86 protein-coding genes and 3 CRISPR repeat arrays (1 of these 89 running past the window's edge) are annotated in these 115,343 nt (G+C 43.3%); of the genes, 60 read left to right on the forward strand and 26 right to left on the reverse strand.

What is annotated here, in order from left to right; all coding sequences use genetic code 11:
* Positions 1-262 precede the first annotated feature (262 nt).
* The 20 genes from EXT48_RS06640 to EXT48_RS06735 all read left to right on the forward strand — a co-directional run bounded on the left by EXT48_RS06640 (position 263) and on the right by EXT48_RS06735 (position 29,382).
* Complete coding sequence (locus EXT48_RS06640) at positions 263-640, forward strand: hypothetical protein (protein ID WP_130163970.1); 378 nt, start codon at positions 263-265, stop codon at positions 638-640.
* Positions 641-761: 121 nt separating this feature from the next.
* Positions 762-1,220, forward strand: a complete 459-nt coding sequence (locus tag EXT48_RS06645) for a GAF domain-containing protein (protein ID WP_010371559.1) — start codon at positions 762-764, stop codon at positions 1,218-1,220.
* On the forward strand, positions 1,220-1,498 hold the full coding sequence (locus EXT48_RS06650) for a hypothetical protein (protein WP_010371557.1): 279 nt from the start codon (positions 1,220-1,222) through the stop codon (positions 1,496-1,498). The genes EXT48_RS06645 and EXT48_RS06650 overlap by 1 nt, the downstream gene beginning before the upstream one ends.
* A 15-nt stretch (positions 1,499-1,513) precedes the next feature.
* Positions 1,514-2,164, forward strand: a complete 651-nt coding sequence (proQ, locus tag EXT48_RS06655) for an RNA chaperone ProQ (RefSeq protein ID WP_130163971.1) — start codon at positions 1,514-1,516, stop codon at positions 2,162-2,164.
* A gap of 10 nt (positions 2,165-2,174) precedes the next feature.
* On the forward strand, positions 2,175-4,211 hold the full coding sequence (prc, locus tag EXT48_RS06660; RefSeq protein ID WP_130163972.1) for a carboxy terminal-processing peptidase: 2,037 nt from the start codon (positions 2,175-2,177) through the stop codon (positions 4,209-4,211).
* Positions 4,212-4,435: 224 nt separating this feature from the next.
* Positions 4,436-5,917, forward strand: a complete 1,482-nt coding sequence (gene nhaC, locus EXT48_RS06665) for a Na+/H+ antiporter NhaC (RefSeq protein ID WP_039495721.1) — start codon at positions 4,436-4,438, stop codon at positions 5,915-5,917.
* A 135-nt stretch (positions 5,918-6,052) separates the two neighbouring features.
* Positions 6,053-8,638, forward strand: a complete 2,586-nt coding sequence (pepN, locus tag EXT48_RS06670) for an aminopeptidase N (RefSeq protein WP_130163973.1) — start codon at positions 6,053-6,055, stop codon at positions 8,636-8,638.
* The gene (locus EXT48_RS06675; RefSeq protein WP_010604628.1) at positions 8,639-8,860 is read left to right on the forward strand and encodes a DUF2835 domain-containing protein; all 222 of its coding nucleotides are present in this window, start codon (positions 8,639-8,641) and stop codon (positions 8,858-8,860) included.
* Between the two features lie 249 nt (positions 8,861-9,109).
* Positions 9,110-11,209 (forward strand): DUF1302 domain-containing protein, encoded by a 2,100-nt coding sequence (locus EXT48_RS06680; protein WP_130163974.1) that lies wholly within the window; start codon positions 9,110-9,112, stop codon positions 11,207-11,209.
* A gap of 11 nt (positions 11,210-11,220) precedes the next feature.
* Positions 11,221-12,588, forward strand: coding sequence for a DUF1329 domain-containing protein (locus EXT48_RS06685; protein ID WP_039495726.1), 1,368 nt, complete (start codon positions 11,221-11,223; stop codon positions 12,586-12,588).
* A 78-nt stretch (positions 12,589-12,666) separates the two neighbouring features.
* On the forward strand, positions 12,667-13,668 hold the full coding sequence (locus EXT48_RS06690) for a YCF48-related protein (protein WP_239359634.1): 1,002 nt from the start codon (positions 12,667-12,669) through the stop codon (positions 13,666-13,668).
* Positions 13,668-15,989, forward strand: a complete 2,322-nt coding sequence (locus EXT48_RS06695) for an RND family transporter (RefSeq protein ID WP_130163975.1) — start codon at positions 13,668-13,670, stop codon at positions 15,987-15,989. The genes EXT48_RS06690 and EXT48_RS06695 overlap by 1 nt, the downstream gene beginning before the upstream one ends.
* Before the next feature lie 211 nt (positions 15,990-16,200).
* Positions 16,201-21,039, forward strand: a complete 4,839-nt coding sequence (locus tag EXT48_RS06700; RefSeq protein WP_039495730.1) for an NAD-glutamate dehydrogenase — start codon at positions 16,201-16,203, stop codon at positions 21,037-21,039.
* 137 nt (positions 21,040-21,176) lie between these two features.
* Positions 21,177-22,187: a quinone-dependent dihydroorotate dehydrogenase gene (pyrD, locus tag EXT48_RS06705; protein ID WP_130163976.1), complete on the forward strand. Its 1,011-nt coding sequence runs from the start codon at positions 21,177-21,179 to the stop codon at positions 22,185-22,187.
* Positions 22,188-22,308: 121 nt separating this feature from the next.
* On the forward strand, positions 22,309-22,836 hold the full coding sequence (locus EXT48_RS06710; protein WP_081489945.1) for a cell division protein ZapC domain-containing protein: 528 nt from the start codon (positions 22,309-22,311) through the stop codon (positions 22,834-22,836).
* Positions 22,837-22,926: 90 nt separating this feature from the next.
* Entirely contained in the window at positions 22,927-23,310 is a 384-nt protein-coding gene (locus EXT48_RS06715; RefSeq protein WP_130163977.1) for a zf-TFIIB domain-containing protein, read from the forward strand.
* A 92-nt stretch (positions 23,311-23,402) separates the two neighbouring features.
* Positions 23,403-25,514 carry a bifunctional 23S rRNA (guanine(2069)-N(7))-methyltransferase RlmK/23S rRNA (guanine(2445)-N(2))-methyltransferase RlmL gene (gene rlmKL, locus EXT48_RS06720; protein WP_130163978.1) on the forward strand — a complete coding sequence of 704 codons (2,112 nt, stop codon included), beginning with the start codon at positions 23,403-23,405 and terminating at the stop codon, positions 25,512-25,514.
* Positions 25,507-25,737, forward strand: coding sequence for a glutaredoxin family protein (locus EXT48_RS06725; protein WP_130163979.1), 231 nt, complete (start codon positions 25,507-25,509; stop codon positions 25,735-25,737). Before rlmKL ends, EXT48_RS06725 begins: the two co-directional genes overlap by 8 nt.
* A gap of 1 nt (position 25,738) precedes the next feature.
* Complete coding sequence (locus tag EXT48_RS06730) at positions 25,739-27,655, forward strand: ABC transporter ATP-binding protein (protein ID WP_130163980.1); 1,917 nt, start codon at positions 25,739-25,741, stop codon at positions 27,653-27,655.
* A gap of 8 nt (positions 27,656-27,663) precedes the next feature.
* Positions 27,664-29,382, forward strand: a complete 1,719-nt coding sequence (locus EXT48_RS06735; RefSeq protein ID WP_130163981.1) for a DUF3466 family protein — start codon at positions 27,664-27,666, stop codon at positions 29,380-29,382.
* 115 nt (positions 29,383-29,497) lie between these two features.
* Here EXT48_RS06735 and EXT48_RS06740 read toward each other — a convergent pair whose 3' ends face one another.
* Positions 29,498-30,007, reverse strand: a complete 510-nt coding sequence (locus EXT48_RS06740) for a DUF2062 domain-containing protein (protein WP_010371507.1) — start codon at positions 30,005-30,007, stop codon at positions 29,498-29,500.
* Between EXT48_RS06740 and EXT48_RS06745 the strand changes: the two genes are divergently transcribed.
* From EXT48_RS06745 to tcdA, 7 genes are all read left to right on the forward strand, one after another.
* A complete protein-coding gene (locus EXT48_RS06745) occupies positions 30,008-32,233 on the forward strand; it encodes a DNA internalization-related competence protein ComEC/Rec2 (protein WP_240703360.1) in 2,226 nt (741 codons plus the stop codon). It abuts the gene before it with no gap.
* 62 nt (positions 32,234-32,295) lie between these two features.
* Entirely contained in the window at positions 32,296-34,035 is a 1,740-nt protein-coding gene (msbA, locus tag EXT48_RS06750) for a lipid A export permease/ATP-binding protein MsbA (protein ID WP_130163982.1), read from the forward strand.
* Positions 34,036-35,019 (forward strand): tetraacyldisaccharide 4'-kinase, encoded by a 984-nt coding sequence (lpxK, locus tag EXT48_RS06755; protein ID WP_130163983.1) that lies wholly within the window; start codon positions 34,036-34,038, stop codon positions 35,017-35,019.
* A complete protein-coding gene (locus EXT48_RS06760; protein WP_010371492.1) occupies positions 35,009-35,206 on the forward strand; it encodes a Trm112 family protein in 198 nt (65 codons plus the stop codon). The genes lpxK and EXT48_RS06760 overlap by 11 nt, the downstream gene beginning before the upstream one ends.
* Positions 35,194-35,955 (forward strand): 3-deoxy-manno-octulosonate cytidylyltransferase, encoded by a 762-nt coding sequence (gene kdsB / locus EXT48_RS06765; protein WP_045989057.1) that lies wholly within the window; start codon positions 35,194-35,196, stop codon positions 35,953-35,955. The genes EXT48_RS06760 and kdsB overlap by 13 nt, the downstream gene beginning before the upstream one ends.
* Positions 35,942-36,607: a TIGR01621 family pseudouridine synthase gene (locus EXT48_RS06770; protein WP_130163984.1), complete on the forward strand. Its 666-nt coding sequence runs from the start codon at positions 35,942-35,944 to the stop codon at positions 36,605-36,607. Before kdsB ends, EXT48_RS06770 begins: the two co-directional genes overlap by 14 nt.
* A gap of 1 nt (position 36,608) precedes the next feature.
* Positions 36,609-37,406, forward strand: coding sequence for a tRNA cyclic N6-threonylcarbamoyladenosine(37) synthase TcdA (gene tcdA, locus EXT48_RS06775; RefSeq protein WP_017218707.1), 798 nt, complete (start codon positions 36,609-36,611; stop codon positions 37,404-37,406).
* 29 nt (positions 37,407-37,435) lie between these two features.
* Here the strand turns inward: tcdA and EXT48_RS06780 are convergent, their stop codons facing one another.
* The 3 genes from EXT48_RS06780 to EXT48_RS06790 form a co-directional block, all read right to left on the reverse strand.
* Complete coding sequence (locus tag EXT48_RS06780; protein WP_045989060.1) at positions 37,436-37,843, reverse strand: SufE family protein; 408 nt, start codon at positions 37,841-37,843, stop codon at positions 37,436-37,438.
* Positions 37,844-37,847: 4 nt separating this feature from the next.
* Positions 37,848-39,059 (reverse strand): aminotransferase class V-fold PLP-dependent enzyme, encoded by a 1,212-nt coding sequence (locus EXT48_RS06785; protein ID WP_130163985.1) that lies wholly within the window; start codon positions 39,057-39,059, stop codon positions 37,848-37,850.
* Between the two features lie 102 nt (positions 39,060-39,161).
* A complete protein-coding gene (locus EXT48_RS06790; protein WP_010371472.1) occupies positions 39,162-40,448 on the reverse strand; it encodes a citrate synthase in 1,287 nt (428 codons plus the stop codon).
* A gap of 416 nt (positions 40,449-40,864) precedes the next feature.
* On the opposite strand from EXT48_RS06790, the gene sdhC reads away from it, so the two are divergent.
* The 9 genes from sdhC (at position 40,865) to EXT48_RS06835 (ending at position 51,357) form a co-directional block, all read left to right on the forward strand.
* Complete coding sequence (gene sdhC, locus EXT48_RS06795; protein WP_125252744.1) at positions 40,865-41,242, forward strand: succinate dehydrogenase, cytochrome b556 subunit; 378 nt, start codon at positions 40,865-40,867, stop codon at positions 41,240-41,242.
* Positions 41,233-41,580 (forward strand): succinate dehydrogenase, hydrophobic membrane anchor protein, encoded by a 348-nt coding sequence (sdhD, locus tag EXT48_RS06800; protein WP_010371467.1) that lies wholly within the window; start codon positions 41,233-41,235, stop codon positions 41,578-41,580. Before sdhC ends, sdhD begins: the two co-directional genes overlap by 10 nt.
* Entirely contained in the window at positions 41,581-43,353 is a 1,773-nt protein-coding gene (sdhA, locus tag EXT48_RS06805) for a succinate dehydrogenase flavoprotein subunit (RefSeq protein WP_010371464.1), read from the forward strand.
* 10 nt (positions 43,354-43,363) lie between these two features.
* The gene (locus EXT48_RS06810; RefSeq protein ID WP_010371461.1) at positions 43,364-44,083 is read left to right on the forward strand and encodes a succinate dehydrogenase iron-sulfur subunit; all 720 of its coding nucleotides are present in this window, start codon (positions 43,364-43,366) and stop codon (positions 44,081-44,083) included.
* A gap of 84 nt (positions 44,084-44,167) precedes the next feature.
* Positions 44,168-46,981, forward strand: a complete 2,814-nt coding sequence (gene sucA, locus EXT48_RS06815) for a 2-oxoglutarate dehydrogenase E1 component (RefSeq protein ID WP_010371459.1) — start codon at positions 44,168-44,170, stop codon at positions 46,979-46,981.
* 10 nt (positions 46,982-46,991) lie between these two features.
* Positions 46,992-48,485, forward strand: coding sequence for a 2-oxoglutarate dehydrogenase complex dihydrolipoyllysine-residue succinyltransferase (gene odhB / locus EXT48_RS06820; RefSeq protein WP_130163986.1), 1,494 nt, complete (start codon positions 46,992-46,994; stop codon positions 48,483-48,485).
* A 174-nt stretch (positions 48,486-48,659) separates the two neighbouring features.
* Positions 48,660-49,826, forward strand: a complete 1,167-nt coding sequence (gene sucC, locus EXT48_RS06825) for an ADP-forming succinate--CoA ligase subunit beta (RefSeq protein WP_010371452.1) — start codon at positions 48,660-48,662, stop codon at positions 49,824-49,826.
* Positions 49,826-50,698: a succinate--CoA ligase subunit alpha gene (gene sucD / locus EXT48_RS06830; protein ID WP_099641555.1), complete on the forward strand. Its 873-nt coding sequence runs from the start codon at positions 49,826-49,828 to the stop codon at positions 50,696-50,698. The genes sucC and sucD overlap by 1 nt, the downstream gene beginning before the upstream one ends.
* A gap of 74 nt (positions 50,699-50,772) precedes the next feature.
* Positions 50,773-51,357, forward strand: a complete 585-nt coding sequence (locus tag EXT48_RS06835) for a Crp/Fnr family transcriptional regulator (RefSeq protein ID WP_130163987.1) — start codon at positions 50,773-50,775, stop codon at positions 51,355-51,357.
* Position 51,358: 1 nt separating this feature from the next.
* Here EXT48_RS06835 and EXT48_RS06840 read toward each other — a convergent pair whose 3' ends face one another.
* The 3 genes from EXT48_RS06840 to EXT48_RS06850 form a co-directional block, all read right to left on the reverse strand.
* Positions 51,359-51,670: an antibiotic biosynthesis monooxygenase gene (locus EXT48_RS06840; RefSeq protein ID WP_130163988.1), complete on the reverse strand. Its 312-nt coding sequence runs from the start codon at positions 51,668-51,670 to the stop codon at positions 51,359-51,361.
* A gap of 119 nt (positions 51,671-51,789) precedes the next feature.
* The gene (locus tag EXT48_RS06845; RefSeq protein ID WP_130163989.1) at positions 51,790-53,001 is read right to left on the reverse strand and encodes a Xaa-Pro peptidase family protein; all 1,212 of its coding nucleotides are present in this window, start codon (positions 52,999-53,001) and stop codon (positions 51,790-51,792) included.
* A 15-nt stretch (positions 53,002-53,016) separates the two neighbouring features.
* Entirely contained in the window at positions 53,017-54,252 is a 1,236-nt protein-coding gene (locus EXT48_RS06850) for an FAD-binding oxidoreductase (RefSeq protein ID WP_130163990.1), read from the reverse strand.
* A gap of 228 nt (positions 54,253-54,480) precedes the next feature.
* Here EXT48_RS06850 and EXT48_RS06855 point away from each other — a divergent pair, with 228 nt between their 5' ends.
* The 12 genes from EXT48_RS06855 (at position 54,481) to EXT48_RS06910 (ending at position 71,704) form a co-directional block, all read left to right on the forward strand.
* Positions 54,481-55,395: a dihydrodipicolinate synthase family protein gene (locus EXT48_RS06855; protein ID WP_039495753.1), complete on the forward strand. Its 915-nt coding sequence runs from the start codon at positions 54,481-54,483 to the stop codon at positions 55,393-55,395.
* Between the two features lie 4 nt (positions 55,396-55,399).
* Positions 55,400-56,401, forward strand: coding sequence for a 4-hydroxyproline epimerase (locus EXT48_RS06860; RefSeq protein WP_130163991.1), 1,002 nt, complete (start codon positions 55,400-55,402; stop codon positions 56,399-56,401).
* 32 nt (positions 56,402-56,433) lie between these two features.
* Entirely contained in the window at positions 56,434-57,930 is a 1,497-nt protein-coding gene (locus EXT48_RS06865) for an aldehyde dehydrogenase (NADP(+)) (protein WP_130163992.1), read from the forward strand.
* Positions 57,931-58,069: 139 nt separating this feature from the next.
* Positions 58,070-58,735: a GntR family transcriptional regulator gene (locus EXT48_RS06870; RefSeq protein WP_039495756.1), complete on the forward strand. Its 666-nt coding sequence runs from the start codon at positions 58,070-58,072 to the stop codon at positions 58,733-58,735.
* A 274-nt stretch (positions 58,736-59,009) separates the two neighbouring features.
* Positions 59,010-60,905, forward strand: coding sequence for a propionyl-CoA synthetase (locus EXT48_RS06875; protein ID WP_130163993.1), 1,896 nt, complete (start codon positions 59,010-59,012; stop codon positions 60,903-60,905).
* A gap of 458 nt (positions 60,906-61,363) precedes the next feature.
* Entirely contained in the window at positions 61,364-62,632 is a 1,269-nt protein-coding gene (locus EXT48_RS06880; RefSeq protein ID WP_130163994.1) for an efflux RND transporter periplasmic adaptor subunit, read from the forward strand.
* A gap of 41 nt (positions 62,633-62,673) precedes the next feature.
* The gene (locus EXT48_RS06885) at positions 62,674-63,369 is read left to right on the forward strand and encodes an ABC transporter ATP-binding protein (protein WP_010604884.1); all 696 of its coding nucleotides are present in this window, start codon (positions 62,674-62,676) and stop codon (positions 63,367-63,369) included.
* Positions 63,370-63,378: 9 nt separating this feature from the next.
* On the forward strand, positions 63,379-64,740 hold the full coding sequence (locus EXT48_RS06890; RefSeq protein ID WP_130163995.1) for an ABC transporter permease: 1,362 nt from the start codon (positions 63,379-63,381) through the stop codon (positions 64,738-64,740).
* A 2-nt stretch (positions 64,741-64,742) separates the two neighbouring features.
* Positions 64,743-65,963, forward strand: coding sequence for an ABC transporter permease (locus EXT48_RS06895; RefSeq protein ID WP_130163996.1), 1,221 nt, complete (start codon positions 64,743-64,745; stop codon positions 65,961-65,963).
* A 60-nt stretch (positions 65,964-66,023) separates the two neighbouring features.
* Positions 66,024-67,343 carry a sigma-54 dependent transcriptional regulator gene (locus EXT48_RS06900; protein ID WP_130163997.1) on the forward strand — a complete coding sequence of 440 codons (1,320 nt, stop codon included), beginning with the start codon at positions 66,024-66,026 and terminating at the stop codon, positions 67,341-67,343.
* Positions 67,340-68,674 carry a PAS domain-containing sensor histidine kinase gene (locus EXT48_RS06905; RefSeq protein WP_130163998.1) on the forward strand — a complete coding sequence of 445 codons (1,335 nt, stop codon included), beginning with the start codon at positions 67,340-67,342 and terminating at the stop codon, positions 68,672-68,674. The genes EXT48_RS06900 and EXT48_RS06905 overlap by 4 nt, the downstream gene beginning before the upstream one ends.
* Before the next feature lie 254 nt (positions 68,675-68,928).
* A CRISPR array of direct repeats spans positions 68,929-69,314; the repeat unit is 35 nt; unit sequence GTTTCTACTGCCTCTACGGCAAATGTTGCTGCAAC.
* Between the two features lie 413 nt (positions 69,315-69,727).
* Positions 69,728-71,704, forward strand: coding sequence for a hypothetical protein (locus EXT48_RS06910; protein WP_130163999.1), 1,977 nt, complete (start codon positions 69,728-69,730; stop codon positions 71,702-71,704).
* 102 nt (positions 71,705-71,806) lie between these two features.
* A CRISPR array of direct repeats spans positions 71,807-72,407; the repeat unit is 35 nt; unit sequence GTTTCTACTGCCTCTACGGCAAATGTTGCTGCAAC.
* 381 nt (positions 72,408-72,788) lie between these two features.
* Here EXT48_RS06910 and cas2 read toward each other — a convergent pair.
* From cas2 to EXT48_RS06950, 8 genes are read right to left on the reverse strand one after another with little or no spacing between them, the layout of a single operon-like run.
* On the reverse strand, positions 72,789-73,079 hold the full coding sequence (gene cas2 / locus EXT48_RS06915) for a CRISPR-associated endonuclease Cas2 (protein WP_130164000.1): 291 nt from the start codon (positions 73,077-73,079) through the stop codon (positions 72,789-72,791).
* Positions 73,076-75,805, reverse strand: coding sequence for a CRISPR-associated endonuclease Cas1 (gene cas1 / locus EXT48_RS06920; RefSeq protein WP_130164001.1), 2,730 nt, complete (start codon positions 75,803-75,805; stop codon positions 73,076-73,078). Before cas1 ends, cas2 begins: the two co-directional genes overlap by 4 nt.
* An 8-nt stretch (positions 75,806-75,813) precedes the next feature.
* A complete protein-coding gene (locus tag EXT48_RS06925) occupies positions 75,814-77,670 on the reverse strand; it encodes a hypothetical protein (RefSeq protein ID WP_130164002.1) in 1,857 nt (618 codons plus the stop codon).
* A complete protein-coding gene (locus EXT48_RS06930; protein ID WP_130164003.1) occupies positions 77,663-79,741 on the reverse strand; it encodes a hypothetical protein in 2,079 nt (692 codons plus the stop codon). The genes EXT48_RS06925 and EXT48_RS06930 overlap by 8 nt, the downstream gene beginning before the upstream one ends.
* The gene (locus EXT48_RS06935) at positions 79,738-80,268 is read right to left on the reverse strand and encodes a hypothetical protein (RefSeq protein WP_130164004.1); all 531 of its coding nucleotides are present in this window, start codon (positions 80,266-80,268) and stop codon (positions 79,738-79,740) included. Before EXT48_RS06935 ends, EXT48_RS06930 begins: the two co-directional genes overlap by 4 nt.
* Entirely contained in the window at positions 80,261-81,691 is a 1,431-nt protein-coding gene (locus tag EXT48_RS06940; protein WP_130164005.1) for an RAMP superfamily CRISPR-associated protein, read from the reverse strand. Before EXT48_RS06940 ends, EXT48_RS06935 begins: the two co-directional genes overlap by 8 nt.
* A complete protein-coding gene (locus EXT48_RS06945) occupies positions 81,688-83,721 on the reverse strand; it encodes an RAMP superfamily CRISPR-associated protein (RefSeq protein WP_130164006.1) in 2,034 nt (677 codons plus the stop codon). The genes EXT48_RS06940 and EXT48_RS06945 overlap by 4 nt, the downstream gene beginning before the upstream one ends.
* On the reverse strand, positions 83,722-85,476 hold the full coding sequence (locus tag EXT48_RS06950; protein WP_130164007.1) for a hypothetical protein: 1,755 nt from the start codon (positions 85,474-85,476) through the stop codon (positions 83,722-83,724).
* Positions 85,477-85,723: 247 nt separating this feature from the next.
* Positions 85,724-86,391: direct repeats of the CRISPR family, unit length 35 nt; unit sequence GTTTCTACTGCCTCTACGGCAAATGTTGCTGCAAC.
* A 684-nt stretch (positions 86,392-87,075) separates the two neighbouring features.
* Between EXT48_RS06950 and EXT48_RS06955 the strand changes: the two genes are divergently transcribed.
* Entirely contained in the window at positions 87,076-87,516 is a 441-nt protein-coding gene (locus tag EXT48_RS06955; protein WP_240703357.1) for a hypothetical protein, read from the forward strand.
* Between the two features lie 63 nt (positions 87,517-87,579).
* On the opposite strand, the gene EXT48_RS06960 is transcribed toward EXT48_RS06955, so the two are convergent.
* The 5 genes from EXT48_RS06960 to EXT48_RS06980 all read right to left on the reverse strand — a co-directional run bounded on the left by EXT48_RS06960 (position 87,580) and on the right by EXT48_RS06980 (position 97,695).
* Complete coding sequence (locus tag EXT48_RS06960; protein ID WP_130164009.1) at positions 87,580-89,022, reverse strand: catalase; 1,443 nt, start codon at positions 89,020-89,022, stop codon at positions 87,580-87,582.
* 219 nt (positions 89,023-89,241) lie between these two features.
* Positions 89,242-91,173: a S41 family peptidase gene (locus EXT48_RS06965; RefSeq protein ID WP_130164010.1), complete on the reverse strand. Its 1,932-nt coding sequence runs from the start codon at positions 91,171-91,173 to the stop codon at positions 89,242-89,244.
* Between the two features lie 234 nt (positions 91,174-91,407).
* Complete coding sequence (locus EXT48_RS06970; protein WP_130164011.1) at positions 91,408-93,117, reverse strand: AMP-binding protein; 1,710 nt, start codon at positions 93,115-93,117, stop codon at positions 91,408-91,410.
* 227 nt (positions 93,118-93,344) lie between these two features.
* Positions 93,345-96,518, reverse strand: a complete 3,174-nt coding sequence (locus tag EXT48_RS06975) for an efflux RND transporter permease subunit (RefSeq protein WP_010604876.1) — start codon at positions 96,516-96,518, stop codon at positions 93,345-93,347.
* Between the two features lie 4 nt (positions 96,519-96,522).
* Complete coding sequence (locus EXT48_RS06980) at positions 96,523-97,695, reverse strand: efflux RND transporter periplasmic adaptor subunit (protein ID WP_130164012.1); 1,173 nt, start codon at positions 97,693-97,695, stop codon at positions 96,523-96,525.
* 418 nt (positions 97,696-98,113) lie between these two features.
* On the opposite strand from EXT48_RS06980, the gene EXT48_RS06985 reads away from it, so the two are divergent.
* A complete protein-coding gene (locus EXT48_RS06985; protein WP_039495771.1) occupies positions 98,114-98,716 on the forward strand; it encodes a TetR/AcrR family transcriptional regulator in 603 nt (200 codons plus the stop codon).
* Here the strand turns inward: EXT48_RS06985 and EXT48_RS06990 are convergent.
* The 4 genes from EXT48_RS06990 to EXT48_RS07005 form a co-directional block, all read right to left on the reverse strand.
* Positions 98,700-100,544, reverse strand: coding sequence for an ABC transporter ATP-binding protein (locus tag EXT48_RS06990; protein ID WP_130164013.1), 1,845 nt, complete (start codon positions 100,542-100,544; stop codon positions 98,700-98,702). The two genes, EXT48_RS06985 and EXT48_RS06990, sit on opposite strands and share 17 nt — an antisense overlap.
* 89 nt (positions 100,545-100,633) lie before the next feature.
* On the reverse strand, positions 100,634-101,821 hold the full coding sequence (locus tag EXT48_RS06995; protein WP_130164014.1) for a hypothetical protein: 1,188 nt from the start codon (positions 101,819-101,821) through the stop codon (positions 100,634-100,636).
* 178 nt (positions 101,822-101,999) lie between these two features.
* Positions 102,000-102,446, reverse strand: coding sequence for a DUF3010 family protein (locus EXT48_RS07000; RefSeq protein WP_010604871.1), 447 nt, complete (start codon positions 102,444-102,446; stop codon positions 102,000-102,002).
* A gap of 34 nt (positions 102,447-102,480) precedes the next feature.
* Positions 102,481-103,473: an endonuclease/exonuclease/phosphatase family protein gene (locus tag EXT48_RS07005; protein WP_010604870.1), complete on the reverse strand. Its 993-nt coding sequence runs from the start codon at positions 103,471-103,473 to the stop codon at positions 102,481-102,483.
* Between the two features lie 229 nt (positions 103,474-103,702).
* On the opposite strand from EXT48_RS07005, the gene thrS reads away from it, so the two are divergent.
* The 4 genes from thrS to rplT all read left to right on the forward strand — a co-directional run bounded on the left by thrS (position 103,703) and on the right by rplT (position 106,990).
* Positions 103,703-105,613: a threonine--tRNA ligase gene (gene thrS / locus EXT48_RS07010; protein WP_045988197.1), complete on the forward strand. Its 1,911-nt coding sequence runs from the start codon at positions 103,703-103,705 to the stop codon at positions 105,611-105,613.
* Between the two features lie 56 nt (positions 105,614-105,669).
* Positions 105,670-106,233: a translation initiation factor IF-3 gene (gene infC / locus EXT48_RS07015; RefSeq protein ID WP_017217300.1), complete on the forward strand. Its 564-nt coding sequence runs from the start codon at positions 105,670-105,672 to the stop codon at positions 106,231-106,233.
* Between the two features lie 181 nt (positions 106,234-106,414).
* Positions 106,415-106,615: a 50S ribosomal protein L35 gene (rpmI, locus tag EXT48_RS07020; RefSeq protein ID WP_010604868.1), complete on the forward strand. Its 201-nt coding sequence runs from the start codon at positions 106,415-106,417 to the stop codon at positions 106,613-106,615.
* Between the two features lie 15 nt (positions 106,616-106,630).
* The gene (rplT, locus tag EXT48_RS07025) at positions 106,631-106,990 is read left to right on the forward strand and encodes a 50S ribosomal protein L20 (protein ID WP_010376973.1); all 360 of its coding nucleotides are present in this window, start codon (positions 106,631-106,633) and stop codon (positions 106,988-106,990) included.
* 95 nt (positions 106,991-107,085) lie between these two features.
* Here the strand turns inward: rplT and EXT48_RS07030 are convergent, their stop codons facing one another.
* Positions 107,086-107,919, reverse strand: coding sequence for an SDR family oxidoreductase (locus EXT48_RS07030; protein ID WP_130164015.1), 834 nt, complete (start codon positions 107,917-107,919; stop codon positions 107,086-107,088).
* Positions 107,920-108,045: 126 nt separating this feature from the next.
* Here EXT48_RS07030 and EXT48_RS07035 point away from each other — a divergent pair, with 126 nt between their 5' ends.
* The 6 genes from EXT48_RS07035 (at position 108,046) to EXT48_RS07060 (ending at position 114,875) form a co-directional block, all read left to right on the forward strand.
* Positions 108,046-109,833 carry a M14 family metallopeptidase gene (locus EXT48_RS07035; RefSeq protein ID WP_193521827.1) on the forward strand — a complete coding sequence of 596 codons (1,788 nt, stop codon included), beginning with the start codon at positions 108,046-108,048 and terminating at the stop codon, positions 109,831-109,833.
* Between the two features lie 2 nt (positions 109,834-109,835).
* Entirely contained in the window at positions 109,836-110,477 is a 642-nt protein-coding gene (locus EXT48_RS07040; RefSeq protein WP_130164017.1) for an MBL fold metallo-hydrolase, read from the forward strand.
* Positions 110,478-110,588: 111 nt separating this feature from the next.
* Entirely contained in the window at positions 110,589-111,047 is a 459-nt protein-coding gene (locus EXT48_RS07045) for an Lrp/AsnC family transcriptional regulator (protein WP_010376979.1), read from the forward strand.
* 204 nt (positions 111,048-111,251) lie between these two features.
* Positions 111,252-112,808, forward strand: a complete 1,557-nt coding sequence (locus EXT48_RS07050; protein ID WP_010376980.1) for a SulP family inorganic anion transporter — start codon at positions 111,252-111,254, stop codon at positions 112,806-112,808.
* A gap of 172 nt (positions 112,809-112,980) precedes the next feature.
* Positions 112,981-114,051 carry a sensor histidine kinase gene (locus tag EXT48_RS07055; RefSeq protein WP_017217305.1) on the forward strand — a complete coding sequence of 357 codons (1,071 nt, stop codon included), beginning with the start codon at positions 112,981-112,983 and terminating at the stop codon, positions 114,049-114,051.
* The gene (locus EXT48_RS07060) at positions 114,051-114,875 is read left to right on the forward strand and encodes a LytTR family DNA-binding domain-containing protein (RefSeq protein ID WP_130164018.1); all 825 of its coding nucleotides are present in this window, start codon (positions 114,051-114,053) and stop codon (positions 114,873-114,875) included. The genes EXT48_RS07055 and EXT48_RS07060 overlap by 1 nt, the downstream gene beginning before the upstream one ends.
* Positions 114,876-115,019: 144 nt before the next feature.
* Here the strand turns inward: EXT48_RS07060 and pyk are convergent, their stop codons facing one another.
* Positions 115,020-115,343 carry the final stretch of a pyruvate kinase gene (gene pyk, locus EXT48_RS07065; protein WP_130164019.1) on the reverse strand. The gene runs 1,110 nt beyond the window's last position, so only the last 324 of its 1,434 coding nucleotides appear in the window; the start codon falls outside the window, past its right edge — the gene reads right to left on this strand; its stop codon occupies positions 115,020-115,022.

Below are 115,343 nucleotides of genomic sequence, written 5' to 3' on the forward strand. Positions count from 1 at the left end.
CTGAGTGGTTGAAAGCACCGGTCTTGAAAACCGGCATACGTTAATAGCGTATCTAGGGTTCAAATCCCTATCTCTCCGCCACATTTAAAGCCCTCAAATTTGAGGGCTTTTTTGTTTCTGATATCAGAAATCTCTCGTATTGCGATTTCACCAGTATACTCTCGAAAAAATACCTATTAGACCAAAGTCGGCTAGTGCCGAGGCACTGCTTGCACAATACTCAATAGAGTTGAATGAATAATAAGTGTAGAGAGTGTTGAATATGAAACAAGTTAGCAAAGGGGTTGGGTTCTCTTTATTATCACCGTTAATCGTGGGTGGTGTGCTTGGGATTTACTACAGCTTTACACTCGGTCGCAGTGAAATGTTCTTTAACTTACTACTGAGCGCAATTTCTAACGCATACATCGTTGGTCTTGCAATGTGTCTATTCGTTGCTCCCGGATATATCCTTATGTTTAGGTACAACAAGGTGCAATATGGTGGTTTGTTAACACTGGGCTTACTTGGTGGTGCGGTATTTAGCTATCTTTTCGCTGCACAATCGGGTGTCGGTTTTATTGTTAACGCCTTAATGTCAATGCTCGCCGCGGGGCTATTCTTGTTTGGTTTACGGGCAGGTCATCATAAAACTGAGTGATAATTAACCGAGCAGTGTCAGTTTTACAGATAATTAATACTTTTTCAGTCGAAAAGGTTTTAATTATTTCTCCGAAAGAGTACCTTTAGCTTTTGTCGTTCAATTCGTGAATTTGATGGTAATGCAAAAGCAAGACTTTTATCAGACTTTAGTTAAACAAGCTCAAGGGCTAATCAGTGGTGAACACAATGTGATTGCCAATATGGCAAACTTGAGTGCGCTTTTATTTACAACTCTTGAAGATATCAACTGGGCAGGCTTTTATCTTATGGATAGCGCTGAAGAGTTGGTTCTTGGGCCATTCCAAGGCAACCCAGCCTGCATACGAATTCCTGTCGGTAAAGGGGTGTGTGGTACAGCCGCTGCAACTTGTGAAACGCAATTGGTTGAGGATGTTCATGCGTTTGCTGGCCACATTGCTTGCGATGCAGCATCAAATTCAGAAATTGTGATCCCTGTTTTCAAAGATAATAAAGTGATCGCCGTGCTAGACATTGACAGTCCTAGTCTGGCAAGATTTGACGAGCAGGATAAAATCGGATTAGAAGCGTTAGTTAAAGCGTTTGAGGAAACGCTTTAATGAAAGATATGCTTCAGGTACAAGATTATTTGTTTTCCTACGCCGATGTTGGTGATTGGGAAGGCGAAGAGGAAGTTGTTGCAGAACGCTTAAATGAACTTATTCATCACGCATGGGATTTGCTTCCCGAAGATTTAGACTGTGACACAATAGATAGGCTCATAGAAGGTATTTGGGAACATCTTCGCGGTGATTTAGCGCTTCTTGAAGCAGATATAGAAGAGCTAATTGACTGGGTTACACACTATATAAACTCGTCGCTCGATGAGCAGATGTAATTAATAGGTTTAAAAATGGAAACCACAAACAAGCTAAAAGACACAAATGAAGTATTAGACTTCTTATTTTCAGAATTTCCTAACTGCTTCAAGCAAAAGGATGGGATTAGGCCATTAAAGGTTGGTATTTTCAAAGATATCGCTGAGCGTATTGAGGGGTCTGACAAAGTCAGTAAAACTCAAGTACGTCAGGCACTTCGTAAATACACTTCAAACTGGCGTTATCTCGAAGCAGTCACTAAGAACGAGTTTCGTGTAGACCTAGACGGCAATCAAGCTGAAAAGGTTGAACAAGAGCACGTTGAACACGCAGAAAAAGCATTGGCTGAGAGCCGTGCAAAAATGGCTAAGCGTAAAAAGCCACAGCGTCCAAACAATCGCGATGGCGAAACAAAATCTTACAAAAAGAAACCTCACTCTAGGGATCGTCAAGACCAAAAACGCCCTAAAATGAGTAGTAAACCTGCTGAAGTTAAACCAAAGCGTAGTGGTAAAGTTGAACCTTTACCGGCTGAACAGGTCAAGGTTAATAACAAAGTTAAAGTTAAACTTGGTCAAGCGCTTGTTAACGCTACTATCACTGAAGTCAAAAATGATGAAGTGCACGTAGAGCTTGTAACAGGAATGCAAGTTAAAACTAAAGCAGATAGCCTATATATCCAGTAAGGAGTTGTATATGAGTAAAAAGTTACCACTCATTTCCCTAGTCGCCGCGTTCGTATCGAGTGTTACTCTAGCCTCAACAAGCACAGTCACTATTAAGGACTTGCCGGTTCTTAAACCTGAAGCGCAACATACAACGGCTAGTAAACGAGTGACTAACCTATTTACTCGACAACACTACAAACGCTTCAGCTTTGATGACAGCTTATCGGATAAAATTTTCGATCGTTACGTAGAAGCCATCGACTTTAATAAGTCTTTGCTTCTACAGTCGGATATCGATAGTTTTCAACAATATCGTAAGCAATTTGATGATGCATTGATCTCAGGAAAACTGGGTTTTGCTTATGATATGTTTAATCTAAGCATGAAGCGTCGCTTTGAGCGCTATGATTTTGCCATTGCCTTACTCGACAAAGAAATGAACTTTGACAAAAAAGATGAGTTCATTTTTGATAGAGAAGAGCAAAGTTATGCAGCCGCGACAAGCGAACTTGACGAATATTGGCGCCAGCGTGTTAAATCTGATGCGCTGCGCTTAAAGTTGACTGGCAAAAATTGGGAAGAGATCAAAGAAGTCCTTACCAAGCGCTATAAAAACGCGCAAAAACGCCTAGTCCAAACGAACAGTGAAGATGCATTTCAAGTAATCATGAATGCGTTTGCACGCAGTATTGAAGCGCACACTTCCTATCTCTCGCCACGCCGAGCCGAACAGTTCAAAATGGATATGGACTTAGAGCTGGAAGGTATTGGTGCGGTATTAAGTTACGATGAAGATTACACTGTGATCCGTAGTTTAGTTCCTGGCGGCCCTGCGGACAAAACCGAAAAGCTTAAGCCGGACGACAAAATCATCGGCGTAGCACAAGATGATAAAGAATTTGTAGACGTTATCGGCTGGCGTTTAGATGATGTGGTTGATCTCATCAAAGGCCCGAAGGGGACCAAGGTTCGACTTCAATACCTTAAAGGGACTGATAGTCACGGTACGCCTAAAGTCGTTGAAATTGTTCGTGACAAAGTAAAATTGGAAGATCGCGCAGTTAAGTCTTCTGTCTTTGAAGCCAAGTATTCTGAGCTACAAAGCAAAATAGGCGTGATAGAAATCCCGAGTTTCTACAATAATCTTTCTCAAGATGTAAAAACTGAAATCGCTAAACTTAAAGAAGCCAAAGTAGATGGGGTTATCATTGATCTTCGCCAAAATGGTGGTGGCTCACTTTACGAAGCGACCCAGCTATCCGGTCTATTCTTTGACCAAGGTCCAGTTGTTCAGATCCATACCGCTTATAACCGGGTTGAAAGTCAACAAGATAGAGATGGCATTACCTTCTACGATGGACCTTTGACTGTTTTGGTTGACCGCTATAGTGCATCGGCATCTGAGATTTTTGCTGCTGCGATGCAAGATTATGGCCGAGCAGTGGTGATTGGTGAGCAAACATTTGGTAAAGGCACCGTGCAACAACATCGTGGCCTCGGTAAAAATTACGATTTATTCGAGAATCCTTTGGGAAGTGTAACCTACACTATTGCGAAGTTTTACCGTATCGACGGTGGCAGTACGCAACATAAAGGCGTGATCCCTGATATCTTGCTACCTTCGGCAATCAATCCTGAAGAGTGGGGAGAGAGCCAAGAAGATAATGCACTGCCTTGGGATAGTATTGTTCGAGCAAAATATGCGAGTCTAGATAACTTGTCGCCAACTATTCAATACTTGAGTAAGCGCCATGATGAGCGAGTAAAAGCAGAGCCAGAATTCGAATATATTTATAAAGATATTGAAGAATACAAAGCGCGCAAAGATGATAAGGCGATTTCATTAGTTGAAGCCGAGCGTATCAAGGAGCGTGAAGAACGCGATGATCTGGTATTGAAACGTACTAATGAAAGGTTGAAACGTCTCGGTTTAGAACCGGTTAAAGATTTGGATGATGCACCAGAGGTTATTTCGGAGTTAGACCCCTACCTTGAAGAGGCTGCGCTAATCACGCAGGACCTAATTTCATACGGGCGGATAGCCAAAAACGAAGTTAATAAATAATAAAAGGCGCTTCAAGCGCCTTTTATTATGCCTTTTACACTTACTTTTACTTTACAAATTTTGTTATCATCTGCCAGATTTTCTAAGCTGATACTCTTTTGAGGCTTTTTGAGAATGGTGCGTGGCTCGACCACTGGCAACCTAGCTACTCAAAACGGCTCAAAACGGTATACTGCAAATAAAATAATTATAAGCATGGGTCGTCGTGCGTAGGAGTATTCCTTTTGAAACAACAAAAACAGCCGTCATTTATTGACGCTCTTATACCGATCACTTTGTTGGTCGCTTTGCTCGGTGCTGCGGTGTACCTCTATGGTGACAGTTCATCATCAGGTCCAAACCAAATAGCCTTGCTTTTTGCAACATTCACTGCAGCGCTCGTCGGCCTAAAAAATGGTTTTACGTGGAAGACGCTTGAAGAAGCGATGATAAAGGGGATCACTATCTCTCTTGGTGCCATTATCATTTTATTGATGGTAGGTGCCCTAATAGGTACTTGGCTGCTGTCTGGTACCGTTCCCACACTGATTTATTACGGACTACAAATTATCAATCCAAGTTGGTTTTATGCCGCGAGTTGTTTGATTTGTGGGATTGTTGCGATGAGTATAGGTAGCTCATGGACGACGGCCGCAACCATAGGTGTCGCTCTACTAGGTGTGGCTACAGGGCTTGGCTTAGATCAAGTCGTAACCGCGGGTGCAGTCATTTCAGGTGCTTATTTTGGCGATAAGTTAAGCCCATTGTCTGAAACCACGAACTTAGCGCCTGCAGTTGCCGGTAGTGATTTATTTGATCATATTCAACATATGCTTTGGACCACAGTACCTAGCTTTGTAATCGCACTTATTATATTTATTGTCATGGGCTTTAATGCTGAAGCGTCAAGCGAGGCGGGACGAATAGATGAAATTGTTTCGATACTACAAACTAATTTCAACATTAACCTGTTAATGCTAGTTCCTTTGCTGGTGCTGCTTGGGCTTGCTATCAAGAAAATGCCTGCTTTTCCGGCGATTTCAATCGGCGCGGTGATAGGGGCGATATGGGCAGTGCTGTTCCAAGGTGATCTTATTGCAAGTCAAATTGATGCTAGCCAAGGCGAGTTAGTGGGCTATGTGAAATTGGTGTGGGCGACTTTCTTTGATGGTTTTGCATTGCAAACAGGCGATGCAAAAATGGACGACTTGTTAAGTGGCGGTGGCATGTCATCAATGCTAACGACAACTTGGCTGGTGATGACGGCATTGATGTTTGGTGCCATTATGGAAAAAACTGGCTTACTTGATGTCTTTGTACGCAGCATTCTTAAAATTGCAAAAAGCACGGGCTCACTAATTGCCTCGACTATTGCAACTTGTATTGGTACAAATCTAGTTGCCGCGGATCAGTACATCGCGATTGTTGTTCCTGGTCGTATGTTCAAAGAAGAATACAAAAAGCGCGGTTTGAAGAGTGTAAACCTCTCTCGTACGCTGGAAGACGGTGGCACAATCACTAGTCCACTGATCCCTTGGAACACCTGCGGCGCATATATGCAGAGCGTACTACTGATCAATCCGTTTGATTATGCCATGTACGCATTCTTTAACTTGATCAATCCTGTGCTGGCGGTCATCTACGCGTATCTTGGTATCAAGATCCTTAAGATTACGCCACCTACGGTAAACGCAGAAGAACCAAATGAGACAGCAGGCCGTGCATAAAATAGTGCATTTGCAATCTTGCTCAGGCCTTTTCCAACAGGTCAAATAGAAATTAAACGCCTATCCTTAGAATTGGCGATATCAAATTTGTTTTATCACTCGCCCCTTTTTGGGGCGTTTTTGTAAGGACTATATATGACTCAAAAACCACAAGCCAAATTTCTTAAAGATTACCTTGCACCAAGCCATACCGTTGATACGCTTTGCTTGACCTTTGAGTTAAGCCCAAGAAATACCATAGTGACTGCCGTAAGTCAGTTTGTCGCGGTGGGCAATGCGACACAATTAATATTGGATGGTGTCGACTTAGAGTTAGCATCTTGTCAGGTAAATGGTGAAGAGTGGCAAAGCCTTGAAAAATCTGACTCTGAATTGATTCTTTCTAACTTGCCAAAGGCCTTTGAGCTCAAAATTGTCACTAAAATTTCGCCGCAAACAAACACCTCACTTGAAGGTTTATACCTCTCTGACGGCGCTTATTGTACGCAATGTGAAGCGGAAGGTTTTAGAAAAATCACCTACTTTATGGATAGACCTGATGTACTGACGACTTATACGGTGACGATCATCGGTGAGTCAAAGTATCGTTACTTATTATCAAATGGCAATAAAGTTGAAGAAGGGAGCTTAAGTGACGGCAGACATTTTGCAAAATGGCACGACCCACACAAAAAACCAAGCTATTTGTTTGCCTTGGTTGCCGGCGATTTTGACGTATTAGAAGACAATTACAGCACAAAGTCGGGTAGAGAGGTGAAGTTGGCGCTATTTGTCGATAAAGGCAATTTACATAAAGCTCCCCATGCTATGACGTCACTAAAAAAGGCCATGGAGTGGGATGAGTCAAGGTTTGATTTGGAATATGATCTCGATATATACATGATTGTCGCGGTTGATTTTTTCAATATGGGGGCAATGGAAAACAAGGGACTAAATGTTTTTAATAGTGCCTGTGTGTTGGCAAGCCAAGAGGCTGCGACAGACCGAGACTTTCACACCATTGAATCGATAGTTGGACATGAATACTTCCATAACTGGACTGGGAACCGGGTTACTTGCCGTGATTGGTTTCAGCTTAGTTTAAAAGAAGGCCTAACCGTATTTAGAGATCAGGAGTTTAGCAGCGATTTAGGTTCTCGAGGCCTCAACCGTATCGACGCAGTAATGGCGATGCGTACGCATCAGTTTGCAGAAGACGCGGGACCGATGGCACATCCGATAAGGCCACAGCAAGTTATCGAAATGAATAACTTCTATACCGTAACTGTTTATAACAAAGGCGCTGAAGTGATCCGCATGATGCATACCTTATTGGGGGAAGCAAACTTCCAAAAAGGGATGAAACTCTACTTTGAGCGTCATGACGGACAAGCAGTGACGTGCGATGATTTCGTTAATGCAATGATGGATGCTTCTGGTGTCGATTTAACGCAATTTAAACTATGGTACGAGCAATTTGGCACGCCAAGAGTAAAAGTGGCTACCGAGTATGACAAACAGGCACAAACATATTCAATTACGGTGAGCCAAAGCCATGCTGATGGCGACCCCGTAAAAGTGCCACTGCATATTCCTTTTAAGCTAGAGCTTTTGGATGGGCAAGGTGAAAGCATTCCGTTGCTAACAAAGCACGGAGAAATACAACGAGCGTTAGATATTACTGAATTTGAACAGCGGTTTGAGTTTGAGCAAGTTGTAAGTAAACCCGTTCCTGTATTACTAGAAGATTTCTCAGCGCCTGTGCTTATGGAGTACAGCTATACCATTGATGAGTTACTACACATATTGCGTTTTGCGCGTAGTGATTACGCTCGTTGGGAAGCAGTGCAGCAAATCTTTATGATTGAAGTTAAACGAGCGGTTACGTCAGGCGATTTCAAACTGGATCCAAAAGTCCTCGATGCGTTGTCCGCATTGGTGGAAACATTAGATGGAGACCTTGCGCTATTGGCCGAGTTATTGACTTTACCAACGTTTGATACGCTAGCTAGTCAATTTGAAATTATCCCAGTAGACAAACTCGTTTCAATTTCCGATGCATTTGAAATGCAAATTGCGCAATCACTGCAATCGGTGTTTGAACACGCTTATTTGTCTTTGCAAGACTCAGGCTCATTAGAAGCAAAGGATGTCGCGATCAGAGCCTTTAAAAATAAAGCGCTTTATTACTTAGCGAAAACAGATTCCGATAGTGTTGAGAGCGCGCTAGATAATCAATTTTCTTCAAGCAATATGACCACTAAGTTGGCATCATTAAAAGCCGCCGTCGCCGCGCAGCACACAAAGATGGAAAGCTTGTTCAGTCAATTCGATAGTCAATGGCGTCACGATAGTCTAGTCATGGATAAATGGTTTGCATTAAGTGCAAGCTTATCTAATGATGAGGTGATATCGAATATAAATGCGCTTTATGCGCATCCTTGTTTTGACAAAGGCAATCCTAACCGTGTTCGCGCATTGATAGGAAGCTTCGCAAGAAGTAACCCCGCGCAATTCCATCGTACAGATGGCAAGGGCTATGCGCTATTGGGAGACTTATTAGTGGAGCTAAACAACATCAATCCACAAAATGCGTCACGTATGATCACGCCGTTCATGTCATGGAAGCGTTATGATGAAACGCGCCAACAGCTGATGCGTGGGCAGTTGAGCCGTTTGGCAAACTTAGAAGGCTTGAGCGACGACTTATATGAGAAGGTAGAGAAGGCGCTAGCGCAGTAGATGAAAGAGTACTTCTTTTACATGGATTTGAGCTATGACAAGTGCCTCGGTTACTACTACGGGCACTATACTTCAGTGCAAGTGATTGAAGATGGGGGGAAGAGTATTCGCTTCCCCGCAGAGCGTATTCGCCCCTTTATTTCATCAATTGGGATCAGGGGAAGATTCCGTCTCATCTTGGATGATAGCAATAAGTTTCTATCGTTAGAAAAAGTCACTTAATCGAAGTGAAACTGCAAAACATATTTTATTTTTGTTAAATGAGTTTGTTATAAGCTTGAAATACGTGTTATAAATTATCTGGTAGGACGTCTTACCAAGAGTAAAATACGCCCCTAGAGGCGAAAAAGCGTTGATTTAGTTGAGCAGTATTTGTATTTTCGCGGTTTCGCTTCTATCGTTTAGACAACAAAAAACAATAACTCTAAGAGCTTAAGCTCTAGACATGACCCGCCAAAAGGGGGAGAAATAATGATAAAAAGATCGCTCTTTGTGAAAAACAAAATCATGCTCGGTCTTAGCGCGGCAGTAATGGGAGCTGCCGCCACGTCAGTACACGCGGCCAGTTTTGAAGTTGGTGATTTCGAAATTACCTTCGATTCGACTTTTTCTTATGGTCAAAGCATTCGCGTTGAAGATCGTAACTTTGATTTCATCGGTAAAAGTAATCATCCACAGTTTAACTGGGATGGTTATAAAGCAACCACTGGCAATACCATCTATTCTTCGTCACAGATCTGGTCACAACAGGGTGCCTATTCAAATAATGGTGATGCTGGTAACCTAAACTTTGACTCTGGAGATACTTTCTCTCAGTTGTTAAAAGGTACCCATGATTTAGCAATTACCAAAGATAACTATGGTTTGTTCACTCGTTTCATGTATTTCTACGACTTTGCGATGGAAGATGGGGATTTTGCATATAGCAACCCTGTTTCAGGCAAAAAAGTTGACCCGTGTGAAGACGACGATACCAGAAAACAAGTCTGTTCGGATTTACGCTTGCTAGATGCATTTGTTTGGGCGGATTTTGACCTCAATGATGGCAAAAACCCGCTCTCCGTGCGTTTAGGTCAGCAGGTAGTTAACTGGGGTGAAAGTACGCTTATTTCCCATGGCATTAACGTCAACCCAGTGGATATTGACCGTTTGAAAGCTCCTGGCTCTGAAGTAAAAGAAGCCTTTATCCCTGTAGGTATGCTTTGGGCGTCGATTGGTTTGTCTGAAAACGTCAACCTTGAAGGTTTTTATCAGTATCAATGGCATGAAACCAGATTGCCGGCAACAGGTAGTTACTTCTCAACCAATGATTTTGCATCTGAAAATGGTTATATGCAAAATGTTCAGCTTGGTTTTACCTCAAACCCTGATATCGATTTGTATCACCTCACTGACGCATTAAACAGTTTATATGCTGATGCAACTGCCGCATTGGTTGCTCAAGGCGTAGTGCCAACAGCACAAGCAGTTGGCAGCGCTGCAGCGTCCATGTATATGGCTTATCCGACTAAAGTGGCGCTTAAAGGAAAAGGGAATAACGGTAAGAGCGAACCTGATGATGGTGGTCAGTACGGTTTACGCTTAGGTATTTTCTCTCCAGAGCTAAACGACACTGAATTTGGTTTGTATTACATTAATTACCACAGCCGTAGACCTCTGATTTCCGGTAAAGCTTCTAACTTTACAGGGCAAGCGATCATGGCTGATTTAGCTTACATCGCACAAAATCAAATTACCGCAGACAATGTCACTAACCTAAATGCCTTTACTCAAGCGCAAATTACCTACCCAGAAGACATCAAACTGTATGGTTTAAGTTTTAATACCGCAATTGGTGAAACCGCATTTGCTGGTGAAGTGGCATATAGACAAGATGAACCACTACAGATAGATGACGTTGAACTACTTTACGCGGGTATGGTTGAGCAGTTAGCCGCTGCGGGTCTGCGTGATGATTTGGCTGGTTTATCTCAGCTTAGTCAAGGGGACGATGTTGCTTATGTGGGTCCTGGTGAAGTCGCGCAAGGTTATATTTTGCGAGACACTATTCAAGCACAGTTTACTGCAACACATTTGTTTGGACCATCGCTAGGCGCAGATAGCTGGGCAGTGGTTGGTGAAGTAGGTGCTGTTACTATTAAAGACATGCCAGAGTACGATGAGCTTCGTTTGAATGTTTCAGGTACTGGCCGAAGCGGCACGATTGAGGGGCTTTCTGGCCGAGATTACAATCTTATCCACCAAGCGGTTTCAAATGGTCCAGAGACCAATCCATTCCCATCGGCTTCTGCATGGGGCTATCGCCTTATTGCTAAGGGTGAGTATAACAACCTATTCAGTGGTGTGAATTTTTCTCCACGCGTAGTGTTCTCACATGATGTTAACGGTATCACCCCGGATCCTATGTTCTTGTTCATTGAGGATCGTAAATCGCTAGGCATTAATCTTAACTTTAACTACCTAAATTCGTGGTCATTTGATTTTGGCTATAACACGTTTTGGGGTGGTGGTAAGACGAATACCTTTGCGGACCGTGATTTCATCTCATTCAACATTAAGTATTCAATTTAAGGGCTTTCGATATGTTTAGAAAACCTACATTTATCGCAGCAACAATAATTACAATGCTGTCTGCCAGCAGCGCTATGGCTAAGATGAGCGCTGACGAAGTTGCACGTTTAGGTAAAGACTTGACGCCTATCGGTGCAGAGAAAGCGGGTAATGCTGATGGCAGTATTCCGGCTTGGAATGGTGGGATCACAGCGCCTCCAGCTGGTTATGAAGTGGGCATGCACCATCCAGATCCATTTGCTGATGACAAAGTATTGTTCACAATTGATAAATCAAATTTAGATAAATACAAGTCATTGCTAAGCCCAGGTCAAATTGCGCTATTTGAAACGTATCCAGAAACGTTCAAAATGAACATTTACCCAACTAGACGAAGCGCGTCTTATCCGCAGTTTGTGTATGATGCAACAAAGAAATACGCATCTACAGCAGAGCTTATCGAAGGTGGTAACGGCATTAAAAATACCGCTATCGGTATCCCGTTTCCAGTGCCAAAAGATGGCTTAGAAGCTATCTGGAACCACCTATTGCGTTTCCGTGGCTTGTCGATTGCACGTTACGGCGGTCAAGCGATGCCTACGGAGTCAGGTGCTTACAACATTATCGGTTTCGATGAGCAATTATTGGTTAAGTACTCTGCAACAGATGCAACCCCTGAAGCGTTGCAAGAGTCAAATATCCTGTTTAAGTTTAAGCAGCAAGTGACAGAACCTGCACGTCTTGCTGGAACTGCATTGCTTGTACATGAAACCATGGACCAAATTTTGACACCTCGTCAGGCTTGGACCTATAACGCAGGCCAGCGTCGTGTAAGACGTGCGCCAAACGTTGCATATGATGCACCAGGAACTGCGTCAGATAGCTTACGTACAACAGATGACTTTGATATGTTTAACGGCTCTCCAAACCGTTATGATTGGAAACTTGTTGGTAAAAAAGAGATGTATATCCCTTACAACAGTTACAAACTACATAGCGACAAGCTGAAGTATGATGATATCTTGATGGCCGGTCATATTAACCCAGAACACGTACGATATGAAAAGCACCGCGTATGGGTAGTCGAAGCTAATCTGAAAGAAGGTACTCGCCATATTTACAAAAAGCGTGTGTTCTATATTGATGAAGATAGCTGGCAAATCCACGTAACGGACATCTATGATAACCGTGACCAGATGTATCGCGTTGCGATGGCACATGGTCTTAATTACTACGAAGTGCCGACGCATTGGAGTACGTTGGATGTCTATCATGATCTAAACTCCCGTCGCTACCTTGCGATCGGGTTAGATAACGAAGAAGACATGTATGACTTCAGTCAGTCTTTCAACGATAACGAGTTTACTCAGGGTGCGCTGCGCCGTGAGGGTCGCCGTTAATCAAATATTATCAGGCTGAAGCAACCTCGCTTCAGCCTTCTTCCTCCTTTCCTCTCACAACTCGAGTGTTTTCTCATGATGAAGAAGTTAGTAGCAGCCTCGATTTTAACTATGGCGCATGTAGCAGTAGCCGAAAGTAGTGATCAGATTTCTGCAAAATCAGCCCTGATGGTCGCTCACCCAGAGCAAACGCTTTTCACGGATATTACAGATAACGGTGATGCGTTAATTGCGGTAGGTAAACACGGCACAATAATTATTAAACAAGAAGGGCAAAACTGGACGCAGGCAGAGGTGCCAATTCAATCACTGTTAACCTCTGTGACATTCAAAGGCAAAGATATTGGTTGGGCTTGTGGCCACGACGCTAGCATAATCAAAACCACAGATGGTGGCAAAACATGGGCGCTAAAACAATATCTACCAACATTGGAAAAGCCTTGTCTTGATATTGAGTTTATTGACCAACAACACGGCTTTGCTGTGGGCGCTTATGGCATGTTTTTTGAAACCACTGATGGTGGTGAGTCTTGGACAAAACGTTTTATCAGTGAATTTGTTCACCCCGATGATGTCGACTACTTAGCCGATTTAAAAGAGCAAGACCCCGCGGCATATGAACAAGAAACGGCGTTTATTCTTCCCCATTTTAATCGCCTGTTAATAGCCGAAGGCATGATGTACCTTGCCGGTGAAATGGGACTTGTGGCACAAAGTGATGACTTAGGAAAAACATGGCAAAAATTTGAGCCTTTTTATCGCGGTTCATTTTTTGCTGTTGATCAAACCTCAGATAACCAACTTATTGTTGCAGGCCTTAGGGGCAACGCATTTATTGGTAATGCACAGCAAGTAGTGCAACTTGATACTCAAAAAACGGCGACTATAAATAGTATTGCCCACAAAGATAATGTGACCTATATGTTTGCTAACAGCGGCGTAATATTCACGTTGAAAGCAGGTAAGCTAACCTCAAAACAACTAAAAAACGGCCACTCTATTTTAGCAGGTGTGGTTAAAAAGAATCAGCTAATTCTAGCGACGGAGCAGGGGATTGCTGAGGTAGAGGTGAACAACTAATGCAAGCGTTTTTAAATCAATTGGTATACGCCATCTTTAGGCATCGTCTTACCGTCGTGTCTTTTTTCGTACTGACGACGATATTTTTGGGCTTCAAAGCCACACAAATTCAGCTCGATGCGTCATTTAACAAAAATATTCCACTAAATCATGAATACATGAAAGTTTACTTGAAGCACGAAAAACAGTTTGGTGGTGCAAATAGTATTCTTATTTCTGTTTGTGACAAAGATGGTGACATCTTTAATGAGCCATTTTTCACTCAGCTAAAGGCGGTGCATGATCAGCTCTATTTTATCCCAGGTGTTAATCGTCCACTGGTGAATTCAATCTTTGCACCCAGTGCGAGATTCGTTGAGGTGGTAGAAGACGGCTTTGCCGGTGGACCTATTATTCCCGCTAATTTTCAACCTACTGAACAAGGCCTAGCGGTTGTAAAGCAGAACATTGAAAAAGCAAAAGTTGTGGGTCGTATGGTTGCAAGCGACTATTCTTGTGCCATGGTAACCGCTCAGCTAATGGAAACCGATCCGCAAACTCAAGAAAAGCTTGATACCTTAGCCTTTGCGCAAAAATTAGAGTCTGAGATCCGAGCGCCTCTTAGCACTGACAAAGTGAGCATACATATTATTGGCTTTGCGAAAATGGCCGGTGACATTGCTGATGGTGCGAAAGGTGTAGTGCTTTTCTTTGCGTTAGCAATTGCTTTTACCTTTATTATGGTCTGGATGTTCTGTAAGAGCTTTAAGCTTACGCTGCTTCCGATTGTTTGTTCATTTATTGCTGTGATTTGGCAGATGGGCTTACTCAGTACTTTGGGTTTTGGTGTTGATCCCATGTCTATTTTGGTGCCTTTCTTAGTCTTCGCTATTGGCGTGAGTCACGGTGTGCAAATGATCAACGCGATAGGTAAAAAAGTAGCGGAAGGGGTAAGCTGCAAAGTGGCTGCTGAAGCGAGCTTTAAAGCATTACTTATCCCAGGTGGCATTGCTCTACTTTCGGACACCGTTGGCTTCTTAACTTTACTGGCAATCGATATCGGCATTATTCGTGAACTTGCTATTACTGCCAGTTTAGGGGTTGCAGTTATTATCTTTACCAACTTGGTACTGCTTCCTGTAATGGCATCGTTCTTTGAGTCTGCAAATATTAAGCGACTTGGTGATGGTAAAAACGCCAGCCATGGTATGTTTGAGGCAATGCGAGAGGCCTTGGTGAAAACCACAGACAAAAAAGTGGCCAGAGTGATTTTACTTATCAGTGCAGTACTATTCGCATTTGGCTACTGGCAATCTGAAAAAATGCGTATTGGTGATTTACATGCTGGTGCACCGGCGCTACATGAAGATGCCAGATACAACCAAGACACTTTCCTTATCTCAGACCGTTATGCCATTTCTTCTGATATTTTAAAGGTAATTGTAGAAGCGACACCTGCGGCTTGTACTGAGCACGATACAATGGAGCGTATTAGTCGTTTCCAATGGCGAGTAGAAAACTTACCGAGTGTACAATCGGCTGTTTCTTTAAGCTCCGTTGCACAAGCGGTTAATGCTGGGTACAACGAAGGTAACTTAAAGTGGCAGACGTTACCAAGAAATACCGCTTCTCTAGTTCAAGCTACTTCTCGAGTGGAGACCAGCTCTGGGCTACTTAACGGTGATTGTTCGGTGATGCCTATTATCATCTTTATGGCAGATCATAAGGCCGAATCTATCGACCATGTGATTGCAAAAATCAAAGCGTTCTCAGAAGAAGAGGGAACTGATGACGTTGCCTTTAAATTAGCATCAGGTCCAATCGGTGTGATGGCGGCAACAAATGAATCCGTTTCCGAGGCGCAGGTTCCTATGATGATCTACGTGTACGGCGCGGTGATTCTGTTGTGCTTAGCGAGCTTTAGGAGCGTGCGAGCGACTATCGCAGTGGTACTACCTTTATATGTGGTATCAACGCTGGCTCAGGCGCTTATGGTGCAGCTTGAAATCGGTTTAACGGTATCGACGCTACCGGTAATTGCTTTGGGTGTGGGAATAGGTGTCGATTACGGCATTTATATTCTATCCTCTATGATGGGACAGCTTAAGCAAGGTATGCCATTGTCGGTTGCCTATCGAAATGCGCTTGCTGAACGAGGCAGTGCGGTACTGTTTACTGGTATCACATTGGCGATTGGCGTAAGCACATGGATTTTCTCTGCGCTTAAGTTCCAGGTTGATATGGGTATCCTTTTAACCTTCATGTTCTTGGTAAATATGCTGGGTGCTGTGCTGCTTTTACCGGCAATTGGAACGCTTATCTGGTCTGACCAGAAAAAATAATGTGAATAATTGTGCTCCTTTTTATTTGGTATTGGCGATTTATATCTATTTTTTGTGAATAGATGAGCAAACAGCTGAAAAGCTTGAAATGTTTTCGTCAAAAAGGCTGTTTATTAGCGTCAGAAAGGTTAGAATTTACCTGACTCCACGCTAATAAATGGCTGTACAAATAATCTACCGTTCAAAGGTGGTATAGATTAAGGAACACATAATGACACAAAATGAAGGCACAGCTTCTGTTATCCTAGATAACGTCTGCAAGCTTATCCATAAAAAAGTCCATGCTGACAAAGTGTCACTTGTCGAAACGTTTGCCAAAACCTTGTACAGCAATATGTCTAAAGAGGATTTGGCACATCGTAACGACAGTGACTTATACGGCGCAGCATTGAGCCTTTGGAATGCCCTTGATAAAAACAAGTCTGACGATGCCGTCATTCGCGTTTTTAATCCTGAGGTTGCAAAGGATGGATGGCAATCATCGCATACGATTGTCGAGATAATCGCTAAAGATATGCCGTTTTTGGTTGATTCAGTGCGCATGGCGATGAATCGCAAAAACATAGTCTCTCACCTATTACTTCATTCTCCACTTAAGTTACAAAGAAACGATGCTGGTGCAATCACCGCGGTTTCTAACTTAAAAGCAGAACAAGAATCTACGTCTACTAAGACCGTATTCTTTATCGAAATCGACAGGCAAACAGATGATTCGGTGATCGCTGATTTTACAGCTGAGCTTGAATCTGTCTTAAATGATGTTTCTGTTGCGGTTGCTGATTGGCTACCAATTCGCGATAAATTGGTGAGCGTAAGTAAAGAGCTGCCGACCCGTCATTATAGTTGTTCAAAAGAAGAAGTTGCTGAAGCCGTCGAGTTTTTAGACTGGCTGGTTAGCGACAACTTTACCTTTATGGGCTACCGCCAATATGATTTGACTCCAGTTCAAGGTGACTATGAGCTGAAGCCAGTTGAAGGCACAAGTCTCGGACTAATGAAAAACTCAGGTGATGACCACAGTCGTTTATTGTCTGAACTGCCTGAAGTTGCGCGCAAAGAAGCACGTAGTAACAACTTGTTGATCTTAACCAAGACAAATTCACTTTCGCGCGTTCATAGACCAGCGTATATCGACTATGTTGGTATCAAGCGTTTTGATGATGAAGGTAACGTGATTGGTGAAGACCGTTTCATTGGCTTGTTCTCTTCTAGCTTCTACAACAACAGTGCGGTAGATGTTCCGGTACTTAAGAGTAAAATTAACCGTATCATGGAGCAATGTGACTTTGCCAAAGGCACACATGCATACAAGGCGGTACTCAACATTCTTGAAACCTATCCACGTGATGAGTTAGTACAAGCACGCGAAAGCGAGCTACTTGAAGTGGCAATGGGCGTTCTACAAACTCAAGAGCGTGACATGTGTCGCTTATTTGTGCGTAAGGATGTGTATGGCCGCTTCTTCTCTTGCATGGTTTATGTGCCGAGAGAGCGATACAACACAGCGTTACGCCGTGAAACTCAACAACTGCTAGGCCGTGCATTTAAGTCTAGCGACAAAGTAGAGTTCACCACCTTTTTCTCTGAATCAACACTGGCGCGTACGCATTACATCGTGCGTGTTGATGACAACAACATAGATTACAACGTGAAAGAAATCGAAAATAACTTGGTAGAAGCCGCTCGTACTTGGGAAGATAAGCTACAATCTGCACTTCTTGAAAGAACGGGTGAGTCTCGTGGTAACGAGTTAAACCGTAAATATACGAATGCCTTCCAGTCTGCTTATAAAGACCAAGTGTTGCCAAGCGCAGCCGTCGTAGACATCGAAAAGCTAGAGCAACTAAATGATGACAACAAACTTGAGATGCTGTTCTACAGACCTCAGGAAGAAGCAACGTCACAACTTGTTCGTTTGAGCCTGTTCCATAAAGCAGAGCCTATTCACTTATCAGACGTGATGCCAATGCTTGAGAACTTTGGTCTACGTGTTATTGGTGAAACACCATACGCGGTGAAGACGACTGATGGTCAAGTAAACTGGATCATGGATTTCTCTATGCTTATCGACAGCAAAGGGATCACTGATTTTGACAAAGTATCAGCACGTTTCCGTGCGGCATTGACCAATGTGTGGAATAACCGCCTAGAAAACGATGGTTTCAACCGTTTAGTGTTATTAGGTGGTCTAACTGGTCGTGAAGCATCTATCCTGCGCGCATATGCTAAATACATGCGCCAAATTGGTGTGACGTTCTCGCAGTCTTACATTGAGAATACATTTGACCGCTACCCGCACATTGCAGCGATGATCGTTGATCTATTCGTGAAGAAGTTTGCACCGAAGAAAGTTGCCACTGAAAAGGCACTTCAGAAGGTTGTTGATGCTATCTACCTAGAGCTTGAAAACGTAGCGAATCTAGATGATGACCGTATCATTCGTTTGTACGTTGATATGATCAATGCAACGCTGCGTACTAACTTCTATCAAAAAGAAGCTGATGGCACGAATAAGTCGTACACGTCATTCAAGATCCAGCCAAGCGCAGTGCCAGATATGCCATTGCCATTACCAGCGTTTGAAATCTTCGTATACTCTCCACGCGTAGAAGGTGTTCACTTACGTGGCGGTAAAGTGGCTCGTGGTGGTCTACGTTGGTCAGACCGTCGTGAAGATTTCCGCACAGAAGTACTTGGCCTAGTTAAAGCACAGCAGGTTAAGAATACAGTTATCGTCCCTGTGGGTTCTAAAGGTGGTTTTGTTTGTAAACAACTCCCAACTGAACGTGAAGCGTTCTTCAAAGAAGGCCAAGAGTGTTACAAGATCTTCATCCGTGGTCTACTAGATATCACAGATAACATCGTACATGGTGACATTGTGCCGCCAGTGGATGTTGTACGTCACGACGAAGACGACCCATACCTTGTTGTTGCAGCGGACAAAGGGACTGCGACTTTCTCTGATATCGCAAATGGTATCGCTGAGTCTTATAACTTCTGGCTTGGTGACGCTTTCGCGTCAGGTGGTTCAGTTGGTTACGACCACAAGAAGATGGGTATTACTGCTAAAGGCGGTTGGGAATCGGTTAAGCGTCACTTCCGTGAAATGGACGTTGACTGTCAAACAACTGATTTCACAGCGGTTGGTATCGGTGACATGGGTGGTGACGTATTTGGTAACGGGATGCTGCTATCTAAGCACATTCGTTTACAAGCGGCATTTAACCACATGCACATCTTTATCGATCCAAACCCAGATGCGGCAAGCTCGTATGTAGAGCGTGAGCGTCTATTTAATCTGCCACGTTCAAGCTGGGAAGATTATAATAAGGATCTAATTTCTGAGGGCGGTGGTATTTTCTCTCGTGCAGCGAAAGCAATTACGCTAAGCGCTGAAATGAAGAAGATGATAGGCACTAAGAAATCGAGCATGACACCAAACGAGTTGATCAAAGCATTGTTGAAGATGCCAGTTGATTTACTGTGGAATGGTGGTATCGGTACTTACATCAAGTCTAAATCTGAAACTGACGCTGAAGTAGGCGACCGTGCAAACGACGCGCTACGTATCAACGGTGGTGAGCTTGGTGCGAAGATCTTTGGTGAAGGTGGTAACTTAGGTGCTACTCAGCTGGGTCGTATCGAATTTGCATCAAACGGCGGTCGTATCAACACTGACTTTATCGACAACGTAGGTGGTGTTGCCTGTTCGGATAATGAAGTTAATATCAAGATCCTACTTAACGGCCTAGTTGCTGAAGGTGAATTGACGAATAAGCAGCGTAACGAATTACTGTATTCAATGACTGATGAAGTATCAGAATTGGTACTGAAAGATTGTTACCGTCAAACGCACACGCTTTCGGTTACTAAGTCTAAAGGTCCAGCGACGCTGAAAGAGAAAGTACGCTTTATCCATGCACTTGAAAAAGACGGCAAGCTAAATCGTGCAATCGAATTCTTACCAACTGATGAAGAGCTAGCAGAGCGTGCGGCGGCAGGTAAAGACCTAACGCGTCCTGAGCTATCTGTATTGGTTTCTTACTCTAAAATGGTATTAAAAGAGACATTGGTTGTTGATGAGATCTCAGAAAATCCATACTACCGTCAGTTGCTAGTGAACTCATTCCCAGCACCGCTGCGCGAGCGCTTCAATGCTGCGATGGATAATCACCCGCTCCGTAAAGAGATCATTGCAACGAAACTTGCAAACAATATCGTTAACGACATGGGTCTAAACTTCATGGTTCGTATGCACGAAGAGACAGGTGCAACGGATGCAGAAATTGCGGTTTGCTACTCAATTGCAAGTGCAATTTTTGAAATGAAGGAAACGTGGTCAGCGATTTCTGCGCTAGATAATAAGATCCCAGCGGCAGTTCAAACGGAAATGCTATATCAATTACGTCGTACGGTTCGCCGTGCAACGCGTTGGTTCTTGCGTCACCGTGACAAGTCTCAAACTATCGAGCAAACCATCGCGTTCTTTGCACCTACATTTAAAGATTTAAGTGCAAATCTACACAACTACATGGTTGCAAATGAAAGCGAGCAGATCGTTGATAAAGCACGTGACCTTGAATCTCAAGGTGTACCAGCTGAGATTGCACTGCGTATCGTGTCACTTTCAAGCTTGTTCTCGGTTATGGACTTAGCGGAAGTTGCACATAGCTCAGGTCGTAAGATCGGTGTTGTGTCTAATACCTACTTCACGCTTGGTGCAAACATGGGTCTACATTGGTTCCTTGACCAAATCACGGCTCAACCTGTTGCAAACCACTGGCAGGCGCTTGCTCGTGCTTCATATCGTGAAGAGCTTGATTGGCAACAGCGTTCATTGTCAGAGGTTGTGTTAAACAGCTTTGCTGGTGATGACAGTGATATCAATGAACAGATTGAACAGTGGATGGATAAGCAAGCAGGCTTACTACATCGTTGGCAGCAAATGCTAACTGAGTTTAAGACGTCGCAAAGTCATGACTTTGCTAAGTTCTCAGTTGCACTTCGTGAGCTAATGTTACTAAGCCATAACTGCGATACTTCCAAATAATCTAGAAATCGCTACAATACCCCGGCTTTGACTGGGGTATTTTTTTGTCTAATCCCATTGGCATAATCCATTTAGCTAAAGTTACGCTTGGGTAATTTTAGCTAAGTTGATTACGTTACCAATACTGAGGAGCTACCATGTTTTACGATCTTGCGCGTCGTTTTATGTTTAATAAAGATGCGGAGTGGGCACACGATTTTGCCCTAAACAACCTGCGCCGCTTTGCGAATACGCCAATGAGCCTTGCATGGTCTCAATCAGTTCAAGACAAACCGGTTAATTTTCTAGGGTTAGAGTTTAAAAATCCAGTCGGGTTGGCTGCCGGTCTTGATAAAAATGCTGAGTGTATCGAAGCATTTGCACAAATGGGTTTTGGTTTTATTGAAGTGGGAACTGTTACGCCGAGACCACAAGCGGGCAACGACAAGCCTCGGATCTTTCGTCTACCTGAAGCAAATGCGATTATTAATCGCATGGGATTCAATAACAAGGGCGTTGATTACCTAGTCAACAACGTAAAAGCAGCAAAATATGATGGGATCCTTGGGATCAACATTGGCAAAAATAAAGATACACCGAATGAACAAGGTAAAGATGACTACATTCACTGTATGAGAAAAGTATTTGAGCATGCCTCATATATCACCGTGAATATCTCTTCACCAAATACACCGGGTCTGAGAGATCTACAATATGGTGAAGCGCTGGACGATCTATTGCAAAGCTTGAAAAATGAACAGATGGATCTGATCGCCAAGCATAACAAGTCAGTGCCTATGTTGGTAAAGATCGCACCAGATGTTGATGGCGTTCAGTTAACCCAGATCGCAGAATCATTAGTTAGTAATCGTATCGATGGTGTTATTGCAACTAACACAACATTAGCCCGAGATGCGGTAGAAAACCTAGAGTACGGTAATGAAGCAGGTGGTTTGTCTGGTAGACCTGTTCGTGAAAAATCGACGCATGTTGTCAGCGAATTGAAGCGTATTACCGACGGTAAGCTACCAATCATCGGTGTAGGTGGTATTGACAGTGCGGAATCTGCAAAAGAGAAATTTTCAGCTGGTGCTGATTTAGTACAAGTCTACACAGGCTTTATTTATGAAGGGCCAGCGCTTGTTAAAAAGATCGTTTCGTCCTTATAAGGATCGGTCATATAACCAAATGATCCAAAACAAAACGTTATTATAAAAAATTTCATCATTGCGTTTTTCGCGTTATACTCCCACTTACTAGTTGAGCTAATTGGTTGGTGGGAGAGAAGTTTTGCAAGCTTCAAAAGAGTGGCAATGGATCCGCTGCACAGAAAGGAACAGGTTGTTAATTGATTTGGGCGACGAGCTTCAGCTTTGCACGCCTTTTCGTTTGCGTCACCTTACTGAAGACTCAACCGCTAATCCCAATTTTAGTCTCAGCGAAGCTGAATTTTATCAGAGTGTATTTTCCTACCTTTGCGGTTTTGGTGTTTGGAATGAGCCCAGATGCTGCCAAATCGCTTTAAATGCAACTGCGGCAAAGTTTCATCTGCAACCGATGCAAGCAAAAAGCTGGTTTTTTAAGCCATATTTTGGTGGTGAACCTGTGAGTGAGGCGGTTGTGTGTTTAAATTCCAAGTTAAGCCGCGGCGAGTTTCTAATTATCGAGCATGATGGTCAATCAAGCCTTTGTTTAAGCTTGAACGAGCAATTTATTCTTGATGAGGGAATAGAGCTTGAACAATTTCAAGCGATAAAAGTACTAAACGATCGGTTAGCGCCTCTTGTGTTAACACACCGAGTTCATCAAAGCGCATAGCCAAGTTCATCCTATCGTTTTATTGACCAGCAATTATTTCCTATATTAATCTGTACCTAATTTGAGTTGTTTGCTGATCTAGGGAACAGAATGCGCTGCCTCTGCGATAAAACATTAAAACTAACTTATACCGACGCTGAAGGACATTGCGGTTATCAATGTCAGTCATGCGGTGCCATTTGGTTGCCGCGCAAATTTATTGATTCCATTAAACATACTTATCACTTTAGTTATATCGATTTTATTGCAAAGCGGTCGTTGGTTGAGCGAGACGTTTTACAATTATGTCCTGATGATGGTCATACACTTAAAGACTATACGCTCTTTGAAGCTAGTTTTAGTGAGTGCGGGTGCTGTGGTGGCGTGTGGTTTGAAAAAGGGGAGCTCCATAACTTACTGCAAAATTACCAAAGCAAGAACTCGAACATAAGCGCGCTAGATAAGTTAGATTTTCTGAACTTGCTAAATTTTTAACGTAATTTATCCCCATACAACCAAGCTCAACTAATAACTAACGATAACTTGTGTGTTATACTGCGCCCAGTTGAAATTTAAGGGTATTCAAATTGCAATTTATCGCATTGACATCTATTGGTGTAGAGCAGTTACTGGTTGAAGAATTAACCGAGTTTGGTTTTGAAATAAACAAGCAAACCGTTGGTTCAGTTAAGTTCACAGGCGCTAATCTAGACGTACAAAAGTTCTGTATGATGACACGATTTGCAACGCGCGTGATGTTGCTTATCGATGACAAACCAGAAGTGAATGACAAAGATTCTCTCTACAAGTTTGTTCGTTTTCAGGCATGGCAAGATTGGTTTAGCCCAAAGCAGACCTTTGCAGTAGAGTTTAATGGTACGAATAATGCGCTTAAAAATACGCAATTCTCTGGTCTGGTGGTTAAGGATGGGATCGTTGACTACTTCAATGACCTGTTTGAACAACGTCCAGATGTTGACAAACAGACACCGGATATTCGCATCATTGCGAAATTATCTAAGCAAGGCTGTGCGCTATATATCGATTTCTCGGGACCTCGCTTATCTGATAGAGGTTATCGTGACAAACAAGGTAAAGCGCCAATTCGTGAACATTTAGCGGCAGCGCTGGTTAAACGTAGCGGCTGGCTTGAAGATACCAATAAGCCACTTTTTGACCCCTGCTGTGGTTCTGGCACGTTATTGATTGAAGCGGCATCTATGGCGCTTGGCTTACCTACTAACCTTAATAAAGATTTTGCCTTTAAACGCCTGCCGAGTTTTCGTGAAAGTAAGTTCACCGAGCTTAAAGCACAATTAAAGGTACAACCAGAACAAAAGAGCTTATGGCTGATCGGTAGTGATATCGATGAACGTGTGCTGTCAATTGCTGAGCGTAATGCTAAGCGCGCAGGCGTTGAGTCACATATTAAGTTTAAGTTTGAAGATGCCAATCAGCTTAGCCTTGCTGCTAAACGTCCCGGCACTGTGCTGAGTAACTTGCCTTATGGCGAACGTCTAGGCGGTATGGCTGAAATTATTACGCTATATCGCAATATGGGGATCGCCTTTAAAAAGCACTATAAAGACTGGAATTTGGCGTTACTTGCAAGTGAAGAAAGCCTATTAAAAGTGCTAAAACTAGCGCGTAAAAAGTCTTATAAATTCAAAAATGGCCCGCTCGACGTGCTGCTTAACTTGTATGAAATGAATGAAATGCAGGTACAGCAAAATAAACAGAGCAGTGGGCTTAATTTTGAAGGCTCGACTGCGTTTGGCAACCGCTTGAAGAAAAATCTACAAGGCTTAAAAACTTGGCTGAAAAAAGAAGACATTAATGCGTATCGTGTTTATGACGCGGATATCCCTGAATACAATGTTGCAGTTGATATTTATAACGATAACGCAGTCATCTTTGAATACAAAGCGCCAAAAGAAATTGACGATAGTGTTGCGCAAAAACGTTTGCAAGACGTGATCACACTTACCGCCGAGCAGCTTAATATCGACCCGCTAAACATCGCGGTAAAAGTAAGAAAGCGCCAAAAAGGTCAAGAACAATACAAAGCCCTGGACAAGCAAAACCGCACTGAGATAGTAGAAGAGTACGGTGCTAAGTTTAAGGTTAACCTATTTGATTATCTTGATACTGGTCTATTCCTTGACCACCGTTTAGCCCGCAAGTTTATTCAGCAACATTCGAAAGATAAACGCGTGTTGAATCTATTTGCATACACAGGTAGTGCTTCTGTGCACGCTGCCGTTGGCGGCGCTAAGTCTGTTACCACAGTAGATATGTCAAAGACCTATCTAAAATGGGCTGAAGAAAACTTTGAACTAAATGGTTTGAAGAACCCACGTTTCAGATTTGAGCAAGCGGATTGCTTAAAATGGCTTGAAAGAGCCGTTGGTCAATATGATCTCATTTTCTTAGACCCACCAACATTCTCTAACTCTAAACGTATGTCTGACGCATTTGACGTACAAAGAGATCATTTAAAACTATTTGGTTGGGTAAAGAAGATATTAGCACCGAACGGTGTACTACTGTTTTCTAACAACAAACGCGGATTTAAAATCGATGAAATGGGACTTGCGGCACTTGGCCTAACCGCTGAGGAATACTCATCGCAAACCTTGTCTTTGGATTTTAAACGTAACAAGCAAATTCACAACAGTTGGTTGATCCGTCATGATTAAATGTTCTTTATTCCACACCGATGGTTGTCATCTTTGTGAAGAAGCATTGGCGATGTTAATTCAATTTTTGCCTGAAGCCGAAATTGAACTCGTCGATATCGTCGATAGCGAAGAGACTATGACGGAATATCAATATAGAATTCCAGTGATTAAAAAAGGCGAGACAGGTCAGGAACTTGGCTGGCCTTTTACTCAACAACAACTACAAGAATTTATAGACTAATATGGATCTCATTCGAATTGCTAAAGCCCAACTGGCTTTTGGCTCACACCCTATACTTGACCAAGCTGATGCCGTTATTGAATCAGGCGAGCGCGTTTGTATTGTGGGCCGAAATGGAGCCGGTAAATCAACGTTACTGAAAGTGCTTGATGATCAAGTTCAACTTGATGATGGTGAAATCAACCGTGTTGGTGGATTAAAAGTTTCAAGGCTAGAACAAGACCCACCAAAGGGCGCAAATGGGTCGGTCTTTGATTATGTTGCGAACGGTTTACCTGATGTTGCTGAGCTGCTCATTGAATTTCATGAAGTCAGTGAAAAACTACAAACCAGCCAGTCAGATAAACTGATGAGCTCGCTTGAGCGCTTGACTCAGCGATTGGAAAGCGAAGATGCGTGGCGTTTTGAGTCAAGGATCAAGCAAGTGCTTAGCCAGTTGCAATTAGATGCGAATATGCGCCTAGAAGAACTCTCAGGTGGCTGGCTACGCAAAGTCGCGCTGGCCAAAGCCTTGGTGAGCGATCCAGACTTGCTGCTACTCGACGAGCCGACTAACCACCTTGATATGCAAAGTGTTATCTGGCTTGAGCAATTCCTGAAAGAGTTTAAGGGGGGGATCGTGTTTATTTCCCACGACCGTGCCTTTATTCGCGCAATGGCGACTCGAATTTTAGATTTAGACCGTGGCAAGTTGGTTTCATACCCTGGAGATTATGCGCAATATCTAGAACAAAAAGCTCATGATTTAAAAGTGGAAGAGCAACAGAATGCCTTGTTTGATAAAAAGCTTGCCGAAGAAGAAACCTGGATAAGACAAGGGATCAAGGCCCGCCGAACCCGTAACGAAGGGCGTGTGCGAGCACTAAAAGCGCTTCGTGTTGAGCGTAAGCAACGCATCGAGCAACAAGGTAAGACAGACTTCAACATCGAGACGGCGGATCGTTCCGGTAAGCTGGTCTTTGAAGCGAAACATTTAGACAAAGCATTCCAAGAAAAATGCATTGTGAAGGACTTTTCAACGCTGGTGATGCGTGGCGACCGTATTGGCTTAGTCGGTCCTAATGGAGCAGGTAAAACTACGCTGTTAAAAATGCTTTTTGGTGATATTAAACCTGACGCAGGCAGCGTAAAACAAGGCGTGAATCTGGAAGTTGCGTACTTCGATCAATACCGTGAAAAATTGGATGAAGAAGCAACTGTGCAGGATAATGTCGCAGAAGGTAAGCAAGAAGTAATGATGGGCGGCCGCTCGCGTCATGTGCTTGGCTATCTGCAAGACTTTTTATTTCCGCCTGCGAGAGCTCGAACACCAGTAAAGGCGTTATCAGGCGGTGAAAAAAATCGCTTATTACTTGCAAAGCTTTTCCTTAAGCCTTCAAATATTATTGTGCTGGACGAGCCGACCAATGACTTGGATATTGAGACACTTGAGCTACTTGAAGAAATCTTAAACCAATACCAAGGTACGGTGCTGGTCGTCAGCCACGACCGAGAGTTTATCGATAATACCTGTGGCAGTGTTTGGGCGTTCGAAGGCGAAGGCCTAGTGACAGAAATTGTTGGCGGCTATAGTGACTTTGAGCAGTATCAGCAAAGACGAGAGCAGCAAAAGAAAGAAGCACAAAAGGTTCATCAAGAAAAGCAGCAACAAGCCGAGACTAAAAAGGCTGCTGCGCCTACTCGTTCAAATAAGCTGAGTTACAAATTAAAACTTGAATTAGAATCGTTGCCCAGTAAAGTAGAGGAACTTGAAGAGGCAGTGAACAAACAACAAGCTCTGGTCAGCGATCCAGACTTCTTTAAACAAGATCAAGAAACGACCCACAAGGCATTGAACCATTTGACTGAGCTAGAGTCGAAGCTGGAAGCCGCGTTTGAACGCTGGGAAGAACTAGAAGCATTACAGAATCAGCAGTAAGGATTAAAATGAAATTTAAACTTTTAGCCGCGAGTGTCGCCGTAGCCCTTTCACAACAAGCGGCCGCTGCCACCTATCAGTTAACTGAATTACCAAAATACGACAATAGTAAATATAGCTATGTGTCGGATGCAAATGAAGCTGGGGATGTGATTGGTCACGCTTCCAATTTATTTGGTGTAAAGATTGATGTGTCGTATATCAACTTTGATGATGCGACACTAAAGAGTTCTTACAATACAACCGAAAAGTTTTATCAGGATATCAATGAAGAAATCACCTTCACACTAGAAGATATTCAAAACAATGATGCAGCTAATACAAATGCTCAAGCTCATGCATTTATGCTGTCTTATGTTATGAATTCAAGTAGAGTAGCTAGTCAAGAGTATCAAAGAATTGAAAGAGCAATTTCTTTGACATATAACAACAATGCCGCAGAAGAGTTTGTGGTATTTGATGAACAATCTCCTGATTACGAAGGACTCACTCGCTCAGTCACTAACTATCTTACAAGCATTGCAGAAGACGGGACAATAGTGGGCTGGGGCTCTGCACCTTTTAAAAAGATAGCTTTTACTCCTGAGGGTGAAACAGAAGAAGAAACTTATTTTGTACGTGATTGGCGAAATAAAGGTATTTTGGTTACACCAGCTGGAGAGAAAATTAGGTTAGAGCCTGCCTTTACAGAATACGGCGGTCTTTCACTTGCGACTGATATCAAACAAACTGCTGATGGCGGCTATATTGTTGTGGGACAAAGTTCGACTTCGTTATCGCAAAGAACAATAGAAAATATAGAAGACAGTTGTGATGGTGTGGATGAACCAGTCGATGTGTGTATTCAAAGGTTGACCTCGCCATATCATACTCGAGCCTACAAGTGGACGTTTGATAACGACTTTAACTTAGTCAGTGCAACCGATCTTGGACTTGGTTTTACGCCAGATGAAGATGATGATCTAGCCTATTCAAGCATGGCTGTGGCAACCAATGGGGCAGGATTAACGGTTGGTTATTCTCGTGCACGTCGTCAAAGTAGCGATGCTCTACTGCCTTACGAACAAGCCGTTTACTTTACTAACAATGAAATTAAGCGTATTAAAGAGGTTGAGAGCTTTATCGAATACAGCCAAGCAGTTGATGTAAATGATAATGATATTATTGTTGGTGTGTTTGGACGTTTTACTGGTGGCTCAAGAGATTATGACTCAACAGGCTTTTATTTTGATACGAAAACCTCAGAATTTAAAGAAATGCCTGCATACTTCGAGGGCTCGGCGACAGCAATCACAGATATCAACAATAATGGCTTTGTTGTAGGTCAAGGTGTAATTGAAAAGGGTGGAACTCGCCGTGAGGCATTTCTATATGAAATTGGTGCAGAAAAACTAGTTAATATAAACTCATTTCTTCCTTGTAAGAGCGATTCTTTCCCTTACACCATCACAGAAGCTGTAAAAATCACCGATGACAACAGGATTTACGCTATCGCGAGAAAGACAGGTGAAAGACGCAATACGTTAGGTGAAATTGAGAAGGATAGCAAAGGCGAGATAGAGTATGAATCGGTAAGCTTACCTGTTCTACTTACACCAATTTCTGGTGAACCGGAAAGCTGTACACCACCTGAAGCAGAGACGTATGAGCGTCAATCTGCAAGTTGGTCTTGGCTTAGTTTACTTGCGTTACCACTAGTGGCGCTGAGAAGACGTCGTAAAGCCTAAAGTACAATTTAGACGTTAAAAAAGCCCAGAAGGGCTTTTTTTGTGTTTGAAAAGAAATATTAGCAAATTCAATTCGATATTTAATTCAACCGGTAAAATCTTAACTATACTGGTATTAGCCTTGGCCGCGGCTCTGCCACGCTTTATTCACTGAGCGTCGCCATAGGTAATCGATACCGAAAAAGCCGATAATAGCGGCAAGTGTTGCGCAGATCAAAGAGCCGACGATAAATGCAGGCCCAATCGTTGTTAGGCTTTGTGCAAGCCATTCCCAACTCGCCTCAAAATGGAATGGCTGTTGTTCTTGGCCAAGGGCAAATACACCGACTAAGTATGAGCAATAAAATATCGGCGGCATCGTGAGTGGATTGGTGATCCACACGAGAGCAATAGACAAAGGCAAGTTGACGCGAAATGGAATCGCAAGTGCTGCTGCCAATACCATTTGAAAAGGAACAGGGATGAATGCGAAAAATAGCCCCACCGAGAATGCGCCACGTGCTGAGCGCCGGTTTAAATGCCAGAGGTTGGCATCATGCAGTAACTTACCAAAGATTTTTAATGATTTCTGTTGTTTGATTTTATTATGATCAGGTAAAAAGCGTTGAATCGTTTTTTTCGCCATTTGCAGCTGCCATCTACTTGGATTCTGATATGTTTTGGAATAATTCTGGGTTGCTTCAGTGCGGTATTTCTTCTCGACAATTGGCGATTAGCCGCAATAAGCATATTCCTCTACTTCATGGGCCGCTATTCTAAGCTTTTTTGTCCTATATTGGCAGGATTTATTTTAGGGATTTCCATTGTTCTTAGTCATTACTTTGTTTTTTATCAGCTAAAAATACCAGAAATTTGGCAATCGCAGCTTGTTACTGCTTCGGGTAAAGTTATTGAGGTTGATAATTCTGTGATTGGTGAAGCGTTAAAGGTACAGCTAGAGCAAGTCGAAGGCTACCAGTTTGCGCGTTGGCGTACTGTAAATGCAAAGCTTTATCGTGATTCATCAACGCCTATGTTGCGTGTCGGTGACCACATTGAATTTACGGCAAAACTTAAACGTTATCGTAGCCGAGTTAATATCGGACTTTTTAACGCTGAATTGCACGCGTTTAGAAAGCATATGTATTTCAAGGGCAGTATCAAAACAATCAATTTGCTAGTGAAGGACACTACGTGGCGAGATAATTACCGCTTATTCATAGATAAAAAGCTCAACGGGCTCAGCTATGCTTGGCTGTATTATATTTTATTAACTGGCGATACAAGCAAAGTCGACTTCGAAAACAAAACACAATTTAGAAGTCTTGGTTTGAGCCATTTGTTAGCGATTTCAGGGCTTCATATCGGAATGGTATTTGCCATCGCGTTTTTGCTGATAAAAGTCGTGCTGCATTGTACGCCGGTAATAATCTCCCAAGCAGCCAACTTGCATCAGTGGTGTTTAGTTTTTGCGTTACTCTTGTGTTTTGGGTACGTCATTCTCTGCGGCTACAGTGTATCGGCGACTCGAGCTGTGATCATGGCAATGGTATGGGTTGCATGTTACCTCTTTGCCGTGCGCCTTAAAGCACTTCAGGTGTTAACGGCTGCGTTGACAATCGTCTTAGTGGTAGACCCGTTTTCACTACTCAATCCAGGTTTATATTATTCCTTTTTTGCTGTAGCTATTATCGTAACGTTAGTGACAAAAGTTGGCCGAGGTTTAGGTGCGAAACTGCTTGCGTTAATTAAGTTGCAGCTTGCGTTATTTATCTGTCTTTTGCCACTCAACCTGTATTTCTTTTCTGGTGCGAGCATCATTTCATTGGTTGCGAATACTATAGTGATCCCGTTGATTTCTGTTGTGGTATTTCCGCTACTACTGCTTCATGTTACTGCGTTGCACGCTATTGGTTGGCAACTTCCACTTCATCTAGTTGATAGTGGGTTAGTGGTTCTGTTTGAGCTGTTGCAAAGCGCTCCACTAACTTGGGTAGATATACCCAGCGTTTCGTACATGTTTCTCATAACCAGCTACTTAAGTGCTTCGCTGCTGTTTTTATTCAGAAATTATTTTGGTTTATTACCGATAATAATTTTCCTCGTTCAGTATTTGTTTCGAGCCTCTCCGCTATGGCAAGTCGATGTTTTTGACGTCGGTCACGGAACCGCTGTGTTAGTTTCTCGTAATAACAAAGGGCTGCTCTATGATGTGGGGGCTAAGTATTTTGGCTATTTTTCGATGTTTGAGTTTGTGATCAAACCCTATCTTTTGAATAATCGAATTACGCTACAAGATACCATCATTAGTCATAACGATGGTGACCATAATGGTGGCGTTGACGATCTCATTGCCTTTGATGGCGGGAAATCGTTACAGCGTTTTCACCCCGCAAGTGCTGCTGATAGCTGTGTGCTTGGAACACATCAATTTCAAGGGCTAGACATATCCGTGATCTGGCCTCAAGAAATGTCGAACAATGACAACAATAACTCTTGTGTAGTTAGTATCTCTGATGGGCAGTTTACGCTTTTATTACCAGGAGATATCGAGAAAGTCACTGAAACTAAGTTACTTAACCTCGAAAAAGAAGCACTCAAAGCCGATATATTACTGGTTCCACACCATGGTAGTGGCAGCTCTTCGAGCGAGCAGTTTATTCAAGCGGTTGACCCAGATATTGCGATATTTTCTCGTGCCTTTTATTCGCCTTGGAAAATTCCCAATGAGAAAGTGATTGAAAGATACCAAAGAGTAGGGAGCACGCTATTGGATACCGCCTTAGATGGCCATATAAAGATCTCAATTTTTGCTCAAGAAATTACAGTTGAACGAGCTCGGGAAGTGGAAAATTACTGGTTTCTCAGATAATCCATTCAGTTTTAACGATTTGAAAGTTACAATAATGCCATATAGAAAAGTAGAGGCTGGCAATGCAACCAACCGACAAGCAGATTTACGCTAGATTATTTAGCTATGTAAAAGACTTTAAACTCGCTGCCATATTTTCAGTAATTGGCATGATAGGGTACGCTGCGATGGACGCTTCGTTCGTTGCGCTAATGGATCCGTTTATCGATGAGGGCCTCACTGCAGGCAATCGCGATGTACTAAAACTGGCTCCCTTTGTTGTCATCGCGTTAGTTATTGGACGCGGTATCTTTAACTATATGGCATCGTATTGCTTGTCTTATGTTGGGTCTCAGGTTGTGCGTGCGTTGCGACAGCAACTATTTGAACATATGTTGTATCTACCAGTGTCGTTTCATGATCAACATTCTAATGGTGAATTGATATCAAAAATCACTTTTGATACAGAGCAGGTACAGCAAGCCGTCACTAAGGCGCTTCAAGTGCTGATCCGTGAAGGTGCATTTGTATTTTTCCTACTTATTACGATGTTTTATGCAAGCTGGCAGCTATCGCTTATTTTCTTAGTTGTGGTCCCAATTGTGGCAGTGATAGTCACTGTGGTGTCTAAGCGTTTTAAGAAAATCTCCAAGAATATTCAAGATGCGATGGGAGAAGTGACGAAAAGTTCTGAGCAAATGATGGCGGGTCATAAAGTCATCCATGGTTTTGGTGGCCAAGAAAAAACCATCTCTCACTTTGCTAAAGTTAATAATCATAACCGTCAGCAGCGCGTAAAAATGGATGCGACTAAAGCGCTGAGCGTGTCTATCATCCAAATCATAGCGGCGAGCGCAATGGCAGTGATACTCGCGATTGTCGCGATGCCTTCCATGGTAGATAAAATTTCATCGGGCACCTTTGTCACTTTGATCACCTCTATGATGATGATGCTGCGTCCTTTAAAACAACTTGCCAATGTAAATAGTGACCTGCAACGCGGGATCTCTGCGGCGAAAAGTGTGTTTGCGGTGATTGATCTTGAAAAAGAAAAGGACACTGGCACTCAGTCCTTATCTCGTGCTCAAGGTAACCTACAAGTCAAAGACTTAACCTTTACTTATCCATCTAAAAGCGATCCGGTGATTGAGTCATTAAACCTTGAAATCAAAGCAGGGCAGAGTATTGCGTTGGTTGGTAGAAGTGGCTCAGGAAAATCAACGATTTCTAATCTATTACCGCGTTACTATGATATTGAAGCGGGCAGTATTGAGTTAGACGGCACGAACATAAATGATTACCAGCTTGCTGATCTACGCGCGCAGTTTTCCATCGTGTCGCAGCAAGTGGTGTTGTTTAATGACACCATTGCAAACAATATTATGTACTCGTTAAAGCAACCTTTATCGCAAGAAGCCTTAGAAAAAGTCGTAAAACAAGCCCACGTCTGGGAATTTGTTAAAGATCTTCCTGAGGGCCTAAATACCCTTGTTGGTGAAAATGGCGTAATGCTTTCTGGCGGACAACGACAACGTATCGCCATCGCGCGTGCTATTGTAAAAGATGCACCTATCCTTATTTTAGATGAAGCCACATCAGCGTTGGACACAGAATCTGAGCGTTTGATCCAACAAGCGTTGGAAGAGCTGATGGCTGATAAAACAACCATAGTAATTGCCCATCGGTTATCGACAATCGAGCGTTGTGACTGCATCTATGTGCTAGATAAAGGCAAGATCATCGAACAAGGCAAGCATGCTGAATTGGTCGCGCAGGAAGGGGTTTATCATGCACTTTGCAAAATGCAGTTTGGTGAGCAATAAATGGCATCAAAAATAGAGCAAAGTTGGTATAAAAAACCGGGACTACTAACACTATTATTGCTTCCACTAAGCCTGTTATTTGGACTTATTAGCTCGGTGAGAAAGGGGCTTTATCAACTCGGTTTTCGCCCCGCGTACCGCTCGCCTGTTCCGGTTATTATTGTCGGTAACATCAGTGTGGGCGGTAATGGCAAAACGCCATTTGTGCTTTGGTTAGTCCCTTTTCTTGAAAAGCTTGGTTTTAAGGTTGGTGTGATCAGTCGAGGCTACGGTGCAAAACCTAGCTCAACCCCGTTTTTGGTCACTGCAGCGACTTCAACGGAAGAGGGCGGTGATGAACCTTGTTTACTCGCCAAACGACTGAAATGCCCAGTGATGATTGGTGCTGATAGACAAGCCAGTATTGAAAAATTATTAGGTAATAGCGATGTAAACATCATCGTCAGCGACGACGGACTACAGCACTATAAATTGGCACGAGATATTGAGTTCTGTATTGTTGATGCTGAGCGACGCTTTGGGAATGGCTTGTGGATGCCAGCAGGGCCGCTTAGGGAATTACCTAAGCGTATCCAGAGTGTCGATCTTGCCGTATATAATGGTGGATGCGAGAGTTATTCTTACACATTAGAGGCGGTTGGTTTTTTTCGTGTGACAGATGATAGTCCAGCATCCAACATAGAAATGGTCGGTGCTTCAGTCTGTGCTATCGGCAATCCGGCGCGATTTGAAAATACGCTACGAGATAGAGGGATTGTTCTGAGTGAAAGTCTACATTTTGCGGACCATCATCCATACCACGCGTCCGACTTCTCGCAAATTGAAAACGGCGCTATTTTTATGACAGAGAAAGATGCGGTAAAGTGTCGCACATTTGCAAAAGATAATTGGTATTACCTCAAAGTAGATGCCAAACCTACATCAGCGCTTGAAAAAGCGGTATTAAATTTACTTAAAAAGAAAGAGATTTATCATGGCCTTTGATACCAAATTACTAGAAATAATTGCCTGCCCAGTATGTAAAGGCAAATTAAGATATGACAAAGAAAACAAAGAGCTGATCAGCACAGCAGCCAAGCTTGCGTATCCAATTAAAGATGATATTCCTGTGTTATTGGAAAACGAAGCGCGCGAGCTGAGCAGTGATGAGGTTGAGCAGTGGAATTCGTAGTCGTCATTCCTGCGCGTTATGCTTCAAGCCGGCTGCCTGGTAAACCGCTTGCTGATATCGGCGGCAAACCAATGATCCAGCGTGTTTACGAACAGGCTATTCAATCTGGCGCTGCAGCGGTTTATATTGCTACCGATCACAGTGCGGTATTTGAGGCAGCGCAACACTTCACTGATAATGTGCTCATGACGCGTGAAGATCATCAATCTGGTACTGAGCGACTCGCCGAAGTTGTTGAACAACTGGGGCTGAACGAACAAACCTTGGTGGTCAACGTACAAGGTGATGAGCCACTGCTAGAGCCTGATAACATCGCACAAGTGGCAGCACTACTGCATCATTCTGATGCACCGATGGCGACTTTGTGCGTTGATGTGGAAGATGTAGAAGAGGTGTTGAATCCGAATGCCGTAAAAGTGGTGTCTGATATTCAAGACAACGCACTGTATTTCTCTCGCTCGTCTATTCCGTTTCAGCGTGACAGTATGTTAACGCTCGACAAAAATAGCATTCCAGTGAGCCATTTTAAACGTCATGTTGGCATATATGCCTATCGTGCGGGCTTTATTCAAACCTATTTATCGCTAAGTGTTTCACCGCTAGAGGTGCAAGAGTCGCTTGAGCAGCTACGCGTGCTGTATCATGGATACAAAATTAAGGTCGCTAAAGCGGCTAAGCCGGTGCATGCTGGAGTGGATACTCCCGAAGATTTGGCACGGGTTCAAGAGATACTGAATGGAAAAGTTTAAGCTCATTGCGGACGAGGTAGACTATGTGGTTGCATACAAACCACAAGGTATGAGCTTCCATAGTGAGGACGGTGCAGGTTTTGTTGCCTTACTGACGGATCAACTAGGCTATCCCTTATTTCCAGTTCACCGCCTCGATAAAGTCACATCGGGACTCATCCTTTTAGCGAAGTCTAGCGAGGCTGCAAAGCAGCTGACTAGCTTGTTTTCCGCTCGGAAAATAGACAAATTTTACCTGGCGTTAGTTAGTGCTAAACCGAAGAAAAAGCAAGGCTGGATAAAAGGTGATATGGCTAAGTCGCGTAGAGGCACCTATAAACTGGTTAAAACTAAGCTAAATCCTGCGGTGACTCGATTTTATTCATGCTCTGTTGCGACCAACCTACGCGCATGTATCGTTAAACCGTTTAGCGGTAAAACACACCAAATTCGGGTGGCACTAAAAAGCATCGGTGCGCCAATTTTAGGTGATTTAGCCTATAGTGGAGAGCCTGCAGATAGAACGTATCTTCACGCATTTTGCCTTGAATTTGAGTGGCAAGGTAACCATCAACACTATCAAGCGGCGCCTGAAGATGATGGTGCATTTGGCCATTTATTGGCACATGAAATCTTTGCAAGTTGGCAAAATCCAAGTCAATTAGAGTGGTAACATGACTGATTCGAATAGAGAACTAAGATTTGGCGGCATTGGTCGGTTATACGGTAACGCCGAGTTAGAAGCATTAAGTAAAGCACACTTTTGTGTCATTGGTATTGGTGGCGTTGGCAGTTGGGCTGTAGAAGCGCTAGTGAGAACGGGTATAGGTAAAATAACGCTTATCGATATGGACGATATTTGTGTAACCAACATTAACCGTCAGTTACATGCTCATAGCGAAAGTATCGGGATGCAAAAGATTGAGGCAATGCGAGATCGCTGTCTTGCGATTAACCCTGATTGTGAAGTTACCCTGATCGATGATTTTCTGATGTTAGATAACATTAGAAACTACATTCAAGGCTTTGATTATGTTATCGACTGTATCGACGCGGTTAAAGAGAAAGCGGCGCTAATCGCGCATTGTAAGCGCAATAAAATACCGGTGATCACTACAGGTGGTGCAGGCGGTCAAACCGATCCGAGCCAGATCCAGTATGGGGATGTGGCAAAGACGACCCATGATCCGCTGTTGGCAAAAGTACGTTATATTCTCAGAAAACAATATAACTTTAGCGATAATCCAAAACGTAAATTTGGCGTCGATTGTGTGTACTCTACAGAGCAGCTCGTTTACCCAAGTACCGATGGCACTGTGTGCAAAGCAAAGCAACAAGCTGAAGGTGGGAAAAATATGGACTGCGCGACCGGGTTTGGCTCTGCTACTATGGTAACTGGGAGCTTTGGTTTTTTTGCGGCGTCCAAAGCAATACGTAAGTACCTAGATAAACAAAGCAAAAGCAGCGAATAAGTGTGCTCGTTTGAGCACCTTATATCACGTTATTTTAATATCTCTGCCTTCACTTGGATCTGTTCAACAATCGCACGTATACCATTACCTCTAGATGGGCTTAGGTGAGCAATTAATCCAAGCGACTCAAACAGTTCATAAGCATTAAACTGGCTTGCTTGCTCTGGCGTTTTACCTGCGTACGCTGCAATTATGATTGCAAGTAATCCTTTGACAATACGCGTATCTGAGTCGGCAATAAGTACGAGTTGTTGCGCGCTTTCATCTAAGTCCAGATAGAGCCAAACTTTACTATCACAGCCTGACACTAACGCTGATTCGACTTTCAGGGCATCAGGAAGCTCAGGAAGTTGTTTACCTAGCAGCATAATTTCACGATACTTGGCTTGCCAGCCATGACTTTCAGATAATTTTTTTGTGATATGTTCGATATTCATAAGTCTAATCTAGTAATTCGATTGTGGCATTTAATGCGTTAATAAAATGCTCAATATCGTCTTGGTTATTATAAAAAGCCAAACTTGCACGTACTGTTCCATTAACCTTGAGCATTTTCATTAGCGGCTGAGTACAATGGTGTCCGCTTCTGACTGCTACGCCGTATGTATTGAGTAGTGTGGCAAGATCGTAGTGGTGCTCGCTTTTATAGTTAAAACTGACGACGCCAACATTGTTTTGTGTATCGCCATAAACCGTGATGCCTTCAATCTGTCTTAGCTTTGCTAAAAGGGAGTGGTAGAGCGCTTGCTCATAACGTTGAAGTGCACTGGGATCAATCTCGTTTATATAATCTATCGCTGCGGCAAATCCGATAACGCCAGAAATATTGGGAGTGCCGGGCTCAAACTTGCCAGGTGCCTCTCTATAGCTGGAACGCTCGAAGCTCACTTCTTTTATCATTTCGCCGCCGGTTTTGTATACGGGGAGCGCATTTAGTTGCTGGTATTTACCATAAAGTCCGCCGACACCTGTTGGTCCAAGCGCTTTATGAGCTGAAAAAACATAAAAGTCGCAATCCAGCGCCTTCAGATCAGGTCTCAAATGCAGTAAAGACTGTGCGCCGTCGATAACCGTGATGGTACCTAGGGCCTTGCAAACCGAAATGAGCGACTCAATTGGATGAATATTCCCAAGTGCGTTTGAAACATGGCCCATTGCTAACACATCAGGTTTATGCTGCTTTAACATCGCAATTGCGCCTTGCTCATCGAGGACGCCGTCTAACATAGGTAACACCAGTAAAGTTGCACCTGTACGTTGACAAGCTTCTTGCCAAGGCACTATGTTAGCGTGATGTTCAAAGGGACTGATAGCAATGACGCTGTCTGAATTGAAGCGTGCGCTCAGGCCATGAGCCAACAAGTTGAGTGATTCAGTTGCGCCGCTGGTCCATACGATTTCTCGTGTTTCTACATTTAAAAAATTGGCAATTGTTTCTCGGGCACTTTCGTAGCGAACAGTGGCGTTTTCACTAAGCGTGTGTAAACCTCTATGTACGTTTGAATTCTCATTTTGATAAAAAGTTTTTATGACATCAATGACTTTGTTCGGTTTTTGCGCAGTTGCAGCAGAGTCAAGATAGCAAAGCGGCTGTCCATCAAGTTGTTTGTTCAAAATTGGAAAGTCGTTGCGCAGAGATTGGATGTCAGTCATAACGTACCTGAGTTAATTGAGCAGCGCGATTCTAACGAATACGCAGCGATATTAAAACAAAAAAGGCCGCATTAAGCGGCCTTTTCAAACACAATAACGAGATTATCTGTCGTTTTGTGTTTTGTAGTCGCGAGACGTGTAGCCTTTGTATAGCTGACGTGGACGACCAATTTTGTGTCCTGGCTGAGAAAGCATTTCGTTCCAGTGTGAAATCCAACCCACAGTACGAGACATCGCGAAGATAACCGTAAACATGCTTGTTGGAATACCGATTGCTTTAAGAATGATACCAGAATAGAAGTCTACATTCGGGTATAGCTTCTTCTCAATGAAGTAAGGGTCTTCTAGGGCAATCTGTTCAAGTTTCATTGCTACGTCAAGCAGTGGATCTTGAATGTTTAGCTCTTTAAGCACTTCGTGACACGTTTGACGCATTACCGTCGCACGTGGGTCAAAGTTTTTATAAACGCGGTGACCAAAGCCCATTAGACGGAACGGATCGTTCTTGTCTTTTGCTTTTGCAACGTACTCGTCAATACGATCAACAGAGCCGATTTCTTCAAGCATAGTTAAACATGCTTCGTTTGCGCCACCGTGTGCAGGGCCCCAAAGTGATGCAATACCTGCTGCGATACATGCGTAAGGGTTTGCACCTGAAGAACCAGCAAGACGAACTGTTGAAGTTGACGCGTTTTGCTCGTGATCTGCATGAAGCATGAAAATACGATCCATTGCTTTAGCAAGCACTGGGCTGACGTTATAGTCTTCAGCTGGCACAGAGAACATCATGTGAAGGAAGTTTTCTGCGTAGCTCAAGTCGTTACGTGGGTATACGAACGGTTGGCCAACGTTATACTTGTACGCCATTGCAGCAATCGTTGGTAGCTTAGCTACTAATTTGATTGCACAACGCATGCGCTGATCTTCATCAGAGATATCCAAATCTGAGTGGTAGAACGAAGATAACGCACCAACTACACCACATAGCATTGCCATAGGGTGTGCATCGACACGGAAGCCTTGGAAAAACGCAGCAATTTTCTCGTGCATCATTGTGTTGCGAGTGATCTCATCTGAGAACTCAGCTAGTTGTTCTTCGCTTGGTAATTCACCGTTTAATAGTAGGTAGCAAAGTTCAATATAGTTAGAATTTTCAGCAAGTTGCTCAATTGGATAACCGCGATGAAGCAGTACACCTTTGGCACCGTCAATGTAAGTGATAGACGAGTCACAAGAGGCAGTCGACATAAATCCTGGGTCATACGTAAATAGGCCGTGAGCACCTAAAGAACGAACGTCAACTACGTCTTGTCCAGCTGTACCTTCGTAAATTGGTAACTCAATCGGATCGTGACCATCAATATGGACTGTGGCTTTTTTATCTGCCATCTATTTGTCTCCTATTTAATAACAATATTCTGATTGTTATGTTGTGATACTAATGTTAAGCAAATTCAGATCATTCTAACTTATAACCTAGGTCAAAAGTCAATTTTTCTGTGATTTATGCATAAATGTATAATAAATATTCTACGACGATTAAATATTAGACCATTCGCTAATTCGCAAGCGTCTCTATCTAAACAAGAATTGTAAAAGGGCGCATAGCCTTATATACTGTCAACGGTTTTATACCGTATCGTCTGTGGGTAAACCTATTTTTACATCAATTTTTACACTCGAGTGAACTTTTTGGTGTCCTAATTGGTTTATCTAGAGTGTGCCACCTACATTTGCAATATGTAGGTGGGTTTCATAAAAACAAGTAGATGAGCTCCTTTGTGGGCAAAGATGGGCAAGTAACTGTGAAAAAGCAAAGACCTGTAAATCTAGATCTTACGACTATATCTATGCCGCCAACGGCTAAAGCGTCGATTCTTCACCGTGTCACCGGTGTCGCTTTCTTCTTCGCTTTGACCTTTGTGATTTGGGCTTGGTCTGAATCCCTTTCTTCTCCTGAAGGCTTCGAGTTTGTAAAAGAACTGATGTCTGGCTTTATCGCGAAATTCATCGCGTGGGGCACCCTAACTGTATTGTCTTACCACATCATCGGTGGTATCCGTCACATGATCCAGGATATGGGACATTGGGAAGAATTAGAATCAGGCAACAATAGCGCGAAGATTGCACTAGCACTTTGGGTTATCGTAGCAATTTTGGCTGGAGTATGGATATGGTCTTAAATCAAGCGACTCTAAAGCGTGATGGCGTACAAGACTACGTGTCACTACGTACAACTGCGTTAATTATCCTAGCTTACGCGGTATTCATCGTAGGCTATCTTCTAATTACTCCTGAACTGACTTATGAAGCTTGGTCAGGGTTGTTCTCAAACTTAGCTGTGAAAGCAGCAACGATGATCACACTAGTATGCATCATGGTACATACACGCATCGGTTTGTGGCAGGTTCTAACTGACTACGTTAAGAACTCAACAACTCGCACTATTCTTGGCTTTGTATTAAACCTTATGGCTTTAGCTTACGTAGCTATTGGTCTGTTTGTTCTGTGGGGTGTTTAAGTGAAATATAACGTACGTGAATTTGACGCAGTTGTAGTCGGTGCAGGCGGTGCGGGTATGCGCGCGGCACTTGCTATCTCGGAATCAGGCAAAACTTGTGCTCTTATTTCAAAAGTTTTTCCAACTCGTTCTCATACAGTATCAGCACAAGGTGGTATCACCGTTGCGCTAGGTAACTCTCACGAGGACAACTGGGAATGGCACATGTACGATACGGTTAAAGGTTCTGATTACATCGGTGACCAAGACGCTATCGAGTACATGTGTAAAACAGGTCCAGAAGCTATCACTGAACTTGAGAACATGGGTCTACCTTTCTCTCGTTTTGAGAACGGTCGCGTATATCAGCGTCCTTTCGGTGGTCAGTCGAAAAACTTTGGTGGCGAGCAAGCTGCACGTACAGCAGCCGCAGCGGACCGTACTGGCCACGCGTTGCTACACTGCTTATATCAGCAAAACGTTAAAAACAAAACAAACGTTTTCTCTGAGTGGTATGCACTAGACCTAGTAAAAAATGACAATGGCGATGTAGTGGGTGTCACCGCAATCGACATCGAGTCAGGTGAAATCACTTATTTCAAATCAAAAGCAGTTGTCCTTGCAACTGGTGGTGCGGGTCGTATTTTCGCATCAACAACGAACGCGCACATCAATACGGGTGACGGCGTTGGTATGGCGGTACGTGCTGGCATTTCAATGCAAGACATGGAAATGTGGCAGTTCCACCCGACAGGTATCGCAGGTGCGGGTGTACTAGTAACAGAAGGTTGTCGTGGTGAAGGTGGTTACCTTCTAAATAAAGATGGCGAGCGCTTCATGGAGCGTTATGCGCCAAACGCGAAAGACCTAGCGTCACGTGACGTTGTTGCACGTTCAATGATGACTGAGATCCGTGAAGGTCGTGGTTGTGATGGTCCTTGGGGTCCGCACATCAAGCTGAAGCTTGACCACTTAGGTGCTGAGACACTTAACTTACGTCTTCCTGGCGTTTGTGATCTAGCGAAGACATTCGCACACGTAGACCCAGCAGAAGAGCCAATTCCAGTAATCCCAACTTGTCACTATATGATGGGTGGTGTACCAACTAACGTTAACGGTCAAGTGCTAAACGTAGACGGTCAAGGTAACGAAAAGATCGTTGAAGGTCTATTTGCAGTAGGTGAGATTGCGTGTGTATCTGTACACGGTGCAAACCGTCTAGGTGGTAACTCACTGCTTGACCTTGTCGTATTCGGTCGTGCGGCGGGCAACTTCCTTGGTACTTACTTGAAAGATGCTGAAATCGCTAAAGAAGCAAGCAACGATAACGTAGACGCAGCACTTGCGCGTACTAACCGTTGGGAAACTTCTGCGAAAGGTCAGGGTGAAGATCCTGTACAAATCAAGAAAGATCTACAACGTTGTATGCAGCTTAACTTCTCGGTATTCCGTGAAGGGGACGCAATGGCTGAAGGTCTTAAAGAACTTAAAGAAATTCGTGAGCGTCTACAGTACGCACGTCTTGACGATAAGTCTGCTGAATTCAACACGCAACGTATTGAGTGTCTAGAGTTAGATAACTTGATGGAAACAGCGTACTCGACAGCGGTTGCTGCGAACTTCCGTACGGAAAGCCGTGGTGCACACTCTCGCTTCGACTACCCAGAGCGTGATGATGAAAACTGGTTGTGTCACTCGATTTACAACCCAGAGTCTGAGTCTATGAGTAAGCGTGAAGTTAACTACGCGCCTAAGACTCGTGAAGCATTCCCACCGAAAGCACGTACATACTAGGAGCTAAGCGATGGCAACTTTAGAATTATCTGTTTATCGTTATAATCCTGATGAAGATGCGGCACCACGCATGCAAGACTATTCTCTAGAAGTAGAGGAAGGTCGTGACATGATGGTGTTAGATGCTCTTATGCAGTTAAAAGAGCAAGATCCATCTTTATCTTTCCGTCGTTCATGCCGTGAAGGGGTATGTGGTTCTGACGGTATTAATATGAATGGTAAAAATGGTCTTGCATGTATTACTCCAATTTCTGCTTTGCAGAACGGTGGTAAAGGCAAGATCGTCATTCGTCCATTACCAGGTCTTCCGGTGATCCGTGACTTAGTAATCGACATGAGCCAGTTCTATACGCAATACGAGAAGGTTAAGCCATTCTTGATCAACGACAAGCCAACTGGTGGTGAAGAACGTCTTCAGTCAATTGAAGAACGTGAAAAGCTAGATGGCCTGTACGAATGTATTCTTTGTGCATGTTGTTCAACGTCTTGTCCTTCTTTCTGGTGGAACCCAGACAAGTTCATCGGTCCTGCGGGTCTTCTACATGCTTATCGTTTCTTGGCTGATAGCCGCGATACAGCGACAGAAGAACGTCTTGCTGGTCTTGATGATGCGTTCAGCGTATTCCGCTGTCACAGTATTATGAACTGTGTTAGCGTATGTCCAAAAGGCCTTAATCCAACTAAGGCAATTGGACAAATTAAATCAATGTTGTTAAACCGTTCGGTATAACACATACTACTAGCTAAGATGGCAAGCAAAAGCTTGCCATCTTGTTTTCGTTTGAGTTTCTGCGCTAGATAAAAGGGCTAATAGATGCACGAAGGTGTGATGAAGGCATGGCTAGAATCTTCGCATTTGTACGGCGGTAACGTTGCGTACGTAGAAGATCTATATGAGGCGTATCTAGATGATGCAGCTTCAGTGCCAGAAGAGTGGCGAGAGGTGTTTGATCAACTACCTAAAGTTGATGGAGTGGATGTTGACACTAAACATTCAGAAGTAAGAGCGCAATTTGCGGAGCTTGCTAAAAACAAACACAGAGAAGTCGTGGTTTCCGCAGAGGGTTCTGCTGATGCCAAGCAAGTTAAAGTTCTGCAGTTAATTAATGCATTCCGTTTCAGAGGTCATCAGAACGCAAACCTAGATCCTTTAGGGATTTGGGATAGAGAACGTGTTCGCGATCTTGACCCTGCTTTTCATGATTTAACCGATGCAGACTTAGATAAAGAATTTAACGTTGGCTCTTTTGCTTGTGGCAAAGAGACAATGAAACTCAAAGACTTGTACGCTGCGCTTAAAGCGACATACTGTGGCTCTATCGGTGCTGAGTACATGCACATCACGTCTACCGAAGAAAAACGTTGGTTACAACAGCGTTTGGAATCGTCCTTCTCGAAGCCACAATTCGACAAAGAAACCAAACTAAGAATCTACAAAGGTCTAACTGCTGCAGACGGCTTAGAAAAGTACTTGGGCGCAAAATTCCCAGGCGCTAAGCGTTTCTCTCTAGAAGGCGGTGACTCACTTGTGCCTATGCTGAAAGAGCTTATTCACCGTGCTGGTGAAAGCGGTCAGCAAGAAGCCGTAATTGGTATGGCCCACCGTGGTCGTCTAAATGTACTAGTGAATGTATTGGGTAAAAACCCACAAGAACTCTTTGACGAGTTTGCTGGTAAATACGGCGAGCACGCAGGTTCTGGTGACGTTAAATACCACATGGGTTTCTCTTCTGACTTTGGTACGAAGGGCGGCAATGTTCATATGGCATTGGCATTTAACCCATCTCACCTTGAAATCGTAAACCCGGTAGTAATGGGTTCGGTACGTGCTCGTCTTGACCGTTTGAATTGCCAAAGTGGTTCTAAAGCATTACCAATCACAATTCACGGTGACTCTGCAATCGCAGGTCAAGGTGTCGTTCAAGAAACGTTTAACTTATCGCAAACACGTGCATACGGCGTTGGCGGTTCGATCCGCATCGTAGTTAATAACCAAGTTGGTTTCACTACGTCAAAACGCGAAGATACTCGTTCGACTGAATACTGTACTGATATCGCTAAAATGGTTCAGGCACCTATCTTCCACGTGAATGCAGATGATCCTGAAGCCGTTGCTTTCGTTACACAAGTTGCACTTGATTTCCGTAACAAGTTTAAACGTGATGTGGTGATTGACTTAGTATGTTACCGTCGTCACGGCCACAACGAAGCGGATGAGCCAAATGCAACGCAACCGCTGATGTATCAGAAAATCAAAAAGCACCCAGTACCTCGCCAATTGTATGCTGATCAACTTGTGCGCGAAGGTGTGATTTCTGAAGACGATGCGAAACAAATTGCTGACGATTACCGAAATGGTCTTGATAAAGGCGTTTGTGTCGTAGAAGAAATTCAAAAAGAAACCAAACACTCATCAGATTGGTCTAAGTATGTTGGTCACGATTGGGACACGCCGTATGAACCAAAGGTTGCGCTAGATAAACTCAAAGCGCTTGGCGAAAAGATTGCGAGCTACCCAGAGGCTCATAAAGCACAATCACGCGTTAAAAAGATTTACGATGATCGTAAACTTATGGCGCAAGGCGAGAAAATGCTTGATTGGGGTATGGCTGAGACATTGGCTTACGCGACCTTGGTTGATGAAGGCACTGATATTCGTCTTACCGGTCAGGATTCTGGTCGTGGTACATTCTTCCACCGTCATGCCGTAGTTCATAACCAAAAAGACGCGTCTACTTATCTTCCACTGCAAAACATTCGTGAAGGCCAAGGCCTGTTCGAAGTGTACGATTCAGTACTTTCGGAAGAAGCGGTACTTGCATTCGAATATGGTTACGCGACAGCAGAGCCAACGTCATTGGTTCTGTGGGAAGCGCAATTTGGTGACTTCGCCAACGGTGCTCAAGTCGTATTCGACCAATTCCTAAGTTCAGGTGAGCAGAAGTGGGGTCGTTTATGTGGTCTAACACTACTTCTTCCTCATGGCTATGAAGGTCAAGGTCCAGAGCACAGTTCTTCGCGTTTAGAGCGTTATTTACAGCTTTGTGCTGACCACAATATGCAAGTATGTGTGCCGTCAACACCAGCGCAAGTATACGCAATGCTACGTCGTCAATCGGTGCGCCCGCTACGTCGTCCTCTGATTGTAATGACGCCTAAGTCGCTTTTACGTCATCCATTAGCTGTTTCTAGCCTAGAAGAGCTATCCGAAGGCGTATTCAATAATATGATCGATGAGATTGATGATATCAATCCTGAAAACGTTGAGCGTGTTGTGTTCTGTAGCGGTAAGGTTTATTACGAACTACTGCAAGAACGTCGTAAGCAAGAGCTTAACAACGTGGCTATCGTTCGTGTTGAACAGCTATATCCATTCCCTCACAAAGAGATGGATGAGATCATGGCTCGCTACCAGCACGTAAAAGATTTTGTTTGGTGTCAAGAAGAGCCACAAAACCAAGGTGCTTGGTACTGTTCACAGCATCATTTCTGGGAAGCTATCCCAGCTGGCGCAAATCTGACTTATGCAGGCCGTAAGGCTTCAGCTGCACCAGCATGTGGATACATGTCTACACATACTAAAGAACAAAACGCGTTAATTGCTGACGCTTTAACAATTAAGAAATAAGGAATAAGAGATGACAACCGAAATTAAGGTTCCTGTTCTTCCTGAGTCTGTTGCCGATGCAACGGTTGCTACATGGCATGTAAGCGTTGGTGATAAAGTGACTCGTGATCAAAACTTAGTTGACATCGAAACGGATAAGGTCGTTTTAGAAGTTGTAGCGCCAGAAGATGGTGTTATCGTTGCAATTTCTGAAGAGGAAGGCGCAACCGTTCTTGGCGAACAAGTTATTGCACAACTAGGTGCTGCTGATGAAGCAGCAGCGCCTGCTCAATCAAATGAAAAATCAGCAGCGTCAGAATCGGCGCCAGCAGCAGAAGGTAAAGAAGTGGACATTAAAGTACCTGTACTTCCTGAGTCAGTAGCAGACGCTACTATCGCAACTTGGCACGTTCAACCAGGTGAAGCGGTTAGCCGCGACCAGAATCTAGTTGATATTGAAACAGATAAAGTGGTTCTTGAAGTTGTTGCACCTGAAGACGGTGTGATGGGTGAGCACATCCACGCTGAAGGTGAGACAGTACTAGGTGATCAAGTTATCGGTAAAATCGTTGCCGGTGGCGCACCAGCTGCATCATCAAGTGCGAAGAAAGAAGAAGCACCAGCTGCTGCTTCTGACGAAAACTCAGATGTACTAACACCATCTGTTCGTCGTCTTATCGCAGAGAAAGGCCTTGATGCTGCCAAGATCAAAGGTTCTGGTAAAGGCGGCCGCATTACTAAAGAAGACGTGGATGCTTTCCTTAAAGCACCAGCAAAATCAGAGTCTAAGCCTGCGGCTTCTGCACCAGCTGCCCCGGTAGGTGAGCGTACTCAAAAACGTGTACCTATGACTCGTCTACGTAAGACAATCGCTAACCGCTTATTAGAAGCGAAGAACTCAACAGCAATGCTGACAACGTTCAACGAAGTAAACATGAAGCCAATCATGGATCTTCGTAAGCAGTACCAAGAGGTATTTGAGAAGCGCCACGGTATTCGTTTAGGTTTCATGTCTTTCTACGTGAAAGCGGTAACTGAAGCACTTAAGCGTTTCCCTGAAGTTAACGCGTCAATCGACGGTGACGATATCGTTTACCACAACTACTTTGACATCAGCATCGCGGTATCAACACCTCGTGGTCTAGTGACTCCAGTACTACGTGATTGCGATAAGCTTTCTGTTGCTGAAATCGAGAAGAATATTCGTGAATTGGCTATTAAAGGTCGTGATGGCAAACTAACTGTTGACGATATGACTGGCGGTAACTTCACTATTACCAATGGTGGTGTATTCGGTTCACTACTATCTACGCCTATCATCAACTTGCCACAGTCTTCAATCTTGGGCATGCACAAAATCCAAGAACGTCCTATGGCAGTAAACGGTAAAGTTGAAATTTTACCTATGATGTACCTAGCACTATCTTATGACCACCGTCAAATCGATGGTAAAGAGTCAGTTGGTTTCCTAGTAACAATTAAAGAGTTGCTTGAAGATCCAACACGTCTACTACTAGACGTATAATATTTGTTTAAAGAATAAGCTGTATGCTCGCATACAGCTTTTTTTTTTGCGCCTTTGGTCTAAGTGGGGTTTTCATCAGAAGCCTTGGGATCTATACTATGTGCGCAATTTGGGATAGCTGACTATTTGCATAAATATTCAGCTTTTTTAGTATAAAAAATTGGATAAAGCATCATGAATTTGCATGAGTATCAGGCAAAACAACTTTTTGCCGAATATGGTTTACCTGTATCAGAAGGCTTTGCTTGTGATACACCTCAAGAAGCAGTTGAAGCTGCTGGTAAAATCGGTGGAGACAAGTGGGTTGTTAAGTGTCAAGTACACGCTGGCGGCCGTGGTAAAGCTGGCGGTGTTAAACTTGCAGACAGCAAAGACGAAATCCGCGCATTCGCTGAAAACTGGTTAGGTAAAAACCTAGTTACTTACCAAACAGACGAGAAAGGTCAGCCTGTTGCTAAAATCTTAGTAGAAAGCTGCACTGATATTGCAAATGAACTATACCTAGGTGCTGTTGTTGACCGTGGTTCACGTAAAATCGTGTTCATGGCATCAACCGAAGGTGGTGTAGAAATTGAACAAGTTGCAGAAGAAACGCCTGAGCTAATTCATAAAGCTGAGATCGACCCACTAGTAGGTCCTCAAGCTTACCAAGGTCGTGAGCTAGCGTTCAAACTAGGTTTGAACCCAACTCAAGTTAAGCAATTCACTAAGATCTTCATGGGTCTAGCGCAAATGTTTATCAACCACGACTTTGCTCTACTAGAAATCAACCCTCTAGTGATCACAGACGCTGGTAACCTACACTGCCTAGACGGCAAAATCGGTGTAGACGGCAATGCATTGTTCCGCCAGCCTAAGATCCGTGAATTCCACGATCCTTCACAAGAAGACGCTCGTGAAGCACACGCAGCAAGCTTTGAGCTTAACTACGTAGCACTAGACGGTAACGTTGGTTGTATGGTTAACGGTGCAGGCCTTGCTATGGGTACTATGGACATCGTAAACCTACACGGCGGCAAGCCAGCTAACTTCCTAGACGTTGGTGGCGGCGCGACTAAAGAGCGTGTATCTGAAGCATTCAAGATCATCCTTTCTGATGACAATGTTAAAGCAGTACTAGTTAACATCTTCGGCGGTATCGTACGTTGTGACATGATCGCTGAAGGTATTATCGGTGCGGTTAAAGAAGTTGGCGTAAACGTACCAGTAGTTGTACGTCTTGAAGGTACTAACGCTGAAGCTGGTCGTGAAGTACTAGCTAACTCTGGCCTTGACATCATTGCAGCTGAGTCACTAACTGACGCTGCTGAGAAAGTAGTTGCTGCTGCGGAGGGCAAATAATGTCTGTACTAATTAACAAAGATACTAAAGTAATCTGTCAAGGTTTCACTGGTGGTCAGGGTACTTTCCACTCTGAGCAAGCTATCCAGTACGGTACGCAAATGGTTGGTGGTGTTTCTCCTGGTAAAGGCGGCACAACTCACCTAGGTCTACCTGTATTTAACACAGTACGTGAAGCGGTAGAGTCAACTGGTGCAACTGCATCTGTTATCTACGTACCAGCTGCTTTCTGTAAAGACGCTATCCTTGAAGCGATCGACGCAGGTATCGAGCTAATCGTATGTATCACTGAAGGCATCCCTACACTAGACATGGTTGATGTTAAAGTGAAGCTAGAAGAAACTGGCGTTCGCATGATTGGTCCTAACTGTCCTGGTGTTATCACTCCAGGTGAAACTAAGATCGGTATCATGCCAGGTCACATCCACATGCCTGGTAAAGTAGGTATCGTGTCACGTTCTGGTACTTTGACTTATGAAGCAGTTAAGCAAACAACTGACGCTGGCTTCGGTCAATCTACTTGTGTTGGTATCGGTGGTGACCCAATCCCAGGCACTAACTTCATCGACGTACTAGAGATGTTCCAAAACGATCCGCAAACTGAAGCTATCGTCATGATCGGTGAGATCGGCGGTACAGCTGAAGAAGAAGCGGCTGAGTACATCAAGCACAACGTAACTAAGCCTGTTGTTTCTTACATCGCAGGTGTTACAGCTCCTCCAGGTAAGCGTATGGGTCACGCTGGTGCAATTATCGCAGGCGGTAAAGGTACAGCTGACGAGAAATTCGCAGCGCTTGAAGCAGCGGGTGTTAAAACAGTTCGCTCTCTTGCAGAAATCGGTTCTGCACTAAAAGAGAAAGCGGGTTGGTAAGTTAATACCACACGTTAAAAAGGCTCCTCAAGGAGCCTTTTTTGATCTAGCTATACCAATTGCATGAGGGGATTATGCCTTTTCATAAACTCGGTCAGCTTTGTGAAGCCACAAAAAATGAATTATTAACACTTACTCAGCAAAACCCAACGTTCGACACTAAGCGCTGCTGCCGCAATGAAATATTATTGCAACAAGGGCAAGTGCAACGTCATGGCTTTTTTATCCACTCTGGCAAGCTTGTGTCATCGGTTGTAAATGAAACAGGGGAGCTAAGACATAAGGAGTTCTATTTTGCTGGTGAACTTTGTATTTTATTTGCTGAATGGATCCAAAAATCTCCCAGCTTCTATCAAATCTCTGCATTGGATGATGCAAAGATAGTACTCGTTCCGCTAGCCGAATTAGAACAAGATAATCTTCGCGCACTTAAATTAAAATTATTAGAACAGCAGTTGCTATTCAAAGAAGCAAAAGAAGCTTTTCTATTACTAAATACGCTGGAGCAAAGATATTGTTTTTTGCGTGACGAACGTCCGCATTGGGTTAATGGTTTAGCCAATTATGATCTGGCTAATTATTTGGGCGTAACGCCTCAAGGGCTATCACGCCTAAAGTCGCGAGTGAACAAAGCACGAGCGACTACAACTAAGCGCTAGCTCAAAGACTATATTCACGCTCTACCTTAGCAATACGAGTTGTATAGCTTTGATACCATTTTTTATTGCCGTTCTTTTGCGCCTCAATATGCTCAGCATTGGCTTTCCATGCTTTGATTGATTCTAGGTCGCGCCAATAGGAAACGGTGATCCCAACCTCTTCACGCGCTGATTCTAATCCTAAAAACCCGGGTTGAAGCAGTGCAAGCTCGACCATTCTCGACGCGGTTTGGGCGTAGCCCTCATCGTCTTCATTTTTAATATTGGTAAAAATTACGGCGTAATAGGGTGGTGGTGGAGTAGTTGCTATCATAAGTTGAAGCGCAGTAAATTGCAGGTATTAAGTTTATACCAATTAACCTGTGCTTAAATCAATCACGATAAATGATGAGTTGCTTATCAGAGCATCTCATCATGTAGGTATCGCTAAGGTTATTCAACCCCAAAAGGATTGTCTATGCTATGTGCAGGTTCAGTAAACCAACGTGGACCATCGTCGGTCATATAGAAATGGTCTTCCAAGCGAATGCCAAATTCATCAGGAATAACCAGCATAGGTTCATTTGAAAAACACATTCCAGCTGCAAGCGGTTCAGGGTTGTCTTTGACTAAATAAGGCCATTCGTGGATATCTAAGCCGATACCGTGTCCAGTGCGATGTGGGCAACCAGGTAGTTGATAATCAGGACCGAGACCATTGCTAGCAATATACTCTCTCGCGGCCTTATCAACAGCGCCACAGGGCACCCCAATTTTGGCTGCATTAAATGCTGCAATTTGCGCTTGCTTCTCGATTTGCCAAACGGACTTTTGCTTTTCACTGGGGTCGCCAAAAACATAAGTACGGGTGATATCACTAAGATAGCCGTGTAACTTACAACCTGTGTCGACGAGAACCACATCGCCTTTTTTCAGCGTTTGTGGATTTTTTACACCATGTGGGAATGACGACGCCACACCAAATAGCACAATACAAAAATAATTACCCGGCGCCCCCACTTTTTTGTGCGCTTCATTAATAAAGGCTTCAACCTCAGTTGTGGTGATCCCGTCATACAGCATAGATGCCGTTGCTTTATGTACGGCAAGTGTCATGTCCATTGCACGTTGAATAAGGGCAATTTCATTGGCCGATTTATGCATTCTACAATGCGCGGTTACTGCCTTTGCATTGATAAGCGAAAGCTCAGGTGCCGCGAGTCTGATCCCATCAGCAACAAAAAACGCAGTGCTTTCGTCAATGGCGAGCGTGCCTGTGCTATCAATATTGAGTGTGTTAAGTACGTTTGCGACGAGCTGGTAAGGAGATTCTTCTTCTTGCCAAGCATGAATAGGGCCTTCAATCAGCCAATAATCCTTAATAGAGCCAATTTCAAAAAACGGGACGATAAACTGAACTTGTCCATTGGCGGGTAAAATAGCACCGACCAAACGCTCACTGGCGTACCATTGTAAACCAGTAAAGTATTTTAAATTTGTACCAGCATTTAAATAGAGTGCATCAATGTTGTTCTGCTGCATATATTGTTGAGCTTTCTCTATTCTTGCTAAATACTCGCTTTCGCCAATTGGCGCTACGCCTTTGGTCATATCTTCTAAGTTATCTAGCGCCTGTTGCGCGCTCTGGTATGCAATACCTTTCATTTTTGTGATCCTTAGCTAATTAAATCGAGCAATACTAAAGGGAGTAAGATCGATGTCGTTGGGCTTGTTGTCAATAAGATCTGCGATACATTCACTTGAAATTGCGGCTTGGGTCAGTCCTAAGTGCTGATGACCCAGTGCAAAATAAAGGTTGTGATGATTTGGCGCTTGTCCGATGACAGGTAAATAATCTGGGAGTGAGGGACGGCAGCCAACCCACAAGTTATCATTTTGCTGTGGCAGCGATGAGTTTAACAATATACTTGCATGATGCAATAATGCGCGAGCACGGCGGTAGTTGGGTTTACTCTCCAATGTGGCAAATTCTACAGTACCTGCCAGTCGCAAACCTTGTGACATGGGCGTCATAATAAACCCTCGCTCACTTGATGCGACAGGTCGTGTAAGCGTATTATTCACTGCCAACATGTTGTGATAACCGCGCTCGGCAATCATGGGCAGTGAGTAACCTAAAGACGCACAGAGCGTTTTACTTGCAGCACCCGTTGCCACAACGACTTTGTTAAAGGCCATCTTGTGGTTATTCGAGTTGAGTGTGTAGCCATGCTCTGTGTGGGTAATATTGTCGATCGAGCCTTGTTGGAATGCTCCCCCTAGCTCCATAAACTGCTCATATAACGTCAAACAGAGAGCGTAGGGATCTGTGCTATGCGCGACTTTATCAAAATACAGTGCCGAGGTAATGGTACTTGATAGGCTCGGCTCCATTTCTCGGGCTTGATCACCTGTAAGTAAGCTCACTGAGATATCTTGTTCGGCGTATTTTTTATAGCTTTGACGCGCAGAGCTTTCGTCACCTTCAAATACCAGTAAACTGCCGTTGCTAGATATAAGTGTATGATATTTATCACCAAGTAAACGCTGGTATGCGGGTAGTGCGCGTTCATTTAAACTTCTAAGTGCGATTGTACCTTTGTGGAAACAGCTACTTTTCATTTGCTTTAAGAATTGTACAAACCAAGGAATATTTTTGAGCAAAGAGGTGGTCTCAATTCGCAAAGGCCCCACCGGATTGACTAACATGCCAGGTACTTTTGTGAGTAAAGCTGCGTCTGCCATGGGGAATACCTGCTCTGTGGCAAAATGCCCCGCGTTACCCTTAGAGCACCCCTCTGCGGGCTGATTTTTATCGAACAAGGTAACAGCGTGGCCTCGTCGAGCTAATTGCAGTGCGGTGGTGATCCCAATGATCCCTGCGCCTATCACTGCAATTTTATTATTACTTTCCACAATTTACCTCACCATCCTAAATTGTATTTCCACATAGACATCAATCAGGTCTCGTTTAAATACCTACAAGAAAAAATTTACTACTTATAAATCATAAGATTACAGATATTTAGGCCAGTCATTTGAGTTGATGGCTAAAAAATCTGCCTTTTGAATATTGATTATTGTATACAATATACCTATGATGGCAAGCACAATAACTAAACAACCTAATGAAAGGCGAGAACCATGAACGTAAATTGGCAGGGTGTATATCCAGCAGTAACCACTCAATTCCATGATGATGAAAGCATCAACTTTGATACTACCAAAGAGATGATAGATAACCTGATTAACGAAGGGGTTCATGGCATCATAGTATTAGGCACCGTCGGTGAAAATTGCTCACTCACGGCTGACGAGAAACGCCAAGTTTTAAAAGCGGCAACAGAAGTGGTAGGTGATAGAGTGCCACTGCTTAGTGGTGTGGCTGAAACCACAACTGCGCTTGCTGTCGAGTTTGCCAAGGATGCAGAAGCGCTCGGCATAGATGGACTGATGGTATTGCCGGGGATGGTTTACCGCTCAACCGAGCGCGAAGCTATTCATCATTACCAACAGGTTGCGCGAAGCACAGCATTACCTATTATGATTTACAACAATCCGGTGACCTACGGTGTCGATGTGTCTATTGAAGGCATGAAAACCTTAGCTGAGGAGTCCAATATTGTTTCTGTAAAAGAAGCAACGGAAGATACCCGTCGTATTAGCGAGCTGTTTAGCGCATTTGGCGATCGCTACGTGGTATTTGGTGGTGTTGATGATATCGCACTGGAAAGCCTGATGCTTGGTGCGACGGGTTGGATCTCGGGATTGACCAATGTATTCCCACGCGAGTCAGTGGCTATTTATAAACTTGCTGAACAAGGTCGCTATGAGGAAGCGCGCGCGCTGTGGCGTTGGTTTTTACCTTTGCTACGCTTAGATACTATTCCCACACTGGTACAGTGCATCAAATATGCAGAACATTTGGCTGGACGTGGTAGTGAAGTGACTCGTTCTCCAAGATTGCCACTCACCCAAGAGCAAAAGGCTTACGTGAGTCGTTTGTACGAGGAAGCGATGGCAAATCGAATTGACTTAAGCCAATATAACTTGGACTAAGCGTATGATTTTAGGCACCTACTATTGTATAGATGGCCACACCTGTGGCAATCCCGTGCGCTTGGTCACAAGCGGTCATCCAACGCTTTTGGGCGAGAGCATGAGTGAAAAGCGCCAGCATTTTTTACGTGACTACGATTGGATAAGGCGCGCACTGATGTTTGAGCCCAGAGGCCATGACATGATGTCGGGTGCCTTTTTATATCCACCGACCACTGCTGATGGGGATGTGGCAATCCTATTTATCGAAACCTCTGGGTGCTTGCCTATGTGTGGGCATGGCACTATCGGGACAGTCACTTTTGGCCTTGAAAGCGGCCTTATTACTCCAAAGGAACAGGGTGTACTCAAGCTTGACACCCCTGCGGGGCGCGTGAATGCCTATTATGAGATGAAAGCAGGTAAAGTGACTTGGGTAAGGCTCTACAATGTGCCGGCATTTTTGGCTTACCAAGCGGTGCCTGTCCATGTTGATGGGCTAGGGGAGTTCATCGTTGATATTGCCTATGGCGGTAACTTTTACATTATTGTTGAGCCTCAAAGTCTATTTGCTGGTGTGGATCAAAGTTGCGCCGCCGAATTACTGGCGTGGAGCCCCAAAGTGCGTGCGGCAGTTAACGCGCAAATAAATCCAATTCATCCAGAAGACTCTACCGTGTGTGGCGCCTCCCATGTGTTATGGACAGGCAAGCCACAACATCCAGATAGTCATGCGGCCAACGCGGTATTTTATGGCGATAAAGCGATTGATAGGTCGCCTTGTGGCACCGGCACAAGTGCACGAATGGCACAGTTGTTTGCAAAAGGACTGCTAAAAGATGGCGATACTTTTGTTCACGAGAGCATCATAGGCAGCCAATTTATCGGTAAGGTCGAAGGCACAACTGAAGTCGCGGGAAAAGCCGCAATTCTGCCAAGTATTCAAGGTTGGGCACGTCAAACGGGGAGTAATTGTATCACTGTAGATGACGAAGACCCGTATGCATTTGGTTTTCAGGTGCTCTAGCCATTAAGTCTGAAAGAAAACAGGAGCTAACAATGAATTTATCAGGAAAGAGCTACATCAACGGTGCGTGGCAAGCCGCACAAACGGCAACAACGTTTTGCGCGTTTTGCCCGGCAACCAATGAACCGTTAACGCAAGCATTTTTTAACGCCAGTGAAGCACAAGTAGAAGAAGCCGTTAATGCAGCAGAGCAGGCTTTTAAGGCTTATCGTAAAACCTCGATGACTGCTAGAGCCGAATTTTTAGAGACCATAGCCCAAGAAATTCTCGCCTTAGGTGATGAGCTGATCACCACCACGATGGCAGAAACTAACCTGCCAAGGCCTAGGCTTGAGGGCGAGCGTGGCCGCACGGTAAACCAATTAAACGCATTTGCCGCAGCGCTGAGAGATAACCTAGCAGAGCTCAGTCTAGATAAAGAAGAGCAAGCAGACCCAAATCGCACGCCGCTGCCTAAGCCAAAAACACAGCTTAAGCATATTCCTATTGGCGTTGTTGCAGTGTTTGGCGCGTCAAACTTCCCGTATGCCTTCTCTACGCTTGGGGGCGATACTGCAGCTGCGTTAGCCGCTGGCTGCCCTGTGGTATATAAAGGTCACCCAGCACATCCGGCAACGTGTGAGCTAATGACCAAAGCCATCGCCACAGCAATAAGCAAGTGCGATATACCAAGCGGGGTGTTTTCAATGCTGCAAGCGAAAGCATACGATGTCGCGCATTGGCTGGTTAAAGCCGAGCCTATCAAAGCGGTTGGATTTACAGGCTCCTTTGGCGTTGCAAAAGCATTGCAAGACACCATCACGAAGCGCCATGAACCTATCCCGCTTTACGGTGAGCTTGGCAGCGTAAACCCGCAAATTGTCTTACCTGAAAAGGTACAGTCGCAAGGCGCAGAGCTTGGTGCACAACTTGTCCAGTCCTTACTTATGGGTAATGGCCAATTTTGCACTAGCCCCGGTATTTGGTTGGTGCCAAGTAGTAGTTCGCAAGCATTTATCGAGACGGCTAAACAAAATATTAGCGCAGCGCCTTCAGATACCCTATTGACTTCGGGCATTTTAAAAGCTTATCAAAACAGCATAGCGGCGCTAAAAGCACACCCTCAAGTAACATTGTTGAGCGCTGGTGAGCAAGCACAGCCGTTTCACGCAAGCGCTCACTTGTTCCTAACGGATAGCGAAAGCTTTGCAACCGATGCAAGGCTTAAAGAAGAAGTCTTTGGGCCAAGTGCTTTAGTGGTGAGCTATGATAACTTAGCGCAGCTTGAAGACTTAATCGCAGACTTAGATGGGCAGCTCACCGCCAGTATTCATGGCACTGAGTCTGACCTACATCAAGCCGAAGATATTATAGAGGCGTTACAATACCGCGTAGGTCGATTGATTTACGGGCAAATGCCAACGGGCGTTGAAGTGTGCGCCACCATGAACCACGGTGGGCCGTTTCCGTCATCAACCGATGTACGTTCAACATCGGTAGGGTTAGAAGCGCTCAAACGATTCGTAAGACCAATTTGTATACAAAGTTAAGCAAACCAAGCCCATAGTACTGCTATGGGCTTTTTTATTCAGACATAATTCGCACATCGAACTTATATACTCGACAAACATGCAATTTGAACTCAGATACGTTTATAATGAGTTCATAAAACAATAATTACTAAATACTATGGCAATTGTACATAAAACTCGAACTCAATTAGTTGCTGAAGCAATTCGTGAAAAAATCCTCACTGGCGAAATCAAAGCGGGCGAGCCGCTGAGGCAAGCCGCGCTGGCAGATGAGTTAAATGTAAGCCGTATTCCCGTTAGAGAAGCACTCCTGCAACTAGAAGCCGAAGGCTTAGTTAACTTTGAAGCGCACAAAGGTGCGACAGTCACACGTTTAAGTGCCGAGCAAATCGATGAAATATTTGATCTACGCGCATTGTTAGAAGCTGAGCTGTTACGCCACTCAATCGACAAGTTGACCGCACGCGACTTGCTCGAAGCCGAAGCCATTTTAGCCGAGCTTGAAGAAGCCACCGCCGCTGGTGATACACAGCTGGCAACAGGTAAGCTTAATGCCGAATTTCACAGCAAACTCTACAGCAAAGCACAGCGCCCACAAACTCGCGAACTGGTGGATGTGTACAGTAAAAACTCCGAGCGCTACGTGCGCATGCATATCCTACTTGCCGGCGGCATTAAAACCGCACCAGAGGAACACCGCCAGCTATTAGAGCTATGCCGCGATAAAAATACCAAAGGGGCTTGCGACTTTTTGAAAAAACATATCACCGGCGCAAAAGATGATATTAAAGCGTTGCTGCTAAAGCTTGAAAGCGAGCAGTAGGTAAATTTGGTTGTATAGGCCCTAGTGGATTTCTGAATAATAGTCATATCTATTCTCATGGCTATTGTTCAGGACGCTGTGATTACATATATATCAAATTAGAAGAACAAGTGCTCATTCACACCCGTACTCGAGGCTGCTCCTTACCCAAACATAATCATATCTAACGCCCCCAACCTTGATCTATATCATCCTCGCAAGACTAAAGTCTCATCAAAACTTGGCGGTTTTTTATCTATCTTTACTAAGTACCAGCGAAACTGAGTAACTTAATATGACAACAACATCCTATCAACAGGTATACCAAATATTTTCCCAAGACCCAGAGGCGTTTTGGCTTAAAGAAGCGACACGTCTTGATTGGCACACGCCACCAAAAATCGGACATAACCAAGATCAAGAGGGGCTGAGTCATTGGTTTAGTGATGGTTTGATGAATACCAGTTATTTGGCACTCGACCACCACGTACACCAAGGCCGAGGCGAGCAAACTGCATTAATTTATGACTCGCCGGTGACCAGTACCAAACGCAAAATTAGCTATCGCGAGTTGCTCTCTCAAGTGAGCCATTTTGCGGCTGGCTTAAATCAACTTGGTGTAAGCGTAGGGGATAGGGTCGTAATTTATATGCCCATGGTGCCAGAGGCGGTCGTTGCTATGCTTGCTTGTGCGCGCGTGGGTGCTATTCATTCCGTGGTGTTTGGCGGTTTTGCACCTCATGAGCTTGCGGTGAGAATAGATGATGCGAAACCAAATCTAGTGATCAGTGCGTCTTGCGGAATTGAAATAGGCCGCACCATTGAATACAAACCTATGCTGGACGAGGCGCTTTCGTTGGCAAAACATCAAGTTGAACATTGCATTGTGTTACAGCGTGAAGCATACCAAGCGCAGATGTCATCGCCAAGGGACCTAGATTGGGCTGTGGTGGCAAACACGCCTGAATCCTTTGATGCCGTGCCGTTACCAAGTACGCATCCGCTTTATATTTTGTATACCTCTGGCACCACAGGCACGCCCAAAGGAGTAGTGCGAGAGCAGGGCGGTCACGCTGTGGCATTAAACTACAGTATGAAAACCGTTTACGGCATGGAGCCCGGAGAAGTGTTTTGGGCAGCATCCGACATTGGTTGGGTTGTGGGGCATTCTTATATTGTCTATGGCCCACTGATTTATGGTTGTACCAGCGTGTTATACGAAGGTAAACCGATTAAAACCCCAGATGCAGGGGCATTTTGGCGAGTGGTTGAAGAATATCAAGTGGCAGCACTTTTTAGTGCACCGACGGCATTTCGTGCCATTAAAAAAGAAGATCCGAGCGCAGCGCTTTTGGCTAATTACAATACCAGCAGTCTAAAAACGCTATTTTTAGCTGGTGAACGACTCGACCCTGCTACCTACGACTGGCTACAGTCCACCACAAAGCTGCCGGTAATCGACCACTGGTGGCAAACTGAAACGGGCTGGGCAATTGCGTGTAACCCAGTAGGGATTGAATTGATGCCTACAAAGGCGGGCAGTGCCACAGTTCCTACACCGGGCTATCAAGTCGAGATCCTTGATGTGGACGGCAGTACATGTGAAGCCAATCAACAAGGTGTTGTTGCGGTGAAATTACCACTCCCTCCCGGTTGTTTAACCACTATTTGGAATAACACGGCGCGCTTTAAAGGCAGTTACTTATCACAATACCCCGGCTATTATCTATCTGGTGACGGCGGCTATTTTGATGAAGACGGCTACCTGTTTATTATGGGACGCACCGATGACGTAATAAACGTAGCCGGACATAGACTGTCAACCGGTGAAATGGAAGAAATCGTTGCTGGCCACAATGCAATTGCAGAATGCGCGGTATTCGCCGGTAAAGACGAGTTAAAAGGTCAAGTACCCATTGCCATGGTGGTATTGAAAGATGGCGTAAACACCACTGAATCGGCAATTGCCGAGGAGATAAGAAGCCTGATCCGCGAAAAAATCGGCGCGATTGCCTGTCTTAAAACCATTAAAGTGGTTGAGCGTTTACCCAAAACCCGTTCGGGTAAAATTCTCAGAAAGAACCTACGCCAGCTGGTGGACGGAGAAGACATTGTCGTGCCATCTACCATTGATGACCCCGCCATTATTGAAGAGTTAAAGCAATTGTGGGATGTGAGCCAGCACCAATAGTTTTTGTGTGTTAGCAGGTTACCCCTAACGCTAAACGTGCATCAACATTAGTTAGAAGCGGGTTCACTCCGCGATCTTTTGGAGTGCAGCTCCCACTAAAATCTGATGTCGTGATAAATCACGACCTACGAGTTTTAGTCACTATCCAGCTGTGTTGCTGAGCTACTAGGGCAAACCTTGTGCTAAACGCGCAGCAGTATTAGGTGGGAGCGGGTTCACCCCGCGATCTTTTGAGTGCGGTTACCTCAAAAATCTGATAGCGCGATAAATCACGACCTACCTGTTTTAGTCCTGTTCTGATATTGTCCGCAAACTGTCCGGTGTCCGTCCAATCCCATTGAATAAAGCCGTTAAATATAATAAATGCTATATAAAACAGTAGTATAAATTCTGGCACGCTACTTGTAATTAGTTACTCATGATAATCGCGGACACCCACTTGTCCGCAAGGAGGTAGCATGATTAAAGATACAAGTGCGCAAGACAAACAAATCGCAAAAAAGCGAACCATAAAAAAGCCTGTGATTGCGTTATTGGCCGTTGGCATCAGCTTAGGTGGATTAACTAGTGCTTGGCCAAGCATTAACACGATTTTATCTGCAGAGCAGACGGTATCGCGGGAGCAAGTCCGTCTCGCCACGGTAGTGAGAGGTGATATCAGCGAAGATATTCGTGTTGAAGGGCGTACGCTCGCTGCGAATAATCCAGACTTATACGCCATCGCTTCGGGCACAGTAACGCTAAACGTTAAACCCGGTGATGCCATCAAAGCAGGGCAAGCGTTGCTTAGTATCGACAGCCCTGAACTAACCAACCGTTTACTACAAGAAGAGGCGACATTTGAACGTTTACAAACGGAAGTTGAGCGCCAACGGATCTCGATTAAACAGCAGCTACTCGACACCGAACAACGCATGGAAATGGCGAAAGTAGACTTAGAAGCGGCAGAGCGGGAAATGGCGCGCTCAAAACAAAGCATCGAAAAGCAAATTATCTCAAAACTAGAGCTTGAGCAGTCAATGGTTGAACTTAAGCGTGCGCAACTACAAGAGCGGCATGCCATCGAGTCGCTAAAGCTTGAGCAAGAGCGACTCGCGTTTGAGCTAAAAAGTAGCGAACTGAGCCTAACCAGACAACAGCATATTTTAGAAGAAGTGCAGCGTCAGGTAGCGGCACTTAACATTATATCGCCGTTGTCCGGTATTGTTGGTACGGTGCATGTCCAGCAAAAGCAGTTTGTACAGCGAGATGCGGCGCTAATATCCTTGGTTGACCTTTCAGAGCTTGAGGTTGAAGCGCAAATACCAGAAATTTACGCCGACAATCTGGGAGTCGGCATGGCCGCTGAAGTATTTATCAATCAATATCAATATCATGCAAAACTGGTCGCTATTTCCCCTGAAATTGAAGCTGGCCGTGTTAGCGCGCGAGTACGTTTTGATGAACAACCAAGTGGTCTTCGCCAAAACCAAAAGGTATCTACAAGAATTATTCTGTCGCAAAAGCAAGACGTGCTCAAAGTAAGGCGTGGTGCATTTGTTGAAACTGGCGCAGGGCGTTTTACCTATGCGGTTGTCGGTGAGCAGGCTGATCAAACACACATTCAGCTCGGTGTAAAAAGTATTTCTGAAGTTGAGGTTATCGAGGGCCTGAGTGAAGGACAAGAAATCGTGATCTCAAGTTTAGAACCGTTCAATAACAAAGCGCGAGTGTTACTCGGGAAGTAGCCCCATCTTGCGCATCGAATAAGAATGAGAAGGAATAGACAATGTTAAAAATGAATGAAGTAAGCAAAATCTATCGAACAGATCTGATTGAGACCCATGCGCTCAGTAATGTTAATTTAACCATTGAAGAAGGGGAATTTATTGCGGTCACAGGCCCGTCAGGATCAGGCAAAACGACCTTTTTGAACATTGCCGGTTTGTTAGAACGTTTTGAGCGCGGTGACTACTTTCTAGATGGTGAAAACGTTGCCAATCTTAACGATAAAAAGCTGTCACAGCTAAGAAACGAAAAAATTGGCTTTATCTTCCAAGGCTTTAATCTTATCAGCGACTTATCTTTATATGACAACGTTGAAGTCCCCCTTATTTTTAGGGGAATAAAAGCCAGCGAGCGTAAAAAGCGCATTGAAGAAGCGCTTGAACTCGTTGGGCTTGCAAGCCGAATGAAACATCATCCTGCACAACTAAGTGGTGGGCAACAGCAGCGTGTGGCTATTGCCAGAGCGCTTGCAGGGAAACCTAGATTCCTACTTGCGGATGAGCCAACGGGTAACTTAGACAGCTTAATGGCAAGACAAGTGATGGATTTATTACAAGAAGTGAATCAGGCGGGCACCACATTGATTATGGTAACCCATGACAATGAGCTGGCTCGAAGAGCGGGTCGTAATATCCAAATTCTTGATGGTGAGCTAACCGACATCACTAAATCTCAGCTAACCGAACTGGCAGTATAGGAGCAAGCGATGAAAGAGCTAATACTATTAGCTTGGCAGGGATTAAAGCAAAAACCCAAGCTAAGCGCACTGATGGTGATCAACCTTGCAGTTGGGATCACCTTGATGTTGACGATGTCAGCCATTGTAAAACAAAGCAGCAGTGAGGTGATTGGTCATAAGGGTGATTACTTGTACACCGCGGGTCTGAATTTTTTTGATAGTGACCAAGACGTTGTCGATTTTAACCAATTTCCTCGCTGGACGTATCAAGATGCAGAGGCGCTTAAGCAAGCGGATTTACCATACGAGCATCTATCATTTAACTACACCACAGAGTTTATTGTGGGGCTGGCGGATAACTCAGTTAGGCCTATTAGTGTAGAAGCTTCTGGTACAGATAGAGATATGTTTAGTGTACTAGATGCGCCGTTTATCCACGGAGCTTCTTGGAGTGAACAAAGCCAACAAAGTGGTGAAGCGGTCGCTGTGATCAGTAAAAACGCTAACGACCATCTTTTTGGTGGGGCGAATTCTGTCGGGCAGTTTATTCAAGTTCAAGGCGAACAAATACAAGTCGTGGGCGTGGTTGATTTAAGTAATTATAAACGTCGTTTCCAAGATTTGAGCTTTAGTAATAATTACAATCACGATGCTTTTATCCCGCTAAATTATGCCTATGCGCAAAACTTTCCACGAACAGGGCAAGTATCGTGTAGAACCGACGATTTATACACCGCAACCAACCCACGCAGCGGCAATATCGACATGCTGAAAAGTGCTGAATGTGGTTACTTGACGGTTTGGTTCCAGTACCAAAATGATATGGGTGCGGCACATCTTGCTGAACTAAAAACTTGGTTGAATAACTATATTACAAATCAGCAAGAGGTAGGCCGTTTTCAACATAATAATCTCACCGATTTTTATAGCATGGGCGAGCTCTATATTTTGATCCAACGCTTTTTGGCATGGGAAGCCATTTACTTAACGTTTTCGTATTTTCTGTTTGGTATTTGTTTAGTGAATACGGTTGGCATTTTGCTCGCCAAATTCCAAGCCAATCGCAAGCTCATTTCCCTTTATCGAGCGCTCGGCGCAAACCGTGGGGTAATAATGAAAATTCACTTTTTAGAGATCTTGATGCTCACGGTTGCGTCCGTAGCACTTGGCTTTGTATTGGCATTCGCGGGACTTGAATTGATGTTCCACCTACGTATGTATCAGGCAGATTATATGGCGTTTGCCGAGCAAGTTCGTCAAATCTATCAGTTCGATATTGAGCTGGCACTTTTGACCACCATAGGCATTTTCTTGGCGGTTGGGATATCTGGATTATATCCGGTATACCGTAGTAGCCGTGTATCACCAGCTGCAGAGTTAAGGGGGTAAGTATGGCGATTAAACATATTTTAAAACTGATCTTAAAGCAAAAAAGTATTGCACTGTTAATCATTCTACAAATCGCGATCACCGTGATGATTGTCAGCAATACCGTGTTTATCAGCTATGCAACGCTACAAAACTGGCTAATTCCTTCAAAGTTGGAAGAGCAACAAATTCTCAACGTAACGACGCGTGTGTTTGATACCTCGGTAGACGTGCAGTCACTTATAGAAAAGGATATTCAAGCGATAGAAAATGTGCCGGGGGTCGTTGCCGCATCTTATGCTGGTAGAGAGCTGGTATTAAACAGCTTAGGCCCTGGATGGACTATTTTTAAAGATACTCAACAAGAAACGGATTACAGCGTGTTCGGCTACTTTGGCTTAGATGAAAAAGGGGTAGATGTACTTGGACTTGAGCTCGTTGAGGGGCGTAGATTTTATGCCAGTGAATTTATCAAAGGTGATGAGGCAACAAAAAATGCAGGCGTTATTATGATAAGTGACGACCTTGCCACGTCCTTATTTGGTGATGACTCTGCTCTTGGACAGACGGTGTATATTTCAAGACAACGCATTCCACATCAAGTAGTTGGTGTTTATAAAGGTAAAATGCTTGGAGAAGGCGCAACATACAATCAACAACCCTACAATTCGGGGGTTGTACCTGAAGTCATTTGGGGTAACCGTCAACGAGCCAATTATTTAGTCAGAGTTGAAAAAGGCGTGTCTGAGCGAGTACTAGAAGAAGTTGAAACGGCACTTTATCACACCAACGGACGAATGGTTGAGCGAGTAGAGTTTGTTGCTAGGGCAAAAAAACGTTTGTGGGATGGCCGTAGCACCTTTGCACTCACCATGGCAGGCATAAGCATCATTGCATGCGTGGTCACCGCGCTTGGTATTGTCGCACTTGTCAGCTTTTCTGTTAGCCTAAGAAAGAAAGATCATGGTGTTCTTCGTGCGTTAGGTGCATCTAAAGGCAAAGTGATGTGGTCTTTAATTAAAGAAAATACAATTTTAGTCTTTATCGGTTTAGTGCTAGGCTTTGGCCTCTCGATTTTGCTTTACTATTTTTTGATGAATAATGTTCGCGTGCAAAGTGTGGTAGAGATCCCGTTATTGGTTGGGGTAGCTATTTTTACTTGGCTTGTGAGTACATTGGCAGTGTACCTGCCTGCCAAAGAAGCTGCGAAAGTGTCGCCGGCACAAGTAACTAAATCGAGTTAATAATAAAAACAATACAGCCCCGAAAGGGGCTAAATCTACAAATTAGGATCAAAAGCGTTCATGAGTGTATTGGTAATTGACGATAATCCGGATGTAATTCAAGCCATTAAAGTCCTTTTGTTGCTCAATGATATTCCGTGTGAAGGTGTTACCTCTCCGCAGCTGGGCCTAGAGAAAGTTCGTAGCAAACAGTTCGACTTAGTTATTCAAGATATGAACTTTACCCGAGACACCACCAGCGGCGCGGAAGGTAAAGCCCTGTATAAAGCCATTCGAGATTTAGAGCCAGACTTACCCATCATCTTACTGACCGCTTGGACGAATCTTGAAATGGCGGTGGAGCTTATTAAAGATGGTGCAGCAGACTACTTAGCTAAACCTTGGAAAGATCATAAACTCGTCACTTCAGTGAAAAACTTGCTCGAAATGCGAGAACTACAAGAGCAAGTAAGTAGCGCTGCTAATCAGCGCAATGCCAGATTACAAAAGCTAAAAGCGCAATACGACCTGTGTGGTGTGGTGGTTGCCGATCCGGCCATGTTGAGCTTGCTTGAAATGGCGACGCAGGTTGCGCACTCCGATGCACCAATTCTGATCACAGGACCAAACGGCGCTGGAAAAGAGAAAATTGCAGAAATCGTGCAAGCCAATAGCAGCTATAAACATAAACCCTTTATTAAAGTGAATGCGGGGGCCATTCCGGCGGACCTCATTGAGGCCGAGTTATTTGGGGTTGAAAGTGGTGCTTATACAGGCGCACACAAATCGAGGGCTGGGCGCTTTGAAGCAGCTGATGGAGGCACCTTGTTTTTGGATGAAATCGGCAACTTGTCTTTGACAGGTCAGCAAAAGTTACTAAGGGTTTTACAAAGTGGTGAGTTTGAACGCGTTGGCAGCACGGTCACGAAAAGGGTAAATGTTAGGGTGATCAGTGCCACCAACAGTAATTTACCAGAGGCCATTCGCGCAGGTAGTTTTAGAGAAGACTTGTATTATCGGATCAATATGATTGAGCTTAAACTGCCGCCACTATCTGAGCGAAAAGAAGATATTGCCGTGTTAGTGGATCACTTTTTGCCGAGCAATAAGAGTTTGAGTAACACGGCAATGAAGCAGTTAAAGCACCACACGTGGCCTGGAAATGTCAGGGAGCTTGAAAACACCATAGGCCGTGCTGTGTTGCTGAGTCCCGGGCAAGAAATTGAGTGTGAGCATTTAGCAATTCAAACACCACAACATGAAGAGCCGCTTGAATATACACAAGCAGATATCGAAGCCGCATTAGACAGCGCTGATGGCGTAGTCAGTAAAGCCGCAAGAAAGCTTGGATTAAGTCGGCAAGCACTATACCGGAGAATGGAGAAGTTTGGTTTAAAATGACGGTGTCTCTTCAAGCAGCGGTGTCTGCATGCCTATTTGTATCACTATTGGTGTTTGCGGCTATTCTATGGCTGGCAGCTTTATTTGCAATACCATTTACTCTGGCAATTCCGGTGGGACTACTTGTTGCGGCGGTAGTAGGCGTTGTCGGTATCAGTTACTTTTGCTCTCGCCAACAGCGGATCATAGATTGCTTAACGGACGGGATCCGCAGTTTTAAAGATCAAGACTTTTCAGTTCAAATTACGCATTTTGAAAGTATAGAAATGTCTGATTTAATTTTGGAATATAATCGTTTATCGACAACACTAAAAAAGCAGCGTCACGCTACTAGCCAACGGGAGTTACTACTCGATACTATTTTGCAGGTGTCACCGGTATCTATTTTATTACTAAACCAATTTGATCAAGTGGTATACGCTAATGATAAAGCAGGAAAATTACTTAACAAAAAGTCGTTAAGTGGCCTTGTGCTTCATCATGCCATTGCGAATGCAGATCCTAAACTGCAAACTATTTTGCTACAAAAAGAGTCTGGGTTTGTGACCTTTCAAGCCAATGATGAAAAGCAAAGCTATTACTTTTCAAGGCAGAGCATAACACTCAACCACCAGCCGCACGTGTTGCTTATGTGTCAAAATCTATCAAGCGAAATGAGCCGTCAAGAAGTAGGGCTTTGGAAAAATGCCATCCGTCTTATCAGTCATGAACTCAATAATTCATTAGCGCCTATTTCTTCACTGACTAACTCCGCAAATACAATTGTTGAGCGCAGTGCTGAAGAGCAAAACCACGCTCTTATTCAACTGTTGCCTGAAATGCTGGCAACCATTAATCGCCGTACCGAAAACTTGAGTGAGTTTGTCGCTAAATATAGCGAGTTTGCGAGGTTGCCCGCGCCTAATATTACAGAGCAACCCTTGCAGCCCATACTTGATACCGTTGGTAAGCTTTATGACTTTACTTTGCTCGCATCACTCCCAGTAAAGTGCGCTTTTTTTGATCCCATACAGGTAGAGCAGGTGTTGATTAATTTAGTTAAAAACGCCCATGAATCAGGGTCTAAGATAGATGAAATAGGTGTTAAGTTGCTGGTTGATTATCAACGTCTGATAGTCGTGGTTGTTGATAGAGGTGTAGGAATGGAAGAAGAAAAGCTAGCAAACGCAGTACTACCATTCTTTTCTACTAAACCCAGTGGCACAGGGGTAGGATTGAGTATTTGTAATGAAGTCGCCATTGCCCACGGTGGACAACTTAAGCTATTTAATCGCAAAAAAGGTGGCTTAATGGTGCAGTTTGACCTACCCCTCGTCGCACCAAAAGCATAGCGTTGTTATTACACTAACCCATATCAGGTAGGAGCGGGTTCACCCCGCGATCTTTTAGGTTGTAATTCCGCACCCTATGCCACGGAAATCTTTTTGCTCGGATAAATCAAGACCTGCAAATAACAAGCTTCACAGGTTTATACTGTAGGTCTTGCTTTATTGTTAATCCAGGGTGCTCACGAGGGCTTTTTAACGCTGTGTAACGTCTTAAACACCAATCATCATTTCTAGGTAGCGATAAACAATGCACCTAACCTCACACTGCCTCTACGGCAAATGTTGCTGCAACCAAAGGGTAGCTTTTGTTACTTTGTAAGTTACAGTAAGTTTCTACTGCCTCTACGGCAAATGTTGCTGCAACAAAATTGTGTCCTACTTAAAGCATTCAGCCCAAGGGTTTCTACTGCCTCTACGGCAAATGTTGCTGCAACTTAAAAAGGATTAATTATGAAAAGTCAGGTATATAGTTTCTACTGCCTCTACGGCAAATGTTGCTGCAACGAAAGATGATTTTAACTCAGTAAGACCATTTATTAGTTTCTACTGCCTCTACGGCAAATGTTGCTGCAACGAGATGAGATTCATTTAAGTAGAATCGCTACGATGTTTCTACTGCCTCTACGGCAAATGTTGCTGCAACCCTACCTTCTGTAGCCCTTGACTGACACGGCCTGTAGCGGCTAATTGGATGAACCTCCAGCGCCAATCAAGAAACTGTGTTGATATTAGCAAAAAACAGCCATTTTGGAAGTAAAAAGTTAAGCTAACTAATTGATTTAATTGAAATGGATGAACCTAAGGGTGGGTTTTTAGGCTAACAGTATGATAGTTATAGTATTTTTAAAAAATCCCTATATCAGGAAAGAGGTTCATCCAGAACCGTATTACCTTTTACTTATAACCTACTGCTTTATATTAAAAATACCTAAAAATTATACTTAAAATAAGTGAGGTTTGTTTGCGTGATTAGCTTTTGTGAATATCACTTTACCTTACTCAAGAACTTACCTATTCTGCTAACTCAATTAACATTACGAAAGGAGTCAGTAAACGATGGGGTTAAATCAAGAAGCAATCACCGGCTATCTTAACGAGCTGCTACCAGACTCACAGCCAGACTTACTCAAAAGTGCAACCGACTACCTCAACCACCATGGAGAAATAGCAGGGTGGATAGCTGAGCAATCACCGCCAGTACAGCAACGCCTAAGTGCGCACTATATTACTGCCGAGCAGCCAAGGGCATTACAACAGCCGCTTAATCGAGAGGTTAGTACTAAGGTGGGTAATAATTGCTATCGGTTAATTATTCCCTCTACCCTTGGCGCAGATCTTACCAGTAAGCTGCCTTGCAGCGCACAAATTGACAAACATAAAGCGAATTATACGGCACTCAAGGCGCTAACTATCGCGCAGATTTTTGGTGAATTAGGCTTAAATACAAAGCATAGGCCTTGCCATAAGCAGCATGTGTGGGAAGTTCGCCCGCTCACTCGTACGCTTGATGATCTTCATGATGAAATAAAGCAGCGCTTTTTACCAAAACTAGACGAGCCAACCTACAGTTTACCGTCATTGGGGTTAACTGCATCGGCCAAGCAGCAGTTACATGACAAGCACAATCGTTTGTGGCTAAAACTTGCTAAACCGGCACGGCACTTTTCTTATCAAAGTGTTGATAATGGCGAGTATTATTGCGAAATGCGTTTAGCAGATATGCAGCTGGTTTACATGCCAACAGGGTTGGTACTTACCATACTCTCAATACAATTTAACGACATTGTTCATTTACAAAACACCACACAAACAGAGCCAATTCTTACGCGACACGCCATTACATTGCAAGATTTAGTTGAACTGAATGCTGCGTTTTATCGCACCAAAGGGCAGTTAGCACTGTTTAATACTCAAGCGCGCTGGCAACAAAAAGCTGCGCCTTTTAGTTGGCTCGACATCATGAGTTTGTTACTTAATCAACGTAATTTAAATACAAACGAGCAAGTCAACAGTCCTTTCGCTCAGCAGTGGCAGCTTGCACGGCCACTTGGGTATATGCAAGCCTATTTACAGCAAACAAAGCAGCACTTAAACACACAGGTACAAAAGCTCATGCTTGCGCAAACAATGGCACTGCAATTGCGTTTAGCAAAGCGGCAGAGTATGGCCTATTTGATAACCGAGGATGAACTAGAAAGTGGCATTGGTGGGGCAGACATCCGACATCAGTTTTCACGGGAAGGGGGCTGTGTACTCATCAACCCCAACCGAATAGGGCAGCAACAGCGTATTTTTCATCAAGGCTTTATTGCCAACCAAGGTACGCAGTATGTAGCGGTATTGGTATTGGCGTATGCGGAATACTGCCTTTTACAGGCAATGCAAAATAGTACCCAAATGGATGGTGCGATAAGGCTTGAACAACAGGTTATTACTACCATAAAAGAGCAGCAACAATTATTATTGAGTCACCGCATTAATAACCGGTTTGCTGAAGTCAGTGTGTTGACCATGCTAAATCAGGTGTATTGCCAGTGGGATAACATATTTAATATTAACTTGTACCACCAGAGATTGGCTGAAGATATTCGCGAATATCATGAATTAATAGCGCTGTACCACCAGCAGCAATCTCATACACATAACGCAAAAATGGAGCAAGAAGCCAAACAGCTCAGGGAACAACAACAGCAACATCAAAATAAAATAAAAAATATCGCCACGTTAGGCACTGCACTTATTTTTATTGCCAGCGTGTTTGGCACTAACTTTGTAGAAATGACCACGCTATATTATGGTGAGCCAATTCGTTTTTTCTCAAGTGATTGGCATGCCGTATTTATTGGTTTGGTGATGCTCACGACCTCAGCTTTTGTCTATTATTCAAATCTAAGTATTAACAAACAAATTGCGCGAAAAGCCAGTGTCACACACCAAAAACAAAGCCAACCTAAGCGCAGCCGCTTGTCACTTACTTTACTAATATTTGGGCTTGTTTGCGTATTTGGCTGGGGTCATAAAATGTGGTTTTAGTCAATCACACACTAACATAGCTGCTTAGCAACCTGTAAAAACTACCTTTCGTTTTGCCAAAACCGCTCCTCAAGTAGGAGCGGGTTCACCTCGCTCGCTTTTGATTTAGCTGCCTTTACGGCAAATGTTGCTGCAACCAGTTGGTGAAAGTACTCCCTATTGGGCTGTATGATGTTTCTACTGCCTCTGCGGCAAATGTTGCTGCAACCATGTTTACAAGTTCTCAATCTCACGTAGTTTATATTGTTTCTACTGCCTCTACGGCAAATGTTGCTGCAACTTTTTCACAACCATCCATCCTTAGGGGGATTTATAAGTTTCTACTGCCTCTACGGCAAATGTTGCTGCAACAGGTATTCAAGCAACGGATACAGCCTTCTCAACAGGTTTCTACTGCCTCTACGGCAAATGTTGCTGCAACCGAAGTATTGAGAAATATATCTAAAGGTAATCCAGTTTCTACTGCCTCTACGGCAAATGTTGCTGCAACAGAAAGTCAGCTTGATGAATCATTATCTTTCTCTAAGTTTCTACTGCCTCTACGGCAAATGTTGCTGCAACACACGTAGACGAACCAAAAGAGGTACTGATTCTAGTGTTTCTACTGCCTCTACGGCAAATGTTGCTGCAACATGTCCACTCGACATATATTTTTTTAAATCGTGATTGTTTCTACTGCCTCTACGGCAAATGTTGCTGCAACCCTACCTTCTGTAGCCCTTGACTGACACGGCCTGTAGCGGCAAATTGGATGAACCTCCAGTGTCAACCAAGAAACAGTATTGATTCTAGCAAAAAACAGCCGTTTTGGAAGCAAAAATTTAAGCTAACTAATTGATTTAATTGAATTGGATGAACCTAGCAACTGCTTTTTAGGTTAACTATATGATATTTTTAGTATTTTTAAAAAATCCCTAAATTAGGAAATAGGTTCATCCAGAATGGTATCAACTTTTGATTATAACCCATTGTTTCTTAATATAAGTTCCTCAAAAAAAGTGATAAAAGCTCCGCCCCAAAATAAAAGGTACAAGATTTTTAATCGTGAACATACTTTGTTAAGAATTGGGTTTCTCAAAGTAAGTTAAAAAATTTGTGCGCTAGGAAAGCAGGCAACGGCCTTTCCTTCAAGGTCCATGGATTTTGTTCTGGTAGTGTGGTTTAAATAGTAAAAGCGAATGTTTGCTGTGCCATCATAACCATCAACCAATGATTGCAGTTCTTGCTTGAGTTTTACCAATGCCGTTTCATTTGCTAGTTTAATCTCAAAGACAGAATACTGAACGCGATCACCAAATTCCAATAGCGTATTTCCTACCTTTCGTCTCAGTTTGTCGTTTTCTATGTCAAATGTGACTACGTAAATTAAACTCATCTAGGTAACCGCCATGGCGTAAAATGGGGAGACTCTCCTTTGAGCCAGTCTATTAAATGATAATTCTGTTGTTGTATTGCGTCTAATAAACTGTAATGCAGCTGTCCTTGTTTATATTTTGGTGTTTGTAACGCTTCTATTAATAGCTTGCTCCACAAACGTCGTTTATCCTCTCTTATTCGGCAAAATGTTCCTTGTTGTTCAAAGTCAGCTACTGATATTTGATTTAAATTGAGCGCATTAATCATCGTGCGCTCGACAACAAATCTAAATGGCTCCATTAGATCACTCGCTAGAGTATGATGCTGCCCTTTGGCCTGGTGGAGGCCTGCATAATTTGGGTATAAGCCAGCACTTTGTAGTAAAGTACTTACATGGCAATACAGTAAGCTGTAGCCATAAGATAATAAGCTATTAACGGGATCTCGTGGTTGTTGTTTTACTCGCGTTGTAAATTCAAACTGGTCTGGAAGTACTAGCGCGAGTTGCTGATAGTATGTCTTACTGGCGCTTCCTTCAAAGCCTAAGCACTGTGCAATTGAATTTGCCCCTTTGAGCTTATTCAGCATTTTAGAAAGAGGTTCATGCATTAACTTTCGCAATCTTAGTACTTCGCGTTGATTATGGATTTTAGCACTCAGTAATGTTTTACTAAATTCAAGCGCCGTTGATTTATTTGCAAATCGACTTGCTTGTATTAGATGAAGTTCGTTTAAAGGGGAGCTTGCTAATGTTTGACCTATGTAGTTGCCAAAACCATCGGCAAAATAGACGTTAATTTTTTGCTTCATTAAGCGTTTAAGTGCTGGCGTAGTGATATGATGATTACCAAATAATACAACGGTTTGTAAATGAGTAAGCGGGATCAGGGCTTGGGTATCGTCACCTTGTGTTATTTTTAGCCGCTTTCCTTGGCAGTTAAGTAATGCAGAGCGGCCAGTAATACATAGCGTCATGGGACTATCATTAAAATAGCAACTGTTTGAAGTCTCTGGCATTGAAGGTGGCTGTTTTTCAGGCGTTGGACTCTTTTCCGGTTTTATGGAGATCACTAAATCGTTGATGAATAAATATCCTAAAAACTTGACTCCCTTGGATATGTGTACAACTTGTGTCTTTTCTTCATTGAGCTCCAATCCCTGATGTGCGATTACTTTTTTCACATTTTCTAGCGTGCGCTCGGCTTGTTGTTTGGTTCGGCATAAAATCAAAAAGTCATCAGCGTAACGTACTAAACGCTGCTCTTGGTTACCTAAAATAGCATCGAAGGGATCGAGCATAAGGTTGGCAAGTACAGGACTCAGTGAGCTGCCAAGGTTTAGCCCGCTTACTTGCGAAATATCATGTTGTTGAGTGTTGGCTATGGGGGCATGTAACATGGCGTTGAGTATTGCCCATAGCGGGTCATCACCATAGAGCGCCCTTAAGCGTGCGATAACTTGGCTAGGCTGCAAGCTGGCAAAAAATTGTTTAATGTCGGCATCTAGCACGTATTCATAACCGGCTCTTACTGCTTGCACAATGCTATCGCGTGCAGTTAAGCGCGAATATCCACGGCGGTAGGCATAACTTGATTTACTGTAGAGCAGATCAAGTGAGGTGCCGAGCCAAGTACTAAGTGCTTTATGGGCAACTTTATCTATAAATGATGGTAGTAATAATAGTCTTTGCTTTTGCCCCGGTTTATCTAGCATTTTGGGGTTAAGCGCACCCGGTTGGTAGTGCAGGTTTTGTAACGCGCTTAAGAGTCGCTCGAACGCTTGTTGCCCCCATGTTGATTGCGCGCTTTTTGGCAGTTTTTTAATTTCGTGTTGCCAAGCAAGTTCTAACGTTTGTAAGTTAAACACTTGTTTTAACAAAGGGGTAGTACGGGTAAGGGGAATAAATCCCAGCTCGCCTTGCTCACCGCATAAGTGGTATCGTCCCATCCCAAAATTGCGGTTTTGCCCAATACCTATATATTGCCCTAACACTAAGGTTACCCAATTATCGTAACTAAGCTGGTGCGTATTTAGAGTGAGTGTACCTACTAAACCGCCAAGTTGTTTGGTCTGTTTTCCTTTGCTTTGGTAGCTGGTATCAGCCCAGTGCAGATCGGCGGTCATATCGCACTCTACTGGCGCTTGCCTTGCCGGTCTGGTATAGCCTAGTACTTGACATAACGACGCATAGGCATCAAAACAGCGGTCAATAATAAGGCTGCCGTGAAGTTCATCACTTTGTTGATAAACTCGTTTCCCCGAGTGGCTGAGTCTAACTGGGCTTTGAAATGAAAGGGTGACGCTGTGGTGGTGTTCACTGTAGCGTTGCCATTGCTCTGCCTCTAGTAAAATCGAGTGGTGATCGTATTGCGTGGTCATTAATGGGTGCGCCACAGGCATTTGAGTCAGTGGATCAAAAATTTGATGCAGCTTAATGTTATGGGCAAGCGCGCCGTAGCAATGAGAGGCGGAGCGCGGTAAGTTAGTTAGCTGAGTAAATAGCTGCTCAAGGTGTATTTCCGGTAGATTAATACTTATCAAATAAAAGCGATACCGCGTGCCCTTTTGATATTGAATAACACCGCTCTCAGGCGCGTGCACTAATACGCGATTTTGTATTTGCTCAGGAATATTTAATAAGGTGTTGATAAAGCCCCGCAATACCGCTTGATGAAAAAACGGCATCGAGGTAGTCGCACTAAACTCAAGCTCTACACCATATACTCGAATGGGGTATAGACTCATTACGGCAATTAATCCTCGGTAAAATTAATAGGGGCGTTTAGCATCTGTTGGCATAATGTCTTTACTAGGTTGCTGTATAGATCACTTGCGCGCTGTTTGTTTGTTACTAAAAGGTCAAAAATATCCAAAAACAATGGCTGAGTTAAGAAGGCATACTCTTTATCCTCGCCCCACAGTTTTGCGTGTATAAAGGTATTTTTTGCCTCTTTAACGTCAGTGGGCGAGAGGTAACCATGGGTAATACGGTTGCGGTACCGCTGTGGTGTTGATTCACACTTTTCCGGCTTAGTACGCAATGTATGTTCAAACTGTAGCAGTGGATGATTGTTTAGATCCTCCCATCTAATTTGCTCGTTTTGTTTGAGTTTGGAAAGTGCAATAGCAAAGTCAAACAGCAAGTTGCGGTCAGAACCTTGTTCCGCTTTATATTTTAAAGAACGGTCAATTTTCAAGTCAAAACAACATGTTAATAACGAGTCAAGTGGCTTCTTTTTTTTACGTTGGAAGAGCGTGGTTATTTGCTCTTCATATTGTTTTTTAATGACTTCACACTGCGCTTTGGCTGCGTTTATCTCGAACTGGTTAGGTGTAAAACTATGACAGAGTAAATCTTGTGCTGCGACTTCTACAAAATCACAGGTAAAGCGGATGGCTTCTTGATAATTACCCATCTTTAGTGCGGCTTCAATTCTAAATGCTGCCCACAAGCAGTTGGGTAACTCAGCCTCTGTGTTAAAGGGGAGAGCGGCTGGTAGTGTGGCGTTGAGTTTATCAATACTTACACGCCCTTGGAGCCATTCACTTGCTGTAATTAGGTTATGTGCCCAGCCTTTATCGCACCGATTTTTATTTTCGTCATCAACAAAAGGCTGTGCCAATGCTGCTGCCCCTTGAAAGTTGCCATGCTGTATCAGTGCAATACATTGTTTGCGCGCGCGTAGTGACACATCTGGACTTGGGTAATGGTGGGTATTGGCAAGTGTTACTGCTGGCGCTGAGCTTGAGCGCATCTCTGGCTCTGAGTAAGCCAAGACTTTATCAGCGTATAGTTCACAAATGGCCTCCAGTTGTGCCTTGAGCTTTGGAAAGCCGCCACCACAAGACAAGATTAACTGGTTTTGTGACGGTTCTACTCTTGAGCATAAGGTTTGAATTGCTGTAGAGATCTTTTCAAGAGCTTGGCGGTTTATGGGGTCGTTTTGGTCAGCGCCCTCTAATAGGTCATCGCCAGTTAAAAAGTTAAGATAGTACACGCCTTGTTTAATGTCAGCGCTGGTGCAGTAGGTATGGTCAAACTCTTGATTATAGGGCAGCTTCAAGCTTTTGCTTAGCCGGTTTGCGATATACGGGCCATAGGCGAATGGCTCTTTCTTCTTAATGAATGTGCTGAGTTTATTGCTTGCTTGTCGGTTGGTATTTAGCACTAGAACATAGTTAGGTGTAAAGTCTATGTGTTGTAGTTCATTCACTAAAGGGGCAATTTTTGGCAATAATAGCTCAGGGCAGTCTGGGGTTCTTAAGGTGCAGAATTTTGGAGCTGTAAACTTTGCTTTACCGTCATTAATGGTGAAGTCAAGATAAAGCGGCTTTTCTTGTTGCTCAAAGTCCTGTGCAGTTAACACATCTACTGCTTCGTTGGGTTCGAGTAAAGTAAACGCAAGTCTCTGAGATGACGATCCTACATCAATACAGTGCTCAGCAAGGTAGCTACAAAACTCCGGGCGGCTGTGGTCGCCTATTGTCGCTAAAGTGGTGATGGCCTCGGTTTGGGCTTTATCCTGATCTTCACCTGCTTTTTTCGTCTCTTTAATTACTGCTTTAATATCGGTATTACCGATGGTGATAATTAGAATTTTGTTAGTCATCCCTATCTCCCTGATAGCCGATATTAATCAAAGTTGTTAGCTTTGTTTCTACGGGTAACTTATCATTACACTTCCTTTGTTTATTGTGCTCGCTTCGGATATGGGAGTGAAAGGCAAGTATGGGATTTTCTTTATTAGAATTTTTATCATGCTTACTGGGGTAACTAGTTTCTTGATCGGTAACTAATTCATTGAGAGAAAGCCAGCTTGATAATACATCAAGGTATTCTTTACCCATGTCTGATAACTGGTTATCAGACAACAATCTTTCACTGATAAAAGTTATATACTCTCTTACACATTCTGAAGCTAAGTTGTTTAGTTTCGGAGTGGTCTGTACTTCTGCTATTGTAAACTCAACACTTCCAAACCCATGTGGCCTCGCATACCCCAATTTTTGTGCAAACGGAAAAGAAAACTGGCTAAACAAGCTCGATAGATGAGGGTTTTTTTTGGGTAATGCTTGAAATTCACTAACAAGTATATTCGGATTTAATGCAATAACTAATATACCAAGTTCAAGCTTGCTAACATCCCTAAACCTAAGTGTAAAATTAAACTTAGTATTCCTCGGGGTTACGTATGCAGCTATACTACTATTCGGGTCTCGATATTGTTTTTCACTATTTCCATATTTGGTCTTACTATGAAAATACTTTTTTCTGCCAGCTAACAGACTCAATTCATCACCAGTTTGCTCACCGTAGCTCATTAATCTTTTTGTGTCAGACGGTTGTGAAAGATAATGCTCAAAAGCGCTTGATTTAGGGCTCCCTAAGTATGGAATAGAGCTCCATTGATTTCTTTCTGCGACACTTTTGCCCTCTATCACTTCAAGCGCATGGTTAATGTTCACTTTGCCAGCTGTTTTGTAGTTATTGTCTTCATCAATATGGCCAAACAACTTCACAACTGTTGATTTTTTTGTGGTTTCAATATCATCGTTGTTTAGTAGCTCTTTTCTAAGCTTTCCATTTGTTTTAGTTACTGTATCTCTGTACATCCAATAGTAGCGATAGTTGTTTCCAAAAGAAACGATTTCTATTGGTTGTTGCTGACAATCCACCTTGGCCTCAACAAATATAAGTAAATCGTCATTTTCCATTTCAGACTGCCACTCAAGAAGTGAGCGACTTAACTGGATAGAACGAGCTATTTCATTCATATCGACGGGCTTATTTTTTTCGTCACCACTATTATTTTTGTAAGCTAAAAATTGCAGCTGACTGTCTTTTAAAATAGGGTTTTTTGGGCTTAAATGACCATTAACTTGATCACATAAATGATCTGTTGTTTTGAGATATTGTTCTATAACCGCTTTACTTACCGTGATTGATTTGGATTTGAGATAACCCTCGTTTTTGGTGAGCCTTGCAAACTCATATTGCTTAGTTTTATTTTCATGAGTATGGTCGTGCAATTGCGCTAAATATCCGTAATAATCGGTGCATCCTTGATAACGATATACACCATTCGTATAGTTTTCATCATATTCATCCTCAGTCAGATATTCTATATCTTTTAATGTATTGAGATTGCTAAAAACTTCTAGCGTCAATGTAGCATTTGACTCATTGTTATCGGATATGGATAGGTTTTTAACACGTGCAGCAAATGTTTTATATAGTGTATATTCTCGGTGCGCTATACTTGGCTGAGAAATATTTGGCCTAAAAGCAAAGCTGCGTTCTTGAACTCGTTGCATCGGAAAGCATGTTAAATTGGCGACATTACTTCTTAAAAGACCCTTAATACTAGAGCCTAAAATAAGCTGTTTTTGGATGTTTTTATCACTATAAAATAGAGGGAATAATACTTTTTTTTCATTAGGGAAGTACTTGTTTAAGCTCGCCAGTGTGGTTTTATCCAAAGCACTTCGCTGATTACTAACCGTATCTTGATAATGAGCAAAAATACTTTCACCCTTAGTTTTTATATTAACTTTAAGTGAACCACTCAAGCTATCGGCTTTGAAATCAGATTGTTGAAAAATAGAACTTGCATATATTTGACTTCCGTTAGGAACAAAATGATAAACCGTATTTAACTTTCTACCTTTTTTAGTCATCACTGTCTCTCCCATATAAGCTCTGCGGTACCCTTGGTGGTTTCAACGGTAATAAATTTTAGTTGTCCGTTATGGCTCAACGCTTGTAACTCGGTAATCGTCTCGCTATCAAAGCGACCAGAGTCAGTGAGTAAATAGGGCGTATGGTAAAGTAATACGCTGGTCTTATTTTGCTCTGGTAGCGCTACATGTTTGAGCAATGTACATTCATTTGTTGCAATCATGGTTAGAGTACTGTGCGGTAAAAATAACTGGCATTGAGCAAACTCAAACTTGCCTTTTTGTAATAGTTCGCTTAGCTTGCTCTTTGTGTTAATGACAGTAGGGCAACGCTCTTTAGCTGTGGTCGATGGTTTTGGGTCTAGTACCAAAATGAAGCTTGTATTGTTGTCTAGGACATAGTTTTTTAGTAACTGTACTGTATCTTGGTCTTGAATGTCCGCTGCTGTGAACCCTAGGTTAACCAGCTGGTTTAACAGCGCTGAAATTGGCGCATTAATGCGTTGTACTTGTAAATCCGCTTTAGTCATTGTCAGCTCCTTCTTCTTTTTGTTCCTGTACTTTCCAGCGCAGCCAACCCGAGTCAACCCATTGCTTGGCGCCAATAGCAAGCTGTGACTGAGCGCCTTGTTGTAGCGCGTTGCACAGCGCATCATATTGCGCTTTTACCTCACTTTTCATGTGATCTGCATTGCTCGCATCTGGGTCTTTGATATATTCAAGTACCAGCTCTGTGACAAAACTACCGCGTACAACCGCAGTGCGAACAAACTTATTTGAGCCATACACCCCAGCGGTAAACTCATCTTCAGCGTGGTTATGAAATACCATCGCTTGCCAGTCATCATGTTGTAAATAAGCGGGTTTGATATAGAGATTAGAGCTTTGCACTTTGCCATTTTGTTTGTTTAGCGAGCCAAATAAACTGTGAGCGATTTTGCTCTCATTCGCGCGGATCAACTGGTGGTTTAACACACCGCGAATACTGGCTCCGGGTATATAAGGCTGATGATTTTCATCCACAACAAAAAAGTTATCAGGGGTATCTTGGTCTTGTAATTTGTAGCTACTGCCTGTGCTAAAGTGCGATAACACTGAGTCGGGCAGCTCGTGTATACTCTCAGGGATATCTTGACTATGCCCACCAATAAAAAAGCCATCGACTCCCCATTGTTCCCCCGAACCATCCAAATTTGCCCCTGCACTTAACGTAACGAGTAGTGTTTTTCGTAAAACGGGGGCGTCAGCAAGCGTTTTATTTTTCACAAATTGATCTAGTGGCGTGCTTTGAACTTGCAATTGTTTGCATAGTTGCACCTTATTTTGGGTAAAATCACAGGTGCTATTTGGGTAATCAAATACATGTTCGTTTGTGAGCGTTACCACCTCGGCTTGTTGTACTTTAAACCAGCCATAGCCTGCCACAGGGCGGTGGCCTAAAAATAAATAATTTGTTTGCCAATAGTGTAATACATGAGCAACTAACTCATCTGGGGCGATGCTACGCGGTGTACAGTCAATCATATTTACTTCAATAAAACAGTGCCATAAGTTCCCCTTTGGCAGTACCTGTACATCAAATAAGGCGTTAGGCTTTGCTGCACCAGTTACTTCATCTATGGCAACATGTTGACGAACAATGGCATCATGCAGAGGGGTCTTGAGGCTTGCAGTGTCGACCCGTAGCCGTGAAGGAATACAGATTGGCTTATTATTTTTATCTTGGGCAGGAGCTTCACCTGAAATATCATACTCTACTGGGATGCCTAATTTTTTGGCTTGATCCACCATAGCACCAGCAAGGGTCGTACCGCGAATAATATAGTTATCATTGCCATCTTTGGCCAGAGCAATATCAACATCGTTACCTTGCTCTCCAGAGGCAGTATTAAACTCAGTATGTTGCTCTAAGGTCACGTAAAACAGGGTGTAATAGGGGACATGCTCGCTCATGCTTGCTCTCCTTGTTTGGCACTATGGTTTGCTAGGGCAACTAGCACACAATCGCAGGCCAATATCGCAGGCTCATGTTGCGCGCTACATAAGCGTTCAAGCTCGGATAAAAAGTCAGTAATACTCAGCCACGCATGTTTGGATTGATTCTGTTGTGTTTTCAGTTCAGCAAAAACGTTGCTTAATGGTTTTGGATCCGAGCTTGCTTTTTGCCGTTTGAGTTCATTTTTTAGCTTTTGCCATTGGGTTACGCTGGGGGAGCGTTTAAAAAACGACTTATCATTTTGGATCAGCTTGTCAATATTATCTATCTGTTGCTCCACTTCCTTGTCGCACAAGCGGGGGGTGAAGCTCGTATCAAGGGTGGCGGTAAGGTTTTGCTGTGTTAATAAAAATTGCCCAAGCCCTTGTGTTTGGCGCTCTCCTATTGCCCGTGTGTGCTTGAGGTAAGCGGCCAGTAACTGCGCTTTTTCAATATTGGTAATTTTTATACAACTACCCGCTGCAATGACTTGAGTGGGCGTTTTAGGTAGGCCAGTTTCAAAGCTATATCCAGTTAAAATATCTTGCTCCGAAAACGCAGTGTAATCTTTTTTGTCTAAGTTTAGCTCTGGGCAAAGTTGGTTTAATGCTTGCTCAAGTTGAGTATAGGGCTGACCAGTATGATAGCTGTAACATAATAGCGGTGAAGTTAGCACAACGGTGAGTGGCTTAGTGTTATTAAACTCAAAAGGTGTTGACGCTTCGGTGGTTGTGGTTAATTTACATGGCGCCTTGCCTCTACCTAGCAGCAGAGGCCAAGCATTTTGCGCAATTAAGTGAGCAAGTTGAGCAATCAACTCTGAGTTTGTGCTACAAGATAAGGTCGCCATAAATTGGGTTTGCTCAGGTATGACCTCCTCGGCGAATAAATCGGAGTCATCAACGATGTCAGCGCCATTATCTTTTTTATACTCGGGCATGCTAAATTGCGTGCGTACTTTGTTGCGCATGTGTATGGCGACACCCTGCTCAAATAAGGTTTGGCTTTGTGGTTGGTAATAAAAGTGACCTTTTAATCGCTTAAGCGGCGCTGAGGTACTAGACTCAGCAAATTGATCAGCAAACTCATTGGCTTGTGTTTGTTGCGCCCACCACGGTATAGCACCTTCTGCATGAGATTTTGGCGCGGCAATACACAAAGGCGCGGGAATATAACGCATGCCTTGTTTACTTGGGTGGGCATAACTTACCGAGATCACCTCGTTTACTAGTGCTTCAAATAACGCCTGTTTGCCTTGCAGTAAGCACCAATTCGCCAACGCTGCTTTTAACCGCTCTCCAGAAATATACGTATAAGTTGGAACAATATTGCCTGGGATATCGGTATTTGGCAGCCGCAAAGGCTCAAGGTTAGTCACGATTATATTTAGAGATTGTTGCGTGTTAACTGCAGAAACATCATTGGCAGCTAGTAAGGTATCATCCATTTTAATATCACATCTTACCCGCCCAGCCCCTCGATTTCGGTTGCCACCGATGCGATCTAAATGATTGATCAACACTGTGAGTGCTTGGATATAATTTGTGGCAACTTGCTGCTCACAGAGTAGTTGCCATGTTGCCTCAAATTCAGAGCCTGCTTTAATACACTCTTGGTTACGCAAGCTGCCTTTTTTAGGGGCGCGATTAATCATATCTATCGCGCCATTTTTGTAACTAACCCCTTCTCGTGCTGTACTGCTGAGTATATGTGTTGGATTAGGGGTTAGGTTGCTTTTGTAAAATGAGCCTATCACTAAGGTGCAGTTAGACTGCGGCGAGTCACTCAGCAGATCGTTAAAGCAGTCTTTGTATTTGCTGTTTAGTTTGTTTATGGTGGTGCTAGCCGCTACCAATAAGCCTTTAATATGTTGCCGCCAGATCACAGGTTGGTCGTTTGCATCTTTCGTTTGCAAGCTATCAATTAGGTGCGTTCCTAAACCGTTACCGGTGTGTAGATCTTCTAAAAGTGTGAGTGAAATCTTGATGGTAGTTAATTGAATCGCCATTTAGCTGACCTCCTTTTCACGAGACAAGTATTGTAATGATACAAGCTCTAACACATCACCAAGTTTGGTGGTGTAGTAATTTGATGCGCCTTGAAGCGGATAAAAAGCGTAACTTACTTTGTTGCTGTCAACCTCAGCGAGTGCTTGAAATAATGCATAAAGTGAATTGGGCGCTGGGCTAGCGCTATCATTATTATCAGTTACTTTGAGCTCAGCGTGTTGCTTATCTCTGGCAATCATTTTATTAATCAGCAGCTCTGTTTGTCGCCAACCTAAAGGCAGGGTGTGCATAAGTTGGTACACATGTGCACGGGACATAATATGGTACTGAGCCTCTTCTGCTGCTGTTGGGTCGCCAAGGGGGAGCGCTGCATCTTGATGAGAGGCGGGTAAAAATCGCTCAGCGAGAGACATAATATCGTTAAATTCTTTATCCTTTCCAAGCAAATAAGGCTTTTGGCTTAACAGTAGAGTCTCCGTGCTATCGTTGATTTTGGTTAGCTTTATTTGCTGCTGCTTTCGTGCGTTAATAGGGTTGTCGAGCCACGCTTGGGTGACGATTTGCCAATCAATACAACTTGGTTGTACACCGTTCTCTTGGGTACCCCGGGCTTTAACCTTGGCACTTGCGTTAAGTTTTTCAGCTGCATAATGCAGCCGATAAAAAGGTAAATTATGCGAGGCGATACATACCCCAAAAGACATCGTCAGTGGCTTATTATCTGCAATGGGGGTGGCAGATAAATAACTATTTATCTGTTTGACTAACTCAAAGGCATACTTGGCTTGGCATACCAATAATAAGTCATCACCGCCAAGCATAAGCACTTGAAATGGCATAGGGCTTTTAAGGGGGAGGTGCTTGAATGTTGCAATAATGCCCTGCTTAACCGCACTTTTTAATTGCTCCCTTGCAGAGCCAAAAAATACTTCTGCAATACGTTGTTTGTCGCTAAAAGTGCCATTGTGGGTCTCTTCTTTTTTATTTCGGTGAGCGATAAATCGCTGTCCCATATTATTACCATCAGCGCTTATCACCGCAAGGTAATCATCACCCACTAGCTCATCAAAGCTGGTGGGTAGCGTGTAGCCTTGCTCAACAAAATCGGAAGAGATAGCACTTGCAAAGTCAGCAACAATACGGTCTTCGTTAGCTTGCGTATCCACTTTAGAGGCCTCAATGCCTTGGTTGCCATCTGGTGCTTTTTTATATGTAGTAAGCTGTTTGTAATAATTGTTTTTAAGTGCGGTTTGTTGGCTTATTTTTATCTTTTTTTCAAGGTCTTGTGTTCGTTTTGACTTTTGCTCGGCAACGCCAATGTTTGATTGCTCACACTTTTTAAAAAGTGTTAACGGGGAGAGAGAGGGTAAAGTCATTGTCTCAAAAGGGACACTATCTGCACCCTTGGCCTCGTTAAAGATGCGAGTGTGTACTGTTAAGCCCGCTAGATTGTTAATTAAAATGGTGCGAGCCTCTGCAATAAACCGTTTTGCATTGCTACAACTTGAAAATAGCGCATAAAAATGACCACCATCGCGGCTTAGGATCCCAAGTTCAGCGAGTGCGTCTGAGTTGTTGTCGCACAGGAGCGTTTTGTCTGGGAGTATGGCTTTTTCTATTGCTATGGCGGCTACAACCAGGTCGTAGCGAATAGTCTTAGCAAGTAAAGCGTTGGCGGCAACCATATCGTGCAGGCGAGAGGAAGAAAACAAAAAAGTTTGAATTCGCTTAAATTCGATTTGTGCAACAAACATAGGTGTCCTTGTGTGATGAAGCGATCCTTATTTATCAGCATAAAGTAATTTATATATATTTGAAACGCTTTGTAATCAAATAATTCACTTTATTTTCATTTCATATTTACGTGCCATTCGTGCATTGAGGAAGAGATTTTGACTGAATGTTGGCCGTGTACTGTTTTGCTACTTGCTCAAAGTCGTAAATTCACTGATAAAAGCTCACTGCGCTATTGAGTAGCGCGAACTAACCCGCTAGCTTTTCAAGGTACCTACCTTTAGGGCAAATGTTGCTGCAACATAAAATTTTTCTATTCATACCAACTTGGCACACAGTTTCTACTGCCTCTACGGCAAATGTTGCTGCAACACACTATGGTTATCTCACTGATGCAGAGGTGAATCGTTTCTACTGCCTCTACGGCAAATGTTGCTGCAACAGTAATTTTAGGGGTTTGGGGGCTTCTTAGCTATTGTTTCTACTGCCTCTACGGCAAATGTTGCTGCAACTTTTCAGACGATATAATTTGCTGACAAATAAAAAGTGTTTCTACTGCCTCTACGGCAAATGTTGCTGCAACCAGTATTCACAGAACGTAAGTTACTTGTAGATAAGTTTCTACTGCCTCTACGGCAAATGTTGCTGCAACAGACAAGTTATGGGAACCCGTTAATAAAAAAATGAAGGTTTCTACTGCCTCTACGGCAAATGTTGCTGCAACGCGCTGGGAAGAAGTTTCCATTCCTGCGTATCTAAGGGTTTCTACTGCCTCTACGGCAAATGTTGCTGCAACAGACCTTTTATGAAATTTTCACTCAAAGTTATAAGTTTCTACTGCCTCTACGGCAAATGTTGCTGCAACATTGGTAGTTATTCTCAAACAAGCAAGAGAGGATAGTTTCTACTGCCTCTACGGCAAATGTTGCTGCAACCCTACCTTCTGCAGCCCTTGACTGACAAGGCCTGTAGCGGCAAATTGGATGAACCTCCAGCGTCAATCAAGAAACTTTATGAATTTTAGCAAAAATCAGTCATTTTGGAAGTAAAAAGTTAAGCTAACTAATTGATTTAATTGAATTGGATGAACCTAGCAACCGCTTTTTAGGTTAACTATATGATATTTTTAGTATTTTTAAAAAATCCCTAAATTAGGAAATAGGTTCATCCAGAATGGTATCAACTTTTGGTTATAACCCATTGGTTCTTAATATAAATCACTAAAAAAATGTTATAAAAACGCCCCCTAAAATAAAAGGTACAAAATTTTTTAAATGGCGTTTACTTATAGCGAGTAAAAGTGGGTTCACCCCGCGAACTTATTGGTTTTAATGATGTATCTTAGTCGGCGGAAATCCTTTGTCGTGATAAATCACGACCTACCAGTCAGCTGCGCTGCTAAAGCAAATATTGTCCTAAAAGCTCAATTTCTGGTGGGAACGGGTTCACCCAGCGATCTTTGGGCTCTAATGCCGCATTTTAAGCCGCTGAAAAAGCGGCGGAAATCCTGTGTCGTGATAAATCACGACCTACAAATAATTCCTGTTGAGCGCATATCTATCGACAGGCAAAGGCAGAGCAGCGATACTTAAGCAAATTGAAAATATAGGGAAATAAACTTGAACGCGCAAACTCAAACGACCAACTACTTTTTACTCTTCGCGGGTGTATGTACAGCCATTGCGGCAGTGGCGCACATTGGCTGCATTATCTTTGGCGCGCCTTGGTATCGCTTTTTTGGTGCGGGTGAGGAAATGGCTACTATGGCCGAACAGGGGCTTATTTATCCGCACATTGTCACTGCCGTTATCGCTACGATTTTACTGCTCTGGTCATGCTATGCGTTTTCAGGAGCGAAACGGATCCGACAATTACCTTTGATGAAAATCGCCCTATGTGTAATAAGTGCAATTTTTTTAATTAGGGGAATTGGCTTTGTTTTTATCATGCCAACGATCCCAGATAATAGCATGACGTTTTGGTGGGTGAGCTCCTCAATTTGCTTGGTTATAGGTGGGGCTTATGCGTTTGGAACCAAAAAGGCATGGTCACAAATCTAGCAGCTTTAAAAGCTAGCACTTCAGGTGCTAGCTTTTTGTGCTGTTTAGGTAGTTAACCCTGAACTATTCACTCAGTGCTGTTCTAACACCGGCTTCAAGTTCTTCGTGAACAGATTTAAATAACCCAAGTTGGCGTTCAATGATGTGCTCAGGTACACCCGCCATAGTACGTGCTATGTTACCGTACAAGCGCTGCTTTTGGGCATCATCAAATAGGCAATATAGAGCACGAGGCTGTGAAAAATCATCATTGTCTTTGCGGTGGTTGTATCTATCCGCCATTCCCTCAAGTTCAAGAGCAGGGCGTTTATACTCTGAGCGCTCTTTTGGGCCTTCCATCGAGTTAGGCTCGTAGTAAGCATCTTCGTTACCACCGGGTTCATTGTTAAAGAACCGCATTGCACCGTCTTTGTGGTAATGATGCACAGGGCATTTGGGGCGATTAACAGGTAATGCCTCATAATGCGTACCGAGTCGGTAGCGGTGAGCATCGGCATAGGAGAAAATGCGTGCTTGCAACATTTTATCCGGAGAAAATCCAATTCCAGACACCACGTTAGATGGACTAAATGCAGCTTGTTCTATCTCTGCAAAATAATTGTCTGGTACGCGATTTAATTCGAGTGTGCCAACATCAATGAGCGGAAAGTCGCCATGCGGCCAGACTTTGGTTAAATCAAACGGATTGTGTTGGAACTGTTTTGCTTGTGCTTCAGTCATCACCTGAATTTTCATATCCCATTTCGGATAATTTCCGCGCTCTATTGCCTCAAGCAAGTCCTCTTGAAAACTCTCTCTGCTTTCGCCAATTACTGATTTTGACTCTTCATCGGTATGATGCTGGTGGCCTTGTTGGGTTTTCATATGAAACTTCACCCAAACTCTTTGGTTGTCTTCGTTGATCAAACTAAAGGTATGTGAGCCATAGCCGTTCATGTGCCTTACATCCGTTGGCAAGCCACGGTCAGACATTAAAATTAATACTTGATGCAGGCTTTCTGGCGACAATGACCAAAAATCCCATTGCGCGGTGTTGGAGCGCAGGTTAGTTTTAGGGTGGCGCTTTTGGGTGTGAATAAAATCTGGGAATTTATACGGATCACGGACAAAAAATACGGGGGTATTATTGCCAACTAAATCCCAATTTCCTTCATCAGTGTAAAACTTTATCGAGAAACCTCTTACGTCACGCTCCGCATCTGCAGCCCCTTTTTCTCCGGCTACCGTTGAAAAGCGCATCAGAATGTCGGTTTGCTTACCAACCTCAGCAAATAGCTTTGCCTTGGTATATCGGCTTATATCGTTTGTTACTGTAAATGTTCCAAACGCACCCCATCCCTTAGCATGCACGGTACGCTCTGGAATACGCTCTCTATTTTGATGCGCCAGTTTTTCGATTAGCTGGTAGTCCTCAACCAATAATGGGCCTCGAGGACCTGCGGTCAAACTATTTTGATTATCGGCGATTGGATTACCAGCTGTGGTGGTTAATGGACACTTGGTCATTGCTCGTTTCCTTCATATAAAATTTAGAAATTAACAGCAAGAAATAAACCAAAGAAAAAATTCAATTTAAACAATTGGTTGAGTGGTAGCTTAACGGTGAATGTGAGTTTTACTGAGCAAAGTTTTCAGAGTGATGTAAGCGCTACGTGAATTATACAGACTGTTGAAATGCAGCGGTTTCATCCGCTGCATATTTAGAAATTAATGGTAGCTAAAGTATTAGAAAAACCTCGTTGAATTCCATAAACGTGTTTTACCACTATCTAACCCAACAAACTGCACCGTACCAGTCGTTACGTTACTTGGTAATGTATAGCTAATCGTTTTAGCTTGAGTACCATACGCAAATGCAGAAATACGTTTTACTTTAGTGCCATCAATGTATACGTCTACGTATTCTGTGTTGGTTACATCAAAATTATACACTCCGTTAGTTTCAGCAACCGATGCAAATCTATCTGAATTAAATGCTACCGTTGCACGCGCTGTGGGTTTTGCGAGTAACTTACGAGCGATCGTATTGAAATCTTGAGTATCACCATCGAATATGTCTTCAACGTTATAACTGACAACTTCATTGGCAACACAGCCGTAGTCCTCAATGAGCGCATTGATGTGATGACCTTGACGTACTGACTGACGCCACGACACCCGCATACTTTGATCATAAGGTAGCGCTTGATATGGTGCACCCACGTACTGTACAAATAAACCATGCTCAATTACGTTTGCGCCACCTGCACCAGTACGTTCGTGCTGTCCAAATACGGTTGCAATACCGTTATCTTGCATACCACATGTGAACATATCACCTGCAGAGTAGGTGTTAGCGTTTGCCCAAACCCCCACGTTACCATAATATGCCTGACCAATCTGGTTTGCTGCATCTTTTGTCATGAATGAGGTTGCAGCAGAGTATTGTTCATTGGTGCCTTGTACGTCAGCCAATACTTGGTGCCAATTATCACTTAGGTAAGTGCCGAACAGGGAATTGTTTAGGATATGGTGGTTCTCAGGTGTGTTGATAAAACGTACATGAGACGGAGTAACACGTTTTGGTGTAAACAGTTGTAGTAAATAGTCGTTATATAGAATATTACCACCAGGGTTGCTTCTAACATCAATAATAAGTGCTTTCGTGTCACTTAGCTGGTTATCTAAGATATCTATGATGGCAACAAGGGCAGTGTTAGTTCCATTTTTAGGTGAAAAAGAGGCAATCTTAATGTAGCCGACTGACTCGCCGTCTACTTGTACTTTGTTCCATGTCACCGTCGGCTCAGCAGTGGCATTGGCTGCTAGGGCAAAAGCACTATCTTGTGCTGCCGCTTCTAACTCTTTAAATGTAGCAAATTCATAGTTAATACTTTGCGTAAACTGCGCTGCATTATCCTCTGTATTTGCTTGCGTAGTCGGATTTCCGTTATAAACCAACCAAGGTAAGTTAACGCTATATATTTCGCCCGTTTCGTAAGATTCCAAAGTAAGCGTTAGCGCATCATTTTGTGGCGGCATCTGTTTATTATGTGATTTGATAGTCAAGTTGTTTAACGCACCAACAAACCCGCCATCTGGATTAGCCCCACCGCCTTGGAATAGAGTGTTGTTTACCACATCCGTTACTGCTTGGCCGTTGTATGCAATGACTTTATCGCCTAAAGAAACCGTTGATGTATCTGGTGCAAGTACGGTGTAGTTTTGCCAGATACGGTTTACGCGTACTTCCTTGCTGCCATCTGTATTGACGGTTTGTGCAAAATGAACTGGTACAAAAGAAACAAAGTTTTTCATTGGTACCGGGTAGTTATAGTCCAAATGAAAATCTCGCTGAGATAAGAAGATCTTTTGCAGCTGCTGATGAAATTGAGAAGAACTTAGATTTCCCATGTTATTGATTAAATCGTCTACTGCAACAACTGGGTCTAAGTGTCCGGCCGGAGAAAGTCCGTAGTACAGGTTTTTGGCATATTTATTGACGTATAAACCGTCAAGTAATAGTTTTGCTTGCTCAGCTACAAGCGCTTTTTGTTCATAACTATAATCTTGAATACTAATTTGGTCGCGTGTGTCTTCAAGATAGGATATTTGTGCCATTGCACCCGTTGTAAAGCTTAATGCCAGAAGGCTGGAAACTGTTGATAATTTAAACATATTGTTATTGTCCTGTATATGGAAACAAAACTGTTTTATATCTTTTGGGTACAAAAGTCGATAGGTGTTAAATAAAATGATAATAATTTATTGCTTTTTTGTGTATTGATTAAACCGAACTTCCTACTCTTTGTAGGCTAACTAAAGAGATTATTGGGAGGATTGAGTTTTAGAGGATTATTTGATTTGCCACGCAACACCCATTTGCGTGGCAACAAGGATGTCGAACGCAAATTACGCTGTTTGATGTAACTCTTGCTCCATTTGATCTCTCATTTTAAACTTTTGTAGCTTACCCGTTACCGTCATCGGATAGGCGTCAACCAATTTGATGTATTTTGGTACTTTGAAATAGGCGAGTTTATCTTTTAAAAATACACGAATATCTTCTTCCGAAATATAGTGTCCCGGCTTAAGTTGAACCCAAACACATACTTCCTCACCATATTTTTCGTCTTTGATCCCAAATACAGCGGCATCTTGAATATCATGATGATGATAAAGCACTTCCTCAATTTCTCTGGGGTAAATATTCTCGCCACCGCGAATGATCATGTCTTTTATGCGGCCGACGATGCTAACGAACCCTTCGTCGTCCATTACTCCTAAATCGCCAGAGTGTAGCCAGCCGTCGTCATCTATGGTCGCCGCCGTTTTTTCTGGGTCTTGCCAATAGCCTTTCATTACGCAATATCCTCGGGCACATACTTCACCAGGCGTACCAATTGGGGCAATATGTCCTAGCTCGTCAATAATTTTGACCTCGGTATGTGGCATAGCACGACCAACAGTCTGCACGCGTTTTTCTACAGGCGAATCGATTTCGGTAATATTATTGATTGGGCTGCACTCGGTTTGCCCGTAACCAATGAGTACATCGGTCATATGCATTTGGGTTTGTACTTGGCGCATGACCTTTTCTGGGCAGGTGGAACCCGCCATCACCCCAGTGCGCAGCGAAGATAGATCAAACTGCGTAAAGTCTGAGTGTTCTAATTGTGCGATAAACATTGTTGGTACACCGTGAAGCCCGGTGCATTTTTCTCGTTCAACAACTTCTAAGGTGACAAGCGGATCAAAGCTATCGTTAGGGAATACGGCGCACGCACCTTTACTAATACAAACGAGATTACCGAGTACCATCCCAAAACAATGATAAAGCGGCACGGGAATACAAAGCTTGTCTTGCTCTGTGAGCTTCATAGCATTGGCGACGAGTAATCCGTTATTGAGGATATTACTGTGGGTGAGGGTGGCGCCTTTTGGATTGCCAGTCGTACCTGAAGTAAATTGAATATTGATAGCGTCACAGGCATTTAGGTTGGCTGCAATCGCATTTGCCTCAAGATAGTGGGCATCATTAGCTTTAGATAACAAGGTGCTGAAATTCATTAGACCCGGTTCAATATCCTCGTCAATCAGCACTATCTGTTTGAGTGAGGGAAGGCGCTGTGAAGATAATTCGCCAAACATGCAGTCGTAGGATTCTGGTGCCAGCTCTCTAATCATGTCAACGTAATGGCTATGTTTAAAAGACTTCGCCATAACTAACATCTTACACTCAACGTTGTTTAGCACGTATTCAAGTTCGTTTGGGCGATAGGCGGGGTTAATGCACACCATAATTGCGCCAATTTTAGCAGTTGCGAATTGCACTAGACTCCATTCAAGGTTGTTCGGAGACCAAATCCCAACTCTATCCCCTGGTTGTATGCCTACAGCTAAAAGGCTTGCGGCAAGTTGATTTATTTTTGCGAGGTACTCACGATAATTTAAGCGAACTGATTGATGAGAGACAACAATGGCTTCTCTTTCTGGATAATTGTCGACAATATTTTCTAGATATTGCCCTATGGTGAGTTGAGTGAGCGGTGCTACTTGGGGGCCTTTGAAGTAACTCTTTGTAAGTGCACCTGCTTTTATTAATTGGCTCTCTGTCGTCATATCTTTTCCTTGCTGTTGATCTCTAGTTTTTATCATTATGCTTTATCAGTGATAACCTAATTGTCGACAAAATCAAGTGCAATTGGACGAAAAGCATGAAATTACGACTAATGGCTAGTGATAAAGTGTGTAATGGCAAGGTGGTGGAAAAGCGGTAGTAGCTTTATCAGACATATAAAAAACGCCTGAAAATTCAGGCGTTTTATGGTTTAACTTAAGGGATGTTATTAAGCTAATCCTTCATCTGTATCGACATGCTCATCTTTATGATGCTTCGCGATTTCATCTGAAAGTTCTTGCTTAGAACGCTTCTCTGACATCCGTCTTGCCATTAGCCAGTAAAAGAACAGGGGCAAGAAGAATACTGCAAGGAAGGTAGCCGAGAGCATACCACCCATTACGCCAGTACCCACACTGTGTCTTGCTCCTGCTCCAGCTCCAGAACTCATAACCAGCGGAACTACGCCAAGTATGAAAGCAAGTGAAGTCATGATAATAGGTCTAAAACGCAGTCTCGCTGCTTCAAGGGCTGCGGTTGCTGGACTCCATCCTTCTTGATACTTCATGAGTGCGTACTCGACAATAAGAATGGCATTTTTACTGGCAAGGCCAAGTAGGGTAACCAAACCGATTTGGAAGTAAACGTCGTTGGTCAGCCCAGCAATCCAGATTGAGACCAAGGCACCGAAAGTACCAAACGGTAGCGCTAACATAACCGAGAATGGCAATGACCAGCGCTCATAAAGTGCTGCGAGGATCAAAAATACCATGATCACGGCCATACCGAGTGCAATACCTGTTGTGCCAGAGTTTTGCTTTTCTTGGAACGCGGAACCCGTCCACTCGTAAGTCATATCTGGTGGTAGTACTTTGTTGGCGATACGCTCAAACTCCGCTATGGCTTGACCTGAGCTGTAGCCAGGTGCTGCTTCGCCCATTAACTTAACTGCAGATAAGTTATTGTAACGATTCATGGTTTCCGGACCGCGGCTATACTCAACATCCGTAAATGCAGAAATTGGTACCATTTCGCCACGATTGTTTTTCACATAAATGCGGCCAACATCTTCCGGTGTCATTCTAAACTCGGCTTCTGCGGACATAATCACCTGCCATGCACGACCAAACTTATTGAAGTCGTTGACGTAGTAATTACCTAAATTGGCTGCAAGTGCGTTAAACGCAGAATTGATATTAACCCCCATGGCACGCGCTTGTTCACGATCCATATGCACCTTTAGCTGCGGTGCATCAGGACGCCATAGCGTTTGAATGCCTGTAAGGATAGGGCTCTTCTGCGCCTCGGCCATGATCATCTGCATGCCTTGCTTCAATTTAGCGGGATCAGAGCCGCCTTTATTTTGCAAGAAGACTTCAAATCCGCCTGTTGTACCCAAGCCGAAAATTGGCGGTGGGTTAAACGCCAGCACTAATGCTTCGTTAATATGCGCGGTTTTCATAAATAGCTCACCAACTAGTTCTTTCGCCGACACATCGCGTTCATCCCAATGTGTTTGTGTCACGAACATAGTCGCCGCGCTGTTTTTGAAGCCACCACCGATGAAGTCCATTCCCGTAAACGCCACGACGTTTTCGTTAGCTGGGTTAGACTTTGCAGCAGCTATCACTTCATCGGCCACTTTAGCGGTGCGCTCTAATGAAGAGCCGTCAGGCAAGAACACCGCTATCATGTAGTAACCTTGGTCTTCGTCTGGTACCAAAGAGCTTGGTGTTTTTTGCCACAGGAATACCGTTGCACCAATCATCGCTACCATCAGTGTTAGGCCCACAAAACCACGGCGAACCATAAAGCTAACCGCGCCAACATAGCGTCCGGTTACACGATGGAACCAGTCATTGAACCACAAGAAAAACTTGGCATCCTGTTTGTGTTCGTGCTTAAGCAGCAATACACAAAGTGCAGGCGTCATCGTCAGTGCAACCACACCGGATAAACTTACAGAGATGGAGATTGTGATCGCAAATTGGCGGAATAGTTCGCCTGTTAACCCACCCAGGAAAGCGATAGGTACAAACACCGAACACAATACCAATACAATCGCGACTACGGGGCCGCTTACTTCTTGCATCGCTTTAACCGCTGCTTCTCTAGCCTGCAAGCCTTGCTCATGCATAATACGCTCGACATTCTCAAGTACTACGATGGCGTCATCTACCACGATACCAATCGATAACACCATGCCGAACAGCGTAAGCGTGTTAATCGAGTAACCGAGCATATAGAGACCTGCAAATGTACCAAGTAACGAGACCGGAACTGCAAGCGTTGGAATTAGCGTTGCACGCCAGTTTTGCAAGAACAGGTAAACCACTAAGAATACCAAGATCATTGCTTCACCAAGCGTTTTTAACACTTCTCGAATTGAGACTTCTACAAAGCGTGTGGTGTCGTAAGAGTTAACGTGAGCGAGACCTGTAGGGAACTGAGGTTTGATCTGTTCAATTTCAGCCTCTACTGCTTTAGCCACGTCAAGCGCATTCGCGCCCGGTTGCAAGAATACACCGAGTAATACCGCTTCTTTACCGTTAATAGTACCTTGGAAGTTATAGTCTTTAGAACCAAGCTCTACGCGAGCAACATCCTTAAGGCGCAGTGTTGAGCCATCAGGGTTTGCACGAACGATGATATTTTCGAACTCTTCAGCCGTCGATAAACGTCCTTTCGCGGTGACACTATAAACGAGTGATTGCGCGTCTTGAGATGTCGGTGTTGCACCAATACTACCCGCTGCATACTGAGAGTTTTGCTCTCTAATTGCACCCGCAATATCGTCAGCTGTGACTTGCAGTTGACTCATAATATCCGGGCGCAACCAAATACGCATGGCATAGTCTTTAGCACCGAAAATCTGCACGTTAGTCGTACCAGGAATGCGTTTGACGCGGTCAAGGATATTCATGGTGACGTAGTTAGATGTCCAGAGACTTTCTCGAGTACCATCTGGCGAATAGAATGCGTGTACTTGTAAGAAGTTAGAAGATGTCTTTTGAACCACCACGCCTTGGCGTCTAGTTTCTTCAGGGAGACGAGCTTCTACTTGCTTCACCCGGTTATTTACATCTACGGCAGCTTGATCAACATCCGTTCCAATCTCAAAAGTAACTGCGATCGTCGTTACGCCAGAGTTCGTACTGGTTGATGTCATGTACATCATGCCTTCAACACCGGTAATCGCGTTTTCGATAGGGGTTGCAACAGTTTGTTCTAATACATCCGCTGATGCACCAGGGTATACCGCGCGTACCTCAACTTGAGGTGGTGCAATTTCGGGATACTGTGCAACAGGCAAACTGCGCATTGCAGCAAGCCCGGCAAGCACTATCACGATAGAGATAACAAAGGCAAAAATAGGCCTGTTTATGAAATATTTGGAGAACATCAGATTATTCCCCTTGCTCGCTCACAGACACTGGCATACCAGGGAAAAAGATCCTCGCCATACCTTCAACGATGACAGGTTGACCTTCTTTTAAGCCTTCGCGAATAACCCACATATTCTCATTGTTAAGCTTGACCCATTCACCAACTTTGACCGGCGCAGGTAGGGCTACGGTTGCACCTTGTTCATTTTTGGTAGCAATGTATACAAATTTCCCCGTACCATTGTCTAGTACCGCTCTTTGTGGAAGTACAACGGCATTATTGCGTACCGCACCAGAGAGCTTAACTCGCACAAACTGACCTGGTCTTAACTCGCCATTTTCATTAGGAATACGAGCTTGTAACTCACTGGTACCCGTAAAGCGGTTTACCCGGACGTCGCTAAAGTTTACTTTACCGACTTGTCCGTATAGTGAACCATCTTGCAGAATAATCGTAGTATCAAATTCATTATTTTCCGGTAATGACAATGAGCCATTTTCTACATCTTGGCGCATTGTAAGCTGCTCACGCTCTGAAAAGCCGAAGCGAGCACGAATGGTGCTGATGTCGGTAAGTTCAGTTAATAGTACACTCGGACCGGAAACATAGCTGCCTTCTGACATCAGCTCACGACCCACAATACCAGAAACTGGTGCTTCAACTTTGGCATATTCAAGGTCCAGCTTAGCTTCACTCAACGCGACTTTTGCAGATTCTAAATTCGCAACTGCAATATCGTAAGCAGATACTGAGTTATCAAAGTCGCGCTTTGATACTGAACGCTCGTTCTTCAAACGCTCAAGCCTTTCGCTCTCGCGCTTAGTTTGATCAACGTTTGCTTTTGCTGCCTGAAGTGCTGCCTGCGCTTTTTCTACTGCTAATTCAAAAGGTTTAAGCTCGATGGTGAATAATGAATGACCAGCTTTTACAAACTGACCTTCCTCAAAGTTGCGAGATTCGATGATCCCAGACACTCGAGAACGAATTTCGACTTCTTTATCACCCGCGAGAGTGGCCGGAAGTTCGATATCGAAAGGCACTGATTGAGTAGTAACTTGTTGTACACTCACTTGCGCAGGTGGCATTGCATGGCCCCCTTGCTGTGGTGCTTCTGAACACGCTGACAAAGTGCCTAACGTGAGCATTAAAAAAGATAGGTGTTTAACACGACTGCGTATTGATGCTGGATACATGAACACTCCAATTCCTATATTATCATTTTATGCTGCCCCGGCTTCGACGGGGAACTACCTTGCAATTTGCCTTTAATAACGCACACTCAACTGGATGCAATCAGTCAAGTGTGTTCATTTCATACCTTAACCACACCAAAGTAAAGGCTATTTGTTCGACAATTAAACAAGTAAACGGTAGTGTATACTTAAAGAAATAAAAGGTAAACGGTTGCGTGTACTTTTCTTCAATTTAGGTATACGATCATGTGTACTTTTTATTAACGACTTTATTGATTAAAATAAAGGGAATGTTGATTTATTACGAAGAAGGCTTATCTCTGTATAGAGAGGTGATTCTTGGTATACAACTGACCATGTGAGTAGCAGCTATCAATGGCTCGCTTTTCCCACTATTAATTAAAGACAGAATAAGTAAATGACGCAACTTTCACCAAAACAGCAGTCAATTTTATGTGCAGCGATAGAAGAGTTCGCTCAAAAAGGCTTGCAGGCGACGACGATGGAGTCGATCAGTCAATCAGCGGAAGTATCAAAGCGCACGTTATACAAGCATTACTCGACCAAAGACGAGCTCTTTGATGCCGTTGTTGAGCTTCTAATTGAGCGAATTAAGCCGATAACTGCGATACAATTTATCCCAAACTATGACTTTTCAGTGCAACTGCAACATCTTGCGAAAAGCGCAATGACTTTGTTGAATGACGAGGATTATATGCGTTTGTCGCGTATTGTGATGATTGAATCGATGCGTAGCTTTGAGCAAGCACAGAATTTAAATGAAAAGTTTAGTCATTGTGAAGCCGCGATGATCCAATGGTTCGAAGACGCTGCGAATTCAGGGTGTCTTGGTAGTTTTGATGCGGACTTTGCCGCAGCGTACTTTTGGGGCGCACTGAAAAAGCTAGGCTATTGGGAACGCGCGATAAAATGGCAAGCTCCGCTTCCAGAAGCAGAGCTTGATATATTAGTTGAAAAGGCGGTCTCGCTATTTTGTAATGGCGTTACTCAACCCCAATAAATCCACCGGTTTGATGCGACCACAGTTTGGCGTAAATACCACCTAAAGCTAGCAAGGATTGATGGCTTCCTTCTTCTACTATCCGACCTTCATCCATTACGATTAATCTGTCCATTTGTGCAATCGTGGATAACCTATGGGCAATCGCTATAACGGTTTTACCTTCCATCAATGCATCTAAGCTCTCTTGGATAGCTTGCTCAACCTCTGAATCTAAGGCTGAAGTAGCTTCGTCTAAAATTAAAATCGGCGCATTTTTTAGTAATACACGGGCAATGGCGATACGTTGGCGTTGGCCACCTGATAGTTTCACACCGCGTTCACCTACTTGTGCGTCAAAGCCAGTATTACCGTGACTGTCTTCTAAGTCTTGGATAAAATCGTAAGCCTGCGCTTCTTTTGTTGCGGCTATTAATTCTTCTTCTGATGCATCAGGGCGACCATAAAGGATATTGTCGCGTACGCTGCGATGGAGCAAGGAAGTATCTTGCGTCACCATAGCGATATGACGTCGTAAGCTTTCCTGCTTTACTTTAGCAATATTTTGGCCATCAATTTCGATGCTGCCGCCGTCGGTATCGTAGAATCTCAGTAATAAGTTCACTAAGGTCGACTTCCCCGCACCTGAGCGGCCAACTACACCAATTTTCTCGCCGGGTTTGATATGTAGGTTCAGGTTGTCGATGACGTTATGTTGTCTCGCTGCATCTTTACGCTTATAAGCGAAGGTAGTGTTACAAAAGTCGATTTTTCCAGCTTTAAAATCTAACTGTGGCGCTGTTTGTTGGTCAACAATATCAAGCGGTCTTGAGAGTGTGTTCATGCCGTCTGCAACGGTACCAATATTTTCGAATAGACCGCTAATTTCCCACATTATCCACTGCGCCATACCATTTAGTCGTAAGGCTAAACCAACTGTAATTGCGATTGCACCAGCGGTTATCGCATTAAAAGACCATAAGTAGATGGAAAGTGCCGCGACGGAAAATACCAAAAGATAATTTAAGGCCTGAATACTAACATTTAAACTAGTTGCTAAGCGCATCTGCTTATAAACAGGTTGAATAAACACATCCATGCTATCTTTGGCATATTCTTCTTCTCGTTTGGTATAAGAGAAAAGCTTTACGGTTGAAATATTGGTGTAGCTATCAACTATCCTTCCCGTCATTTCTGAGCGCGCGTCAGCCTGCTCACTAGAAACGCGTTTTAGTTTAGGAACAAAATAGAATTGGAAACAGATATAGCAGCCAAGCCAAATAACCAGCGGGATCATCAAACGTATATCACTGCTTGCAACAAGCGCGAGCATTGCGGTGAAGTACACTAAAATATAAACCAGCACATCGAGTAGCTTCATGACCGATTCGCGCACGGCTAGGGCAGTTTGCATCACTTTAGTTGCAATACGTCCTGCAAACTCGTCTTGATAGAATGTCATAGACTGCTTTAGCAAGTAGCGGTGTGCCTGCCAGCGAATAGCCATTGGGTAATTACCCAATAAACTCTGATGCAAAATGGCGCTGTGAAAAAAGACTAACAGTGGCAGCGCCACTAACGTGATCACAGACATTCGGATTAACTCGGCTTGTTTGGCTTCAAATAGAGTTTGTGGTGTATAAGTGGAGAGCCAGTCAACCAAATCACCCATAAAGCCAAATAATGTTACTTCCAAAATTGCGAGGATCGCAGCACTTAGCGACATAAATAATAAGGGTAATTCCATTCCCTTAGTATAGAAGCGACAGAAAGCCAACAAACCTTGTGGTGGCTGACCAACTTCTTGCTCGGGAAAGGGTTTGGTAAAGCGTTCAAATACTCGATACATGGATGATCCCTAAATTTGTTCAGAAGCTAGTCTACCTTGATAGTATGAAATGCGCGAGTCACAGATTGGTGCTCAATTTGCACTAATGATTATAGTTGTTTTTGGTTGAGTAGTTTTTGTGTAATGAGCTCACCAGTGACAGCATCATAGCTACTCAAAGTCAGTGGCGTAGAATAGTGTTTTAAATACACCTGATCATGTGGTTTTTCTACTGTAATTTTGTCGATTGGGACGAGTTTATTACCTTCATCGACAAAAAATGACAGCTCTAAATAGCATGGAAACACTTTTTTACATACACCGAGAGACTGTTTTTGTAGATCAAACGTTGAGGAAAGCCAGCTTGGCCTATTATTGATTTTCGTGGTTTTGGGCCAAGTTACAGAAAGATCAAATCGTTGCGGATCTGAAGAGTAGTGCTGAGATTGGCTTGCTACTCGTGCGAGCAGCAAAGGAGTATTGCCACTCACTGATTGAACCTCAGATAAGCGAACCTGATCAACTGTGAGTGGATTAATTGTCAATGTTTGTTTGAGTTCACTCGCCAGTTGGTTTTGCTCATCTAGTTGAGAAAATCCGAGGTGAACGAGTAATTTTGCATCACGATTGTTATCAAATACTTTTTCTTTTAAGTGTTCAGCCGCGGCTTTGGCTCTACCTTGTTGTGAGTCGTGATCGTAACTAATAATCTCGTAGCCAAGTGATTTGGCTTCAAATATCAAGCTAGCGTAAGTCGCTTCCATGGTGTAGATCCCATGTTCGTATGTTGTAAAGCCATGTTTATTTATTTGCTGCTCAACGCTTACCTGCGGGGTGAGTGCTTCTAATGCAAGATAGCGATAGCCTTGTTCATATAAAGGCTTCAATAGGGCAATCGTTAGGGCTCGGTGTTTAGCATTATGATACGCTTCGTTTACCATAGTAATATGCGTTTCAGTTGCCTTTTGCTCTATGATTTCTAGCGCAGGAACTAGCCGATAATCGTTTAGCAACATATCTGGATTGATCACCCCAGAGGTGAGTTTTTCTGCTTCAAAATAATTGCCGACGATAGAATGATAGGTTGCTGCATATTGAATGTTTGCTGAGCTGCTATCTAAATGCCCTTTGACTGGAATTTGGCTTTCGAGTGACCGTGTGTTTTCAAACACACGTTTATCTGAGTTAACACCAAAGATTAAAGAAGCAGGGTTAGCGCTTGAATTTGCTAATGCTGTTACAGATATCAGCGAACATGCGCAAAAAATAACGGCTTTTCCATATTGTTGAGGTAACACCTAAATCCACTCCTTGCGGTTTATTACGGTTATATTAATAGCATAAAAGCGCGGAGGGCTGAATCAAATAAAAGCAAATTTTTTACAAGTATTTTATATTTGGATTATTTACAGGGGAGAGAAGTGTGGAAGCAAATAAAAAGGCCAGTAGCTAAGTAACTGCTGGCCCTTGATATGATTATTCTTCTTTGCCGTATGTTTTACGAAGAATATAAACATAGGCATTGATGAAAGCTTGCTCTTGAAACTTTTTCAACCCAGTGTCTTCATAGTCAACAGGAATTGGGTTTCTTTTTAATTGCTCTTTAACTTCAGTGCCAGAAAGTAACTGCACGTCCACGCCTGAAATTAACTGGATTGCAGCTTCCATTTTAAAACCAGCCGCACTACCTGCGAATTTACCTTTGTGTGGGCGCTGACGAATGGCGATAGAATCTACGCCGTAATCTTCTACTAGTTTTGCAAAGTCGAATTGGAACTTGCGCATTTCATCAAGTTCTGTCCCTTGGTTACTTAACGTAAAGCGGCGCTGACGAATGTCTCTAATATCAAAAACATCATCTTCTTTCGTTAGCATACAAAGCAGAGCTTCGCTGCCTGAAATTTCAACCCCAAGTGTTCTCATTTTCGTGTCCAGATTATGCAAAAATTGAATTATCTCACAGTGTTATTTCTATTGCTATCGCTGCATGGTCAGAATAGCAAATATCTTCGTCCATACGCTTCGGATCAAGGTGAGCATCGTAACTGTAGTAATGTAACGACTTCACCCTAGGCGTTTCTCGGTTGGGATTGAACTCTTTTGAACAAAGAATGTAATCAAGTACGTTACCTTCACCTTGATAGTAATGACTGGCTGGTTTTTCTTTGTGGTTGTTGTCGGCGTAAAGAAAACTGTCAAACAACCCGACACTATCAAAGCCATTACTAGCAAGGACGGGTGGAAAGGCCTGCGTCATAAAAGATAATGCCGGGCTGTCTAATGCATCATTGAAGTCGCCCATCACCAATGTTGCAGCTTGTTTCTCCCTTTGTGTTTTTAATGCATCGTAATAAATGATGGAAGCTTCGAGTGAACGTGATATCTGCGACTGCATCGTACCGACGGTTTCGTGAAGCAATGTAAGTAGCGGGTCATCTTGATTGGAATCTCCCAGCATGTGGGCCATTGAATGCACGCGTTGAGACTTAAAGTGCACGGCATAACACGCGAGTAACCCAAAGCCTGGAATGTCGAACTTACATTTTATCGGGGTGCGATTGAATTTAAACTGATGTTGATTATTAAGGTATTCGAGTAATTCGGGGCAGGGCTCTAACGGCGCAAAAGATTTAAATGGTAGTTTTGATGCGATAGCGACTACCGGTTTAAACAGTACCGATGGGTAGACGTGATCAGGACTTGGCGCATCGACTGTGGCAAAGTGAACAAGACCTAAGTCTTCGCACAGCATCTGTAAGCTATCAGGTGAAAAGACTTCTTGAAACACAATGACATCGGGGTTTATATGCTGAATGAGTCCCGTGATAAACTGAGTTTTGGTTTGCCACTGTGTTTCATTATAGTGCTCATGAAGTTGATAAAAAGAATAAGGCGGCGCTGCAAAATTTAGTAGATTAAAGGTTGCAAACCGATAACGCTTTTTGGCCACGAATAATCCCAAAATAGTTTTTGTAAATTAATAGATTAATTTTAGCTCTAGGCTTGCACTTAGCCAAGTAACACGCGAGAATAGTGATTCTTATTCGAAAGTCCTCGGATGAGCCGCGATAATTCGCGCAAGACAATGCTTATTCGTAAAAGCGTTGATAGGCACACTTTAAAATTAATTAAATACATGTGATGCATTGTAGGTGTCACCACTGTAAATAGGATTTATCATGCCAGTTATTACTCTCCCTGACGGCAGTCAGCGTATTTTTGAAAACCCTGTCACTACTCTAGAAGTCGCTCAAGACATCGGTCCTGGCCTTGCGAAAGCAACGATTGCTGGCCGTGTAAATGGCGTTCGTGTTGATGCTTGTGACCTCATCGAAAATGACTCAGCGCTTGAAATCATCACCGCAAAAGACGACGACGGTCTTGAGATTATTCGTCACTCGTGTGCGCACTTGATTGGCCACGCTGTAAAACAATTGTTCCCAGAAGCTAAGATGGCGATTGGTCCTACCATCGACAACGGTTTCTATTACGATGTTGACCTAGAGCATTCGCTTACTCAAGAAGACCTTGAAGCGATTGAAAAACGCATGTTGGAGTTGGCAAAAACCGACTACGACGTAGTAAAGAAAAAGGTGAGCTGGCAAGAAGCGCGCGATGCATTTGCAGCACGCGGTGAAACCTATAAGATGGAAATCCTAGACGAGAATATCTCGAAAGATGACCGCCCAGGTTTATATCACCACGAAGAATATGTTGATATGTGTCGTGGTCCGCACGTACCAAATATGAAGTTTTGTCACCACTTCAAGATTATGAAAGTGGCGGGCGCATACTGGCGCGGCAACTCAGAAAACAAGATGTTACAGCGTATTTACGGTACAGCTTGGGCTGACAAAAAGCAGCTAAAGGCGTATCTTAAGCGTTTAGAAGAAGCTGAAAAGCGTGATCACCGTAAAATTGGTAAAGCACTCGACTTGTGGCATTGGCAAGAAGAAGCGCCAGGCATGGTATTCTGGCATAATGATGGCTGGAGCATCTATCGTGAGCTTGAAGATTTTGTTCGTGAAAAACTACGCGAATATCAGTACGAAGAAGTAAAAGGTCCGTTGATGATGGACCGTGGCTTGTGGGAAAAATCAGGTCACTGGGACAAGTACTCAGATGCGATGTTCACGACTGAGTCAGAGAAACGTGAGTATGCTATTAAGCCGATGAACTGCCCAGGTCACGTGCAGATCTTTAACCAAGGTCTAAAGTCATACCGTGATTTACCATTACGTATGGCTGAGTTTGGTTGTTGTCACCGTAATGAACCATCAGGCGCACTACATGGCTTGATGCGCGTTCGTGGCTTTACTCAAGATGATGCACATATCTTCTGTACAGAAGAGCAAATCATGGATGAAGTATCTGCCTGTATCAAAATGGTATATGACACTTACTCGACATTTGGCTTTGAAAAGATTGTTGTAAAACTTTCGACTCGTCCAGAAAAGCGCATTGGTGAAGACGAAATGTGGGACAAAGCGGAAGCTGCATTGGCTGAAGCGTTAAAAGTTAACAACATCGAGTTTGAATATCTGCCGGGTGAAGGGGCGTTTTATGGTCCTAAGATCGAATTCACGCTGTATGATTGTTTAGAGCGTGCGTGGCAGTGTGGTACAGTGCAATTAGACTTCGCACTACCAGGTCGTTTAGGTGCAACTTATGTTGCGGAAAGTAACGAGCGTAAAACACCAGTTATGATCCACCGCGCAATTCTGGGATCACTAGAGCGCTTTATTGGCATCCTAACTGAAGAATATGCTGGTCAGTTCCCAACTTGGCTTGCGCCGAAACAAGTTGTGATCATGAATATCACGGATAAACAAGCGGATTATGTCCACGAAGTTGTACAAAAGTTGAATAAACTTGGAATAAGAGCTTGTGCCGACTTGAGAAATGAGAAGATTGGTTTTAAAATCCGCGAGCATACTTTAAAACGTATACCTTATTTACTCGTGGTGGGTGACAAAGAAGTCGAGCAACAAGAAGTTGCAGTAAGAACCCGTACTGGTGAAGATTTAGGTAAATTATCGATTGATGATTTCATCGTTAAAGTTAGCGAAGAGATTAAAAATCGACTATAAATATAAACTTGCGTGTACTTTACTTTTTCTGGTGCACGCATTTACTTTTGAATTTTTTGGAGGAACGTACCATTAGAGGCGGCAAAAAAGGGCAAAATAACGCTCAGAAAAATCGTATTAACGAAGAGATTACAGCGAAAGAGGTTCGCTTAATTGACGCTGAAGGCGAGCAAGCTGGCATTGTCTCAACAAGAGACGCACAAAACATGGCGGACGAAGCAGGTCTAGATCTAGTTGAGATCAGTCCAAATGCTGAGCCACCGGTTTGTAAAGTGATGGACTACGGTAAGTTCCTTTTTGAAAAAGCAAAAATCCAAAAAGAACAAAAGAAAAAGCAAAAGCAAATTCAGGTTAAGGAAGTTAAATTCCGTCCTGGTACAGATGTTGGTGATTACCAAGTCAAGCTACGTAGCCTTCGCAAGTTTCTTGAGGGTGGCGACAAAGCTAAAGTCACAATTCGCTTCCGTGGTCGTGAAATGGCGCACCAAGAGATTGGTATTGATCTACTAGAACGTATCAAGACTGAATTGGAAGATATCGCATCAGTTGAGTCTTTCCCGAAAAAAGTAGAAGGTCGTCAGATGATAATGATGATGGCGCCTATTGCTAAAAAGTCTTAATCTCGGCATAATACGCATCGAATTTAACGCAGGTCTCAAGTGCTAACGCCACCTGCGTTATCCGGTTTTAAAGTAAGGTATTGATCCTTCACCGGTTTTAGGTAGTAAGCTAGGCCTACAAGTGAGTTTATCTCCGCCTACTTACATTGTGTTAAAGCAATATCATTCGGAGTTATTGCAAATGGCTTATAAGCTAAAATCACACAGAGGTGCTGCTAAGCGCTTCAAAAAGACTGCTTCTGGCGGTTACAAGCGTAAACAGTCGCATCTTCGTCACATTCTGACTAAGAAATCTTCAAAGCGTAAATTACACCTTCGTGCTAAGTCTATGGTTCATAAGAATGACCTAGGCCTAATCGATCGTATGTTACCATTCGCTTAATAGAGGATATCAGAAATGGCAAGAGTTAAACGCGGCGTAGTTGCACGTGCACGTCACAAAAAAGTATTAAAGCAAGCTAAAGGTTACTATGGAGCGCGTTCACGCGTTTACCGCGTAGCTTTCCAAGCGGTAACTAAAGCTGGTCAATATGCTTACCGTGACCGTCGTGCTAAGAAACGTACTTTCCGTCAACTATGGATTGCTCGTATCAACGCAGCTGCACGTCAAAATGGTCTTTCTTACAGCCGTTTCATCAATGGCCTTAAAAAGTCATCGATTGAAATCGATCGTAAGATCCTAGCTGATATCGCAGTATACGACCAAGTAGCTTTCGCAGCACTAGTTGCTAAAGCAAAAGATGGTCTAGCTGCTTAATAAGCGGAACTAGAATTAGTCTTAGGACTAAACCTGGTATTGAAAAGGAGCCTTAGGCTCCTTTTTTAGTTTTATACTCGTTATCAACGCAAGCGTTAGCGGTTTTTTATTAAGATTTTATCCAGCATCTTACTGCTCAATATTCGTTTTAAGTATCCCATCAAATAGGTTGGAAACGTAACGTAATATCTCGGCTTTGCAGTCTTCGCACTCAGTGCGTGTTGCAACGCTTTATAAACAGCTTCTGGTCCTAAGGTAAATTTTTGTGGTGCTTCTTCTGAGCCTAAGCGGTTAAGCTGCGCCTGATATGCATTGTGATGTACACTATTTTCGTGATCGATATTCGCTAAAAAGGCGTGTTTCGCGTTCTCTCTAAATTTAGACACGATTGGACCTGGCTCTATTAGGCTAACTTGAATATTGCTACCTGAAAGCTCCATACGTAGGGTGTCGGTAAGTCCTTCAAGTGCAAATTTGCTCGCGTTATAAGCGCCACGATATGGCAGAGCGACTAATCCAAGTACGGATGAGTTATGAATAATGCGGCCTGCGCCTTGCTTACGCATTTGCTCAACTGCGAGACAGGTGAGCGTATGCCAGCCAAAAAAGTTAACTTCAAATTGTTGCCGCAACACCTCTGTAGGCAAGTCTTCTACCGCACCAGGTTGGCCGTAGGCACCGTTATTGAATAACGCGTCTAACTGACCATCTGCGATTGTCAAAGCTTGGTTAAAGCCATCATTTATACTTTGCTCGCACGCTAAGTCGAGCAAAATACATTGAATGTCTGTGCCTTCAAATTTATTCAAGTCTTTTGCATTTCTAACCGAAGCAATAACTTGATATCCTGTTTTTGACAATTGCACAGCGCAGTAATAACCAATCCCGCTAGAACAACCTGTGATTAAAATTGATTTTTGTACGCTCATTTGATCCCTAAAGTTATGGTTATCTGCGATTAACTGCAAATTTTTGTTGAATCACCGCACATTGTAAGCCGATATCTAAAATATTGATATAATTGGCAGATAAAAGCAGAGGAATAGAGAAATATGATGAATTCCAGCATTATTATGCTTACTGCAATGCTAGGTATGAACGGTCATTTACCACCTTTGATAGAGTGGCAGGGCAAAAGTGAACAACTATTACAACAACAGGGCCCATTAACGACTGATTTTGAACTAAGCGGTGCGATAAACTCTCCTGATTATGCAGACACGATGGCATTCGTTGACCGCCTAGTGGCTGCCAATCCGACCCAATTTAAGCTAGAGACGATTGGGTTTAGCAATAGTAATCGTGCGATTAAAATGATTGTTGCAACGGAGCAGGGCGGTGACAAGTCAAATGTTATTAATAATGGTAAGCCAACCATTTTAGTACAAGCTGGTATTCATGCCGGAGAAATTGACGGCAAAGATGCAATGTTTATGTTGCTTCGCGATGTTGCAACCGGTAAGCGCCGTGATATTTTGACGAAAGTGAATTTACTCTTTATCCCTATTCTCAACGTCGATGGGCATGAAAGGCGCAGCGAGTTTAACCGTATAAATCAACGCGGCCCGACTGTTATGGGCTTTAGAACCAATGCCAATAACTTAAATCTGAATCGTGATTACACTAAATTGGATACGCCAGGAGTTAAGGCGGTCATGCAGGTGATTAATGAATATAATCCGGATCTGTACATCGATGTTCATGTAACGGATGGCGCAGACTACCAATACGATGTCACTTATGGTTTTAACCCAACTTTTGCAAGTGAGTCACCTGCAATAGCTGAGGTGTTAGAAAATCAGATTTCGCCACAAATTAATGCAGCGCTTGCCGCTCAAGGGCATATTCCAGGTCCACTTGTATTTGTGATGGATAAGCGAGACTTTAAAAAAGGGTTGGCTGGTTGGGTGGCAACACCACGATTTTCAAATGGTTGGGGAGATTTAAAAGGACTGCCGACCATACTGGTAGAGAATCACTCATTGAAGCCCTATAAGCAGCGCGTGTTAGGCACTTATGTGTTTATGGATGGCGTTATCAGTGGCCTTTCAAGCAATATTCAGGCATTACGAGAAGCGGTTCAAAAAGAGGCTGAATTCACACCGAAACAATTGGTTGTCGAACGCAGCTATGCGAAAGAGCCGGACTACATTCAATTTAAAGGCATCAAATACAAGCAGTTTGAAAGTGCATTGTCTGGTCATTTGGAAGCTAAGTATTTAGGCGAGCCGCAAGACTATGAGAAGCTGCCAATTTATTGGCAGAAGGAAGTAAAAACAACGGTGAATGTACCTGAGCAGTTTTACATTCCACCAGCATACCCTGAAGTGATCGAAAAATTAAAGTTGCATGGAATAACCGTTTCTACACTACCAGATGGAACGGTAGTGGAAAAAGTAAGCCAAGCTACAGTAAAAGACTACAAGTTCGATACTGCTCCTTTTGAAGGGCGCTTTAGAGTGAATGCGACTTTCGACATTGAGGAACTCTCAGACAAGGTCGATCTCAGTGGGTGGTATAAAGTGTCAACGGCACAAAAATCTGGAGAGTTGGTGACTCACTTACTACATCCAGAGGCGCCTGACTCATTTTTTGCTTGGGGGGAGTTCAATACTATTTTCCAACGTACAGAATATGTTGAAAATTATGCACTTGAACCTTTTGCGCGAAAAATGCTAAAACAAAATCCAGCAATGGCGCTAGCCTTCGATAAAAAAATACGTGAAGACAAGCAATTTGCAAACGATCCAAAAGCGAGGATGGAGTGGCTTTATGCAAGAACTCCGTTTTATGATAATGCGTATCTTAAATATCCTGTTTTGATGTCGTTTGGAGCAAACTAACCATGCAAGTGTTCACAATTCCAGTTACCCCGTTTATACAAAATTGTCGTGTTATCGTGTGTCCAGAAACACAAGCCACTGCAATTGTAGACCCAGGTGGTGAAGCGGAAAAAGTTATCGCGCAGTTGGACACTCTGGGGTTAGTGCCAAGCATGATCTTGCTTACCCATGCGCACCTTGATCATGTGGGGGCAAGTACAGAATTAAGTGAACATTTTAATATCGAGATTATTGGGCCTCATCAGGGTGACCAATTTTGGTTGGAAGCCTTGCCAATGCAATCACAAATGTTTGGTTTTCCTAATCATGCTGCTTTTTTACCATCAAAGTGGTTAAATGATGGTGATAAGGTTAAGGTGGGAAACTTAGCTCTCGAAGTCAGACATTGTCCAGGGCATACTCCAGGGCACGTGGTATTTTATGAACCAAACTCAAAACAGGTTTTAGTAGGAGATGTGTTGTTTAAAGGGTCTGTTGGTCGTACTGACTTTCCAAAAGGCGATGCAGCCCAGCTAAAACAGTCTATACAAGATAAGCTGTTTACTTTGCCTGATGAGGTCGTGGTGCATTCGGGTCATGGTGAAAATACCTCAATTGGCTTCGAAAAGGTGACAAATCCTTTTATGAGTGGCCGATTTGGTTAAATATAGTGGAAGTGGCATAGTAGTGGTATGCATTTTTTAATTTGCTATGCTTCAGGGAATAACAATCAGCATCGGTTAATAGACTGATGTGCTAACTAAACTAGAATAGATATGTCATTGAACCAAGTAGATCGCCAGATACTGGCATTGTTACAGCAAGACGCAAGTCTTTCTACCGCTGAAATCGCTGATAAAGTGGGACTATCTCAGTCACCTTGTTGGCGTCGCATCGCTAAATTAGAGCAAGACGGTTACATCAAAGGCAAAGTTGCATTGCTGGATGAGAAGAAACTCGGATTTGATATGTTAGTTTATGCGCATGTTAGGCTTTCAAACCATGGCCGCAATAACCTTGCCGAGTTTGAAAAATTGATCTTAAGTTATGACGAAGTGACAGAGTGCTATTCTATGGCAGGCACCATGGACTTTATGCTGCGTATCATTTCGAAAGGCATTGAAGGCTATGAGCAATTTGTTCGTGATAACTTACTTAATTTAGAATTCGTCCAAGAAGTACATTCAAACGTTACAATGACTTGCGTTAAGCGCAGCACTTCCTTACCACTTTAATACAATTTGTTGCCCTGCTTCGTTGGGTAGGGCTTCCCGTCATCTTTTCACCATTGTTCTATACTACAATATAAACCGCTTTATTGAGCTATGTATTGCAAACGAGTTTGCGATACAAGCTTGTATCTTATTTGTTAAAGGCGCTGCTTTTTGCTAAAATCCGCCGCCTTTGTGTTCATAGTCAATTCACACCAGAGGATATTGATGTTTAATCTTATCAGCAAAGCGCCTAGCTCTGCTAAAAACGATGTACTGTCTGGGCTTACGGTCGCTTTGGCACTTGTGCCTGAGGCTGTGGCTTTCGCTTTTGTTGCACAAGTAGACCCATTAGTCGGTTTATATGCAGCATTTATTGTCGGTCTTGTGACTTCAATCTTTGGTGGTAGGCCGGGTATGATCTCGGGTGCAACAGGGGCTCTTGCCGTGGTAATGGTGAGCCTTGTTGTTGAGCATGGCGTAGAATATCTCTTTGCAACCGTATTACTCATGGGCCTCTTACAAATACTCGCGGGTATATTTAAGCTCGGCAAGTTTATACGTATGGTACCGCATCCTGTAATGCTAGGCTTTGTAAATGGCTTAGCTATCGTTATCTTCCTCGCCCAGCTTGGACAATTCAAAGTACTTGACGAACAGGGTAATCTTACGTGGATGCAAGGTGAGGCGCTATATATTATGGCTGGCTTGGTAGCATTGACTATGGCCATTATTCACTTTTTACCAAAGCTAACAACCGCTGTGCCTTCGAGTCTAGCGGCGATTTTAGTGGTAACCGGAATTGTTATTGGTTTAGATTTAGATGCTCGTAATGTGCTTGATTATCTGAAAGATATGTCAGGTAATGTAGATGCAACGATAGCCGGCGGTTTTCCTGCTTTCCATATCCCTGAAGTACCATGGACATTTGAAACATTTAAAATCATCTTCCCATACGCACTTATCCTAGCAGCGATTGGTTTGATTGAATCTCTACTAACGCTCACGTTAATCGACGAAATCACCGAAACACGTGGTCACAGTAACCGCGAATGTATCGGTCAAGGTGCGGCTAACGTTACTTGTGGTGTGTTTGGTGCAATGGGTGGCTGTGCGATGATTGGACAATCAATGATCAATATTAATTCTGGTGGACGTAGCCGTTTGTCAGGTATCACAGCTGCATTATTACTACTTGTATTTATTCTGTTTGCGGCAAGCCTTATCGAGATGATCCCGCTTGCGGCGTTAGTTGGTGTAATGTTTATGGTGGTATTAGGGACTTTTGAATGGTCAAGTTTTAGATTAATAAGAAAGATCCCTAAATCAGATGCATTTGTAATCGTCTTGGTGTCGGGGGTTACAGTGATTACAGATTTGGCCATCGCAGTTTGCGTTGGTGTCATTGTTTCGGCACTCGTATTCGCGTGGGAGCATGCGAAACATATTTACACCAATAATTATATTGATGAGCAAGGCTCCAAGGTATATGAATTACACGGACCTCTGTTTTTTGGGTCGGTGAAAAACTTTGCTGAGCTGTTTGATGTTAACAATGACCCTGATGATATCATTGTTGAATTTAAACATAGTCGTGTTGCTGACCACAGTGCAATCGAAGCGATAGATGCGTTAGCTGAACGTTATAAAAAGGCTGGTAAAACGCTGCATCTTCGCCACTTAAGCCAAGACTGTAAAGTATTGCTAAGTAAAGCTAAAGATCTCGTTGAGCTAGACGGCCAAGCAGATCCTACTTATAAAGTGGCATCTGACAAGCTTGCTTAATAGCGACAGTTTGAATAGATGAAATAAATTAACTGGTTAATTTATTTCAAAAAAAGGCACTAAGGTGCCTTTTTTATTTGCGGCAAGGTGTGTAAAAACTGAGACCACCAGCAGTGAATAGAGACGACATGCTGAGATATAATCCAGTTAAGATAGAAGAGGTATAATCATTTTGAAGTGGCAATCACTGGTTGATAACAGGCAGAGATTTTTCTGGGTATTACAAATAGCCGGTTGGCTGGGCTACGCGCTAGTTAACTATATTGGCTCAAAAGTCTTTGAAATGCGTGATATTTATGTGTTTGTCATCGCATTAAATGCTTATGCAGGTTGCTTGATGACCGTACCGCTACGATACCTCTATCGTAAAATTTGGAATGCAACACCGTTGGTGCTGATATTCGTTGTGTTTACGGCGTCATATGTAACTGGAACACTATGGGCGGTCGTTCAGAAGTTTAATCATTGGGAAATATATCGCCACGGATATCGGCCGGATGAGTGGTTTTATTACTTACAGCAGGGACTAGACTCTGTCTATATCATACTCTGTTGGAGTGGGCTGTACTTTGGTATTAAGTATTACCAGTTGCTACAGAGTGAGCGTCAAAAAGCTTTGAAAGCCAATACTATGGCCCATGAAGCGCAATTGAAAATGCTGAGATATCAATTGAATCCGCATTTTCTATTCAATACGCTTAATGCAATTTCAACGCTTATATTGGTTGAAGAAAACAAAGATGCGAATCAAATGGTCTCAAGGCTCAGTGATTTCTTGCGCCATACATTGAACACAGATCCAATAAAAAAGGTACCGCTTGAGCAAGAACTACATGCGTTAAAGCTGTACTTAGAAATTGAGAAGGTGCGCTTTGATGAGCGCTTATCTATTGAGCTTGATGTGACAGAAGAAGCGGAACAGGCACTAGTACCAAGCTTGATCCTACAACCACTCATTGAAAATAGCATTAAATACGCAATTGCCCATATGGAGCATGGCGGCAAAATTGAAATAAAAGCGCAGGTGTTTGCTAATGAACTACTCTTGGAAGTAGGAGACAATGGTCCTGGCGCGGAACTGGAAGATGGGCAACTGAAAAGTGCACAGGGAGTGGGTTTAGCGAATACCAAAGACCGTTTAAAAACCTTGTACGAAAACAACTATTCATTTGTGCTCTCGGATAATGAGCCAACTGGTTTGAAGGTAAACATTCGCGTTCCATATGAAAGGGCGAAGAAGTAATGAACAAAATTAGAACACTAATCGTAGATGACGAGCCGCTAGCGAGAAAAGGGTTAGCGGTAAGGTTAAGAGATTTTTCTGAAATCGAAGTTGTAGAATTGTGTGGCAGTGGTCAACAAGCAATCGATCTATGCAAATCTGAGGACATAGATCTGGTCTTTCTCGATATTCAAATGCCGAACATGAACGGTTTTGAAGTAGCGAGAGCGTTAAGTGAAAGTGTTAAACCATTGCCTGCTATCGTATTTGTAACTGCGTTCGATCAATATGCTGTAAAGGCATTTGAGATCCATGCGCTGGATTACATCTTAAAACCCGTTGATGACAACAGATTAAAACAGGCGGTGGAGAAAGTGCAAAGCTATTTAAAAACACAACAAGACAATGCGCATAAGAAAAAGCTAGCCAGCTTTGTTGCAGGGATCACTGGTAATAACTGTGAAGAAATCCTCAAAAAACTTGCAACAGGAGATACAATTGAAGATAAAAAATTCCCGGAATCGCTCGCGGTAAAAGAGCAAGGGGAAATCATTCGAGTATCTACATCGTCAATTCAGTGGATTGATGCAGCCGGTGACTATATGTGCTTACACTGTAGCGATGGTCAGACCCATATTTTACGTAAAACAATGAAAGATCTAGAGCAAGAGTTGGATCCAACGTTATTCGTGCGTGTACATCGCTCTGCTATCGTAAATACTAAACAGATCAGTAAACTGGTCACACAAAGCAGTGGTGAATATTTATTGGTGCTTGAGAATGGTCAAGAGCTTAAAGTCAGCCGTAGTTACCGTGACAAAGTAAAGGCCGCACTCGCAAGCTAATATAGCAAGCTAATATAATCGCGAGCTAAAGTGATTTGCACCGTGTTTAGCCTACGGTGACGTAGTGTATTTTATGTGCTTGTACACTTTAGAGTATTCTAAGGAAAGATGAACTAGGCAGCAATGCTACCTAGTTCAACGCTTTTACACTGTGACGATTTTCAGCGTGTTACTGGCGCCGATAGTTTCCATCTTATCACCGTGTGTGATGATCACTGTGTCGCCTTTTTCCAATGAACCTGCTGCAACTAGCGTATCAAGCGCTTCGCGAACAGTTGAATCATCTGAACATTGTGTCGAGTCAAATTTTACTGGATAAACACCACGATAGAGTGATGCCTGCCCAAGCGTTGATTGATGGCGAGACAATGCGTAAATAGGCAATCCAGAACTGATACGAGACATCAATTTTGCGGTATTACCCGATTCAGTTAGTGCGACAATTGCCTTTACTGAGTCTAAATGGTT

The sequence above is a fragment of the Pseudoalteromonas sp. CO348 genome (assembly GCF_004208845.1).
GTDB classification, from domain to species: domain Bacteria; phylum Pseudomonadota; class Gammaproteobacteria; order Enterobacterales; family Alteromonadaceae; genus Pseudoalteromonas; species Pseudoalteromonas maricaloris.

Bases quoted from the DNA above. Each gene is read 5' to 3' on its own strand.
- EXT48_RS06640 (WP_130163970.1), top strand. From the start codon at position 263: ATGAAACAAGTTAGCAAAGGGGTTGGGTTCTCTTTATTATCACCGTTA.
- EXT48_RS06645 (WP_010371559.1), top strand. From the start codon at position 762: ATGCAAAAGCAAGACTTTTATCAGACTTTAGTTAAACAAGCTCAAGGG.
- EXT48_RS06650 (WP_010371557.1), top strand. From the start codon at position 1,220: ATGAAAGATATGCTTCAGGTACAAGATTATTTGTTTTCCTACGCCGAT.
- proQ (WP_130163971.1), top strand. From the start codon at position 1,514: ATGGAAACCACAAACAAGCTAAAAGACACAAATGAAGTATTAGACTTC.
- prc (WP_130163972.1), top strand. From the start codon at position 2,175: ATGAGTAAAAAGTTACCACTCATTTCCCTAGTCGCCGCGTTCGTATCG.
- pepN (WP_130163973.1), top strand. From the start codon at position 6,053: ATGACTCAAAAACCACAAGCCAAATTTCTTAAAGATTACCTTGCACCA.
- EXT48_RS06675 (WP_010604628.1), top strand. From the start codon at position 8,639: ATGAAAGAGTACTTCTTTTACATGGATTTGAGCTATGACAAGTGCCTC.
- EXT48_RS06680 (WP_130163974.1), top strand. From the start codon at position 9,110: ATGATAAAAAGATCGCTCTTTGTGAAAAACAAAATCATGCTCGGTCTT.
- EXT48_RS06685 (WP_039495726.1), top strand. From the start codon at position 11,221: ATGTTTAGAAAACCTACATTTATCGCAGCAACAATAATTACAATGCTG.
- EXT48_RS06690 (WP_239359634.1), top strand. From the start codon at position 12,667: ATGAAGAAGTTAGTAGCAGCCTCGATTTTAACTATGGCGCATGTAGCA.
- EXT48_RS06695 (WP_130163975.1), top strand. From the start codon at position 13,668: ATGCAAGCGTTTTTAAATCAATTGGTATACGCCATCTTTAGGCATCGT.
- EXT48_RS06700 (WP_039495730.1), top strand. From the start codon at position 16,201: ATGACACAAAATGAAGGCACAGCTTCTGTTATCCTAGATAACGTCTGC.
- pyrD (WP_130163976.1), top strand. From the start codon at position 21,177: ATGTTTTACGATCTTGCGCGTCGTTTTATGTTTAATAAAGATGCGGAG.
- EXT48_RS06715 (WP_130163977.1), top strand. From the start codon at position 22,927: ATGCGCTGCCTCTGCGATAAAACATTAAAACTAACTTATACCGACGCT.
- EXT48_RS06725 (WP_130163979.1), top strand. From the start codon at position 25,507: ATGATTAAATGTTCTTTATTCCACACCGATGGTTGTCATCTTTGTGAA.
- EXT48_RS06730 (WP_130163980.1), top strand. From the start codon at position 25,739: ATGGATCTCATTCGAATTGCTAAAGCCCAACTGGCTTTTGGCTCACAC.
- EXT48_RS06735 (WP_130163981.1), top strand. From the start codon at position 27,664: ATGAAATTTAAACTTTTAGCCGCGAGTGTCGCCGTAGCCCTTTCACAA.
- EXT48_RS06740 (WP_010371507.1), bottom strand. From the start codon at position 30,007: ATGGCGAAAAAAACGATTCAACGCTTTTTACCTGATCATAATAAAATC.
- msbA (WP_130163982.1), top strand. From the start codon at position 32,296: ATGCAACCAACCGACAAGCAGATTTACGCTAGATTATTTAGCTATGTA.
- lpxK (WP_130163983.1), top strand. From the start codon at position 34,036: ATGGCATCAAAAATAGAGCAAAGTTGGTATAAAAAACCGGGACTACTA.
- EXT48_RS06760 (WP_010371492.1), top strand. From the start codon at position 35,009: ATGGCCTTTGATACCAAATTACTAGAAATAATTGCCTGCCCAGTATGT.
- EXT48_RS06770 (WP_130163984.1), top strand. From the start codon at position 35,942: ATGGAAAAGTTTAAGCTCATTGCGGACGAGGTAGACTATGTGGTTGCA.
- tcdA (WP_017218707.1), top strand. From the start codon at position 36,609: ATGACTGATTCGAATAGAGAACTAAGATTTGGCGGCATTGGTCGGTTA.
- EXT48_RS06780 (WP_045989060.1), bottom strand. From the start codon at position 37,843: ATGAATATCGAACATATCACAAAAAAATTATCTGAAAGTCATGGCTGG.
- EXT48_RS06785 (WP_130163985.1), bottom strand. From the start codon at position 39,059: ATGACTGACATCCAATCTCTGCGCAACGACTTTCCAATTTTGAACAAA.
- EXT48_RS06790 (WP_010371472.1), bottom strand. From the start codon at position 40,448: ATGGCAGATAAAAAAGCCACAGTCCATATTGATGGTCACGATCCGATT.
- sdhD (WP_010371467.1), top strand. From the start codon at position 41,233: ATGGTCTTAAATCAAGCGACTCTAAAGCGTGATGGCGTACAAGACTAC.
- EXT48_RS06810 (WP_010371461.1), top strand. From the start codon at position 43,364: ATGGCAACTTTAGAATTATCTGTTTATCGTTATAATCCTGATGAAGAT.
- sucA (WP_010371459.1), top strand. From the start codon at position 44,168: ATGCACGAAGGTGTGATGAAGGCATGGCTAGAATCTTCGCATTTGTAC.
- odhB (WP_130163986.1), top strand. From the start codon at position 46,992: ATGACAACCGAAATTAAGGTTCCTGTTCTTCCTGAGTCTGTTGCCGAT.
- sucC (WP_010371452.1), top strand. From the start codon at position 48,660: ATGAATTTGCATGAGTATCAGGCAAAACAACTTTTTGCCGAATATGGT.
- sucD (WP_099641555.1), top strand. From the start codon at position 49,826: ATGTCTGTACTAATTAACAAAGATACTAAAGTAATCTGTCAAGGTTTC.
- EXT48_RS06835 (WP_130163987.1), top strand. From the start codon at position 50,773: ATGCCTTTTCATAAACTCGGTCAGCTTTGTGAAGCCACAAAAAATGAA.
- EXT48_RS06840 (WP_130163988.1), bottom strand. From the start codon at position 51,670: ATGATAGCAACTACTCCACCACCACCCTATTACGCCGTAATTTTTACC.
- EXT48_RS06845 (WP_130163989.1), bottom strand. From the start codon at position 53,001: ATGAAAGGTATTGCATACCAGAGCGCGCAACAGGCGCTAGATAACTTA.
- EXT48_RS06855 (WP_039495753.1), top strand. From the start codon at position 54,481: ATGAACGTAAATTGGCAGGGTGTATATCCAGCAGTAACCACTCAATTC.
- EXT48_RS06860 (WP_130163991.1), top strand. From the start codon at position 55,400: ATGATTTTAGGCACCTACTATTGTATAGATGGCCACACCTGTGGCAAT.
- EXT48_RS06865 (WP_130163992.1), top strand. From the start codon at position 56,434: ATGAATTTATCAGGAAAGAGCTACATCAACGGTGCGTGGCAAGCCGCA.
- EXT48_RS06870 (WP_039495756.1), top strand. From the start codon at position 58,070: ATGGCAATTGTACATAAAACTCGAACTCAATTAGTTGCTGAAGCAATT.
- EXT48_RS06875 (WP_130163993.1), top strand. From the start codon at position 59,010: ATGACAACAACATCCTATCAACAGGTATACCAAATATTTTCCCAAGAC.
- EXT48_RS06880 (WP_130163994.1), top strand. From the start codon at position 61,364: ATGATTAAAGATACAAGTGCGCAAGACAAACAAATCGCAAAAAAGCGA.
- EXT48_RS06885 (WP_010604884.1), top strand. From the start codon at position 62,674: ATGTTAAAAATGAATGAAGTAAGCAAAATCTATCGAACAGATCTGATT.
- EXT48_RS06890 (WP_130163995.1), top strand. From the start codon at position 63,379: ATGAAAGAGCTAATACTATTAGCTTGGCAGGGATTAAAGCAAAAACCC.
- EXT48_RS06895 (WP_130163996.1), top strand. From the start codon at position 64,743: ATGGCGATTAAACATATTTTAAAACTGATCTTAAAGCAAAAAAGTATT.
- EXT48_RS06900 (WP_130163997.1), top strand. From the start codon at position 66,024: ATGAGTGTATTGGTAATTGACGATAATCCGGATGTAATTCAAGCCATT.
- EXT48_RS06905 (WP_130163998.1), top strand. From the start codon at position 67,340: ATGACGGTGTCTCTTCAAGCAGCGGTGTCTGCATGCCTATTTGTATCA.
- EXT48_RS06910 (WP_130163999.1), top strand. From the start codon at position 69,728: ATGGGGTTAAATCAAGAAGCAATCACCGGCTATCTTAACGAGCTGCTA.
- cas2 (WP_130164000.1), bottom strand. From the start codon at position 73,079: ATGAGTTTAATTTACGTAGTCACATTTGACATAGAAAACGACAAACTG.
- cas1 (WP_130164001.1), bottom strand. From the start codon at position 75,805: ATGAGTCTATACCCCATTCGAGTATATGGTGTAGAGCTTGAGTTTAGT.
- EXT48_RS06925 (WP_130164002.1), bottom strand. From the start codon at position 77,670: ATGACTAACAAAATTCTAATTATCACCATCGGTAATACCGATATTAAA.
- EXT48_RS06935 (WP_130164004.1), bottom strand. From the start codon at position 80,268: ATGACTAAAGCGGATTTACAAGTACAACGCATTAATGCGCCAATTTCA.
- EXT48_RS06940 (WP_130164005.1), bottom strand. From the start codon at position 81,691: ATGAGCGAGCATGTCCCCTATTACACCCTGTTTTACGTGACCTTAGAG.
- EXT48_RS06945 (WP_130164006.1), bottom strand. From the start codon at position 83,721: ATGGCGATTCAATTAACTACCATCAAGATTTCACTCACACTTTTAGAA.
- EXT48_RS06950 (WP_130164007.1), bottom strand. From the start codon at position 85,476: ATGTTTGTTGCACAAATCGAATTTAAGCGAATTCAAACTTTTTTGTTT.
- EXT48_RS06960 (WP_130164009.1), bottom strand. From the start codon at position 89,022: ATGACCAAGTGTCCATTAACCACCACAGCTGGTAATCCAATCGCCGAT.
- EXT48_RS06965 (WP_130164010.1), bottom strand. From the start codon at position 91,173: ATGTTTAAATTATCAACAGTTTCCAGCCTTCTGGCATTAAGCTTTACA.
- EXT48_RS06970 (WP_130164011.1), bottom strand. From the start codon at position 93,117: ATGACGACAGAGAGCCAATTAATAAAAGCAGGTGCACTTACAAAGAGT.
- EXT48_RS06975 (WP_010604876.1), bottom strand. From the start codon at position 96,518: ATGTTCTCCAAATATTTCATAAACAGGCCTATTTTTGCCTTTGTTATC.
- EXT48_RS06980 (WP_130164012.1), bottom strand. From the start codon at position 97,695: ATGTATCCAGCATCAATACGCAGTCGTGTTAAACACCTATCTTTTTTA.
- EXT48_RS06985 (WP_039495771.1), top strand. From the start codon at position 98,114: ATGACGCAACTTTCACCAAAACAGCAGTCAATTTTATGTGCAGCGATA.
- EXT48_RS06990 (WP_130164013.1), bottom strand. From the start codon at position 100,544: ATGTATCGAGTATTTGAACGCTTTACCAAACCCTTTCCCGAGCAAGAA.
- EXT48_RS07000 (WP_010604871.1), bottom strand. From the start codon at position 102,446: ATGAGAACACTTGGGGTTGAAATTTCAGGCAGCGAAGCTCTGCTTTGT.
- thrS (WP_045988197.1), top strand. From the start codon at position 103,703: ATGCCAGTTATTACTCTCCCTGACGGCAGTCAGCGTATTTTTGAAAAC.
- rpmI (WP_010604868.1), top strand. From the start codon at position 106,415: ATGGCTTATAAGCTAAAATCACACAGAGGTGCTGCTAAGCGCTTCAAA.
- rplT (WP_010376973.1), top strand. From the start codon at position 106,631: ATGGCAAGAGTTAAACGCGGCGTAGTTGCACGTGCACGTCACAAAAAA.
- EXT48_RS07030 (WP_130164015.1), bottom strand. From the start codon at position 107,919: ATGAGCGTACAAAAATCAATTTTAATCACAGGTTGTTCTAGCGGGATT.
- EXT48_RS07035 (WP_193521827.1), top strand. From the start codon at position 108,046: ATGAATTCCAGCATTATTATGCTTACTGCAATGCTAGGTATGAACGGT.
- EXT48_RS07040 (WP_130164017.1), top strand. From the start codon at position 109,836: ATGCAAGTGTTCACAATTCCAGTTACCCCGTTTATACAAAATTGTCGT.
- EXT48_RS07045 (WP_010376979.1), top strand. From the start codon at position 110,589: ATGTCATTGAACCAAGTAGATCGCCAGATACTGGCATTGTTACAGCAA.
- EXT48_RS07050 (WP_010376980.1), top strand. From the start codon at position 111,252: ATGTTTAATCTTATCAGCAAAGCGCCTAGCTCTGCTAAAAACGATGTA.
- EXT48_RS07060 (WP_130164018.1), top strand. From the start codon at position 114,051: ATGAACAAAATTAGAACACTAATCGTAGATGACGAGCCGCTAGCGAGA.